Annotated in this window: 112 protein-coding genes, 3 tRNA genes, 1 other RNA gene and 2 other annotated features (1 of these 118 only partly in view); of the genes, 20 read left to right on the top strand and 96 right to left on the bottom strand. The window is 30.5% G+C overall.

What is annotated here, in order from left to right; translation table 11 throughout:
* Positions 1-195: 195 nt before the first annotated feature.
* The 20 genes from recA to MOO46_RS00775 all read right to left on the bottom strand — a co-directional run bounded on the left by recA (position 196) and on the right by MOO46_RS00775 (position 21,678).
* Positions 196-1,236, bottom strand: a complete 1,041-nt coding sequence (gene recA / locus MOO46_RS00870) for a recombinase RecA (RefSeq protein WP_249511165.1) — start codon at positions 1,234-1,236, stop codon at positions 196-198.
* A 102-nt stretch (positions 1,237-1,338) separates the two neighbouring features.
* Entirely contained in the window at positions 1,339-1,809 is a 471-nt protein-coding gene (locus MOO46_RS00865; protein ID WP_249511164.1) for a nicotinamide-nucleotide amidohydrolase family protein, read from the bottom strand.
* Positions 1,810-1,859: 50 nt separating this feature from the next.
* Positions 1,860-2,444 carry a CDP-diacylglycerol--glycerol-3-phosphate 3-phosphatidyltransferase gene (pgsA, locus tag MOO46_RS00860; RefSeq protein ID WP_249511163.1) on the bottom strand — a complete coding sequence of 195 codons (585 nt, stop codon included), beginning with the start codon at positions 2,442-2,444 and terminating at the stop codon, positions 1,860-1,862.
* A 55-nt stretch (positions 2,445-2,499) separates the two neighbouring features.
* On the bottom strand, positions 2,500-3,363 hold the full coding sequence (locus MOO46_RS00855; protein ID WP_249511162.1) for a helix-turn-helix domain-containing protein: 864 nt from the start codon (positions 3,361-3,363) through the stop codon (positions 2,500-2,502).
* A 55-nt stretch (positions 3,364-3,418) separates the two neighbouring features.
* Entirely contained in the window at positions 3,419-4,690 is a 1,272-nt protein-coding gene (gene yfmH, locus MOO46_RS00850; protein WP_249511161.1) for an EF-P 5-aminopentanol modification-associated protein YfmH, read from the bottom strand.
* Positions 4,691-4,692: 2 nt separating this feature from the next.
* On the bottom strand, positions 4,693-5,949 hold the full coding sequence (gene yfmF / locus MOO46_RS00845) for an EF-P 5-aminopentanol modification-associated protein YfmF (RefSeq protein ID WP_249511160.1): 1,257 nt from the start codon (positions 5,947-5,949) through the stop codon (positions 4,693-4,695).
* 2 nt (positions 5,950-5,951) lie between these two features.
* Positions 5,952-6,815 (bottom strand): amino acid ABC transporter substrate-binding protein, encoded by an 864-nt coding sequence (locus MOO46_RS00840; RefSeq protein WP_249511159.1) that lies wholly within the window; start codon positions 6,813-6,815, stop codon positions 5,952-5,954.
* 12 nt (positions 6,816-6,827) lie between these two features.
* Entirely contained in the window at positions 6,828-7,454 is a 627-nt protein-coding gene (locus tag MOO46_RS00835; protein ID WP_249511158.1) for an amino acid ABC transporter ATP-binding protein, read from the bottom strand.
* Positions 7,455-7,469: 15 nt separating this feature from the next.
* The gene (locus tag MOO46_RS00830) at positions 7,470-8,108 is read right to left on the bottom strand and encodes an amino acid ABC transporter permease (protein ID WP_249511157.1); all 639 of its coding nucleotides are present in this window, start codon (positions 8,106-8,108) and stop codon (positions 7,470-7,472) included.
* A gap of 325 nt (positions 8,109-8,433) precedes the next feature.
* A complete protein-coding gene (gene minD / locus MOO46_RS00825; protein WP_249511156.1) occupies positions 8,434-9,246 on the bottom strand; it encodes a septum site-determining protein MinD in 813 nt (270 codons plus the stop codon).
* Positions 9,246-9,917 carry a septum site-determining protein MinC gene (locus tag MOO46_RS00820; RefSeq protein WP_249511155.1) on the bottom strand — a complete coding sequence of 224 codons (672 nt, stop codon included), beginning with the start codon at positions 9,915-9,917 and terminating at the stop codon, positions 9,246-9,248. Before MOO46_RS00820 ends, minD begins: the two co-directional genes overlap by 1 nt.
* Positions 9,918-9,942: 25 nt before the next feature.
* On the bottom strand, positions 9,943-10,461 hold the full coding sequence (mreD, locus tag MOO46_RS00815; RefSeq protein WP_249511154.1) for a rod shape-determining protein MreD: 519 nt from the start codon (positions 10,459-10,461) through the stop codon (positions 9,943-9,945).
* Between the two features lie 14 nt (positions 10,462-10,475).
* The gene (mreC, locus tag MOO46_RS00810; RefSeq protein WP_249511153.1) at positions 10,476-11,327 is read right to left on the bottom strand and encodes a rod shape-determining protein MreC; all 852 of its coding nucleotides are present in this window, start codon (positions 11,325-11,327) and stop codon (positions 10,476-10,478) included.
* Between the two features lie 67 nt (positions 11,328-11,394).
* Positions 11,395-12,399, bottom strand: a complete 1,005-nt coding sequence (locus tag MOO46_RS00805) for a rod shape-determining protein (RefSeq protein ID WP_249511152.1) — start codon at positions 12,397-12,399, stop codon at positions 11,395-11,397.
* A gap of 141 nt (positions 12,400-12,540) precedes the next feature.
* Positions 12,541-13,842, bottom strand: a complete 1,302-nt coding sequence (locus tag MOO46_RS00800) for a bifunctional folylpolyglutamate synthase/dihydrofolate synthase (RefSeq protein WP_249511151.1) — start codon at positions 13,840-13,842, stop codon at positions 12,541-12,543.
* A gap of 52 nt (positions 13,843-13,894) precedes the next feature.
* The gene (locus MOO46_RS00795; RefSeq protein ID WP_249511150.1) at positions 13,895-16,555 is read right to left on the bottom strand and encodes a valine--tRNA ligase; all 2,661 of its coding nucleotides are present in this window, start codon (positions 16,553-16,555) and stop codon (positions 13,895-13,897) included.
* 37 nt (positions 16,556-16,592) lie between these two features.
* Positions 16,593-16,808 (bottom strand) — a binding site (T-box leader).
* 32 nt (positions 16,809-16,840) lie between these two features.
* The gene (locus MOO46_RS00790) at positions 16,841-17,350 is read right to left on the bottom strand and encodes a thiol peroxidase (RefSeq protein ID WP_249511149.1); all 510 of its coding nucleotides are present in this window, start codon (positions 17,348-17,350) and stop codon (positions 16,841-16,843) included.
* A 114-nt stretch (positions 17,351-17,464) separates the two neighbouring features.
* A complete protein-coding gene (gene thiI, locus MOO46_RS00785; RefSeq protein WP_249511148.1) occupies positions 17,465-18,682 on the bottom strand; it encodes a tRNA uracil 4-sulfurtransferase ThiI in 1,218 nt (405 codons plus the stop codon).
* Positions 18,683-18,696: 14 nt separating this feature from the next.
* Entirely contained in the window at positions 18,697-19,845 is a 1,149-nt protein-coding gene (locus MOO46_RS00780) for a cysteine desulfurase family protein (RefSeq protein ID WP_249511147.1), read from the bottom strand.
* 123 nt (positions 19,846-19,968) lie between these two features.
* Positions 19,969-21,678: a septation ring formation regulator EzrA gene (locus MOO46_RS00775; RefSeq protein WP_249511146.1), complete on the bottom strand. Its 1,710-nt coding sequence runs from the start codon at positions 21,676-21,678 to the stop codon at positions 19,969-19,971.
* A gap of 154 nt (positions 21,679-21,832) precedes the next feature.
* Here MOO46_RS00775 and MOO46_RS00770 point away from each other — a divergent pair, with 154 nt between their 5' ends.
* The 5 genes from MOO46_RS00770 to MOO46_RS00750 all read left to right on the top strand — a co-directional run bounded on the left by MOO46_RS00770 (position 21,833) and on the right by MOO46_RS00750 (position 25,734).
* Complete coding sequence (locus MOO46_RS00770; protein WP_249511145.1) at positions 21,833-22,300, top strand: GAF domain-containing protein; 468 nt, start codon at positions 21,833-21,835, stop codon at positions 22,298-22,300.
* 198 nt (positions 22,301-22,498) lie between these two features.
* Positions 22,499-23,107 (top strand): 30S ribosomal protein S4, encoded by a 609-nt coding sequence (rpsD, locus tag MOO46_RS00765; RefSeq protein WP_249511144.1) that lies wholly within the window; start codon positions 22,499-22,501, stop codon positions 23,105-23,107.
* Between the two features lie 111 nt (positions 23,108-23,218).
* Positions 23,219-23,680 (top strand): YueI family protein, encoded by a 462-nt coding sequence (locus MOO46_RS00760; RefSeq protein ID WP_249511143.1) that lies wholly within the window; start codon positions 23,219-23,221, stop codon positions 23,678-23,680.
* 37 nt (positions 23,681-23,717) lie between these two features.
* Entirely contained in the window at positions 23,718-24,983 is a 1,266-nt protein-coding gene (locus MOO46_RS00755) for a replication-associated recombination protein A (RefSeq protein ID WP_249511662.1), read from the top strand.
* A gap of 298 nt (positions 24,984-25,281) precedes the next feature.
* Positions 25,282-25,734 (top strand): universal stress protein, encoded by a 453-nt coding sequence (locus MOO46_RS00750; protein WP_249511142.1) that lies wholly within the window; start codon positions 25,282-25,284, stop codon positions 25,732-25,734.
* 81 nt (positions 25,735-25,815) lie between these two features.
* Here the strand turns inward: MOO46_RS00750 and MOO46_RS00745 are convergent, their stop codons facing one another.
* From MOO46_RS00745 to MOO46_RS00595, 32 genes are all read right to left on the bottom strand, one after another.
* Positions 25,816-27,147: an IS3 family transposase gene (locus MOO46_RS00745; protein WP_249510541.1), complete on the bottom strand. Its 1,332-nt coding sequence runs from the start codon at positions 27,145-27,147 to the stop codon at positions 25,816-25,818.
* A gap of 81 nt (positions 27,148-27,228) precedes the next feature.
* Positions 27,229-28,044, bottom strand: coding sequence for a helix-turn-helix transcriptional regulator (locus tag MOO46_RS00740; protein WP_249511141.1), 816 nt, complete (start codon positions 28,042-28,044; stop codon positions 27,229-27,231).
* Positions 28,045-28,143: 99 nt separating this feature from the next.
* A complete protein-coding gene (locus MOO46_RS00735; RefSeq protein ID WP_249511140.1) occupies positions 28,144-28,683 on the bottom strand; it encodes a DNA-3-methyladenine glycosylase I in 540 nt (179 codons plus the stop codon).
* Between the two features lie 74 nt (positions 28,684-28,757).
* Positions 28,758-29,858, bottom strand: coding sequence for a D-alanine--D-alanine ligase family protein (locus MOO46_RS00730; RefSeq protein ID WP_396121405.1), 1,101 nt, complete (start codon positions 29,856-29,858; stop codon positions 28,758-28,760).
* 70 nt (positions 29,859-29,928) lie between these two features.
* The gene (locus tag MOO46_RS00725) at positions 29,929-30,411 is read right to left on the bottom strand and encodes a hypothetical protein (RefSeq protein WP_249511139.1); all 483 of its coding nucleotides are present in this window, start codon (positions 30,409-30,411) and stop codon (positions 29,929-29,931) included.
* A 328-nt stretch (positions 30,412-30,739) separates the two neighbouring features.
* Positions 30,740-31,495, bottom strand: coding sequence for a hypothetical protein (locus MOO46_RS00720; RefSeq protein WP_249511138.1), 756 nt, complete (start codon positions 31,493-31,495; stop codon positions 30,740-30,742).
* Between the two features lie 19 nt (positions 31,496-31,514).
* The gene (locus tag MOO46_RS00715; RefSeq protein WP_249511137.1) at positions 31,515-32,252 is read right to left on the bottom strand and encodes a hypothetical protein; all 738 of its coding nucleotides are present in this window, start codon (positions 32,250-32,252) and stop codon (positions 31,515-31,517) included.
* Positions 32,242-33,117: an ABC transporter ATP-binding protein gene (locus MOO46_RS00710; protein WP_249511136.1), complete on the bottom strand. Its 876-nt coding sequence runs from the start codon at positions 33,115-33,117 to the stop codon at positions 32,242-32,244. Before MOO46_RS00710 ends, MOO46_RS00715 begins: the two co-directional genes overlap by 11 nt.
* Positions 33,110-33,481, bottom strand: a complete 372-nt coding sequence (locus MOO46_RS00705) for a GntR family transcriptional regulator (RefSeq protein WP_249511135.1) — start codon at positions 33,479-33,481, stop codon at positions 33,110-33,112. The genes MOO46_RS00710 and MOO46_RS00705 overlap by 8 nt, the downstream gene beginning before the upstream one ends.
* A gap of 111 nt (positions 33,482-33,592) precedes the next feature.
* Positions 33,593-34,414, bottom strand: a complete 822-nt coding sequence (locus tag MOO46_RS00700; protein ID WP_249511134.1) for a MetQ/NlpA family ABC transporter substrate-binding protein — start codon at positions 34,412-34,414, stop codon at positions 33,593-33,595.
* Between the two features lie 12 nt (positions 34,415-34,426).
* Positions 34,427-35,119, bottom strand: a complete 693-nt coding sequence (locus MOO46_RS00695; RefSeq protein WP_317619368.1) for a methionine ABC transporter permease — start codon at positions 35,117-35,119, stop codon at positions 34,427-34,429.
* On the bottom strand, positions 35,112-36,146 hold the full coding sequence (locus tag MOO46_RS00690) for a methionine ABC transporter ATP-binding protein (RefSeq protein WP_249511133.1): 1,035 nt from the start codon (positions 36,144-36,146) through the stop codon (positions 35,112-35,114). The genes MOO46_RS00695 and MOO46_RS00690 overlap by 8 nt, the downstream gene beginning before the upstream one ends.
* A 344-nt stretch (positions 36,147-36,490) precedes the next feature.
* On the bottom strand, positions 36,491-37,699 hold the full coding sequence (locus MOO46_RS00685; RefSeq protein ID WP_249511132.1) for an FtsW/RodA/SpoVE family cell cycle protein: 1,209 nt from the start codon (positions 37,697-37,699) through the stop codon (positions 36,491-36,493).
* Positions 37,700-37,729: 30 nt separating this feature from the next.
* On the bottom strand, positions 37,730-37,951 hold the full coding sequence (locus MOO46_RS00680; protein ID WP_249511131.1) for a DUF2969 family protein: 222 nt from the start codon (positions 37,949-37,951) through the stop codon (positions 37,730-37,732).
* Between the two features lie 43 nt (positions 37,952-37,994).
* Complete coding sequence (gene yidD / locus MOO46_RS00675) at positions 37,995-38,270, bottom strand: membrane protein insertion efficiency factor YidD (RefSeq protein WP_249511130.1); 276 nt, start codon at positions 38,268-38,270, stop codon at positions 37,995-37,997.
* A gap of 18 nt (positions 38,271-38,288) precedes the next feature.
* A complete protein-coding gene (gene mreB / locus MOO46_RS00670) occupies positions 38,289-39,287 on the bottom strand; it encodes a rod shape-determining protein (protein ID WP_249511129.1) in 999 nt (332 codons plus the stop codon).
* 92 nt (positions 39,288-39,379) lie between these two features.
* Positions 39,380-40,669, bottom strand: a complete 1,290-nt coding sequence (gene murA / locus MOO46_RS00665) for a UDP-N-acetylglucosamine 1-carboxyvinyltransferase (RefSeq protein WP_249511128.1) — start codon at positions 40,667-40,669, stop codon at positions 39,380-39,382.
* A 29-nt stretch (positions 40,670-40,698) separates the two neighbouring features.
* Positions 40,699-40,905, bottom strand: a complete 207-nt coding sequence (locus MOO46_RS07915; RefSeq protein WP_396121404.1) for a DUF1146 domain-containing protein — start codon at positions 40,903-40,905, stop codon at positions 40,699-40,701.
* A gap of 118 nt (positions 40,906-41,023) precedes the next feature.
* Positions 41,024-41,443 (bottom strand): F0F1 ATP synthase subunit epsilon, encoded by a 420-nt coding sequence (locus MOO46_RS00660; protein WP_249511127.1) that lies wholly within the window; start codon positions 41,441-41,443, stop codon positions 41,024-41,026.
* A gap of 12 nt (positions 41,444-41,455) precedes the next feature.
* Positions 41,456-42,862, bottom strand: a complete 1,407-nt coding sequence (atpD, locus tag MOO46_RS00655) for a F0F1 ATP synthase subunit beta (RefSeq protein WP_249511126.1) — start codon at positions 42,860-42,862, stop codon at positions 41,456-41,458.
* Positions 42,863-42,895: 33 nt separating this feature from the next.
* A complete protein-coding gene (locus MOO46_RS00650) occupies positions 42,896-43,798 on the bottom strand; it encodes a F0F1 ATP synthase subunit gamma (protein ID WP_249511125.1) in 903 nt (300 codons plus the stop codon).
* A 21-nt stretch (positions 43,799-43,819) separates the two neighbouring features.
* A complete protein-coding gene (gene atpA / locus MOO46_RS00645; protein WP_249511124.1) occupies positions 43,820-45,352 on the bottom strand; it encodes a F0F1 ATP synthase subunit alpha in 1,533 nt (510 codons plus the stop codon).
* 30 nt (positions 45,353-45,382) lie between these two features.
* Entirely contained in the window at positions 45,383-45,925 is a 543-nt protein-coding gene (gene atpH, locus MOO46_RS00640; protein ID WP_249511123.1) for an ATP synthase F1 subunit delta, read from the bottom strand.
* Positions 45,915-46,451, bottom strand: a complete 537-nt coding sequence (atpF, locus tag MOO46_RS00635) for a F0F1 ATP synthase subunit B (protein WP_249511122.1) — start codon at positions 46,449-46,451, stop codon at positions 45,915-45,917. Before atpF ends, atpH begins: the two co-directional genes overlap by 11 nt.
* Positions 46,452-46,492: 41 nt before the next feature.
* A complete protein-coding gene (gene atpE, locus MOO46_RS00630; RefSeq protein WP_249511121.1) occupies positions 46,493-46,705 on the bottom strand; it encodes a F0F1 ATP synthase subunit C in 213 nt (70 codons plus the stop codon).
* A gap of 28 nt (positions 46,706-46,733) precedes the next feature.
* Positions 46,734-47,450, bottom strand: coding sequence for a F0F1 ATP synthase subunit A (gene atpB / locus MOO46_RS00625; protein ID WP_260525469.1), 717 nt, complete (start codon positions 47,448-47,450; stop codon positions 46,734-46,736).
* 230 nt (positions 47,451-47,680) lie between these two features.
* Positions 47,681-48,313, bottom strand: a complete 633-nt coding sequence (upp, locus tag MOO46_RS00620) for a uracil phosphoribosyltransferase (RefSeq protein WP_249511120.1) — start codon at positions 48,311-48,313, stop codon at positions 47,681-47,683.
* A gap of 17 nt (positions 48,314-48,330) precedes the next feature.
* Positions 48,331-49,572 (bottom strand): serine hydroxymethyltransferase, encoded by a 1,242-nt coding sequence (gene glyA / locus MOO46_RS00615; protein WP_249511119.1) that lies wholly within the window; start codon positions 49,570-49,572, stop codon positions 48,331-48,333.
* A 79-nt stretch (positions 49,573-49,651) separates the two neighbouring features.
* The gene (locus MOO46_RS00610) at positions 49,652-50,674 is read right to left on the bottom strand and encodes an L-threonylcarbamoyladenylate synthase (protein ID WP_249511118.1); all 1,023 of its coding nucleotides are present in this window, start codon (positions 50,672-50,674) and stop codon (positions 49,652-49,654) included.
* A 16-nt stretch (positions 50,675-50,690) separates the two neighbouring features.
* On the bottom strand, positions 50,691-51,533 hold the full coding sequence (prmC, locus tag MOO46_RS00605) for a peptide chain release factor N(5)-glutamine methyltransferase (protein WP_249511117.1): 843 nt from the start codon (positions 51,531-51,533) through the stop codon (positions 50,691-50,693).
* On the bottom strand, positions 51,526-52,608 hold the full coding sequence (prfA, locus tag MOO46_RS00600) for a peptide chain release factor 1 (RefSeq protein WP_249511116.1): 1,083 nt from the start codon (positions 52,606-52,608) through the stop codon (positions 51,526-51,528). Before prfA ends, prmC begins: the two co-directional genes overlap by 8 nt.
* Before the next feature lie 13 nt (positions 52,609-52,621).
* On the bottom strand, positions 52,622-53,206 hold the full coding sequence (locus tag MOO46_RS00595) for a thymidine kinase (RefSeq protein WP_249511115.1): 585 nt from the start codon (positions 53,204-53,206) through the stop codon (positions 52,622-52,624).
* 173 nt (positions 53,207-53,379) lie between these two features.
* Here MOO46_RS00595 and MOO46_RS00590 point away from each other — a divergent pair, with 173 nt between their 5' ends.
* Positions 53,380-54,729 (top strand): Mur ligase family protein, encoded by a 1,350-nt coding sequence (locus MOO46_RS00590; protein ID WP_249511114.1) that lies wholly within the window; start codon positions 53,380-53,382, stop codon positions 54,727-54,729.
* The gene (locus MOO46_RS00585) at positions 54,729-55,439 is read left to right on the top strand and encodes a type 1 glutamine amidotransferase (protein ID WP_249511113.1); all 711 of its coding nucleotides are present in this window, start codon (positions 54,729-54,731) and stop codon (positions 55,437-55,439) included. The genes MOO46_RS00590 and MOO46_RS00585 overlap by 1 nt, the downstream gene beginning before the upstream one ends.
* 12 nt (positions 55,440-55,451) lie before the next feature.
* Here the strand turns inward: MOO46_RS00585 and MOO46_RS00580 are convergent, their stop codons facing one another.
* The 4 genes from MOO46_RS00580 to MOO46_RS00565 all read right to left on the bottom strand — a co-directional run bounded on the left by MOO46_RS00580 (position 55,452) and on the right by MOO46_RS00565 (position 60,296).
* Positions 55,452-56,468 (bottom strand): serine hydrolase domain-containing protein, encoded by a 1,017-nt coding sequence (locus MOO46_RS00580; RefSeq protein ID WP_249511112.1) that lies wholly within the window; start codon positions 56,466-56,468, stop codon positions 55,452-55,454.
* A gap of 75 nt (positions 56,469-56,543) precedes the next feature.
* Positions 56,544-58,364, bottom strand: a complete 1,821-nt coding sequence (locus MOO46_RS00575; protein WP_249511111.1) for an ABC transporter ATP-binding protein — start codon at positions 58,362-58,364, stop codon at positions 56,544-56,546.
* Positions 58,364-60,091: an ABC transporter ATP-binding protein gene (locus tag MOO46_RS00570; protein WP_249511110.1), complete on the bottom strand. Its 1,728-nt coding sequence runs from the start codon at positions 60,089-60,091 to the stop codon at positions 58,364-58,366. Before MOO46_RS00570 ends, MOO46_RS00575 begins: the two co-directional genes overlap by 1 nt.
* 132 nt (positions 60,092-60,223) lie before the next feature.
* Positions 60,224-60,296 (bottom strand) — tRNA-Gln (locus MOO46_RS00565).
* A 109-nt stretch (positions 60,297-60,405) separates the two neighbouring features.
* Between MOO46_RS00565 and MOO46_RS00560 the strand changes: the two genes are divergently transcribed.
* Positions 60,406-60,479, top strand: a tRNA-Glu gene (locus tag MOO46_RS00560).
* Between the two features lie 40 nt (positions 60,480-60,519).
* Here MOO46_RS00560 and MOO46_RS00555 read toward each other — a convergent pair.
* On the bottom strand, positions 60,520-61,182 hold the full coding sequence (locus tag MOO46_RS00555; RefSeq protein WP_249511109.1) for a C39 family peptidase: 663 nt from the start codon (positions 61,180-61,182) through the stop codon (positions 60,520-60,522).
* Between the two features lie 123 nt (positions 61,183-61,305).
* On the opposite strand from MOO46_RS00555, the gene ssrA reads away from it, so the two are divergent.
* Together ssrA and MOO46_RS00545 are read left to right on the top strand one after the other, a co-directional pair.
* Positions 61,306-61,679: a transfer-messenger RNA gene (ssrA, locus tag MOO46_RS00550) on the top strand.
* A 169-nt stretch (positions 61,680-61,848) separates the two neighbouring features.
* Positions 61,849-62,214 carry a nuclear transport factor 2 family protein gene (locus MOO46_RS00545; RefSeq protein WP_249511108.1) on the top strand — a complete coding sequence of 122 codons (366 nt, stop codon included), beginning with the start codon at positions 61,849-61,851 and terminating at the stop codon, positions 62,212-62,214.
* Between the two features lie 74 nt (positions 62,215-62,288).
* On the opposite strand, the gene MOO46_RS00540 is transcribed toward MOO46_RS00545, so the two are convergent.
* Positions 62,289-62,951 (bottom strand): histidine phosphatase family protein, encoded by a 663-nt coding sequence (locus MOO46_RS00540; protein WP_249511107.1) that lies wholly within the window; start codon positions 62,949-62,951, stop codon positions 62,289-62,291.
* Between the two features lie 124 nt (positions 62,952-63,075).
* Between MOO46_RS00540 and MOO46_RS00535 the strand changes: the two genes are divergently transcribed.
* On the top strand, positions 63,076-63,708 hold the full coding sequence (locus tag MOO46_RS00535) for a hypothetical protein (RefSeq protein WP_249511106.1): 633 nt from the start codon (positions 63,076-63,078) through the stop codon (positions 63,706-63,708).
* 45 nt (positions 63,709-63,753) lie between these two features.
* Here the strand turns inward: MOO46_RS00535 and MOO46_RS00530 are convergent, their stop codons facing one another.
* Together MOO46_RS00530 and MOO46_RS00525 are read right to left on the bottom strand one after the other, a co-directional pair.
* Complete coding sequence (locus MOO46_RS00530) at positions 63,754-66,411, bottom strand: HAD-IC family P-type ATPase (protein WP_249511105.1); 2,658 nt, start codon at positions 66,409-66,411, stop codon at positions 63,754-63,756.
* A gap of 130 nt (positions 66,412-66,541) precedes the next feature.
* Positions 66,542-66,853 carry a heavy metal-binding domain-containing protein gene (locus tag MOO46_RS00525; protein WP_249511104.1) on the bottom strand — a complete coding sequence of 104 codons (312 nt, stop codon included), beginning with the start codon at positions 66,851-66,853 and terminating at the stop codon, positions 66,542-66,544.
* A gap of 170 nt (positions 66,854-67,023) precedes the next feature.
* Positions 67,024-67,238: a binding site (T-box leader), on the top strand.
* A gap of 59 nt (positions 67,239-67,297) precedes the next feature.
* Here MOO46_RS00525 and asnS point away from each other — a divergent pair.
* Positions 67,298-68,686: an asparagine--tRNA ligase gene (asnS, locus tag MOO46_RS00520; protein WP_249511103.1), complete on the top strand. Its 1,389-nt coding sequence runs from the start codon at positions 67,298-67,300 to the stop codon at positions 68,684-68,686.
* Between the two features lie 30 nt (positions 68,687-68,716).
* On the opposite strand, the gene MOO46_RS00515 is transcribed toward asnS, so the two are convergent.
* Positions 68,717-69,022, bottom strand: coding sequence for a hypothetical protein (locus MOO46_RS00515; protein ID WP_249511102.1), 306 nt, complete (start codon positions 69,020-69,022; stop codon positions 68,717-68,719).
* Between the two features lie 290 nt (positions 69,023-69,312).
* Between MOO46_RS00515 and MOO46_RS00510 the strand changes: the two genes are divergently transcribed.
* Entirely contained in the window at positions 69,313-70,485 is a 1,173-nt protein-coding gene (locus MOO46_RS00510) for an NRAMP family divalent metal transporter (RefSeq protein WP_249511101.1), read from the top strand.
* A gap of 257 nt (positions 70,486-70,742) precedes the next feature.
* Positions 70,743-71,963, top strand: coding sequence for a serine hydroxymethyltransferase (locus tag MOO46_RS00505; protein WP_249511100.1), 1,221 nt, complete (start codon positions 70,743-70,745; stop codon positions 71,961-71,963).
* A gap of 42 nt (positions 71,964-72,005) precedes the next feature.
* Here the strand turns inward: MOO46_RS00505 and MOO46_RS00500 are convergent, their stop codons facing one another.
* The 4 genes from MOO46_RS00500 to MOO46_RS00485 all read right to left on the bottom strand — a co-directional run bounded on the left by MOO46_RS00500 (position 72,006) and on the right by MOO46_RS00485 (position 76,138).
* Complete coding sequence (locus tag MOO46_RS00500; RefSeq protein ID WP_249511099.1) at positions 72,006-73,196, bottom strand: aminotransferase-like domain-containing protein; 1,191 nt, start codon at positions 73,194-73,196, stop codon at positions 72,006-72,008.
* Between the two features lie 108 nt (positions 73,197-73,304).
* The gene (locus MOO46_RS00495) at positions 73,305-74,708 is read right to left on the bottom strand and encodes an MDR family MFS transporter (RefSeq protein ID WP_249511098.1); all 1,404 of its coding nucleotides are present in this window, start codon (positions 74,706-74,708) and stop codon (positions 73,305-73,307) included.
* 2 nt (positions 74,709-74,710) lie between these two features.
* Positions 74,711-75,154 (bottom strand): MarR family winged helix-turn-helix transcriptional regulator, encoded by a 444-nt coding sequence (locus MOO46_RS00490; RefSeq protein WP_249511097.1) that lies wholly within the window; start codon positions 75,152-75,154, stop codon positions 74,711-74,713.
* A 108-nt stretch (positions 75,155-75,262) separates the two neighbouring features.
* Entirely contained in the window at positions 75,263-76,138 is an 876-nt protein-coding gene (locus MOO46_RS00485; RefSeq protein ID WP_249511096.1) for a GRP family sugar transporter, read from the bottom strand.
* 207 nt (positions 76,139-76,345) lie between these two features.
* Between MOO46_RS00485 and MOO46_RS00480 the strand changes: the two genes are divergently transcribed.
* Positions 76,346-76,489 carry a hypothetical protein gene (locus MOO46_RS00480; RefSeq protein ID WP_249511095.1) on the top strand — a complete coding sequence of 48 codons (144 nt, stop codon included), beginning with the start codon at positions 76,346-76,348 and terminating at the stop codon, positions 76,487-76,489.
* A 2-nt stretch (positions 76,490-76,491) separates the two neighbouring features.
* On the opposite strand, the gene MOO46_RS00475 is transcribed toward MOO46_RS00480, so the two are convergent.
* The 3 genes from MOO46_RS00475 to MOO46_RS00465 form a co-directional block, all read right to left on the bottom strand.
* Complete coding sequence (locus MOO46_RS00475) at positions 76,492-77,373, bottom strand: magnesium transporter CorA family protein (RefSeq protein WP_249511094.1); 882 nt, start codon at positions 77,371-77,373, stop codon at positions 76,492-76,494.
* Between the two features lie 173 nt (positions 77,374-77,546).
* Positions 77,547-78,332, bottom strand: coding sequence for a glucose-1-dehydrogenase (locus tag MOO46_RS00470; RefSeq protein WP_249511093.1), 786 nt, complete (start codon positions 78,330-78,332; stop codon positions 77,547-77,549).
* 71 nt (positions 78,333-78,403) lie between these two features.
* Positions 78,404-79,501 carry an SLC13 family permease gene (locus tag MOO46_RS00465; protein WP_249511092.1) on the bottom strand — a complete coding sequence of 366 codons (1,098 nt, stop codon included), beginning with the start codon at positions 79,499-79,501 and terminating at the stop codon, positions 78,404-78,406.
* A 168-nt stretch (positions 79,502-79,669) separates the two neighbouring features.
* Here MOO46_RS00465 and MOO46_RS00460 point away from each other — a divergent pair, with 168 nt between their 5' ends.
* Positions 79,670-81,706: a KUP/HAK/KT family potassium transporter gene (locus tag MOO46_RS00460; protein ID WP_249511091.1), complete on the top strand. Its 2,037-nt coding sequence runs from the start codon at positions 79,670-79,672 to the stop codon at positions 81,704-81,706.
* 37 nt (positions 81,707-81,743) lie between these two features.
* On the opposite strand, the gene MOO46_RS00455 is transcribed toward MOO46_RS00460, so the two are convergent.
* The 10 genes from MOO46_RS00455 to cdaA all read right to left on the bottom strand — a co-directional run bounded on the left by MOO46_RS00455 (position 81,744) and on the right by cdaA (position 91,981).
* Positions 81,744-82,001 carry a hypothetical protein gene (locus MOO46_RS00455; RefSeq protein WP_249511090.1) on the bottom strand — a complete coding sequence of 86 codons (258 nt, stop codon included), beginning with the start codon at positions 81,999-82,001 and terminating at the stop codon, positions 81,744-81,746.
* A 1-nt stretch (position 82,002) separates the two neighbouring features.
* Positions 82,003-83,148: a cation:proton antiporter gene (locus MOO46_RS00450; protein ID WP_249511089.1), complete on the bottom strand. Its 1,146-nt coding sequence runs from the start codon at positions 83,146-83,148 to the stop codon at positions 82,003-82,005.
* Between the two features lie 227 nt (positions 83,149-83,375).
* A complete protein-coding gene (locus tag MOO46_RS00445) occupies positions 83,376-83,696 on the bottom strand; it encodes a hypothetical protein (protein WP_249511088.1) in 321 nt (106 codons plus the stop codon).
* Between the two features lie 53 nt (positions 83,697-83,749).
* Complete coding sequence (locus MOO46_RS00440; protein WP_249511087.1) at positions 83,750-84,877, bottom strand: ABC transporter ATP-binding protein; 1,128 nt, start codon at positions 84,875-84,877, stop codon at positions 83,750-83,752.
* Positions 84,878-84,963: 86 nt separating this feature from the next.
* On the bottom strand, positions 84,964-86,517 hold the full coding sequence (locus MOO46_RS00435) for a glycoside hydrolase family 73 protein (RefSeq protein ID WP_249511086.1): 1,554 nt from the start codon (positions 86,515-86,517) through the stop codon (positions 84,964-84,966).
* Positions 86,518-86,538: 21 nt separating this feature from the next.
* Positions 86,539-86,661, bottom strand: a complete 123-nt coding sequence (locus MOO46_RS07880) for a hypothetical protein (RefSeq protein WP_260525468.1) — start codon at positions 86,659-86,661, stop codon at positions 86,539-86,541.
* 111 nt (positions 86,662-86,772) lie between these two features.
* Positions 86,773-88,596, bottom strand: a complete 1,824-nt coding sequence (gene glmS, locus MOO46_RS00430) for a glutamine--fructose-6-phosphate transaminase (isomerizing) (RefSeq protein WP_249511085.1) — start codon at positions 88,594-88,596, stop codon at positions 86,773-86,775.
* A gap of 177 nt (positions 88,597-88,773) precedes the next feature.
* Complete coding sequence (gene glmM, locus MOO46_RS00425) at positions 88,774-90,126, bottom strand: phosphoglucosamine mutase (RefSeq protein ID WP_249511084.1); 1,353 nt, start codon at positions 90,124-90,126, stop codon at positions 88,774-88,776.
* 41 nt (positions 90,127-90,167) lie between these two features.
* The gene (locus tag MOO46_RS00420; protein WP_249511083.1) at positions 90,168-91,130 is read right to left on the bottom strand and encodes a CdaR family protein; all 963 of its coding nucleotides are present in this window, start codon (positions 91,128-91,130) and stop codon (positions 90,168-90,170) included.
* On the bottom strand, positions 91,130-91,981 hold the full coding sequence (gene cdaA / locus MOO46_RS00415; RefSeq protein WP_249511082.1) for a diadenylate cyclase CdaA: 852 nt from the start codon (positions 91,979-91,981) through the stop codon (positions 91,130-91,132). Before cdaA ends, MOO46_RS00420 begins: the two co-directional genes overlap by 1 nt.
* 163 nt (positions 91,982-92,144) lie before the next feature.
* Between cdaA and MOO46_RS00410 the strand changes: the two genes are divergently transcribed.
* Positions 92,145-92,801: a DUF1361 domain-containing protein gene (locus tag MOO46_RS00410; RefSeq protein ID WP_249511081.1), complete on the top strand. Its 657-nt coding sequence runs from the start codon at positions 92,145-92,147 to the stop codon at positions 92,799-92,801.
* On the opposite strand, the gene MOO46_RS00405 is transcribed toward MOO46_RS00410, so the two are convergent.
* The 3 genes from MOO46_RS00405 to murB all read right to left on the bottom strand — a co-directional run bounded on the left by MOO46_RS00405 (position 92,796) and on the right by murB (position 97,429).
* On the bottom strand, positions 92,796-94,421 hold the full coding sequence (locus MOO46_RS00405; protein WP_249511080.1) for an IS1182 family transposase: 1,626 nt from the start codon (positions 94,419-94,421) through the stop codon (positions 92,796-92,798). The two genes, MOO46_RS00410 and MOO46_RS00405, sit on opposite strands and share 6 nt — an antisense overlap.
* Before the next feature lie 146 nt (positions 94,422-94,567).
* Complete coding sequence (locus MOO46_RS00400) at positions 94,568-96,535, bottom strand: cation:proton antiporter (protein WP_249511079.1); 1,968 nt, start codon at positions 96,533-96,535, stop codon at positions 94,568-94,570.
* Positions 96,536-96,550: 15 nt separating this feature from the next.
* Positions 96,551-97,429, bottom strand: a complete 879-nt coding sequence (gene murB, locus MOO46_RS00395) for a UDP-N-acetylmuramate dehydrogenase (RefSeq protein WP_249511078.1) — start codon at positions 97,427-97,429, stop codon at positions 96,551-96,553.
* A gap of 103 nt (positions 97,430-97,532) precedes the next feature.
* Here murB and MOO46_RS00390 point away from each other — a divergent pair, with 103 nt between their 5' ends.
* Entirely contained in the window at positions 97,533-98,069 is a 537-nt protein-coding gene (locus MOO46_RS00390) for a 3'-5' exonuclease (protein ID WP_249511077.1), read from the top strand.
* An 18-nt stretch (positions 98,070-98,087) separates the two neighbouring features.
* Here MOO46_RS00390 and MOO46_RS00385 read toward each other — a convergent pair whose 3' ends face one another.
* The 12 genes from MOO46_RS00385 to gap form a co-directional block, all read right to left on the bottom strand.
* Positions 98,088-98,597, bottom strand: a complete 510-nt coding sequence (locus tag MOO46_RS00385) for a GNAT family N-acetyltransferase (RefSeq protein WP_249511076.1) — start codon at positions 98,595-98,597, stop codon at positions 98,088-98,090.
* The gene (tsaE, locus tag MOO46_RS00380) at positions 98,597-99,064 is read right to left on the bottom strand and encodes a tRNA (adenosine(37)-N6)-threonylcarbamoyltransferase complex ATPase subunit type 1 TsaE (protein ID WP_249511075.1); all 468 of its coding nucleotides are present in this window, start codon (positions 99,062-99,064) and stop codon (positions 98,597-98,599) included. Before tsaE ends, MOO46_RS00385 begins: the two co-directional genes overlap by 1 nt.
* Before the next feature lie 13 nt (positions 99,065-99,077).
* A complete protein-coding gene (gene pta / locus MOO46_RS00375) occupies positions 99,078-100,046 on the bottom strand; it encodes a phosphate acetyltransferase (RefSeq protein WP_249511074.1) in 969 nt (322 codons plus the stop codon).
* Positions 100,047-100,069: 23 nt separating this feature from the next.
* Positions 100,070-100,759 carry a uracil-DNA glycosylase gene (locus tag MOO46_RS00370; protein ID WP_249511073.1) on the bottom strand — a complete coding sequence of 230 codons (690 nt, stop codon included), beginning with the start codon at positions 100,757-100,759 and terminating at the stop codon, positions 100,070-100,072.
* 84 nt (positions 100,760-100,843) lie between these two features.
* Entirely contained in the window at positions 100,844-101,317 is a 474-nt protein-coding gene (smpB, locus tag MOO46_RS00365; protein WP_249511072.1) for an SsrA-binding protein SmpB, read from the bottom strand.
* Between the two features lie 28 nt (positions 101,318-101,345).
* The gene (rnr, locus tag MOO46_RS00360) at positions 101,346-103,685 is read right to left on the bottom strand and encodes a ribonuclease R (protein ID WP_249511071.1); all 2,340 of its coding nucleotides are present in this window, start codon (positions 103,683-103,685) and stop codon (positions 101,346-101,348) included.
* A 139-nt stretch (positions 103,686-103,824) separates the two neighbouring features.
* The gene (gene secG, locus MOO46_RS00355) at positions 103,825-104,064 is read right to left on the bottom strand and encodes a preprotein translocase subunit SecG (protein WP_249511070.1); all 240 of its coding nucleotides are present in this window, start codon (positions 104,062-104,064) and stop codon (positions 103,825-103,827) included.
* Between the two features lie 107 nt (positions 104,065-104,171).
* Positions 104,172-105,698 (bottom strand): ClC family H(+)/Cl(-) exchange transporter, encoded by a 1,527-nt coding sequence (locus MOO46_RS00350; RefSeq protein WP_249511069.1) that lies wholly within the window; start codon positions 105,696-105,698, stop codon positions 104,172-104,174.
* A gap of 112 nt (positions 105,699-105,810) precedes the next feature.
* A complete protein-coding gene (gene eno / locus MOO46_RS00345) occupies positions 105,811-107,130 on the bottom strand; it encodes a phosphopyruvate hydratase (protein WP_249511068.1) in 1,320 nt (439 codons plus the stop codon).
* A 102-nt stretch (positions 107,131-107,232) separates the two neighbouring features.
* Positions 107,233-107,988, bottom strand: coding sequence for a triose-phosphate isomerase (gene tpiA, locus MOO46_RS00340; protein WP_249511067.1), 756 nt, complete (start codon positions 107,986-107,988; stop codon positions 107,233-107,235).
* A 135-nt stretch (positions 107,989-108,123) separates the two neighbouring features.
* Positions 108,124-109,338, bottom strand: a complete 1,215-nt coding sequence (locus MOO46_RS00335) for a phosphoglycerate kinase (RefSeq protein ID WP_249511066.1) — start codon at positions 109,336-109,338, stop codon at positions 108,124-108,126.
* 157 nt (positions 109,339-109,495) lie between these two features.
* Positions 109,496-110,506, bottom strand: a complete 1,011-nt coding sequence (gene gap / locus MOO46_RS00330; RefSeq protein ID WP_249511065.1) for a type I glyceraldehyde-3-phosphate dehydrogenase — start codon at positions 110,504-110,506, stop codon at positions 109,496-109,498.
* Between the two features lie 258 nt (positions 110,507-110,764).
* Between gap and MOO46_RS00325 the strand changes: the two genes are divergently transcribed.
* Positions 110,765-110,836: transfer RNA gene (locus MOO46_RS00325), tRNA-Arg, on the top strand.
* A 100-nt stretch (positions 110,837-110,936) separates the two neighbouring features.
* Positions 110,937-111,530 (top strand): ATP-dependent Clp endopeptidase proteolytic subunit ClpP, encoded by a 594-nt coding sequence (gene clpP, locus MOO46_RS00320; protein WP_249511064.1) that lies wholly within the window; start codon positions 110,937-110,939, stop codon positions 111,528-111,530.
* Positions 111,531-111,583: 53 nt separating this feature from the next.
* Here clpP and whiA read toward each other — a convergent pair whose 3' ends face one another.
* The 3 genes from whiA to uvrA all read right to left on the bottom strand — a co-directional run.
* Positions 111,584-112,528 (bottom strand): DNA-binding protein WhiA, encoded by a 945-nt coding sequence (gene whiA / locus MOO46_RS00315; RefSeq protein ID WP_249511063.1) that lies wholly within the window; start codon positions 112,526-112,528, stop codon positions 111,584-111,586.
* 1 nt (position 112,529) lies between these two features.
* A complete protein-coding gene (locus tag MOO46_RS00310; protein ID WP_249511062.1) occupies positions 112,530-113,519 on the bottom strand; it encodes a gluconeogenesis factor YvcK family protein in 990 nt (329 codons plus the stop codon).
* Positions 113,520-113,637: 118 nt separating this feature from the next.
* Positions 113,638-115,343: the 3' portion of an excinuclease ABC subunit UvrA gene (uvrA, locus tag MOO46_RS00305; RefSeq protein ID WP_249511061.1), read on the bottom strand. Its footprint extends 1,147 nt past the window's final position; 1,706 of the gene's 2,853 nt are visible here — the last part of the coding sequence; the start codon falls outside the window, past its right edge; it ends in the stop codon at positions 113,638-113,640.

The following is a 115,343-nucleotide window of genomic DNA, read 5'->3' as shown; positions in this document are numbered from 1 at the left end:
CCATCATAGAATAAAATAAAATTGTATTATAACTGTAATTAAATTATTAAGTACTACTATATTTTAAATTTTACTGGTAAAAGTGTCAATATATCTACTCCTAATATAGGACTATTAATTTTAAAATATACTTTTTTATGTAATAAAAAAGTAATTTAGACATTTATAGCCAAATTACTCTTCAAAAGCATTAATTTATTTTTCAGCGGCTTCATCTGATTTTGAACTTTCTTCGTCATCAGATTCATCTTCCATTCCATAAGCGGAACGTACTTTCTTATTAATTTCTGCCATTTTATCTGGATTATCAGATAGATATTGTTTAGCATTTTCTCTACCTTGTCCAATACGTTCGTCTCCGTATGAATACCAAGATCCAGCTTTATTAATGATATCTTGGTCAACTGCCATATCAACCAATTCACCGGTTTGAGAAATACCTTCTCCATACATAATATCTACTTCAATACGTTTAAATGGAGGAGCTACCTTATTTTTTGCAACTTTAATTTTGGTACGGTTACCAATAACGTCAGTTCCATTTTTAATTTGTTCAGCTCGTCTAATTTCTAATCTGATAGTTGAATAAAACTTAAGTGCACGACCACCAGGTGTAGTTTCAGGATTACCGAACATAACACCAACTTTTTCTCTAATTTGGTTAATAAATAGTGCAATGGTCTTGGTCTTATTAATCGAACCAGATAATTTTCTAAGTGCTTGTGACATCAAACGAGCTTGTAAACCAACATGGGCATCACCCATTTCACCTTCAATTTCTGCACGTGGTACTAATGCAGCAACTGAATCGATAACCACGATATCAATAGCTCCACTTGAAACTAAAGCATCACAGATTTGCAGACCTTGTTCACCAGTATCAGGCTGTGATAATAGTAGATCATCAATATTAACACCCAAATTAGTTGCATATACTGGATCTAAAGCATTTTCAGCATCAATATAAGCAGCTGTTCCACCTTGCTTTTGTACCTCAGCAACAGCTTGTAATGCAAGCGTAGTTTTACCAGAACTTTCAGGCCCATAAATTTCAACAATACGACCTCTTGGAAATCCACCTACACCTAATGCATTATCTAATGCAATTGATCCTGATGGAATCGTTGATATTCTGGTATCTCCACGGTCTCCCATTCGCATAATGGAACCTTTACCGAATTCTTTTTCAATTCGTTTTAAAGCACCATCTAGAGCTGCTTTACGTTCATCAGCCATTCAATGACCTCCTCGTCACAATAATCGTTATATAATTATTCAATATTTATACTATACTAATATATTTTAAAAAAATCAAGCAAAAAAGAACGAATGTTCGTGTTACTTGTTGTATTCATTTTCAATAATTTTCATTGCAGCATTGACTGATTGCATTCGAATTTCATTGCGATTACCCTTAAAAATAAATTTTTTAGAATATACTGGATAATTTAAATAATCAATCCCAATAAAAACAGTGCCAGCAGGATGATTTTCTAAAGAAGATGGTCCTGCAACACCAGTAAAAGAGATCCCAACATCAGTATTCATTTTATTTTTTGCTTGTTTAGCCATCCAGATAGCATTTTCATTAGAAACAACACCATACTGATCTATTACAGTGGATGGGATATCCAGCATTGATTCTTTAGCTTCATTTGCATAGGTAACAAATCCACCCGGAAAAATAGCAGAAACTCCTGAAATGCCACCTAAAGTCGACTGAAACATCCCTGCCGTTAAACTTTCAGCTGCAGTAATACTAATATTTTTTTGAATCATTTTTTCTATAATTGAAGAGTCAATTTTCATTAATAATTCAACCTTTCATGATTAAATACGTTTTAAGAAAGAAATATTTTTTAAAAAGAATCAGAAAATAGATCTCTACTTCTAATAAAGTATTCAGCACCTGAATATACTGTAAAGAATAAGCATACATATAAAAGTAGAGTCCCTAATCCTAAATTAAATAAAGTCAAATTAATAAAATCATTTAATAATAATAAAACAATGGAAATCATTTGAGTAGCAGTCTTTATTTTACCTGGCCATGCTGCGGCAATTACTTCACCATCATTTTCAACGGCAATTAATCTTAAACCGGTAACTGCTAACTCACGACAAACAATAATAGCAGCTACCCATGATGGCACTAAGCCATAGGAAACTAAAATAATGAAAGCTGACATGACAATCATTTTGTCTGCTAAAGGATCAGCGAACTTACCGAAATTAGTTACCAAATGTTGATGACGAGCAATTTGACCGTCAAGAAAATCTGTAATGCAAGCAACTGCAAAAATTAAGGCTCCTACGATCCTAACAACAGAAATAGTAGTTCCCATAATAATTGTAGTTCCTAAATTTAAGGGAAACGATAGTAGTAAAATAAAGACTGGAATCATAATAATTCTAATTAAAGTTAATTTATTAGGTAAATTCAAAATACAGTACTCCTTCTTTTATTCGATTAAAAAAAGGGCTTTAAAGCCCTCTTTTTTATTTAAAATTGATAGTAATCATCGTTGTTAATGGAACATTTTTATCAAGATTTAATGGTTTATTATTAATAAGAATCTTGGTTCCTGGAACATTACCTAATGACATTGAAATACTTTTGGTTCCATTAGGTATTTTAACACTCTTTTTGTCACCTGAATTTTGTGCGCCTGAGAATAAAGTTTTACCATTAGCAGAAATAGATGACCAAGCACGGCTGCTTGCATTTAAACTAACGGTATTTTCCTTGCTACCAGTGACTTCATATTCAGTTGTATTAACTTTTTTAATAGCAGTCTTGTTGACCTTTTTATCAACTGTCTTTTTATGTACAGTTTTTTTATTATTAGCATCACTTGATTCTGAAGACTTTTCAGAAGAACCACTAACAGAAACAGAACTGTTGTCGCTAATACTTGTATCTGAAGATTTATTGGTTTTAGCAACTACTCCCCATACAACAAAAATAACAATTAAAATAACTATAATAGTACCAACAATTGGAATAAGTTTTCTTAATGAATCGCGTTTGTTTTCCTTATTCTGGATTGCAGATTTTCTAGATAAACTATCATCTGAAACCTTTTGAGTATATTCTTCAGTTTGTGTATCTGGTAGATTATCATCATGTTCGTTAAGTAATTCCATGCCATCAATACCGACAGTATCAGCAAATTGCTTAACAAATGCTCTAACATAAAAGTCACCTGGTAGTTCTGAAAAATCTTCTCTTTCAATTGCTTCCAAATAATGACTTTGAATTTTGGTAATCTTTTGTACATCGTCTAATGACATACCTTTTGCAACACGTGCATCATGTAGTGATTTACCGATTTCTACTTGTTTATTATCATCTTTTGCCATAGAAATTACTCCACTTAAATATAGATTTATATATTTTTAGTATATCATAATATAATCAAATATTTTCGTTTGGAACGATAATATTTGAAATCATGTTATTAGAATTAATAAATTTTTGACCATAATACTTTAAATCTTTTATTGTAAGATTATCAATAATATCAATTTCATCGTAAAGATTAACAAAGTTATTATCACTATCACCAAGATTATTAGAAGTGGCTTCAATTGAATTCATTATCAGTATATGTTGACCAATTTCTTCCTTTTTGATTAATTCTAAGTCATCACTTAAACTATCTAATGAATTAATCGAATTATTTAATATTTTATTAATTTTTTCTATAAAATTAGATGGCTTTTCAGTATCACCAGCAATAATTGCAAAATTAAAATGATTGTTACAGTCAAAATCAAATCCGAATGAATCATCAATAATTCCTTGTTTATAAAGTTTATCATAGTTAGTTGAGTCCTCAGAAAATAATAGTTCCAATAATAATGATACTGATAATTCGTACTTAATATTATTGCCATTTGCAGGATTACCTTTAATCCCGATAGCAGCCTTAGTATTAATAACATCCATTGATTTTTGATTATCTTTTTTAATTTCTTTTGATATTAATCCCATTCTCTGAATTTCTTTAATCGGTAAAAATTTTTTATTATTCTGATTATCTTTAATAATTTGTAAAGTTTTAATCGGATCAATATTTCCAACAATATTTAATTGCATATTTGATGGTTGATAAAAAGTTTTATGAGCAGTATATAAATCTTTTGCTGTTATTTTTTGAATTGAATCAACACTTCCAGCGATATCGACATTTAAAGAAGTATCAGGATACATATTTTGAATTGTATTAAAATATAAAGCTGCTCCTGGATCATTATTGTACATTTTAATTTCTTGAGCAATAATACCCTTTTCTTTTTCAACTTTTTCTTCATTAAAATATGGTTGCTGGACAAAGTCTAACAAATTGTTCAAATTTTCTGATAAGTGGTTAGTACAAGAAAATAAATAACTAGTTCTATTAAAACTGGTAAACGCATTCGAACTAGCTCCATATTTTGAAAATATATCCATTGCATCATATCCATCTTTATCAAACATTTTATGCTCTAAAAAATGTGCAATCCCAGCTGGCATTGTTTCTTTTTGACCATCATAACTAATAAATTCATTATCCATTGAACCATATTTAGTAGAAAAAGATGCATAAGTTTTATGAAAACCCACTTTAGGGTTCATAACAACGGTTAGTCCATTATCTAAGTGCTCAATATAAACATTTTCATTATAGTTGGAATATGTCTTCATTTTTATTTGTCTCCTTTCAATAAGAATGATGTTTGTAATTTTACTTTTTTAGCAACTTGAGCTATTTGCTCAACAGTAACTTTGTTAATTCGTTCACACCATTGATCAAAGTTTATTTCTCGACTAAGCAAAATATTAACAAAACTTTGTTCCAAAATTTGTCTAGGATTGTCTAAAATTGACTTTTTAGCATTGATCATTTCTGCTTTAATACTATTAAGTAAATCTAAATCAATTTTACCTACTTTAATCGAATTTAATTGTTCGTCAATAATAGTTTGAACTTTATTAGCATTAATAGCATCAATTCCAGAATTAACTATTAAAACACCATTGAGAGCATTATAAGTACTATTGGCATAATAAGCCATACTATATTTCTCTCTGACATTCTTAAATAACTTAGACTGTGGAGTTCCTCCAAAAACCGCATTAAAAATCAAAGCAGCAAAGAAATCTTCATCGTCATAATAAATCGGTAATTTATAAGCCAAATTTAAATTACTTTGAGTAGATTTACTGTTTTCAATAATTTTTTGTAAATTAGATGAATTATGGATATATTTATCAATAAAATAAGTATTTTGACGACTTAAAATATTCATCGAATTAATATATTTAATAATGTCATCATCGTTAAATTCACCTAAAATGGAAAAATTAATATTATTATTTTTAATTACATCTAAATAATAATCATATTCATTATTGGATGTTATGTCATCATATTGATTTGTTTTACCAAATAAAAATTTGCCACGTTTAGGATCATCTTTATAAAATAGTTCTTTTAATTTTATTGATGAATAATATTGTTTATCATCTACTAATGACTTAATATACTTTTGAATGTTGCTTTTTTGTAAATTGAAAGTATCATCATCAAATTTTTTGCCATCAGAAAGCGGATTAAATATAACAGATTTTAAGAACTTAAATGCTGATTTTAATAAATTAGGTCTTCCAGGAATATATTTAGGATTCGGAATAATCAAATTAATTCTAATAATTGATAAATTTCCATATCTTAAAATATTAGTTCCAAAACTAGCCCCATACATTTTAGATAACTGCTGAGCCAACTTCGTTTGAGTAGGATAATCTTGATTGTTAGTTTCCAATAATTCTGTCAACAAAGCTCTTTTAGCAAAGTTTTCAGTGTTCAAAGGAGCAATTAAATCCACCTTAATAGTAATTGTTTTAAATTTATTTTCATGAATTGTATTTAAACTAACGCCTTTTGAGATTTCATTAAGCAAAATTATTCCTCCTTATATTTTTCAATATTCAATAACGGCGATTTATATTTATTGCCAAACCACTTTTGGCAAATCTTTTTCAATTCACCATTTTTAGCTAATTCATGTAGTCTTAAATTAATTTTATCTTTTAAAGTTTTATCGCCCTTTCTCATACCAACACCAAATTGTTCATCGGGAAATTTACCAGTAGAAACTTTATACATTGAAGGATCAGATTGGTGTGCAATATAATAGTTAGCATAATTACTATCAATTAATAATCCATCAATTCTCTTATGAGTTAAGTCAATAAAAGCATTAGTAAAAGAGTTATATAAGATTGGTGAATTATTTTTAATCCGATTTTTTAAAACACTAGGATCATTGTTAATATCATTTAATCCTGAAGAACCACTTTGGACACCTAATACTTTATTATTCATATCTTTAAAATTATTAATATGTGAAGATTTAAGTGAAACTAATTCTTGTTCATTCGACAAATAAGGATTAGAAAAAGCTACATTCTTCTTACGCTCTGGAGTGGCAGAAAATCCATTCCAAATTAAATCAATTGTTCCATTACGCAATTCAGTAACATTCATAGACCAATCAATTGGTTGAAAAATGGGTTTAATATCGTATTTTTTAAAGACTGCTTTGGCTAAATCAACATCAAATCCAGTAATTTGACCACTTTTATTTTCATATCCCATCGGTACAAAGGTAACATCTAGACCAATAGTAACTTTCTTATTCTTTTTTATTTTAGACCAATTATCTTGAGTATTAGCTTTTTGTGTTAGTGATTGACAACCACTTAAAATGAAGATTGAACAAAAAGACAAAAATAAGATTATAAATTTCAAATATCTTTTATTCACAATTATCACCTCTTAAATTGGTTTTACTTCTTTTATTTTATCCGAAATTTGATTAGCAAAATTAGTATCGTGAGTAACTACCAACTGGGTAATATTTTGATTTTTCAAATTCAAAATTATTTTACCGACTTCCTCACTTAACTTGGGATCCAATGCAGATGTAGGTTCATCGTAGCAAATTATTTTAGGATGCATCGCCAAGGTTCGAACAATTGCTACCCGTTGCTTTTGTCCACCAGATAACTGATATGGATACAAATCTTCTTTTCCATTTAAATCTAATTGATCAATTAAAATTTTAGCTTCTTTTTCTGCATCCATTTTAGATTTTTTTAAAACCAATTGTGGAGCCAAGGTAATATTATCAATTACCTTTAAGTTGGGAAAAAGGCCAAAATCTTGAAACACAACACCAATTAGAGATTCAGAATTATTCGTTGGGTCAAATTGTTTATCATCAATATAAAATTCACCTGAATCAACTTCTTCTAAACCGGTTATACATCTAAGAAGTGTTGTTTTACCGGCACCAGAAGGCCCAACTATTCCTAATATTTCATCACTATTAACCGATAAATCCATATTTTTTATAATTTGTTTATTTTGAAAACTTTTATTTAAATTTTTTATTTTAAACATTGATAATGGACCTCCTTATTTCCAGTAATTCAAACTTTTTTCTAATCTTCTTAATATGAAAGTTAAAATTGCCGTTAGTATCAAATAGAATACTGCAACTAAAATTAAAGGTAACAATGTAACATCACGTGCTGTGGCAATATTACCTGCTTGTAATAAATCACCAATTCCAATTACATAAACTAGTGATGAGTCCTTAACTAAATTGATTACTTCATTTCCGATTGATGGTAAAACAATTTTAACGACTTGTGGAATTACAATTTTTCTTAATGTTTGCCACCTAGATAATCTCAGCATTTTAGCACTTTCAAATTGATTTTGTGGAATTGATTGAAAACCACCACGAAATATTTCAGCAAAATAAGCAGCATAGTTTAAAGAAAAAGCAATTAATGCCGCTTCAAATCTAGGAAAAACTACCCCAATAATTGGAAGTCCATAAAAAATAAAGATAAGCTGTAGTAATAATGGTGTTCCACGCATTATCCATACATAAAATGCAAAAATAGATTTAATAATCTTCTTACCAGTTAAAGCAAGTGATACAACTATTCCTAATGGAATAGAAATTAGTAATGTTAAGCCAAAAATTTCTAAAGTTGTTACTACTCCAGAAAATAAAGATGGCAATATTTCAAACACATACTTCATTTAAGAAACCCTCCTTTTTAAATAAAAAACGTCCTTTTAGCAATAATGCTAAAAGGACGTTGTAACGTGGTTCCACCTAATTTTCTATCTTACTCACATAAAATAGCTCATAGAGTTTAAAACTCAAAAGATAACGGATAGAACCGGTTTATTCTTAATATATTAATTCAGAATAACAATTCACAGACGTGAAACATTAAAAATGATTATCCCATTTCACCATAGAAGGATTCTCTTATAAATCATTTTGTCATGCGCTTCTGATCATTATTTTTTTATTATTAAAAATAAGAATAACTTAATTTAACTTTTAAAGCAAATTAAATTACTTTTTGCGGCCAAATAAATGTGAAAGCTTACTCCAGAAGCCTTCTTTTTTATTTGCTTTATTGATATTCATTAAAGGAACTGTTTCTCCTTCTAACCTTCTAGCAATATTACGATAGCCTTGAGCAGTTGGATTATCAGGATTCATAACAATTGATTTACCACTATTAGATGTACTAATAACTTTATCATCATCTAAGATGATTCCCAACAAATCAATTCCTAAATGCCTGGTAATTTCATCAATATCCATATAACTATCGTCTTGCATTAATGAAGTTCTAATTCTATTTATAATTAACTTAGGTGATTCTTTCAATGGATGCTGTTCCAATAATCCAATTACTCGATCGGCATCTCTTACTGCAGATATTTCTGGAGTTGTAACCACAATTGCACCTTCAGCTCCAGAAACTGCATTAATAAAGCCTTGTTCAATTCCCGCTGGACAATCAATAAAAACATAATCAAAATCAGGCTTTAATTCATCGACAATATCCTTAACTTGTTGTTGATTTAAAGCATTTTTATCGGTATTTTGAGCTGCAGGCAATAAGTATAAAGCATCATTAAATCTTTTATCTTTAACTAAAGCTTGCGCTAAATTGGCTCTACCATCTGCAACATCAACAATATCATACATAACACGATTATCTAAACCTAGAACAACATCCAAGTTTCTTAATCCAATATCTAAATCAAGTAAGCAAACTCTTTTACCCATCATAGCTAACGCAATTCCGATGTTTGCACTGGAAGTTGTCTTGCCAACTCCACCTTTACCTGAAGTAATTACAATAGCTTTTCCCATTAAATGATGCCTCCAATACGATTAAAGAATTTTGGATTAATTCCTTTTAATTCATTAATTTTACCATAACTTAATAGATGTAAATCATTAACATAAACAACAGTATTTTCAGAATCTTTAATTGGATTATCAGACACAATATCATATTGTTCCCCAACTCTAACCTGTTGTGCATTATGTAAATTACCAATAATTAATTTATCTTCTGAATCAGGATATCCTGATTGAACAATACCACGAATGTCTCCCATATTATAAATATTTCCAGAGGATATTAGCTTACCTCCTTCATGAATTGTACCAAAAAATAATATATCACCGTCAACATAAACCTCTTGACCATTACGAATAGTTTTACTGATTGGTTCAATGTATTTTTGCATAAATTGCTGTTTAGCATCTTCTTTGGTTAAAACATTAGACAAAAATTGACCAATTTTTATACCATGATGTTTAGCAACATTCATTTCAATTGTTTCTTCTTGCTTTTCTGAAAATAATCGATTACCTAATTGAACATTTAGTTTAACATCTTCTGAATTATTAATATTTTCTTGACTCAAGCGATCTAATAAAGATGATAAATCATCATTAATTTTATTAAAACTAGATGACTCATCTAATATTATTTCATAACCGGATTGAGTACCTTTCAATACAACTGATTGCATCAATTGAAAACTCCTCTTTGAATATTTAGTTTAAGTGATCAAATAGTAACTGACAAGGAATATACAAAAAAATTAATAAAATAACATTAATTATTAAAGTAGGGCCCAAAACATGAGTCAAAAAAAAGCTATCTGACATTTCAGTTAAGTGTTTTAATCTATTAGCAAAAAATGATAAATAATATATTAAAAAAATATCTATTATATAAATTAATAAAGCACTAAATATATTTACTGAAAAATACTTATATAATTTTTTACCAACATAAATAGCCAAGGGAAATATAAATACATATACTCCCAATATTCCTGTATAGTAAGAATCAAATAATAGCCCTGCTAAAGCAGACCACCATTCAATTCTGAGATTTATCCGATACTGAAAAAACATTGCATAAAACAACCATAAAAAAGTTAGTTGTGGAATAAAGTAATAACCGTTAAATAATAAGTGACTAAATACCAATGAAATCGAACCATCTAAAAATAATGCAATCAAAATTCCAATTGGTAAAATATATCTTAAAGGAGAATGACTTAACATATTAATTACCCCTCCTATTGTTGTTTAGCAGCTACAGTAACTGCTTCTAAATCATTTATATCGGATGGAGATTTAATATAAATTTTAGATGAAGTTCCATAATCGTCTTTTTTATTTTTAGAAACTGATCCTACATAAAGTCCCTTAGGAGTAATACCACCTAGTCCATTTGTAGATACTTTATCACCCTTTTGCAACTGAATTTTAGTATTTAAATGACCCATTACTAGTTCTCCAGTAGATCTATCAAAGCCATTAATCAAACCATTAACAATTTTACCCTTACGATTAATGATTTGAACAGAAAATTTATTATTAGAGTCAGAGTTATTAGAAATTAATTCCACTTTACTATTAGTAGTGTTAACTTCTGAAATTCTACCAATTAAACCATTACCACCTAATACAGGCATATATTTTTTAACTCCAGCACTTTGACCTTTGTTAATAATCAATTGATTTTGCCATGCAGAAGGGGTTCTTGATAATACTTCTGCATTGATGGGAGTATAATCTGTCATCCCTGAATTCATTTTTAATTGTCTTTTTAACTGACTATTTTCCTGCTCTACAGCTTGATTTTTAACTTTGGTGGCAACTACATTATCAACTTGCGTTTTTAATCGTTGATTTTCTTTGTAGGTATTAATTAAATTATTAATATTTTCTGAACCATGTCGAACCGTATTAATTGGAAAAGCAACAACTGTGTCAGCAATTCCAACAATATCGTTCCCAAATCGTTGAATAAAAGGTGGCATTGCTCGATTGTTTCTGGTACTAACTGATAGAGTCATAAAACCTATACTTAAAACTAAACAAACTATTACAATTACCCATTTACGATTGGAGAAAAATTTGTGCATTGTCGATTCCTCCGAACTTTAATAATAAATAAGCGGGAAGATATCTTATCCACCCGCTTTAATTTATCTATTTTCTCTTCATTACATCAATATTTTTTAGTGATTCACCAGTTCCGATTGCAACGCAATCAAGCGGGGTTTTAGCAACGGAAACAGGAACTTTAGTGGCCTCAGAGATAACTTGTGGTAGATTTTTAAGTAAGGCTCCACCACCTGTTAAAACAATACCATGATCAATAACATCTGCTGAAATTTCAGGTGATGTTTCTTCTAGAGTTTCCTTAACAGTACTAATAATTTCTTGAATTGGCTCTTCAATCGCTTTAGCAACATCTTCTGCTGAAATTTCAATGCTTTTTGGGAGTCCAGTTAATAAGTAACGACCACGAATAGTAACATTTTCAATATTCTTAGCTGCTTCTAATGAAGCTGAACCAATATCCCATTTTAATTTTTCAGCAGTTCTTTCACCAATTAGCAAGTTATAGTTTTTACGAATGTATGTAGCGATTGCATCGTTTAAACGATCACCAGCAACTCTTAATGAACGACTTGATACGATTCCACCAAGTGAGATAGTAGCAACATCAGTCGTTCCTCCACCAATATCCACTACCATACTACCAGTAGGATCCATAATTGGGAGTCCAGCCCCAATAGCAGCAGCAAATGGCTCTTCAATTACATAGGCATCTCTGGCACCAGCAACTCTAGTAGCATCGATTACAGCACGTTTTTCAACAGCAGTAATTCCACTAGGTACACATACCATTACATATGGTTTACCTGATGAATGACCCACAGTTTTGTTAATATAATATTTTAGCATAGTTACAGTAGTATCATAATCTGCAATAACACCATCTTTCATCGGACGAATAGCAGCAATACTTGCAGGCGTACGACCAATCATGTCTCTTGCTTCTTGTCCTACTGCAACAATTTCTCCATTTTTAGTATTTTTAGCGACAACTGAAGGTTCTCTTAACACAATTTGTTTACCGTCAACATAAACAATTGTGTTTGCAGTTCCTAAATCAATTCCAATGTTTTTAGTTCCAAATCCAAACACAATTTTTCATCCCTTCATAATTCATTTGGTTGGTTTATTAATTTTACCTTTTAATTATATCATAATTATTAGTTTTAAAATTACAATAACAATACCTAGTGTAAACGATTTTGACTTATTTATCATTAATGTTTCACAAATTTAATAAAAAAGTTTTCTAACATCCGAAATAAAATATAATGAACCAGTAATTAATAATAAATCATCAGCAGACATTTGCTTAGCATTATCCATAATTGCTAATTTCCATTGGGGAACAAAATTAACTTTATTTTCTGAATAAATATCCCCAATAACTTCACTCATGTCAGTGGATTTACGATTATTAGGTCCGTTAAATTCTGTTAAAGTTATATGAACATTTTTTATCTTAGCTAATATATTAATCATGTTCATATACTGCTTATCATCCAGGATTGCTAAAACAATATAAATGTCGTAGTTGTGAAAATGATTTTTTAATAAATCAGCTAACTCTACAATTGCTGGTTGATTATGAGCTCCATCTATCACGACTAGTGGGTCAACGCTAACTTTTTCAAAACGCCCCGCCCAAAAAGAATTTAACAAGCCTTTTTTTATAACTTTAACATTTATAGGTTCATTATTTAATGCTTTGTAACGAACATAGGCTTCAATTGCACACCCCGCATTGTCAATCTGATAATTGCCTAACATTTTAATGGTTAAATCTTTTAGCTCATTTTTATTATCTGAAAATAAAAATTTTTCACTCCATGAGCCTTCCCTTTCTTTATGAATACAATAATTGTAATCTGGAATAAATAATTTACTTCGCTTATCTTCACAAATTGATTTTATAACATTCAATGCTTCTGTTGGTAATTTACCAACTACACAATCTACTTTCTCTTTAACAATTCCCGCTTTTTGAGCTGCAATTTCACTTAATGTATTGCCTAATATTTTCATATGATCATAACCAATTGTAGTAATAACTGAAACTTTGGGCGTAAAAACATTCGTTGAATCAAGCAAGCCACCGATTCCTACTTCTACTAAAACAATATCTACTGGATTTTTAGCAAAATATAAAAACATCATAGTAGTTACAATTTCAAATTCTGTGGGTCCATCACCTGCTAAATCATCGTCCATTTGCTCTACAATTGGTTTGATTAAATTAATTAAATCAATAATTTCACTATCTTTAATTGGTATTCCATTAACGCTAATCCGCTCATTAAATTTAATTAAAAATGGTGAAGTAAAACTTCCAACATTTAATCCTTCTGCTTGAAAAATATTTCTCAAAAAAGTTAAAGTTGATCCTTTACCATTGGTTCCTGCAATATGAATCCCATTAATTTTATCTTGAGGATTATTTAGTTTAAATAAAAGTGATTTTATAACATCTAAAGTGGGATGCTTACTAAACTTATGTCTTCCATGAATAAAATTTATAGCATCTTCATAATTCATTAACTTTCATCTCCTAAAAAAAGCCGAGCATCAGCTCGACTTTTTAAATTAATTATTTTTGACTTTTAATATCTTCTAGTCTTTGTTTAGCAGCTTCTAATTTAGATTCATTATCAGTTTGTTTTTCTTTTTCAGCATTAACAACTTGTTCAGGTGCATTATCAACAAAACGCTTGTTAGCAAGTTTCTTTTCGGCACGTTGAACTTCAAATGTATAATTATCAATATCTTTTTGAATACGAGTAATTTCTTCATCTAAATCAACAAGTTCAGCTAATGGAATACTAATTTCAGCATCAGTAATAATTCCAGTCATTGATAATTTAGGTGCTTCAATATCTGAACCTACATTAAATTTCTTTGGATGACAGAAACGATCAATATAATGACGATTAGTTTCAAAAATATTCTTTAATTCAGCATTATCAGTTTTAACTAATAAATCAATTGATGATGACATTGGAGCATTAGCCTTAGCACGAATATTTCTAACAACCTTGATTAATTCAATCAATGCAGACATATTCTTTTCGGCCTGATCATCATTAAATTCTTTATTTTCAACTGGATATGGAGCAACCATAATAGATTTACCTTCATGAGGCATTGTTAACCAAATTTTTTCAGTTACAAATGGCATCATTGGGTGCATTAATTTTAGAATTTTATCTAAAACATAAGCCAAGATATTTCTGGTGTTTTCTTTAGCTTTAGCATCATCACCGTTAAGAGTTTCCTTACTCATTTCAATATACCAGTCACAAAAGTCATTCCAGATAAAGTCATATAAAGCACGACCAGCTTCACCAAAGTTATACTTTTCAAATAAATCAGTTACTTGAGTAACGACATTATTCATACGACTTAAAATCCACCGATCAGCTAAATTCCATTCACTTTTATCAGGTAATACTGGTTTATCCATATCACCTAAATTCATGATTACATAACGACTAGCATTCCAAATCTTATTAATGAAATTCCATGCTGATTCGATTTTTTCATAACTAAAGCGAACATCTTGTCCGGCAGTATTACCAGTTGCTAAGAACCATCTTAGTGAATCAACACCATACTTATCGATAACATCCATTGGATCGATTCCGTTACCTAATGATTTGCTCATCTTACGACCTTGTGAATCACGCATTAATCCATGTAGTAACACATCTTTAAATGGACGTTCATTCGTAAATGTTAAGCTTTGGAAAATCATACGAGAAACCCAGAAAAAGATAATATCATATCCAGTAACCAAAGTATTAGTTGGGAAATAACGTTTGAAATCAGCAGAATTTTCATCAGGCCAACCTAAAGTTGAGAAAGGCCATAATGCTGATGAGAACCAAGTATCAAGAACATCTGGATCTTGTTCCCAATTTTCGGCGTCTTTAGGTGCTTCCATTCCAACATACATTTCGCCAGATTGCTTGTTGTACCAAGCTGGAATTCTATGTCCCCACCATAATTGGCGTGAAATAACCCAATCATGAATGTTATCCATCCATTGAGTAAAAGTATTTTCAAAACGTTTTGGAATAAAATTAACTTTATCATCAGTAGATTGATTTTCAACTGCACGGTCAGCTAAAGGCTTCATTTTAACAAACCATTGAGTTGAAAGTCTTGATTCTATTTGTACACCGGTTCTTTCTGAATGACCAACTGCATGGACAATTGGATCAACACTTAACATATATTGTTGATCTTCAAGGTCTTTAACCATTGCTTTTCTGGCTTCAAAACGATCCATCCCATTATACTTTCCAGCGTTTTCATTCATGGTAGCATCGCCATTCATGGTATTGATGCGCTTTAAGTCGTGACGGTTTCCAACTTTAAAGTCGTTAGGGTCGTGAGCAGGTGTGATTTTTACCATTCCAGTTCCAAATTCTGGATCTACATACTTATCAGCAATCACTGGAATTTCGCGGTTCACTAGCGGAACTACAATTTTCTTACCAATTAATTCCTTGTAACGTTCATCGTCGGGATGAACAGCAACAGCAACATCACCGAACATAGTTTCTGGACGAGTAGTGGCAATTTCAATGTAATCTTTACCATCAAAAGTCACACCATCAGCAAATGGATATTTAACATGGTAAAAAGCACCTTTATCATCTTTATGAACAACTTCAATATCTGATAAAGCAGTTTGTGCTTTAGGATCCCAGTTAATAATGTATTGGCCACGATAAATCAAGCCCTTGTTGTATAAATCAACAAACACTTTTTGAACAGCCTCTGATAATCCATCGTCTAAAGTAAAACGTTCTCTACTATAATCCAATGAAAGACCCATTTTAGCCCATTGTTGCTTAATGGTAGAAGCATATTCATCTTTCCATTCCCATACTTTATCGACAAATTTTTCACGTCCTAAATCATATCTGGAAATACCTTGTTCGGCTAATTTAGCTTCAACTTTAGCTTGAGTAGCAATTCCAGCATGATCCATCCCAGGAACCCATACTGTATCGTAACCAAGCATTCTTTTTTGTCTGATTAGCATATCTTGCAATGTAGTATCCCAAGCGTGACCTAAATGCAACTTACCAGTAACATTTGGTGGTGGCAAAACAATTGAATATGGTTTTGCTCTTTTATCGCCACTTGGTTTAAAAACGTCTTCGTCTAACCAAGTTTGATAACGTCCGTTTTCAACAGCACTATGATCATACTTTGTGGACATTTCTGTTTCTTTAGACATCGAATCCCTCCATTTTATAAAAAAAGAGCATCCCATCCCATAGGACGAAATGCTCGTGGTACCACCTAATTTAGAATATAAAAATATTCTATCTCAAAATCCATTTAACGATGGTCCCGTTCATATCTAATATTAGTTCAATATGAAAGCTCACAAGTTACTTTCTTTTTATAACTACGGAAAGTCTTTCAACTAAACAACTTTCTTTCTGTATACATAATTTTAAAAATACTTTCTTGATCATTGCTTTCGTTATTCAATAACTATATATTAGACAATTTTTAATTAATCGTCAACATCATTAGTAACTTTTTTGATGAATTCAACAACTTCCTTAAAATCTGGTTGAGAAGCTATTTCTGGAACAATTTGACGATAAACTACTTTACTATTTTCATCTAAAATGAAAACAATTCTAGCTAAAGCATCAATATCTGAAACATAAGTATCAGTTGATTTTCCAAATGATAGTTCTGAATCAGATAATAATTCCATATTTTGAACGCCCTTGGCAGCACACCAATCTTGTTGTTCTTCAATCGTGTTTTTAGAAATAGTAAAGAAATTTAATTGAGTATATTTATCAGCCTTACGATTAAATTTTTTAGTTTCTAAACTGCATACATCAGAATTTATATCTGGAACAGTACTAATCAATGTCATTTTACCTAAAAAATCATCATTCGTAATTTTGTTACCCTTAGAATTAAGTAAATTAAAAGCTGGTAATTTATCTCCAACATTTAATACTTTATCATCTAAAATAACTTCTTTTCCTAAAAATGTTAATTGCATAAATTCATCCATCCTAACTAAACTTAATAAATTAAAAATACAACTTATATGATTAAATTGCAAGCGATTTATTTGAAATAAAAAAAACTCAACTTAAAATTGAGCTTTTTAAAATTAAAGCAATTCAGAAAATACATCTTCTTGTGCATTTAAGAATTCTTCACCATTTTTAATATCAACAATTTTCACTTTATCTAATGCGCGTTCCATTAATCCTTCAACATCGATCATTGCTTCACATTCACGAGTGCGATATAAATTAGGCTTAGTTCTAGGTGCAGGTGGTGTAAATACTGTACAGCAATCTTCGAAAGGCATGATTGATAAATCATAAGTATCAATGTTTTCAGCAATTCTAATGATTTCGGTCTTATCTAAAGAACTTAATGGTCTTAACACTGGCAAATTGGTAACGTCATTGATAGCCATCATGCTTTCTAACGTTTGAGATGCAACCTGTCCCAAAGATTCACCGGTAAAAATACCTTTACAATGTCTTTTTAATGTTAAGGCAGTTGTTAATCTTAACATCATTCGACGTTGCACAGTCATTAAGTATCCTTCAGGAACTTTATCCTTAATTTCTTCTTGAATTTCAGTAAAAGGAACTTGTAGAAATTGAATGTTCCCACCAAAACGAGTTAACTTTTCAGTTAATTGTTTTGCCTTAGCAAGTGCTTGTTCACTAGTGTATGGAGGACTATAAAAGTGAACCATATCTAATCTAACGCCACGTTTCATCCCTAAATATGAAGCTACTGGAGAATCAATTCCACCAGATAACATCATTGTGGCACGACCACCAGTTCCAACAGGTAATCCACCTGCACCAGAAATAGTTAAACTAGATAAGAAAATTCCATTCATTCTAAACTCAGCACGAATTGTAATATCAGGATCTTTCATTTGAGCTTTAATTCCATCAATTTCATTAACAACTGCACCACCTAATGCATCATTAATTTCATGAGTATTCAAGGGAAAGTTCTTATCTTGTCGTCTAGTATCAATTTTAAAAGTCATCCCTGGTTTATATTGTGATTTAACAATTTCAGCAACAACTTTTTTAGCGGATTCAATATCTTTTTCAACCTTCATAACAGGGGAAAAAGTTTCGATTCCAAAAACATCTTTTAAACGATTCATAATTGAACTTGAATCTTCACCATTTAAAGTAATGTGCAATCGATCTCTTTTAGCGCTTATTTCAAGGTTTTCAAAATTATGAAGTACCCTTTTTACGTTTTTACCAAGTTGTTTAATGAAGTCTTTACGGTTTTTACCTTTAGTAGATAGTTCACCGTAACGAACCATTATCTCAGTATATTGCATTGATTTAACCCTTTCTATGAATTAATCTTCTTGAATTTATCATATAAAATATCAAAAACATCAATAAATCTTTTAGCTTCTTCTACTGTATTATGCTCATCTAATGAAATTCTAACTGCACTAGTTGATTCATCTTCAGGAATTTTCATTGCATTTAGTGTACTAGAAGCTAAGTGCTTTTTAGATGAACATGCACTTGTTGTTGAAATAAATATATCATAACTTTCAAATGCATGAACAATAGTTTCACCTTTTACGCCTTTAATTGCAAAACATAAAATATGTGGTGCAAAATTACTTGTGACCTTAGAGAAAGTAATTATTTTATCATACTTTTTAATATGGTCAAAAATAAGTTGCTTAATATTAACTTGGTTTTGAATTTTTTGCTTTTCATCAGTTTTTAATAGTCTTAAAGCTCTGGCCATTGCAGTAATTGACGGCAAGTTCTCAGTACTACTTCTTAAGTTGTGTTCTTGTCCACCACCGGATAATAAAGGAGCAATTTTTTTACCCTTACGTTTATACATAAACCCTACACCACGGGGAGCATGAAATTTGTGACCAGAAAAGGTAATAAAATCAGCTCGATCATTAAAAATATCATCATGAAGTCCCTTACCAAGACCTTGAACAGCATCAATATGATAACTGACTTTTGAATATTCCTTCAAAGCTTTACCAATTTCTTTTACCGGTTGAATTGAACCAACCTCATTATTAACTGCCATAATTGAAACAAGAATTGTAGTTGGCTTAATTGCTTCTTTTAAATCTTTAACATTCACTTGACCATTTTTATTAACTGGTAAATATGTGATATCAAAGCCTAATTTTGATAGATCTTTCATTGAATTCATTACAGCAGGATGTTCAATTGAACTAGTAATTATATGATTTCCATATTCTCTTCGCTCTAAAGCAGTCCCCTTAATTGCCCAATTATCACCTTCAGTTCCACCACTAGTGAAAAATATCTCTTCTGGTGATACTGACAGTAATTTAGCAATTTGTTGACGTGATTGCTCGAGCAAATGAAATGCTTGCTCTCCAAATTTATGCAAGCTAGATGGATTACCCCAAATTTTTTCACTAACCTTAGCATAAGTATCAATAACACTTAGGTCTGGTTTAGTTGTCGCACTATTATCAAAATAAATCATTTTTGCTACCCTCTTTTCCTTATACTTACTTAAAGTAATAAAATAAACAATGAATAATTATAACAGAAAAAAAGAAGTAATGTCGTTGTATTTTAACAATACCTAAATTACTTCTAAATAAAATTAATCTTTTTTATTTTCTTTTTCATGTTGTTGATAATATTCTTTTTCCATTCTATTAAAAGCACCAGAATCAACGTTATCAATTGCTTTTGAAATTGTTTTTAAACTTTCTTCGTATGAGAAATTATCAAAATACTTTTTAGATTGAATACAAGCATCGTCAACTTCTTCATTACTATTTCGGTAACGATTTGCATATTGCATTAATCTTTCTGCTAAAACTGCATTTTTAATAATGTTATCAGTATCAGAAATTAATTCTTCCATAGCTTTTTCCATATTAGATAACTTTTTATTAATATCATCCATGCTAATTTTAACTTGATTGATGGTAGAACCTAATTTAGATACTTCGTTATATGAATACTTGTATTTTTCCATATATTCATCTGTTAATCCAGGTAAATTTAAATTATCAATTTGACGACGAATATTTAAAAGCTGTAAATCGAATTTTTCAATTTTAGCTCTTGCTTCATCTTCTTCTTTATTAAGATCAGCAACTGAATCATTAATATCCTTTTGTTCTTTTTCAATTGCACTTAATTGTTTTTTTGCATCTTGTTGATGTGCCTGGATATTAGAATAGACAGCTTTATTATCAATAATTAGTTGATAATCATTATTATAAATATCTTCAATTTTATAAATCTTTTCTGCAAACAACTTGGCATTTTTTATTTCATCATGATCTAAAGTATAATTCTTACTTAATTTATTAAGTTCAGAAATTAAAATATGATTTTGACGATGAGCATGATAAATATAATCATATACTAAGTGCATATTCTTTTTAACCTTACGCTTAGCAACAATTTCCTGTTCCATCATTGAATACATAGAATCAATTGATTTTTCAATTTTATAATTATTTTGTTTGGATTCGTCTACTTTTAATTCAGACAACATCTTTAGACCATCTTCAATCATTGATGTTAATTGTTCAATAATTGATGGAATATTATCATCAATGAAGTTATATTCGGTTTGTAACATAGTATTGTGACCACGTTCAACTTCATCTAATTGTTTAGGAAATTCCTTAGACAATGAAGAATAAATTTGGGGAATTTCATCCATTACTGATTTAAGCCATTCAATATTTTTATTTAAATCAGTTAAAATATCTTCGGCAACATATTGATCGCCATCATCAACCGACTTAATAAATTTTTTATACTCTTCCTTAATAGAATTTAAAACATCTTCTAATTTATCACTACTAGGACCATAAGAATAATTTTTTGAAAGCAACTCTTTATTAATATTCTTTATTTCATTATCTAAATCGTCTACTGACCTAGAATGTTGGTCACTAAGATCTTGTAGCTTTTTTAAACCATTATTAATTTCATCCATACTGTTATTAATATTTTTTAGCTTTAATTTAGAATCATTTAATAAGGCTTTAGCTTTAAGCAAACTAAATTTTTTGGCAGCATTATGAGCATTTGCTAGCGATATTTTAATTTCTGGTAATTCATCTTTAGTTAAATTGTTAAATTTTTCTTTATATTCATTAAATTGATCAAAGGAATCACCATTCAAATTAATTTTAGAAGTAGTATCAATAACATCACCAATTGGTGCTTTACTAAGTGTATCTCTTTGATGATCAATCTTTTGAATGTTTTTTAAAACACCTTTTTGGTAAATGAATAGTAGAAAAAGCGCAATCACTACTATTACAACTATAATTATGAAAAGCATTTTTTATATTTCCCCTTAATTTCAATTTAATAATGTCTTTAATTGTAATTTGTTTTTTTTAATAATAAAATAATTTCAGATATATTAAATTATATCATACGTATAAGCTATGAAAACACCTAATAATGAATTTATAGGACAAAGGAGAACTAATATGTCAAAAATTGATGGGTTAATTGTAGAACAAATTAATTCCTTATTAACTGGTGAAAATAACAACACTGCAAATTTAGCAAACGCATCTGCACTATTAATGCAAAGTATTAGTAATATTAGTTGGGCTGGATTTTACTTATACGATGTTAAAAATAACGAATTGATACTAGGACCATTTCAAGGAAAAGTAGCATGTATGCACATAAAAAATGGTTCTGGTGTTTGTGGAACTGCTTTTAAAGAACAAAAAATATTAAGAGTAGAAGATGTTGATAAATTTCCTGGACATATTGCATGTGATTCAAACAGTAAATCAGAAATAGTTATTCCAATCACTGTTAATAATGAACAATTAGGAGTGCTAGATATTGACGCTCCTATTAAAAATCGATTTTCATCGGAAGATGAAAAAACATTAAAAGATTTTACTAAAGCCTTAAGCAATCATTTAAAGATTGACAAATAGGTAAAATGAAAGTAAAATGCTTTTTGTGTAAAATAATGCAGCAATATACGGTAAGCTCGTCAACATATTGATGCCGCAACATTGGTCCTACTAGTAACTTCACGGCTGCTGAAGCGAAAGTCGCAAAACAATATGCACGAATACTAAGTATATAAAGGATTATTTTACTCCAAAACAAATTTATTGGAGGATATTTTTATGTCTAGATATACAGGTCCAAGTTGGAGAATTTCACGTCGTCTTGGTATTTCATTATCAGGTACTGGTAAAGAATTAGCTCGTCGCCCTTACGCACCAGGTGATCATGGTCAAGGTCGTCGTGGTAAGTTATCTGAATATGGTACTCAATTAAAAGAAAAGCAAAAATTACGTTACATGTATGGTTTAACTGAACGTCAATTCTCAAAACTATTTACCCGCGCTGGTAAAATTAGAGAAGGTCGTCATGGTGATAACTTTATGGTATTACTAGAACGTAGATTGGACAATGTTGTTTACCGTTTAGGTTTAGCAACTACTCGTCGTCAAGCTCGTCAATTAGTAAACCATGGTCACATTACTGTAGATGGCAAACGTGTTGACATTCCTTCATACGAAGTAAAAGTTGGCCAAGTCGTTTCAGTACGTGAAAAATCAAAAGAACTACAAATCATCAAGGAAGCTGTTGATGCTGTTGTTGGTCGTCCACAATATGTATCATTCGATGCTGACAAACTTGAAGGTTCAATCACTAGATTACCTCAACGTGATGAAATGAATGCTGATATTGATGCTTCACTAATTGTTGAATACTACAACAAACTATAATTCAATATTTCATTTTTATCAAAAAGTGTTTTGCTTATGCAAAACACTTTTTTATTATCCATATTTAATAAATGATAAAATAATAATATAAAATAAAAGGAGTTGTATAAAATGAGTGAAGGAAATGTAAATGATCGTTTAGAACAATCTTCAATGGGTGGAACTCCAAAAGTAAATCCAGATGAGCAAAGAAAATATTTGGGAACGTTTAGAGAAAGAGTTTCTTTTGCAATAAAAATCAAAGATTTAAAAAATCCCGATGCAATTAAAGACTTAAATAAAGAATTTAATAATAATAATTCATACCAGTTAATATTAAACGGTAATCTAGAACATGATATGATATCCCCTTTTATTAAATTAGCATCGAAAAATAATATCAAATTTGTAGTTAAAACTGATTCTTTCTATAAAACCGAGCCGGAAAATTATGGGGTTGTTTATGCTAATAAACAGTCAATCAATGTAAATAAAATAGATTTCGAAAACAAATATAATCATGAAAAAGTCGAAAACAAAAATCTAGAAAAGAAAGAATCTTTTTTAGATAAAGTAAAAAATATATTTAAATAATTGAGGTGATAATTCTTTGCATCCTTTAGCATATCGAATGAGGCCAAAAAAAATAGAAGATATTGTAGGACAACAAGATCTGGTTGGAAAAGGCAAAATAATTGATCGAATGGTTAAAGCTAAGATACTATCATCAATGATACTATATGGTCCACCAGGAACTGGTAAAACAAGTATTGCTAGTGCAATTGCCGGTTCTACAAAATATGCTTTTAGACAGTTAAATGCGGCTACAGATTCTAAAAAGGATTTGCAAATTGTAGCTGAAGAATCTAAAATGTCTGGAACAGTTGTCTTGTTACTAGATGAAATTCATCGACTAGATAAAACTAAACAAGATTTTTTATTACCACTGCTGGAAAGTGGTAATATTATTTTGATTGGTGCTACAACAGAAAATCCCTATATTAATATAAATCCTGCCATTAGAAGTAGAACTCAAATTTTTGAAGTTCACCCTCTAAATAATAAAGATATTCTATCAGCTATAAAAAGAGCATTAGATGATAAAAAAAATGGCCTAGGAAATATGTCGATTCAAATAAATGATGATGCTATGAATTTCTTAACGACAAGTACTGATGGTGATTTAAGAAGTGCACTAAACGCACTTGAATTAGCAGCCAATTCTACTGAACCAAATGGTGAAAATACAATTAATATTAATTTGTCAGATATTGAAGCATGCTTGCAGAGAAAATCATTTAATCATGATAAAGATGGCGATTCACATTATAATGTTGTATCTGCTTTTCAAAAATCAATTCGTGGATCTGACGTAAATGCAGCGTTACACTATGCTGCAATATTATTGGAAGCTGGAGATTTAAACTCCATTAGTCGACGCTTAATGATAATTGCATACGAAGATGTAGGTTTAGCTAATCCCGCTGCATGTTCTAGAACTGTAAATGCTATTACAGCTGCCAATAAAGTTGGCCTACCGGAAGCCAGGATTCCAATTGCAGATACAATCATTGAACTTTGCTTATCACCTAAATCAAATTCAGGATTAATGGCCATTGATAGTGCAATTAATAGAATTCATAATGGAAATTATGGTGACGTCCCTAATCACCTTAAAGATTCACACTACTCAGGTGCTAAAGAATTGGGACATGGAAATAATTATAAATACGCACACGATTATCCTAATGACTGGGTTAAGCAACAATATTTACCTGATAAAATTAAAAATGATAAATATTACATTCCCAAATCAAATGGAAAAATTGAGAATGCTTACAAAAAACAATACGAAAAATTACAAGCAGCTCAAAATAATAAGAATGGGGAAATATAATGGTAATTTTAATGATTATTTTTGCAATTATATTATTTATAATTGGTTTCTATTTATATACACATCGTAATAAGCGATTTATGATGTTGAATCCAGACAGCAATCCAATATTAAGAAAAGTAATTAGTTTTTATGGAATAATATTTATATTATTATCCTTACTTTCTTTGATTTCGGCTATTATGAATAGCACTCTTTTTATTATCATTATGCTAGTTAGTAGTTGTATAATGTCTTTGGTGATGGAATTAACTTTAGTTAAATTCTTGCCAAAGAAATAATATTTGGAGTGAAATTTATGCTGGAAAACTATAAACAAATTTTGGTTCCAATTGATGGTTCTAAGTATTCTAAGTTAGCGTTCAAAAAAGCTGTAGAAGTATCTAAAAGAAACAAGGCTAGTTTGCATATCGCACATGTTATTGATACAAGAGTTGTTAATGACTTAGATAGCTATGATGATTCTATGTTAGATGAATTAACTACTGATGCCAAAAGAACTTTAGATAAGTATAAAAAATTAGCTAATGATAATGGTATAAAAGACGTTGATTATGTAATTGAATATGGCGCACCTAAATCTATTATCGCTAAAGAATTAGTAAATCGATTTAACACAGACTTAATTATGCTTGGATCTAATGGTAAAAGTATGACAGAAAGGATTCTAATTGGATCCGTCGCATCATACGTTACCAGAGTAGCTAAATGCGATGTATTAATTGTAAAAACTGATAATGAAAACAAATAAAAAAAGCCTTATGATGTGGCCCCCAAAAGTTATCTAACTTTTGGGGGGCTGATGTGAACCCCAAAAGTTGGACAACTTTTACTAGGATATTAATCCCAAATATTTATTTGGTGACTGGTATCCTAGTTTTTCTTTTATTCTATTATTATTGTAATCCTTAATCCATACTTTCATGGCATGGATTAAGGATTCTTTTGTATTATAATGAACATTCATCATTTCACTTTTCATAATATGAAAAAATGATTCCATCTGTGCATTATCTAAGCATGTCCCTTTACGGGACATAGACTGAATCGCATTATATTTTTTCAATGTATTAACCCAACTATGATGTTGATATTGAAAACCTTGATCACTATGTACAATAGTTCTATAAGGTAATGATTTTAGATTAAGCATTGCTTCATTTAGTGCTTTTAAAGTAAAACTTACATTTGGATGTCTACTAATATTAAAAGATAATATTTTGTCTGAATATAAATCCATTACTGGTGATAAATAAACCCGATGGTTTATATCTTCATTGCCATATCTAAATTCACTAACATCAGTAGTAATTTTTTGACCAAATTTATTGGCTGTAAAATCACCATTTAATATATTATTAGCAATTCTGCCTACTTGACCTTTATATGAATTATACTTACGTTTGCGTCGACTAAACAATTTACATTGCCAATTATTACGTTTCATTATATTTTGTACACGTTTATGATTAATTTTCAGGCCTGATTGTCTTAATACTGCAGTTATTCTGCGATATCCGTAAGCAGCGTGCTTAATAATAATATTTTTGATTTTATTTTCAATGTAAGAATTATCATAAGAAAGCTTCGCTTTCTTCAAGTTATAGTAATAAACACTGCGAGAATATTGAATTACCTGTAAAATATAACTTTTAGATAAAGATTTTAATTGATTAATCAGCTTATGTACAACCTCAAATTTACTACTCTTAGGATGTTTCATTTGAATTTTTGTATACACATACTTAATCATGTATTCATTAGCTAAATTTTTTTGACATGAGGTTACTTTTAATTCAGTTTTCTGCATTTTAGGACGGCCACGTTTGTTGTATAATGAACGTATACCTTTAGTCTCCATTCTTCTCTGCCAAGTGAAGATGGTACTACTGGCAGATATATTGAAATGAAGTGCTGTTTCTGGATATGACTTTTGTTGAGTGTGCATCCAATTCAGCACTTTTATTTTATACTCACCAGAATACACTTTACCGTAATTTCTTACAATTAAACCCTTTAAGCCGTAGGCTTTATACATATTAATCCATAGTAAAACAGTACTAGGATTCACAATATTATATTTTTTACAAAGATAAGTGGAACCATATCCTTGTAGATATTCTAAAACAACATTTAATTTAAATTCATAACTAAATTTAACCAAAAAATGACCCCCAAAATATTGAACAATTTCTTGTCCAACTTTTGGGGGTCACTTCAGGCCATTTCAATAAAAGCTCTTTTTTTATAATAAATTATGTTCTTTAGTTATTTTTTTAAAACTAATCGGTAAACTAATTCCAGAGTTCATAATATCTTTAATTAACTGGTGAAATTTTTCATCATCATGATTTTCTCTTAATAGAATTTCAAAAGTAGATGTAAAAGCTAGCTCCCGATAACCTACTAAGCCAGAAATATACTTAGCTTCTTCATATCGATTAGTTTGACATAGTACATAGTGTAAAACATTATATGAATCTTTAATGATATCACTAGAATGGTTAATGACCTCATTATGTTTAATAAAATTCAAAGATTTATTACAAAAGTAGTATGCCTCATCATATTTTTTCAACTTATAAAAAGTGTTAGATAAATAACTACAAACCCAAATATAATGTTCACAATCGTCTGAAGTTTTTAAAGACATATATGCATTTTGCATTAATAAAATTGCTTCTGTATAGTTATTATACTTTCTTAGCTTAATATAACCCTTGTAAAAATTAAACTTACTTCTGATTAAATTTTCATCTATATTATACTCTTTCATTCCGCTTAAACATTTTTCAGCCGCAAAGAGATTACCGTTTAATATGTAATCTTTAACTTTATAAATTTTACAAGATGATAAAGAAAAATCATTATCAACAAATTTATCGATTGAAATATTTAATTTATCAGATATTAATAAAAATGTATCAAGATCAGTCTTATGATTATCATTTTCAATATTACTAATAGTGGTTTGAGTTCGATTAATCATTTTAGCTAGTTGTGTCTGATTAATTCCAAGTCTTTCTCTTGCCTGTTTGATTAATTCGCCATTTGTATTCATGGTGATTAAATTTTTGTATGCACCCTACTGTGCATACCCCTCCAATAATTTTAATTATCTATTAATAATACCTGTTTATAAATTTTAAGCAATACTTTTTTAAGATTTATTATAAAAACATTCAATTTCATGATCATTTACTACTCCAACAGCCTGATAAAATGAATATAAAGTTTTTGATCCAATTCTTTTAAAACCATAATGTTTAAATTTTAATACATATTTATGAATAAATTCTTCATATAATGGAATCTCGTTACTTTCATTTAAATGATTTAATGGACAATAACTAAAATCTTCCCAAATAAAACTAGATAAATCTATACTATTACATAATTTAGCATTAAAAATTATCGCTTCAATTTTATCTTTATTTCTAATAATATTTTTATTGTTAATCAATTTTTCTAACTGATTGTTGTCATATGCGCTAATTTTTTTGAAATCAAAATAATCAAAAGCTTCAACGATACTATCCCTTTTTGATAAGATCAACGTCCAACATAATCCCGCTTGTAAAATTTCTAATGATAAAATTTCAAATAACTTTTGAGAATCAAAAATTGGGCGCCCCCATTCGTTATCATGATATATTAATAAGCGATTATTTTTAGTAGACCAGTTGCATCTTTGAACCATATTATCACCCCCATAAATTAAATACGTATAAACTAAAAAGGATCTCTTAATTAAAAGAGATCCTTGTTTATATTTTATGATAATGGTTTAAAATCATGAATAATTTCAGATTGGCGTTTAAATTCAGCATAAGCTAAATCAATTAGGCGATCAATCAAATCCGTATAACTAATTCCTGAAGCTTCCCATAATTGTGGATACAAACTAATATTTGTAAATCCAGGTAGTGTATTAACTTCACCTAAATATGGAACATCATCTTTTGATACTAAGAAATCAATACGTGCCATACCCTTTAAGCCTAATGCTCTATAAGCTCTTAAAGCCATATCAGTAATTTCATCAGCTAGTTCTTTAGAAACATCAACTGGAATATCAAAAATAACCTCACTAGCATCAACAAATTTATTGTCATAAGTGTAGAATTTGTCTTGCTTAGGAACTCTAATAGCACCTAACTTTGAAGCGATTGGTTTTTCATTACCTAAAATGGAAATTTCAAGTTCTTCCGGACCATCAATTGATTGTTCAGCAAGAATCTTGTAATCATATCTAAATGCATCTTTTAGACCATCTTCAAATTCTTTTTCATTGGTAACTTTATGAATACCAACTGAAGAACCTTGGTTAGCAGGTTTTAGGAAAATAACATCCCCAAACTTAGCTTGTAACTTAGCATATGACCAATCATCTTTATTATCAGGAGTAATTAATTGATAATTAGTATTTCTAACATCTGCTAAATTAAGCATCTTTTTAGTAATATCTTTATCAAAGCCCATTGCAGACTCCAAAATACCACTACCAACGTAAGGCTTATGTAACAATCTTAATAAACCTTGAATAGTCCCATCTTCACCCAAATTACCATGGATAGTTGGAAAAAATACATCGATATCTTTAACTGCAGCCAAGTTTTTAATTGGTGCTAAAGGATCAGAAAAGTCTAATTTATCCATTTCTTCTTTAACAACATCATCTTCTGATTCACCATTGAAGATACGGTGAGAAGCTTCATCGCTTAGAATAATTCCTTTTTTAGTAAGTAAAAATAGACTAATATCATACTTATCTTTATCCATTGCATCATAAATATTATGTGCAGAACGTTTTGAAACATCATGTTCTGATGAATCTCCACCAAATAATAGAGCTAAATGTGTTTTCTTTACCATTGTTATAACCGTCCTATAAATTAATCTTTGAAACCTAAGTATACCATATTTTATTTAATTGTGTTTTATATTAATGATTTACTTGTTGCAATTTAGTTAATCTATAGTTGATAAGAGCAAAAATCAATATGCATACAATTAAAATTATAACTGTATAAATAGGGCTATAAGAATTTCCATGATTATAACTGTAATAATACTCTGGACGTCTAGTAAAACCTTCGATAAAGCCATCGATAAAATCTAATATAAATGAAGTATGCATAGAAACCATAATTTTTTCAAAAATTACATAATAATTAGTTTTAGTTAATAAAACAAAAAATGAAATAATTCCAGATCCAAATAATAAAATTATAATTATTTTCCAAAATGTAGAAAATAAGGATATAAAGCTCCCTAATGTATTAAATGAAATTAAAATAAACATCATTATTATGAAATAAGTAATAAATGTAAATATAAAAGCTGACAAATAAGAATCAAATATGTTTTGATAAAATAAATTATAATTAGAATTTAAAAAAGTTTTATCAAAAACACTTTCAAACATTCTAAAAAGACTTCCTATTATTGAAAATAAAGCAATAACTTTAATTTTAGTAAAAAAATACTTATTTCTAGTTATTCCATTTTGAATCGACAATTTAAAATTTTTATAATTAAAAACAAAAATAATTACTAATAGTAAATTAAAAAATGAACTAAAAGGCATTGATATAAAAATTTCATACAATAAATATTTAATGTCAAATCCTCGAGTGAATCCGGTAATTAAAAATTCCCATAAAAATAGTAATAAAACTATACCAAATGAAATTTTCAAATACTTTTTAGTAATTAAACGGAATAAAGCGTTCTCTTTCAAAATTCATTCCCCTTTATCGATTTACTTGTTGTAATTTAGTCACACCATAATTAATAGCTGAAAGTATAATTGTGCAAACTAATAATGTAATGATTAAATTGATAGGATTATTATTACTACCGTTATTACTAATACCAAGTATTAAGTGAAAGAAATTATTAATGCCATTACTATGACTAAATACTAAATAATCAAAAACATTATAAATAATCGTTTGATTTAAACTAATCCCAAATGCAATAAATGATCCAATAATGGAAACATAAATAATTGTCTTCCAAAGGCGATTAAATAGTGACATAAAGCTGCCCCAAGTATTAACTAACATCATAATAAAAAATGCAAGAAATAACTCAGAAATAAACATAAAAATAGTATCTAGAATATTGTTACTAAAAAAATTAGAGTAATTATAAAAAAACCAATCACTGGATGAAATATCATTTATATTAAATCTAAAGATTTGAACTACAAAACTAAATACGCTTAAAGTAAATGATGATGATAAGACAAGCCACATTTTCATTTTCCAAAATTTTTTACGATTAATACCATTTTGAATGGCAATTTTAAAATTATCATAATTTTTAGACAATAAAATTAGCAGACATAAAGTAAATATTGTTGGAAAAGAATTTATATTATTTAAAAATCCATCAGATAAACTTCTACTAAAAACGATATCCAATAATAAAACAAATAATACAATTAAAGTTGCCCAAAAATAATTTCTTTTGCTAATAGCCTTAAATAAAGCTTTTTCTTTCATAGTTAATAACCTCCTTAAATTATCTTCTAATTTGATGCTTTTTGGTTAATTTATAGTTAATAAACAACATAATAATTATAATAATTAATAAAGTTACTAACATGTTAATTGGATTTCCATATTTATTATTAGCAGTATGTATTCCAGTTATAATCGAAAAAATTTTGTTAATAACACTGAAATCTGTATTGATAAAATCATGGTAAATACCTATTAATATCAGTGGTAAAGTAAACATTGCATGGATAGCAACTAAACAAATAATTTTACCAATAACTCCAAAAAGTGATAATAACGTTCCTAATGTATTAAAGATAATAAATATAAAAAATGTAAAAACAATTCCAAAAACAAACATAAAAGTAAAGTCCAATATATTATTGTGAAAAAATCCGTAATATAAACCAATATAAAGAGAATCTAAATCTTTCTTATCAAAAAAATATACTAATAGATTAGTTAAAAATGTAATGATATTAACAATAAAAGCAATTGAACATAATAATGATAATTTAACTTTATATAAAGATTGTCTACTCATCCCAAAATTAATTGACAGCTTAAATAAATAATAATTAAAACAAATCATAACCACTATAAATGATAAATAAGTAGTTTTTATTTGACTCAAATTTTCTAATAATCCTCTTCGATTCATTAAGATAGTAGTTGAAAATACTATTGCCATATAAATAAGTGTATATAAAAAGTATCTTTTCATAATATTTTTATATAGCGCTGTTTCTTTAATTATCATTAGCACCATCCTTATTCATCAAATTAACAATTAACTTTTGTAATTCAATTTTAGTTACTTTGACCCCACTAGGCACTTTTTTATTAGGTAATGATCCCATAACATCAATTGTTACATATTGACCTAATGATTCTTTTCCAATCACTGACAAATCTTTAGTATAATCACTAACTAAGTCCATAGGACCATTTACTGAATATGCTTTTGCACGAATATTATCTGATGTATCATTTAAAACAACTTTACCGTCAGCAATCATAACAACATTGCTAACTAACTTATCAATTTCTTCGATGATATGTGTAGAGATAATAAAAGTTCTAGGTTCTTCACTATAACTTTCAATTAATTCACGGTAGAATATATCACGATTTCTGGCATCTAGACCCAAAGTAGGTTCATCTAAAATAATAAATTCACATGGTACACATAAAGCAATAATAATTTTAACAATGGACTTATATCCGGTTGATAATTTATTAAAACGTGTCTTAATGTTTAATTGAAATTTTTTTACTAATTTGTCTTGTAATTGAACATCATAATCTTTATATATTGATTTAGTTAATTCGAATATTTTCTTAACTTTTTCATTTTTAGGATACATATTATTTTGATTCATATAATAAATCTTAGATAACGCCTTATCATTATCATGAACATTTTCATTATCTAAGGTGACTTGACCATCCGTAGGAAAAGTATAATCAGCAATTAGATTCATTAAGGTCGATTTACCAGCTCCATTTTCACCAAATAGTCCATAAATTTTATTAGAATCAAAGGATAAGTTAATATCCTTTAATATTTTATCTTTACCAAACTTAAAGTTTTTATTTAAATTTTTAATTTCAATTTTACTCATTATCATAACCTCGCTTTATTAATTGTAAAATGTCATCTTCGTTCAAATGTAATTTTTTAGACTCATTGATTAAATTTAAAATGTAATCTTGATAGAAATGTTCTCGACGTTCATTGACAACCCTTTGTTGAGCTCCATGTGTAACAAAAGTTCCTCGACCTCGCTGCTTTTCTAATAAATTATTATTCACTAGTATATTCATCCCTTTAAGGACAGTTGCTGGATTTATTTGAAAAGTCTTGGATATTTCAGTAGTTGATGGAATTTGTTTTCCTTCAGGAAATGCTCCTGTAAAAATAGCATCTTCAATTTGATTGGAAACTTGTAAAAAAATAGGTTCAGAACTTTGAAAATCAAATTGCATTTATAACACCTCCTAATTAAGGTTAGTTACTTATATAACTAACTATATATATAATAAATAACTTTGTCAATAAAAAAAGCACTCATAGATGAGTACTTTTCAATAAATTTACTATCTTTCGGCCGGCAAAACAGCCCCTTTATATTTATCTTTAATCCATTTTTGCGTAGATTTAGATTGAAGTGCTTTTACTAAAAGCTTAATCTCACGATTATTCCGATTACCATATCTTGAGGCAACAATATTATTATATGGTGAATCTTTCTGTGCTTTTTGTAGGGCAATAGCTTGTTTATAAGGCTGTAAGCCACCTTGTACAGCATAATTAGAATTAATTGCTACTGCATCACCCTCACCATTATTGTAAATTAATGGCATTATTTTAGGTTCATATCCAGTTTGAAATTTTAAATGCTTCGGATTGTAATTAATATCACTAAAGGTCGCTTGTGAAATTTTTACACCTTTTTTGATACCAATTAAACCATGTTGCTGGAAAAGCTGAATAATTCTACCATAATCAGGTGCATTACTACTTACTAAGATTTTAGCACCATCTTTTAAATCGGATAGTTTTTTAACTTTTTTAGAATAAATACCAATAGGCTCAAGATGAACAGCCCCTAGGTCTACTAGGTTAGCATTATTTTCCTTATTCCATTGATCTAAAAATGCTGGTGTTTGAAAGTAATTTACATCAATTTGTTTACCAATCAAAGCACGGTTAGGTAATACATAGTCCTGAAAGGTAACAATATCTAACTTAACACCTTCCTTTTTTAACATTGGCGCAACGTGCCTTAGTATTTCAGCATGTGGAATATTGGATGCACCAACTCGTAAAGTATTTTTAGCTTTATAATTACCAGGACCTAAAAATAATAAAACAATAAATAATATTAATATAGAACCGAAGGATAAAATTTTTTTCATAATTAATCCTCCTTATAATGAACGTTTATCAGTTTTCTTAACTAACAAATCACCAATCGTTTGAACAATTAAAACAATAATTAAAATAATAACGGTTGCAACTAATGTCACAGTATTGTTGTTAGATTGAAAACCATCTAGGTAAGCTAAATATCCTAGTCCACCAGAACCAATTGCACCTGCCATTGCAGTATAAGAAATTAAAGAAATAGCAGTCACAGTGCCACCAGCGATTAAAGCAGGCGTACTTTCTGGCAATAGTACCTTAAAAATAACATCCCAGTTAGTTCCACCCATTGATTTAACGGCTTCAATTACTCCACTATCAACTTCTCTAAAATCAGCTTCTACCATTCGAGCATAAAATGGTGCTGCGGAAATAACTAATGATGGAATAGCTGCCTTAGGTCCAATAATGGTTCCAACTAAATCTTTCGTAAATGGTAATAATAACACAATTAAAATAATGAATGGAATGGAACGAAAAACATTGACAAGAAAAGCAATAATCCAGTTTAATATTCTCCATCCAAAGCCTTTTTTATTACGACTTTCGAATAAAAGTAGCCCTAAAATTATTCCAACAAAGGTTACAATAATCATTGATAAAGCTGTCATCCAAATTGTTTCCCATGTTGCTTGTTGCATTGCTGGCCAATTAATGTTTTTAAATTGAAAATATGATTGAATTCCTTGATTATCCACGATTGATCACCTCAGTTTCAATATTTAATGAATTTAAGTATTCAATTGCTTTATTCTGATCTGCTTGAGTTCCTAATAATTGAATAATTAATGATCCCATAGATCCGTCCTGGGTCTGATGAATAGCTCCTTCAATAATACTGATTTCTAGAGTATCGAAATCACGAATCATTTGAGAAATAACTGGTTGTTGGGATTGATTTCCATTAAAAGACAATTTAATAACAGAACCATTAGGATATTTATCAACAATTTCGTCAACAGTCATACTTAATTCATTTTCAGTAGAAGGATTGTCTTCATCAACGAAGCGCTTAGTAATTGGTTGTTTAGGATTTTTAAAGATATCATAAACACTACCATGTTCTACAATTTGCCCATTTTCCATCACAGCAACCTTATTTGCTACCTTTCTGATTGCATGCATTTCATGAGTTATTAATAGAACTGTTAAATTAAGTTCTTTATTAATTTTAATTAATAAGTCCAAAATTTCATCAGTAGTTTGTGGATCCAATGCACTAGTAGCTTCATCAGAAATTAAAATTTCCGGTTTGTTTGCTAAAGCTCTAGCAATTCCTACACGTTGTTTTTGACCACCAGACAATTCAGAAGGATAATCATTTTCACGCCCTTTTAGTCCAACAAGTTCAATAAATTTTTGAGCTTGCTTTTTGCGCTCTTCCTTGTTAACACCAGATATTTCCAATGGTAATTCAACGTTTTGGATAATTGTTCTAGACCAAAGCAAATTAAAATGTTGAAAAATCATTCCTATTTTCTTTCTTTGTGCTCTAAGTTCTTTATTACTTAATTTAGAAATATCTTTTCCACTAATTTCGATAGATCCTGAAGTTGGAGGCTCAATTCCATCTAATATACGAACCAAAGTACTTTTACCAGCACCTGAATAACCAATAATTCCGTAAATTTCTCCATCATCCACTTCAAAATTGACATCATTAACTGCCGTCAAAATGCTTTTATTTAATTTATATTTTTTATAAACATTTTTAAACTTTATCAAAAAATCTCCCCACTTTCATAATAAAAAAACTCTTCTCCCAATACTATTAAACATAGTAAAGGACGAAGAGTTTCGTGGTACCACCTTTTTTATTATTATCTCACGACAATAATCTCAACAAGTATCACTTTAAGTAATACTTAGCAATATAATGGTTGCTAAACATTATTAATTCGTTAAATAGCTCATTAATAATTGAATTATTGCAAGACCATATTCAATAACAATAAAAGGCTTTATTTCAGCTATTAAAAGCTCTCTTGTACATTTATTAATTATTTACTCATCTTGCCATCAAATTTTAATTTATTATACAAAGAATAAATTTCAAAGTCAATTATAAACTAAGAAAATTCTTTATTAGAACTAAACATCGATCCATAATTATGATACTGCATGGACATAATTAAACCAATCCCAATCATATTACCAATTAAAGCTGATCCTCCTTGGCTAACAAAAGGTAGTGGAATTCCAGTTAAAGGTAATAATCCAATACTCATACCAATGTTTTCAAAAACATGAAACAAAATCATCATAATGATTCCGGTAGAAATATATGCATAATATATATTTCTAGTTTCAAATGTAACTCTAATCATTCGAGAAATTAATAAGAAATATAACCCAATTAGTACTAATCCACCAACGAAACCAAAATTTTCTCCAATTACAGAAAAAATCATATCAGATTCACGAACAGGTACATAAACATGTGAAACATTAAAACCAGTTCCTCCAAATCCACCAGAACCAACTGCTTTAATGCTTTGCCATAATTGATATCCAGATCCATTTAAGTTAGATGGATTAGATGGATCTAACCAATCATTAACACGATCAAATTGGTAAGATTGAAACCCAACAGATTCCAATATTTTTCTACCGCCACTTGTAATAACTAATATTAGAGCAGTTCCACCGATTGTTGCGAATGAAATAAATCCAGGTAGAATAATCTTCCATGTAATACCAGAAACAATAACTAGTCCACCCAAAATTGCAAAGAAAACCAACATTGTTCCAAAATCATTTTCTAACTTCAATAGTACACATATTGGTAAAGTCCAGAGAATCATCTTAAGTAATAACCAAAAGTCAGTTTTAACAATATGAACTCCATAATTACGATTATGCTCAACTACAACACGCGCTAACATGACAACAAAGGCTGGCTTCATAACTTCAGCTGGTTGAAAAGTTAATGGTCCTAATTGAAACCAACTTTTAGCTCCTGTCTGAACAAAAAAAGATCGACTATACAAAACAAGCAACGAAGCTAACATCAGTAATGCACCCCAGTATATTATAGGGGCAATTTTCCAAAGTTGTTCTGAATCAAATTGCATAATAATAACAATTGCAATCGTTCCAATTGTGTACCATAAAACTTGAGTTATCATTGTTTTAACAATGGTTGCAGAATAAGAATCATGATTAACAGCAACAAAAATAGAACCGATCCCAATTAGGGCAAGTAACAAAACACAAATTATTATTTGCCAATCAATTCTAGAATCCACAGTGTCATTTTCATTAGAATTATTTAACACTCTAAATCATCACCTTATTATATTTTATAATTAACCTTTATGAAGATGGTATTGACTAATTAATGTTTCAACACCTTCATCAACAGTTTTAGCATGAAATAAATCTTCACCAAAAACAACGTCAAATTTATTTTCTTCATTTGGTCTAATATAACCTACTTCTTTTTTACCAACAGTTAAGACCTCACAGTCTTTTCCCTCAATTTTTTTAGTATCTAGCTGTACATTAATATTTTTCTTCGATTTTGACATATTTTCCTCCAAAAATAAAAGTAGTCGATAAAATATAGATCGGCTACTTCAAATTCATTGAACGACGATAATCATCGCTCGCTCTTTTGTTTCTAAAAATAGTAAATTGATCAGAAACTGGATCATATCCACCTTTAACAAATGGTTGGCATCTAATAATTCTTGCGATACCCATAATAAGACCAAGTAAAGGACCATGTTTTTTAATAGCGTCAATCATATAAGTTGAACATGTAGGATAATAACGACATGCTGGTGGAAATAATGGTGAAATATATTTTTTATAAATGTTAACTAAAAATAATAATATTTTTGTCATTATATTCACTTTCTTATATTAATCTTTACTCTTTTCTGTTTTATTCATATGTTCTAATAAAGCGCCGGCACCTTTAGCAACGTTATCTAAAGGACTCTCTGAAATAATAACAGGAACTGTTAATACTTTAGAAATAGCGTGGTCTAAGCCTTTTAATAATGCTCCACCACCGGTTAACATAATACCACGATCAACTATATCTGAAGCTAATTCAGGTGGAACAACTTCTAAAACATCTTTTGCTGCTTCAATAATTTGAGTCACAGTATCAGAAATTGCTTCCTGAACTTCAGGACTAGTTAAAGTTATTGATTTTGGCATTCCACCAATAGCATCTCTACCTCGAACTTCCATTTCTTTAACTTCTTGATCATCAACGGTTGCTGTACCAATCTGAATCTTAATTTTTTCAGCAGTGTGTTCACCAATTACCATTTTATATTTATCCCTGATATAAGAAGAAATTTGTGTATTCATGACATCACCGGCAACACGAATTGATTTACTTGCAACAATATCACCCAATGATATAACTGCAATATCAGCAGTTCCTCCACCTAAATCAATTACCATATTACCCTTTGGTTGAAAGATATTCATACCGGCACCAATAGCTGCTACTTTAGGTTCTTCTTCAAGATAGACTTTACCGCCTCCAGCTTTTTCAGCGGCTTGAATGATAGCCTTTCTCTCAATATTAGTAATATTAGTTGGTGCACAAATCATAGTTTTAGGTTTAGACATAAAGCCTTTTACACTTAATTTATTAATAAAGTATGTAAGCATTTGTTCAGTTACATCAAAATCTGAAATAACTCCATCTTTCAGTGGACGGATTGCTCGAATATTACTTGGTGTTCTACCAACCATTTTGTAGGCCTCAGAGCCAACGGATAAAACTTTATTAGTTTGAATATCAATTGCAACTACTGAAGGTTCATTTAAAACAATTCCTTTACCAGTCACATAGATTAAAACATTGGCAGTTCCCAAATCAATGCCGATATCTTTTACCATTTCTTAACTTCCTCCTGAATCAACTTGTATTATTACATTATATCATATTTATAGATTATCAATTTTAAGAATTTATTTATTAATGAAATGTTTTATTCAGTAACTTCATCATTTTCATCTAAACAAATTCTTTTTATATCAGCGCCCAATCGTTTTAATTTGTCATGAAAGTCATAATATCCGCGATCTAAATATTTTAAATTAGTAACTTGGGTGCTGCCATCGGCTACTAATCCGGCCAATACTAATGCTGCGGCGGCTCTTAAGTCAGTGGCAGAAACTTCAGCCCCACTAAATTCTGTAGGGCCATCTAAGATAACTGTTTGACCATTAATGTGAAATTTTGCATTCATTCTACTCAATTCACCTAAATGCATAAAACGATTTTCAAAAACCGTTTCAGTTAACATACTGCTACCCGCAGAAGCTAATTGTAAAACCATCATTTGAGGTTGCATGTCTGTTGGAAATCCAGGATATGGTAGAGTCTTAATATCCACTGATGTAAGTTTTTCAGGTCCGATAACTCTTATACCATGATCTTCTATTTTTACAGTAACGCCCATTTCCTGCAACTTAGCAATTAACGGTTCATTATATTGGCTTTCGCCATTTTCAATTAAAACATTTCCATGTGTTAAAGCTGCGGCAACCATGAAAGTACCGGCTTCAATACGATCTTGAAGAACATTATGTTCAGTTCCATGAAGCTGAGATACACCTTTAATCTTTAATTTACTAGTTCCAGCACCACTAACATGAGCACCCATTTTATTAAGAATATTAGCTAAATCAACGATTTCTGGTTCTTTAGCAACATTTTCAATTGTTGTTTCACCATCAGCTAAAGTAGCTGCCATCATAATATTTTGAGTAGCACCAACACTTGGAAAATCTAAGTAAATATCATTTCCTTTAAGTCCATTTTCAGCAAAGGCTTCAACATATCCGTCATGTTGTTTAATTGTGGCACCTAACAATTCAAAACCTTTTAAATGAATATCAATAGGTCTAGATCCAATTGCACATCCTCCAGGTAAAGCTACTTTAGCATGTCCTAATCTAGCCAATAATGGTCCCATAACAACAATAGATGCACGCATTTTTGAAACATATTTCAATGGTGCTTTATATAAAATATCATTCGATGCATCTAATTGCATTGAATTATTTTTAGTATCAAAATTTATATTGACATCTAATTGTTTAAGTAATTCATTCATGATGTAGACATCAGAAAGCAAAGGAACATTATTCAACTTAGTTTTACCATTACTAGCTAAAATAGTAGCTGCCATAATAGGTAAAACTGCATTTTTTGCACCTTCAATATGAACACTACCAGATAATCTACGACCGCCATTTACAACGATTTTATCCAAGGTTAACCCTCCCAAAAATAATTTGTGTTTTAAAAATTATATATTGTATTTATAATCCAAATAAAAAATGATCCACAAGAAAAACCTAGCATTATTGATAATAAAGTTAATAAAATTTTAAACTGATTTTCATGCATGTGAATGTATTGCTCTAAATGTATATCTTTAATACACCAAAAGGAGATACTAATAAAAAATAATTGAATTATTATATCTATTAAATTACTAATATTCATAAATTTCATAATTTCACCATTTTCTTATCAAAACTATACCATAAAAATATTACTTTGTCCTTTGATAAAAGATTACAATTAAATAAAAAAAGGTCTACAAAAATTGTAGACCTCATTTTTAACGTTTAGCAACGTGAATTCTGTTAATAGCTCTTTTCAAAGCAACTTGGGTACGTAGAATATCTTGGTCGTCATGTTTTTGGCGAGCTTCTTTAAGATGTTCTTCAGCACGATGTTGAGCATTAGTAGCACGATCAACATCAATGTCACCCTGCTTTTCAGCACTATCAGCAATAATTGTTAAGTTATTATCAGAAAATTCAACAAAACCACCATTTACAGCAATTTCATCTTCATTTCCATCATGTTTAACTTTTGCTTCGTCAACTTCCAATGAAGCAATTACAGGAATATGATTAGGCATAATTCCTAATTGACCACTCATAGTTCTAACAACAACTAATGTAGCAGTTTCACATTCGTATACTTTACCATCAGGAGTTACGATACTAACGGTTAATACTGAGTTATCAGCCAATTAGAACCCTCCTTAGTTATTTTGCTTCATTTTCTTTGCATTTTCCACTACGTCTTCAATAGGGCCACAGTTTCTAAATGCATCTTCAGGAAGATCATCATATTTACCATCTAAGATAGCTTTAAATCCATCAACAGTTTTATCAACTGGAACATATTTACCAGGTAAACCAGTAAATTGTTCAGCGACACTAAAACTTTGTGATAAGAAGAATTGAATACGACGAGCACGACCAACAATAGTCTTTTCTTCGTCAGATAATTCATCAATACCTAAAATAGAAATAATATCTTGAAGTTCGTGGTATCTTTGCAATACTTGTTGAACTTCAGTAGCTACCTTGTAATGTTTTTCCCCAACAATTGATGGATCCAATGCAGATGAAGTTGATGCTAATGGATCAACGGCAGGATAAATACCTTGTTGAGTTAATGAACGTTCCAAGTTAGTTGTTGCATCCAAATGGGCAAATGTTGTAGCTGGAGCAGGGTCGGTGTAATCATCGGCAGGAACATAAACCGCTTGAATGGATGTAATAGCACCCTTCTTAGTTGAAGTAATACGTTCTTGTAATTGACCCATTTCAGTAGCTAATGTTGGTTGATAACCAACAGCAGATGGAATACGACCAAGTAATGCGGAAACTTCCATACCAGCTTGAGTAAATCTGAAAATGTTATCGATGAATAATAGAACATCGGTACCTACTTCATCACGGAAGTATTCAGCAATAGTCAAACCAGTTAGAGCAACACGCATACGTGCACCAGGTGGCTCGTTCATTTGACCATAGACCATGGCAGTCTTGTCTAGAACACCTGATTCTTTCATTTCAAAGTACATATCGTTACCTTCACGAGTACGTTCACCAACACCGGTAAACACTGAGATACCGTTATGACCTTGAGCAATATTATGAATTAATTCTTGAATTAAAACAGTTTTACCAACACCGGCACCACCGAACAATCCAACTTTACCACCACGAATATATGGTGCTAATAAATCAATAACCTTAATTCCAGTTTCTAGAATTTCAGCAGATGGATTTAATTGATCATAAGTTGGTGCTTGTCTATGAATTGGCCAACGTTGTGCATCTTTGTCAAATTCTTGACCACCATCAATTGTTTCACCAAGAACGTTGAATACACGACCTAAGGTGTTTTCACCAACAGGAACAGAAATAGGTGCCCCTGTGTTTTCAGCTTCCATGCCTCGACGTAAACCATCAGTTCCGTCCATAGCGATGGTTCTTAGAACACCGTCACCTAATTCAAGAGTAACTTCGGTAATTAAACTTTCATTTTCACTCTTGTGAATTCTAAGTGCAGTATTAATGTTTGGTAATTCAGCGTCCGTTGGGAATTCAACGTCAACGACTGGTCCAATAACTTGAATAACCTTACCAGTACTCATTTTCGTTAATTCCTCCCATCATGTCTTATATTATTAGTGCTTCAAAGCTTCTTGACCACCAACAATTTCAGTAATTTCGGTAGTAATAGCAGCTTGTCTAGCACGGTTATATTGTAATTCTAATTTCGAAATTAAATCGTCAGCATTATCAGATGCAGATTGCATAGCTGATGAACTTGCTGAATGTTCAGAAGTCTTAGCATCAAGAATTGCACCAAATACTAAACTTTGAGCATATTGGGGTAAAATTGCTTCCAATACAGATTTCTTATCGGGTTCAATTTCATATTCAGCATTAATTGCTGATGTTTTAACATCTTTACTTGCGCCTTCATTCATAGCTTCGCTATCCATTGGCAGCATTTTTTCAGATCTAAATTCTGAAGAAATTCTATTAACAAAATGGGTATAACAAACATATAGTTTATCAAAAACACCATCATCATACATAGAACTAGCTGTCTTAACGATTTCTCTAACCTCAGCAAAAGTAGGAATATCAGAAACTCCACGATATTCATAAGAAACGTTGACATTACGATTTTTATAAAAATCAGCGCCGTTACCACCTACAGCTAAAATCATATAATCATCAGGATTAGGCGTATTTTTTTCAATGAAAGCATTAGTCTCACGAATTACATTACTATTGTAGCTTCCAACCATTCCACGATCTGAAGTAATAACTAGGTATGCAGTCTTTTGAGCCTTGCCTGAGTCTGCATTACTTGAGGAATCAATGTTGTCTAACAAATGGGACTGAGCTAAGTGCATTACAACAGACTTTACACGAGAAACATATTGTTCATATGAACCTGAATGCTTTTGAATACGATTTAGCTTAGCAGTCGAAACCATTTGCATTGCAGTTGTAATTTGATGTGTACTTTTAGTTGATGCAATACGATGTTTAACATCATTAATAGATTCAGCCATTAGTTCTCACCATCCTTCAAGCTAGTTATTTTGTGTTTCTTTTTTGTTTTCAGTTGGTTGAAATGAATTATCAAAAGCATTAACTGCTTCATCTAATTTATCAGTATCTGGCAATTGACCAGTTTCAACAATTGAATCTAATAAATCACGGTGTGAAGCATCAAAGTATTCAAATAATTCGTTTTGATAACGAGCAATGTCATCAATTTCAATTTTATCCAAATGACCATGAGTTAAGCAATATAGGATAATTACTTGTTTTTCAACTGGTAGTGGAGCATGAAGAGGTTGTTTTAGAACTTCTTCAGTACGAGCACCACGATTTAATTTAGCTTGAGTTGCATCATCAAGATCAGAACCAAATTGAGCGAAAGCTTGTAGTTCATGATATGATGCTAAATCAAGTCTTAAAGTACCAGCAACTTTCTTCATTGCTTTAATCTGTGCATCTCCACCAACACGAGATACTGATGTACCAGCATCAATAGCTGGACGAGTACCTGAGTAGAACATATCAGCATTTAAGAAGATTTGTCCATCAGTAATAGAAATTACGTTGGTTGGAATATATGCAGAAACATCACCAGCTTGAGTTTCAACAATTGGTAAGGCAGTCATTGAACCACCACCAAGTTTGTCTGATAACTTAGCTGCACGTTCTAGTAAACGTGAATGAGTATAGAAAATATCACCAGGATAAGCTTCACGACCCGGTGGTCTACGAAGAATAAGTGATAGTTCACGGTAAGCATTAGCTTGTTTTGTTAAATCATCATAGACAACTAAAACATGTTTACCTTGAGCCATGAAGTATTCACCGATAGCAGCACCAGCATATGGAGCAATGTATAGTAATGGAGCAGGTTCTGATGGACCAGCTGACAATACAATTGTGTAATCCATAGCACCATATTTTTCAAGTGTTGAAACTTGTGAACGAACAGTTGAATCTTTTTGACCAATAGCAACATAAATACAAATCATGTCTTGATCTTTTTGATTCAAAATAGTATCAATGGCAACTGAAGTCTTACCAGTCTTTCTATCACCGATAATCAATTCACGTTGGCCACGACCAATAGGAACTAATGAATCAATGGCTTTAATACCAGTCTGTAATGGTTCAGATACACTTTGTCTGTCCATAATTCCTGGTGCTTTCTTTTCAATTGGACGAGATGATTCAGTTTTAATATCACCTTTACCATCTATTGGCTGACCTAATGAATTAATAGTTCGACCAATCATTTCATTACTAACGGGAACTTCCATGATTTGACCGGTACGTTTTACAGTAGCGCCTTCACGGATTCCAGTACAATCACCTAAAACAACAATACCTACATCATTGCTTTCAAGGTTTTGAGCCATACCGAAAATCCCATTATCAAATTCAAGCAACTCACCAGATAATGCATTATCTAAGCCATGAGCACGAGCAACACCATCACCAACATAGGTAACAATTCCTGTTTCTTTAACAGACAACTCGTCTTTATAGCCAGATAATTGTTGCTTGATTAGAGCACTGATTTCCTCAGCTTTAATGCTCATAAAAGTTTCACCTCTTTATAGATATTGTCATTAATTCAATAGAAGTTTTTTAATATTATTAATTTTAGTTCTTAAACTTCCATCAAAAACAACGTTCGATGATTTAATAATTACACCACCGACTATACTTTGATCGATTTTATTATTTAAAATGACTTTTCTAGCATCCATACGAGTTTTTAAAACGTTAGATAAGTTTTCTTTTTGATCATCTGATAAAGGAACTGCAGTAATAGCTACTGCATTAACAATTTTGTTTTTTTCATTATATAATTGTTCAAATTCATCAACAATTAATACAAATTCATCCATATTATTAGATTGTAGTAAAACATTAAATAAGTTTTTAATAGCTTCTGTATTAATACCATCAATCAAAGGTTTAACTAATTTTAATTTATATTCTTCTGGAAAACTAACATCAGTTAAAGAATTGCCTAGATCTGAATTATTAACAAATACTTGTTTGATTTGCAATAATTCATTATAACCATCTTCAACTTGATTGTTAGATTCCAATAACTCAAAAAGTACTTTTGAATAACGTTTTGCGAATGTAATCTTATCTAGCATTTTGCTTCCCCAACCCTTCAATATAAGAATCAATCAATGCTTTTTGATCATCAGACTTCAATTCTTTTTGAATGATTTTTGAAGCAATCTCAACAGATAAGTTTGCTACATCATCTTTAGTGTTAGCCAAAGCATCTTTTCTTTCTTGCTCAATATCTTTTTGAGCAGAAGCTTTAACACTTTGGGCATCATTTCTAGCCTCAGAGACAATTTGTTCTCCTTGTTTTTGAGCTGAAGTTTTAGCATCACTAATAATAGTATTAGCATCTTCATGTGATTTAGATAAAGCATCTTCACGTTTCTTTGCTAATTCTTCAGCATCTTTACGAGACTTTTCAGCAGATGTAATATCGTTAGAAATTTTATCAGCACGTTGTGTCATCATTTCTGATAATGGCTTCCATGCAAAATGTTTAATCAACCACATTAGTACAAGGAAAATAATTGCTGTAAATAAAATATTTCCAATTGGAAATCCGCCAGCTTCTGTTGCAGAAACAGAAGAAAATAATGTTTGTGAAAGCATCTATTGACACCTCCTCACTTGAAAAATTATATTTTTTATTTTTATCTACCCATTAAAATAAATGCCATAACTAATGAAATGATTGGTAAACCTTCAACCAAACCAACACCAATAAACATGTTAGTTCTTAGTTGACCAGTCATTTCTGGTTGTCTTACCATACCTTCTAGATATTTAGAAATAACAACACCATTACCAATACCTGCACCAATAGCGGCACCGGCTACAGCTAAACCAGCAGCAATTGCTCCCATGATAAAATCCTCCTTAAAAAATAGAAAATTATTCCTCAGGTTGAATCTTTTGAGAAATGTAAACAAAAGTTAAGATTACGAAAACTAGAGACTGAATAGTTCCGATAAAGATTGAAAAGGCAACCCATGCCATTCCCAAAATAAAACTAGGAATAACTAATACTACTCCATGTGAAAAGGCTAAATTGTTAACCATACCTAGAAGTAGTTCACCAGCGAATATATTACCAAATAAACGAAGGCCAAGGGTTAAGAAATTAGCAAACTCTTCGAAAATATTCAGTGGTAACCAAAACTTAAATGGTTTTAAGTAAGTACTCTTAAAGTACCCTTTAAAACCTAATTTTGAAACTCCTGCAAAATGAGCCAGACCCAAAGCCATTACAGCCAATGTCATTGTAACAATTGGGTTGGAAGTGGGACTTTTTACATAAGTAACCCCATTATAAGCAATTTCCAAGAATAAACCTAGTTGGTTAGATATGAACAAGAACACAAATAGCACAAATGCATATAATCCATATGGCTTAGCATTCTTTGCTGAAAGTGAATTGGTAGACAATCCATTGGTATATTCAACGATCATTTCTAATATGTTTTGCTTCTTGGTAGGTATCATTTGTAATTTTCTAGATAATGCGAATACAAAGAAAAATACAATTGCAGCAACTACAACAAGAGAAACCATGTTACCAACGTCAAAGGTTAGTCCAAAGAGCTTAAATGTAGAAATAGGTTCATCCACAGAATATCACCCCTTTTCTTAGCTTACTATACATCATTAATAATAATGATGTAAGTATGAATTCTAAGATGATGTATTTTTATTACAAAATACATTAAAATCTTACCACCATTCGGCAGTTATTTCAAAGCAAAAAACTAATTAACATAAATAAAAAATATGTAAATTAATTAGTAATATTATATACAAAAAAAGAACTTACTGCAAAAAGCAATAAGTTCTAAAACAGATTATCTGGTCCCAAATAATCTGTCACCAGCATCCCCTAAACCAGGAACAATATATCCATGATCTAAGTGGTCATCTAATGCCGCAGAATAAATATCAATATTAGGATGTGCATATTGTAAGGCCTTCACACCTTCTGGAGCAGCTACTAAACAAACAAATTTAATATTTTCTTCAGGAACTCCCCTTTTAACTAATGCATCAACTGCCATAATAGCAGAACCACCAGTTGCTAACATTGGATCTACAACAAATATTTGTCTTTTATCAATATCACTAGGTAATTTAACAAAATATTCATGTGGTTCAAAGGTTTCTTCATCACGATACATTCCAATATGACCAACCTTAGCTGCGGGAATTAGGCTTAAAATTCCATCTACCATCCCAATACCGGCTCTTAAAATTGGAACAACTGCTAGTTTTTTACCAGTTAGTTGTTTTGCATGCGCAATTCCTTCAGGAGTTTTCACATCAACATCTTCTAGTGGCATGTCACGAGAAACTTCGAATGCTAAAAGAGTAGCAATTTCATTAACTACTTCTCTAAATTCACGAGTCCCACAATTTTCATTTCTAATAATAGTCAGTTTATGTTGAATCAATGGATGATTCATAACTTCAAACTTACCCATTTAATCATACCTCGATTCTAGTTAAAAATTGGATGTTTCCCAGTTAGTTGACTAACTTGTGTCTCTACTTCATTTAAAATGTCTTGATTATCATGATTATCAATTGCTTTAATAATTAACTTAGCAACTTTTCGAGAATCTTCTTCGTTAAATCCACGAGAAGTAATCGCAGGAGTGCCTAATCTTAATCCACTAGTAACAAATGGACTTAATTTTTCATTAGGAATAGCTTCCTTGTTAGTTGTAATTTTCAATGTATCTAGTAACGCTTGTGTTTCCTTACCATTTAGTGAAGTGTTAGTTAAATCTAAAACCATTAAATGATTATCAGTTCCGCCAGAAACTACTTTAATATTTGAGGATTTATTAAATTCATCGGCCATTGCTTGAGCATTTTTAATTACTTGTTGACAGTAATCCTTGAACGCAGGTTGTAAGTCTTCAAAAAAACAAGCTGCTTTACCTGCAACAACATGTTCTAGCGGACCACCTTGTGTTCCTGGAAATAATGATGAATTTATTTTTTTGCCGTATTTTTCTTGAGATAAAATCATTCCACCACGAGGTCCTCGTAAGGTCTTATGGGTGGTAGTAGTAACTACATCAGCAATTCCAATTGGACTTGGATGAAATCCCGTTGCAACTAAACCAGCAATATGTGCCATATCAACCATTAAATATGCACCAACCGCATCAGCAATTTCTCTAAACTTATTCCAATCAATAATACGACTATAGGCTGAAGCACCAGCAACAATCAGTTGAGGTTTGATTTCTTTAGCCTCTTCTAAAATTTTATCGTAATTTAATTCTTCAGTTTTTGGATCTAATCCATAAGAATATGACTTGTAAATTTTACCAGAAAAATTAACCTTAGCACCGTGAGTTAAATGTCCACCTGCATTTAGATCCATTCCTAGAATTTTATCACCAGGTTTTAAAAATGCAGCATAAGCAGCTTGATTAGCTTGTGAGCCTGAATGAGGCTGAACATTAACATATTCAGCACCAAATAGATTTTTAGCACGGTCGATAGCAAGTTGTTCAGATACATCGACAAATTCACAGCCTCCATAGTATCTTTTACCAGGGTAACCTTCAGCATACTTATTAGTTAAGACAGAACCTTGTGCTGCCATTACGGCATTAGATGCAATATTTTCAGAAGCAATCAGTTCGATTGTATGTTCTTGTCGATCCTTTTCATCGTGAATAGCATTCCATAATTCCTTATCTGTATTTACATAATCATAATTCATGGCGTTCTCTCCTCTAAATATAGGTTACTAAATATAAGTTACAACTAAATTATAGAATACAACTACAGAAATTGCATTACTATTTCAAATTAAAATGAACTTGGCCAGCTGATTTATTTAATCGATTCATATAAGCTTCCCCAATACCATCAGAAGAAAATGCTTGCGTTAAAATAGATTTAACTTCGGGTTCATTGTCAAAATGTCTTAGGCCAGCAAATAGTAAATGACTAGCAGAATTAACGTTGTCACCTAGGCTAAAAGTTTCAACATTATCTGACCAATCATATTTATCAATATTTTTATTATCAGCCATAATTCCTACTGGATGATTTTGTTCTGCAGCCCATTTAACTGAACTTTTCCATTCATCTTCATTATCCACAATATAAACTTGAGCATTTGGTGCATAATGTTTGTATTTCATTCCAGGAGCTTTAGGAACTTGATTATCAGCAACTTTAGTTCTTTGATCCAACACTGGCTTATTAATTACTTTTTCAATTTCCGTTGATGTAATTGCTCCAGGTCTTAAAATAGCAGGAGTATCAGTTGACATATCCAAAACGGTTGATTCAACTCCATATTTAGATTCGCCATCATCTAAAATACCAGAAATTTTACCCTTTAAGTCATGATAAACATGTTCTGCCTTAGTTGGACTAGGCTTTCCAGAGGTATTAGCTGAAGGTCCAACAATCGGAACCCCAGCTTCTCTGATTAATGATAAAGTTACATCGTTATTAGGATTCCTAAAGGCAGCTGTATCTAGTCCACCAGTAACGGCTTTAGATAAAACGTTAGGCTTTAATTTAAAAATAATGGTCAATGGTCCTGGCCAAAAAGTATCCAACAAGCTTTGTGCTTCAGGAGATAATGGTTGGGCATATTTTTTAACCATATTAGGTCCATCCACATGCACAATTAAAGGATTATCACTTGGTCGCCCTTTTGCAGCATAAACAGCTTTTACAGCTATTTCATTAGTTGCATCAGCACCTAAACCATAAACTGTTTCAGTCGGAAAGGATACCAATTCACCATCATTAATATCTTTTGCAGCCAATTTTAAATCTTTTTTAGTATAAATTTTTGTATCCATAATTAACACTTTCCTTTTAATATTTGACCCTTATCATTCTGGGATTACCATAAAAATCATTTTTTGTCGTAATAATAGCACTTGGAACTTTATTAATAAAAATATCAACAACTGCATTTTTTTGCTTAAAACCAATTTCTAGATAAAGACAACCATGTTTTTTAGAAGCCACTTTTTTTATATGATCTGCAATTTTTCGATACATTAGCAAACCATTATCATCAGCAAATAACGCTTCGTGTGGCTCATAATTAATAACACTTTCATCCATATACTTAAGCTCATCATCAGCAATATATGGAGGATTACTAACAATTACCTCATAATGATTATCTATCTTATTAAACAAATCACTATGAATAAAGTTAATATCAACGTTATAATTTTCTGCATTTTTTTGTGCAACTAATAGTGCTCCTAAAGAAATATCAGCAGCCGATAACTGCCAATTGGGATGTTCTAATTTTAAAGCAATCGCAATTGCTCCACTACCAGTACCCATGTCTAGTAATCTTAAATTAGATTGATTTTGATAATCAGAAAGAACCCATTCAACTAATTCTTCAGTTTCTGGGCGTGGAATTAAAACATTATTATCCACATAAAATTCATGTCCAAAAAATGGAGCTTTACTAACAATATATTGTGGTGGATAACCCTCTATATATTTATCAATATCACTAAAGTATTGTTTATTATCTTCCAAACTCATTTCATCACGATAATGTAATAATAAATGAGTGTTATCAAAATTAAAACGTTCCATCATTAAATACTTAGCAACTGATGAATCCATATTTTTGCTCTCTATACACAAAGAAGCCCTTTTTTGGGCTTCAAAGTATGTCATTTTATTCATTCTTTAATTGCTCCAACTTCTTAGCTTGGTCAGAAACGATTAAAGCATCAATGATTTCGTCCAAATCTCCATTCATAACTTTGTCCAACTTATTAAGTGTTAAGCCAATACGATGATCAGTTACACGATTTTGTGGATAGTTATATGTTCTAATTCTTTCAGAACGATCACCAGTACCAACAGCAGCTTTTCTTTCAGAATCATACTTATCTTCTTCTTGTTGTTGATAATAATCAAAAACACGTGCTTTTAAAACTTGCATTGCTTTTGCACGATTTTGTTGTTGAGAACGTTCATCTTGCATTGCAACAACAATTCCTGTTGGTGAATGGGTCATTCTAACTGCAGATGAGGTTTTGTTAACATGTTGTCCACCAGCACCAGATGCACGATAAACATCAGTTTTAATGTCTTTAGGATCAATATCAATATCAACATCTTCTGCTTCAGGCATTACACCAACGGTTGCAGTTGAAGTATGAATACGACCAGCGGATTCAGTAGAAGGCACACGTTGAACTCGATGGGCACCATTTTCAAACTTTAATTTAGAGTAAACCTTTTCTCCTTGAATCATAATAGCAATTTCTTTGAAGCCACCAACCTCGGTAGCACTTTCATCAATAATAGAAGTTTTCCAGCCCTGCTTTTCAGCATAGCGAATGTACATATCATATAAATCAGCTGCAAAAAGGCTTCCTTCGTCACCACCAGCAGCACCATGGATTTCCATAATAATATTTTTATCATCATTAGGATCTTTGGGTAGTAACATAATTTTCATTTTTTCTTCAAGAGCTTCTTTTTGAGTTTCTAAATCACTAATTTCACTCTTAATCATTTCGTTCATATCTTCATCTAACTTTTCAGCTAGCATTTCTTTGTCTTCATCTAATTGAGAAGTAATTTTTTTATACTTGTTGAATTCCCCAACAATATCTCTTAAACTACCTTCTTCCTTAGATAACTCCATAAAGCGCTTAGTATCAGCTATAACTTCAGGATCACTGATTAATTCGTTTAATTCATCATAACGATCTACAACTGCTTGTAGCTTTTCAAATATTTCGTCCATAAAATTAATATCCTCACTTTCCGATTAAATGTAATGGTGGATTAAAGTAATGTTTTCGACAAACTGGATAATAAGACTCATTACCACCGACTTGAATTTGTTCACCTTCATAAACTGGTTTACCATCATGAAAACGCAAATTCATAATTGCTTTTCTACCACAGAACCAACAAATTGTTTTCATTTCTTCAATTTTATCTGCATAAAGGAGCAGATTTTCGGATCCTTCAAATAAATTATTTTGAAAATCATTTTTTAGCCCAAAAGCAATCACTGGTATATTCATTTCATCGACAATTTTAGCTAATTGAAAAACATTCTCTTTACTTAAAAATTGTGCCTCATCCACTAGAATACAGCTAGCATCTGAATTAATAGATTTTACCATTTCCAAACAATTTGAATCTTCATCAATTACATGAGCACTTCTACTTAAACCTACTCTTGAAGAAACAGTTCCTCTTTCTTCTCTTGTATCAAGAGCACTAGTCATAATAATAACTGATTTACCCTGTTCCTCATAATTATGAGCAACTTTGATAATTTCAATTGTTTTACCACTATTCATTGCTCCGTAACGATAATATAGTTGAGCCATGGTACAACTCGCTTTCTCTTTTTATTTTCATTATTATTATAGCTGATTTATAAAGTAATTTCGATAGTATGAAATAAAGTTAATGAAATTGAAATACTTATATGCAATTTTACGGTCTATAATAGTAAAGTATGATAAAATTTTTGATATTACATCAATAAGGAGTGCGTTTAATGTCACTTAGAAGCGAATTAGCAACTTTTGCTGGAAAATCATCATATTGGTTTTTACATACTTTCATGCATGGTGGAAGTTCATTACCTGGTAAAATAACTACTGCCATTGATCCTGAAATTTTAAAACATCTAGGTAAAAACTATGATGTTGTTGTTATTACAGGAACCAACGGTAAAACCCTTACAACTGCACTTACTGTCCAAGTATTAAAACAAAAATACGAAAACGTTTTAACAAATCCTTCTGGTTCTAATATGGAACAAGGTTTAGTTACAACTTTTTTAAAAGCAAAAAATAATAAAAGCAAACGTCCCTTGGCAGTACTTGAAGTGGATGAAGCTAATGTTATTAAATTAACTAAATACATTAAACCTATTGCATTTGTTTGTACCAATATATTTCGTGATCAGATGGATCGTTACGGTGAGATCTATACTACTTATAAAAAAATCATTGATGGGATTAAATTAGCTCCAAAGGCAACTATTATTGCTAATGGAGATGCCCCTATTTTTAACTCCGTTGACTTACCTAACCCTAAAATTTATTATGGATTTAAAAATCATGATGATGAAAATGATATTAAAGCAGAACCTAACACTGATGGTATCTTATGTCCTAAGTGTCAAAACATTCTACATTATCGTTATATTAGTTATGCCAACTTAGGTAACTATTTTTGTCCACATTGTGGCTTCAAGCGTCCGGTTTTAAATCATGAATTAACTAAATTAGGTCAATTAACACCTAATTCATCTCAATTTATCGTTGATGGCCAAGAGCTTTCAATCGGAATTGGTGGTGTTTATAATATTTATAACGCTTTAGCAGCTTATTCTGTTGGAAGATTTTTGGGAATTGAAGCTAAAGAAGCAGCAACAGCATTTCAATCAAACGAACGAGTTTTTGGTCGGCAAGAACAAATTAATGTAGAAGGTAAAGATGTCACATTGATTTTAGTCAAGAATCCGGTCGGTTTGAACCAAGTTATTGATATGATTAGTAAAGAACAAGAAGATTTCTCATTTATTGGATTATTGAATGCTAACTATGCCGATGGAATTGACACTAGTTGGATTTGGGATGGTGAATTTGAAAGATTAAACCAAATGCCAATCAAAAAATTCATAACTGGTGGCGAAAGATATCGCGATATTACATTCAGACTAAAAGTCGCGGGTGTTGATGAAAAGCTTCATGAAGTTGAGCCTGATTTAGAAAAAGTCGTTAAAGACATTCCAAACTTACCCACTAAAAAGGTTTACATTCTAGCAACTTATACGGCAATGCTTCAACTTAGAAAAGATTTTGCTGAAAAAGGATATATTAAGGGAGGTATGGAATAATGGCTAAGAAGTACACATTAAATATCGCTCATTTATATGGTGACCTAATGAACACCTATGGTGATTTAGGAAATATTTTAGTATTAAAATATTATGGTAAAAAAATGGGCATCGATGTCCAATCAAATGTTGTAAGCTTAGATGAAGATTTCAAAGCAGCCGATTACGATATTGCTGTATTTGGTGGTGGTCAAGATTTTGAGCAAACCATCGTATCTAAAGATATTCAAACCAAAAAAGACGAAATCAAAAAATTCATTGATTCAAATGGATGCCTACTAGCAATTTGTGGTGGCTTTCAATTACTGGGTAAATACTATATTGATGCTAAAGGTGATAAGATTCCTGGAATTGGTGTGATGGATCATTATACTGAACAACAACACGATAACCGATTTATTGGCGATATCTTAATTAAAAACGAAGAAACCGGTGAACAATATCATGGTTTCGAAAATCATCAAGGTGTTACTTATACTGGTTCAGATGAACGTCCACTTGGTGATGTTGAACAAGGTTACGGTAATAATGGTAAAGACAAAGCAGAAGGTGCAATCTATAAGAATGTTTATTGCACTTATTTCCATGGCCCTATATTAGCTAGAAATAACATTATAGCTAAGCATATATTAATTAAAGCATTAAAACGTCGTTACCCTAATGATGATTTCTCACAATTTGAAAAAATGAAAGTAGAAAAAGCATATTAAAAAGCCTGGAATTTATTTCCAAGCTTTTTTATTTTCATTTAAATAAGTTTCAATTAAAGTCTTCCGTCTTTCAATATAATATTCGTTTGGTGCAATTGGATGAACGCGATTTGATAAGAAAATCATCGCTCTTTTTAAATCAGGAATTATAATAATGAAAGTACCTGTATAACCTGATTGCCAGATATATTTCATCTCATCATGATAAAGTAATTCAAAACCAAAACTACGACCCAGCTTGTGGGAATAAGTTTGATCTTGAAAGAATCCTTTAATTGTTGCATCAGATAAAACTGGGTTGTCTTCAGGATAAAGAATTGAATGAACAAATTTAATTAAATCATCCATATTACTAAACAAGCCTGCTGATCCACAATCTTCTCCTAATATTTGTGCTTTTGGATCATGGACAGATCCTTGAAGCAATTTTCCGGTTTGCTTGTTATAAATTGTGGGAATACAATTCTTTTTGTATTTAGGATTAAAACCACTATTATTCATTTTTAGAGGCTTTAATACGAACCGATCAATTAATTTTTGAATTGATTGACCAGTCACTTTCTTAGCGATTAATCCTAATAAAATAAAATTAACATCTGCATAATGCATTTCATGATTTAAACCTTTGCCAACTTTTAATCTCAATAATGATTTAATTAGCTCATCATGATTTAAGTTATCACGATTTTTAATATAGCCTTCAATGCCTGAAGTATGAGTTATTAAATTACGAATAGTAACTTCTGGAAATGACCAAGTCGTTAAATATTTACTAATTGAATCATCTAAATTTAATTTATGATCATCCGATAATTTTAAAATAACCATCGTAGTCCCAACAACCTTGGTAATTGATGCCATATCATATATTAAATGATCTTTTAATTCCACTTTTTCGGGAATTAATTCACTATCACCAATTAAATGACGTTCAACATCTTCACCGTCAATAAAAGCACAATTAACGCCAGGAACAACTCCATCTATCACTAAATGGTTAATATTTTCAATTGTTTTGTAGTATTTCAAGTTATCACCTCAAACCAATAGTTTATTTATATTATAAGGCAAAATAAAAGAAGCGATGATAAATCGCTTCCTTTTTTATAGATTATTACCAATAAATTGTGAATTATATAAGTCAGCATAAAAGCCATTTTTCTTCATTAATGATTCGTGATTACCCGTTTCAATTATTTGTCCATGATCCATAACAATAATTTTTTCAGCATTTTGAATTGTTGAAAGACGATGAGCAACAACGAAACTAGTACGTCCCTTAATCAAATTATCCATAGCCTTTTGAATCATTGATTCAGTCTTAGTATCAACTGAACTAGTAGCTTCATCCAAAATTAAGACTTCTGGATTAGCCACAAAAGCACGCGCAATGGTAATTAATTGACGTTGACCTTGCGAAATATTAGAAGCATTTTCATTTAATACCGTATTGTAACCATCAGGTAATTTTTGAATAAAGCCATCAGCTTGTGCTTCTTTAGCAGCAGTATAAGCATCTTCATCAGTAGCTTTATCGTTACCATACTTAATATTATCTAGGATAGTTCCAGTAAATAGCCAACTATCTTGTAATACCATTGAGATGTGCGAACGTAATTCTGATTTAGTAAAGTCCCTAGTATCCTTACCCTTGAATTTAATAGAACCAGAATCAATATCATAAAATCTTTCAAGTAAGTTAATAATTGTTGTTTTACCAGCACCTGTAGGTCCAACGATTGCAACCGTTGTTCCCTGTTGAACATGTAAATTAAAATCTTTAATTAGTGGTGTTTCAGGTACATATCTAAAAGTAACATCTTCAAATGTAATTTCATCATCAGTATCTATAGATTTTTTGTTTACAGTTTGATCAGTCATTTCTGGTTCATCTAATATTTTAAAAATTCTTTCAGCTGATGCAATTGTTGACTGAATTGTATTAGTTAAGTTAGCTAAATTAGTAATAGGTTGGTTGAACATATTTACATATTGTAAAAATGCTTGAACGTTACCTAATGCAATCGATCCAGCCGCAACTTTAATTCCACCAAATACGGCAACAAAAACATAGTTTAAGTTCTTAACAAAGTTCATTAATGGGAACATAAAGCTAGAAACAAATTGGGCTTTCCAAGCTGATTGGTAATATTTGTCATTTTCTTTTTCGAAATTTTTAATTGTTTCTTCTTCACGATTAAAAGTTTTGATAATATTACGGCCAGCAAAATTTTCTTCAACTTGACTGTTAACGGTTCCTAAATGACTTTGTTGCTTACTAAAAAATCTTTGTGATTTAGGCGTTACAATCCCAACTATTAAAGCAATTAATGGGAAAGTACAAAGTGCAACTAATGTTAATGACCAACTAATTGTTGTCATCATATATAAAACACCGAAGAATAACAATACACTTGTAATTAATTGAGTTAAATTGGTTTGAAACATTGTTGAAATATTATCCATATCATTAATCATTCTAGACATAATATCACCGTTAGAATGGGTATCATAATATGAAATTGGTAGACGTTTTAGCTTAGATTTCATATCTTTTCTTAAACGGTAAACTACCTTTTGTGAAATATAAGTCATAATAAATTGTTGACCAACATTAAATAAAGCAGCCAAGATGTATAAAATTGCAACTACTAATAAAATATGTCCAACTGCGCCAAAATCAATTGGGATACTACTTAAATGTAGTCCCGACTTTTTCATTGCAAAACCTTTCATTACACCTTTATAAATTTCAGTGGTTGCTTCACCTAAAATTTTAGGAGTAACAATTTGCAAAACTGTTGCTGAAATCGCCAAGATTAAAGTGATAAAAATTCCTAATAGCCATGGTTTAACATATTTAATTAATCGCCATGTGGATTTCCAAAAATTATCTGCTCGACGTTGCTTTTTATTGTTATCCATTATTTGGAACCTCCCTTCTTAATCTGAGAGTCTAAAATAACTTTGTAATATGGATTATTAGCTGATAATTCTTTATGTGTACCAGCACCAACTAATTTACCATTGTTTAAAACTAGAATTAAATCAGCATCGGCAACTGTTGAAATTCTTTGAGCAACAATAACGCTAATTGCTTTTCGGATTTTTTCGTCTTTATTCAAATCACTTCTTAATTGAGCATCAGTTTTGAAATCTAATGCAGAGAAAGAATCATCAAAAATATAAATAGCAGCATTCTTCAAGATAGTTCTAGCAATTGCTAAGCGTTGCTTTTGACCACCGGAAAAATTTTCACCATTTTGTTCAACGCGAGCATTTAAGCCGCCTTCATCTTTAAGAAAATCAGAAGCTTTAGCTATATCCAAAGCATGCCAAATTTCTTCATCACTTGCAGATTCATTTCCATATAACATATTTTCTTTTACCGTTCCTGTAAATAGAACTGCGGTTTGTTGTGTAATGGAAATTAAATCATGTAAGTTTTTTTGTGAAATATCACGAATATCTGTATCATTAATTTTAATAGAACCTGATGATACGTCATATAAACGTGGTATTAAATTGATTAGACTAGACTTACCAGATCCAGTTTCACCAATAATTGCGACTGTTTGACCAGCTTTAGCATTAAAATCAATATCACTCAACACTGGAGTTTTAGAATCTTGATATTTAAAATCAACGTGCTCAAAAGCTAAAGTATTATTACTTTTATCAATTTCTATTGGTTGTTTAGGATCATTGATAGAATCTTTAACATCAAACACTTCATTAATACGAGTAGCTGATGCTTGAGCTCGAGGAATAAATACAAATAAAAATGATAGCATCATAAAACTAATTAAAATTTGTGTAGCATATGTCATAAAAGCAACTAGATTACCAACATCTAGACCGCTATTTGAAATCATCTTAGCACCAAACCAAACAATTCCGACATTAGTTCCGCTTAAAATAAATGTCATCAATGGAAACATTAATGAAACTAACATGAAAACACGAATTCCTGTTTTTGCATATCGATTATTATATTTATCAAAACGATTTTGTTCATAATTATCACGATTAAAAGCTCTGATAACTCTGACACCTGTCAAACCTTCCCTAAAAACTAGATTTAACTTATCAGTTTGTCCTTGTAATTTTTTAAACATTGGACCAGCAAAAGACATAACAATTGCTACTACAATGGCTAAAGCCACTAAAGATACAAAAAAGACAATTGTTAACTTCGGACTTTTAACAAAAGCTAAAGACATTGCACCGATCAACATAATTGGTGACATAATCATCATTCTCAAAACTTGAATCATAACATTTTGAATTTGAACAACGTCATTAGTATTTCTAGTAATTAATGAAGCGTCTCCAAATTTGTCTAAGTCTTGATCGGATAAATACATAATTTTTCGATAAAGTGCTGAACGAATTTTTTTACCCATCTTTTGTGATTGTGTTGCAGCAAAATAGATATTTCCACCGGCAGCAAGTACACCTATAAAAGTTACGAATAACATCTTAAATCCTTCGCTCCAAATATAGGAAACATTATTTTTAGCAACACCATTATTAATCAAATTGGAAGTAACAGTTGGCAGATACAAATCGCAGGAAACTTGAACAACTAAAAATAAAACAGCTGCCCAAACTGCACCCCAGACTAAATACTTTTTAGACAATCTAATCAACTTTAAACTCACTCCTTTTCATAAATATTAAAATAAAAACTTATTATAGATTATTTTAGTATTTATTTTGTAAAATTAAAATAAATATTGTTTATAAAACAAAAAAAGCGCCGCAATATAGCGACGTTTTGATTGGGTATACTGGGCTCGAACCAGTAGATTGCGGATTCAGAGTCCGCTGCCTTACCAATTTGGCGAATACCCAATAATTACTACATTTATTATGTTAAACTTTTGTAATAAAGCTGTCAATCATCATTCTCTTGTTTGACAATTTAATTTGTTTAAAGTAACATAATTATTGTTATATTTATTGCCCGCTGGTCAAACTGGTTTAAGACGCTGCCCTCTCAAGGCGGAGTTATGGGTTCGAGCCCCATGCGGGTGATTATAAAAAAGCAAGCCATTTTTATGGCTTGCTTTTTGTTTTAGTAACTAAATGCTAAATAACCACTTTTTTTCCATCGACGTGTTAATTGGCTGATTGTAATAGTTTTATTTAGCCCATCATAAGCATCTTTGTAAAAAAACACTCGCCGATTAAAGCCAATTATAATCACACAATGTTTATTATCATCCAGCCACATAAGGACTGGACGATTTCTTAATAATTGTGATCTAACTCTACGGTATGATTTATTAGTTAATAATTTAAAGGAACCCTTATTATTTATAAATAATTTAAAAAAGTCATTTGGTTTATATGAATACTTATCTTTTGTAAATTTAATTACTTCATTAAGCGATAAATCATAACCAGAATATGATAAAAGTGCCTGAGCTGCAATAACCGCATTTTCATAACGATGATCAACGTTAAAATGTAATTTTAATAATCGATAATTTTTTCGAACAAATTTATGAGCAACCCAACCTTCTTCGACACTACTACAAAAGTGGTACCATAATTGTTTTTTATAAAAGCCAATTTTATCAATTTCTAGTTTAGTATAATTATTTTCTTTAGAGAATGAGCAGCGGTTACTTTTCGTATCCTGCATTTCATTAACATACCATTTTTCAATCTTTAAATGTTTCAATCTAACATAGAAAGGATTTATTCTTTCACTTGCTATTGTATTTGATTTCATTAGTTCACCCTCGATATATCCCAATTATAACAATAATTAATCCAATCGCTTAATATTTCCTTCTAAAAATTATAAATGTTTTACACAAAGTTATAATATGATAAAATAGATTATGTAATTTTTGGGGTCGTTATGGATTCGACGGGTATAGTTCGAATTCGAGTGGCGTTACGTAGCGGCGTCTACGCAAAACCGTCCAGTTTTAAATTATAACTGCAAAAAATAATACTTTACAAGCTGCTTAATGGTTGCTTAATAGGCGCCTGCAGCAATCCAATTTAGCTTCACCTATGGGTTAACATTGGGTTTTATATGAAATAGGTTACGCTAGTCAGCTCCCACCTGAAGTTGCTAGAAGAGATTAATCAGGTTAGCTAATCATGATAGCCTTGGTGTATGGCGTTTTGATTAGTGAAATTTAAGTAATACTCCTATGAGCGTAGATATTCGAATGGCGATATGCTCGGACGCGGGTTCAAATCCCGCCGACTCCATTGATATAAAAAAGCTCGTTGTTATAGGTTTTAATTTTACCTTAACAGCGGGCTTTTTATTTACTTTAGATATAAATTAATTGATTCATTTTATATAATTACAAATAATTCTTACTAGAATAAATTATTTGTAATACAATGTTAATTGATTTTAATAGGAGGTTGTTAAAACATGGATAATAAGCAATTAGTAAATAAATTTTATGAAGAAGTTTTTAAAAATGGTGATTTATCAAATATAGACACTTTTATGAAAAATGACTATATTCAACATAGTCCTGAAGTTAAAAATGGAAAAGCTGGATTTATAGAATTCATAAAATTATTTTTGAAATTGGAACCAAAAATTAATATTTTAAATATAAGCAGTGATAATGATTATGTTTATGTTTTTTTTAAGTGCGATTTAAATAATGGTCATACTAACAAAGTATGTGATATTTATAGAATATCTGATAATAAATTAGCTGAGCACTGGGATATAATTGAAAAAAATATAGAAGACGTTAAAACTGCAAGTGGAAATCCACTATTTTAAACTGAATAAAATTAAAAGCCAAAAAATTATTTTGGCTTTTTTAGTAAAATATTAAATTCATCTAATTACTTAAGTTAGACTTCATTATAGCTTAAAACACTAATACTCCCTTCTTTATCAAAGTGTAATTTAGTAAGACTACCGTTCTTAGGACGAACGCTAACATCATATTTACCATGTGCAAATCGATCAACCAAGCTAAGTACTGCTGGTCCATGACTAACTAGCAAAACTTTACCATTATCTGTAATATCTTTATTATTCATAATGTTTCTAAAGCCTTCATCCCAGCGTTTCCAATATTGATCATTATTTTCAGCTTGATGAAATGGATCAACTTCATGAAAAGTGTCTTTAATTTTTCCTAATCCCGCTTCTTGTACCATTTTTTTATATGATGAAAACCCATTACTAGCAGCAATTGTATGACAAGTTTCGTCAATATTAGATCCTTCATAATAACCAAAAAATGCTCCACGAAGTAACTGCGATGATATTATATTTTCATTTGCTGAATAATTATTTTTATCATGAATAACTTTAGCTGTTTTTTCAGCACGTGCCATATCACTGGTATAAAATGCATCAAATTTAATGTCGGATAATTTATTGCCAATTTTTTCAGCATCCTCTAACCCTCGATTAGTTAAAGGTGTATTACTCCAGCCTTGCATTTTTCTATAAATATTGTAATAAGTTTGTCCATGACGAACTACATATAAATCAAATTCTTTCATATTTATCAAACCTCCACTTATTATTTTAAGTTAATTATACTTTAATATTAATTAAACGGAACCATAGTTAATGAAAAATCATTTTATTAGTAATATAATAAATTCATAGAAAGAAGTTTTGTATATGAAAAAAATATTTATTTACATAATAGCTATTTTTAGCACTTTAACATTATCAGCTTGTTCTTCTTCCAGTGCTTCTAATCACAAGAATGACACTTCAGCAAAAGTAGTACAAAATAAAAATGATAATTTTAAGATTTCTACTAAATACGGAACAATAGCTGTAGACCGCGTATTAGTAGGCACTCAATATAATTCAAAATTACAAAAAGATGGAAAAGCCTTATCAATTGACTATAGAATTACTAATCAATCGGACGAAGCTATGACTGCAAAAGATATTGCGGATAATTCAAGTATCCATGTTTATGGTGTGAACAATCTATTCAAAAAAGAATTATTAACTAAGAATAATGTTAAAAATTTAGTTAATAATTCAAGTAGTTATGAATATAACAAATTATCAGATGAAGTTGATAAATGGAATGATGTACAAATTCAGCCTAAACAGTCTATTAATATGATTTATCCTGAAATTTATTCAAACATTAATAAATATGATCAAAACAAATCTTATATTTTATTAGAAGATAAAAATAATAAAACTAAAAGTGATAAAATTCTACTACGTGATTTTGAAGAAAACGCCAAACAGTTTAATAATGTGAATGAGTTTTTAAAAGACAATGTATAAAAAAAGATTCTTGCACAAGATTGTGTAAGAATCTTTTTATTTTTATTATTTATTTTTGCTGAATCTAATAAATTTATCAATTTCAGCCACAATCAACACAATAATTCCGGAACAAACAATAATTAACCAATCAAACCAACTAATATTGGCTGTATAGAAATAAGATTGCATGAATGGAACGTAAGTTAATATTAACTGCAAAATAATCATCAAGCCAATAATTAGAAAGGCTTTTTGATTACTAAAGAAATCTTTAGATAACGCTAAATTATTAGTTCTAATATTGAACAAGTAGAATATCTTACTAAATACAACTACGTTAACAACCATTGTACTTGCAACTGCTTGATCATATCCTTGCCCCATCAACCATTCAAAGACAATAATACCAATTATAGCAATCATACAAGATACATATGTCATCTGAAATACATCATGTTTATTTAACAAACTAGCTGTATTTTTCCGTGGTTTTCGATTCATTATACCATTTTCAGCTGGTTCAAAGATAAAGGCAAATTGAATTGTAATTGCCGACACCATGTTAATCCAAAGCAGCTGCGTAGGTTCCAATGGCATTTCTCGATTCATCAGAATTGTAAAAGCGATAATTAATCCTTCAGCAAAAGATGTTGGTAATAAGAAAAGAATACTCTTTTTGATATTATCATAAATTCGACGGCCTTCTTTGATAGCTACCGCCATCGTACTAAAGTTATCATCTGTCAAAATCATGTCAGCAGAATCTTTAGCAACATCAGTTCCTTCAATCCCCATAGCTACACCAATATCAGCTTTCTTCAATGCAGGAGCATCGTTAACACCATCCCCTGTCATTGCAGTAACCTTACCAGCATCTTCTAAAGCTTGAACGATATCCATTTTATTTTTAGGTGTAGTTCTAGCAAATACTTGATTGTTTATAACAGCATCCCTAAATTCTGCTTTTGACATTTCATCCAGCTGTGCCCCAGTAACAGCACTAATTTTATTAGCTAGTCCTAATTGCTCACCAATTGCTTTAGCAGTAATTGGATTATCACCAGTAATCATTTTCAATTGAACACCAGCAGAATTCATTTCTTTAAGTGCTTGAATAACTTCTTCTCTAGGTGGATCAATGATGGCTGCTAATCCTAAGAACTTAACATTATCTTTAAGGATTTCATGAGTAATTTCATTAACGTCATCAGAAACATCTTTATATCCAACTGCAATGACACGTTTTCCCTGTTTAGATAATTCATTAATTTGATTATTTAAATATTTTTCATCAAAATTTTTATCATTTTTGTCAGCCATGCCAAATAATTTATCAGGAGAACCCTTAATAAAAATCTTCTTTTTACCATTTTCATCGCGAACTAGCTTGGCAATGTAACGGTAATCTGAATCAAAAGGCAATGTATCAACTTCTTGATAATTAGCATGCTCTGGATAATTCACAACTTTATGATAAAGGGTTAAGAAAGCACCATCTGTTGGTTCACCATTAATTTCCCATGTTCCATCATCATTTGATAAAACAGTATCGTTAGCTTCATATCCTGATTCCAAGAATAACTTCATCTTTGAATTTATTTCAGCAGGTTTATTATTGAATTTAATTTGACCTTTGGGTTCATAACCATCACCAGTTACATCATATTCACGATTATCGATAATGATGTTTTTAACTGTCATTTCATTTTTGGTAAGTGTACCAGTTTTATCTGTAGCAATTACATCAACTGAACCTAAAGTTTCAATTGCAGGCAAGGATTTAATAATCGTATGCTTACGTTTTGCCATGTCGCTAACACCCATTGCCAAAACAACTGATGTTGTAGCAGGTAATCCTTCAGGAATGGCACCTACTAACATTGATACAACGGCTAAAGATAGTACTGATAGTGAATACGTTCCCATAAATAAACCTAAAATGAATAGTAAAATTGAAACTGCAATAATTACATAAGTAATTTGAGTTCCTAATTTATCTAACTCAATCATTAATGGTGATTTTCTGGCTTTAGTATTATTTACTTCTGATGAGATTTTACCAATTTCAGTATTTTCACCGGTATCAACAACAATTCCTTTTCCACTACCAGAAGTAACTGAAGTTGATGCATAAGCCATATTCTTACGTTCAGCCAATGGTGTTTTATCTTTTTCAATAACCCCTTCAATTTTTTCAATTGAATCTGGTTCACCAGTAAGTGCAGCTTCTTGAATTCTTAAATTATCCGCATCAAAAATTCTTAAATCAGCTGGAACATTATCACCTGCTTCAAGAAAAACAACATCCCCAACAACTAAGTCTTCAGCTGGAATATCATCCCTACTACCATTTCGATAAACAGTCGCTTGAGTTGATAACATTTGCTTGATTTTTTCCAAAGCTTCAGAAGCATTTGCTTCTTGATAGTAACCAATAAATGCATTAATGATTACTACCAATGCAATAACTAATGCATCAGAGTAATGTCCCATTAATAAAGTTATTAATGCCGCTACAATTAAAATGTAAATAATCATGTTATTAAATTGACGCACAAAAAGCTTCCATTTAGGTTCTTTCTTAACCTCAATTTTATTAAGACCGTACTTTTGTAAACTAAGTCTTACTTGTTCATCACTTAAACCTTTATTTATATCTTTAATATCAAATTTTTTAGTAATTTGATCAACTGTTAATTGATAACTCGATTTATCTTTCATATATATCTACCTTTACATATAAAATAATTTTATTTTTTAAAATAAATACAAAAACTATTTTAATTGATAGTAAGGAACGCAAGATAAAAAGCGATTTAAAAAGTTTTTCATATTTATAATCTCCTAAAAATTACTGATTAAACTTAACCGCAGTGCCATAAGCTACAACTGACTGCATATCACTACCAATCGAGCCAGAATCAAATCTCATCATAACGATTGCATCGGCACCTTTATTTTCGGCTTCCTTTTTCATTCTTCCAATTGATTCTTCTCTGGAATTATGGAGCATTTGCGTATAACCTTTAATTTCTCCACCAACAAGATTTTTTAAGCTTGCAGAAATATTACTACCAATATTTCTAGATTGAGTAGTAACACCAAACACTTCACCCAATACTTCGTAATTTTTTCCAATATTTTCAGTAGTTGAAATTAACATAGTATCTACAACCTCTCCTATTTATATACTTTAATTATAATAAAATAATAAATAATTTCCTAATAAATTAACTCAAGTTGAATTAAATATTATTTAGAATTTTAATTTAAAATAATATTGTATATACTAGTAAATTAGTGTTAATATTTAATTGTTATAAAGTTTATATATTAAATACTATAAATATGGATTAGTACTAAATAATATTTTTTCAGCGAATTAAGAATAGTGAGAGCTTAATAACCCTATTATCTAGGAATAACACCTATTTGTTTTTATTTCGAACCCTTAAAGTAGAGATAAACGGTCTTCATACGTTACATGAAAGAGTGGCCTTTTTAAAGGCATTTTAGGTGGTACCGCGGAAAGAGCTTTCGTCCTTATATGGACGAAAGCTCTTTTTTATTTATTGTATTTAAACAATCAGAAAGGTGTGTATTTTATATGCAACAACTAAGTGTTATCGATTTATACGATAAAGATATTGAAGATAAATCTACTGTTGCTCTTGAAGGATCAGTAAAAACTATTCGTGGTTCTAAAAACATTAGCTTTATTGAATTAAATGATGGTTCATGTTTTAGAAGTGCACAAGTTATCTTAAAAAAAGATAACCCTAATTTTGAAGAAATTAGCAAATTACCAATTGCATCTACAATTACTGTAGAAGGAGAATTTGTTAAAACTCCTGATGCACAACAACCATTTGAAATTCATGGTCAAAAAGTAGAGTTAGTTGGTCATTCAAACGCTGATTATCCATTACAAAAGAAAAAACAAACTTTTGAATATTTAAGAACAATTGCTCATTTACGTCCAAGAACTAATACATTCTACTCAGTATTTCGTATTCGTTCATTAGCAGCTTTTGCTGTTCACGAATATCTACAACACAATGACTTTGTATACGTTAATACCCCTATCATTACAAGTAGTGATGCTGAAGGTGCTGGAGCTATGTTCCGCGCAACTACTTTGGATATGAATAACTTACCAAAAGACGAAGATGGCAAAGTAGACAACTCTAAAGATTTCTTCAAAACAGTTACTAACCTAACAGTTAGTGGTCAACTACAAGAAGAAGCTTTCACAATGGCATTCAAAAATGTTTACACATTTGGACCTACATTTAGAGCTGAAAATTCACATACTCCTCGTCATGCTTCTGAATTTTGGATGATTGAACCAGATATGGCTTATACCAGATTACCAGGTATGATGGATTGTGCTGAAGGTTTACTAAAATATGTTATTAACTATCTTTTAGAACATGCTAAAGATGAACTTGATTTCTTGGACCAAAACGTTGAACCAGGTCTACTTGATAAACTAAGAGGTACCGCTGGTGAAGAATTTGCTCGTGTAACTTATACTGATGCAATCAAGATGTTACAAGAATCAGGTGAACAATTTGAAATTCCGGTTAAATGGGGCATGGATCTAAAATCTGAACATGAACGTTACTTATGTGAAGAAATTTATAAACGTCCAACCTTCTTAACAGATTATCCTCGTGATATTAAAGCATTCTACATGCGTGATAACGATGATGGTAAAACTGTTGCTGCTTCTGATTGTTTAGTACCAGGAATTGGTGAAATCGTTGGTGGTAGTGAACGTGAAGAACGTGAAGATATTTTGGACAAAAAGATTCACGAATTTGGATTAAAACCAGAAGAATATGCTTGGTACGCTGAATTAAGAAAATACGGTGAAATCAAACATTCTGGTTTCGGAATTGGATTTGAAAGACTAGTTATGTACTTAACTGGAATGGAAAACATTAGAGACGTTATTCCTTATCCACGTGAACCAGGAAATGCACCATTCTAATAAAAAATGATAAAAAAGACATTACTGTAATTAAGTAATGTCTTTTTTAGTTATATTACCATTGCTATAAATATTGAAAATACCCAATTCAGAATAGTCAAACAAAACTTGAATCTCAAATAACTGCTGTTTTAAATCAAAAGATAATGGTACTAATATTAATTTATCTTTTGAATTTAAATTATTTAAAAGACGCTGTTCGGCGTCCAAAAAAGATTTTACTAAACTATCTTTACTAGTAAGTATGGTTGATGGAAAAAAGTATCCGAACTCATTACGGTATTTAACTTTTAATATATTATGGCGATGCTCTAAGATAAAAATTTTATTTTTCAAAGAATGCCCTCCTAATAATTATAAATATAATAAAGATTGGGTAATTATTAAAAATGATCATTTTATTTTTTTCGTGAATTATAATTAAAATTTCATTCAAAAAATAATAACTAATGTTTATATCATAAGAAATTTTGTAATAAAAGACTTATTACTTAAAAAAGGTAGTGATAAGATATAATTCCATTCTTCTTTAGGAGCGATATAAAATCGAAATTATACAAAAAAATATCCCGTTATTAAAGAGATTTAAACGTTGGTTTAAAATATTTGGACCTGGATTAATTGTAATGCTAGCAGATACTGATGCTGGATGTCTATTAACAGCTGCTCAATCAGGTGCCCAATATGGATATGCAATGATTTTACCACAAGTTATTTTAATGCCAATCTTATATATGGCACAAGAAATGACTGTCAGATTAGGTATTGTTACCAAAAAGGGGCATGGAGAACTAATCCGTGAATATTTTGGTAAAAAATGGGCTTATCTATCAGCAATAACACTTTTAATCTCGGTAATTGGAGCATTAATTACTGAATTTATTGGCATTGCTGGTGTTGGAGAACTGTTTGGCATCCCAAAAACAATCACAATTCCTATGGCAATTATTTTACTAGCAGGAATTGGATTAAAGGGCAGCTATAAAAGAGTTGAACATATTGGATTAGCCGTTGGCCTGTTTGAATTAGTTTTTATTATTGGATTATTTTTTATTCATCCCAACTTTAATGAAATGATAAACGGTATGAAAAACGTACCTCTATCAGATCCTAATTATATATACTTAATTGCAGCAAATGTGGGAGCTGTAATAATGCCCTGGATGATTTTTTATCAGCAAAGTGCAGTTATCGATAAGAACTTGAAACCTGAAATGATTAAAGTAGAAAAGTATGATACTGCAATTGGAACAGTTATCACACAGGGAATTATGATTGGATACATAATTTTATTTGCCACAATCGTAGCTGCTAAAAATAAATATATTAATTTTAACCTAGTCATTGATTTAGCAAACGCACTTGGTAGCTTCTCAGGAATTGGAATTGCTAAAGTAATTATTGGACTAAGTATTTTGGGTGGATCTTTAGTAGCTGCCCTAGTAGTAGCATTAGCTGGAACTTGGGGAATGACCGAAGTCTTAAATTGGAAACATAGCTTAAACAACAAATTAAGAAAAAACAATTTGGGATTTTACAGTATTTATATTCTGGTATTTATTATTAGTGGAATAATGGTTTTATATATGGACAATATGGTTGATATAACTATTTCCATTGAAATTTTAAATGCACTAATGACTCCAATTGTTTTGGGATTTTTATTATTATTAGAAAACAAAGCATTACCATCTCAATATAAAAGTAAAGGATTCTACAAATGGATAGTTATAACATGTTGCTCATTTGTTATGATTTTTGGTATTTATATGATTGGACCTTCTCTGAAAATTTGGTAAATTAATAATTGACTTTATTTTAATCATAAGATATTATAATAGAAACTTAAAAGTAGTAGCTTATAAGAACAATCAACAGAGACCATTTATTTTAGTGAAAAAATGGATAAATTAAGTGAAGGCAGTTAAGTTAATTAATATAAATACAATTCAGAGGTATTAGACATAAATCTAATATAAAATAAGGTGGAACAGTGTTAAAGACGCCCTTTGTAAAAACAAAGGTGCGTCTTTTTTTATTTAAGGAGGAAATTACAATGACAAGTTATCACAATGACACTAAAATATGGGAAGCAATTAATGAGGAAAAACAACGTCAAGAAAACGTAATTGAATTAATTGCATCTGAAAACATTGTTTCGCAAGAAATCATGGATGCACAGGGATCGATTTTAACCAATAAATATGCAGTTGGTTATCCTAATAAGCGTGTATATACTGGAAATGAAGCAATTAATAAAATTGATAATTTGGCAATGAAGCGAGCAAAAGAATTATTTAAGGCTGAATATGCAAATGTATATCCACATTCAGGCACTCAAGCTAATCAAGCTGCTTATGCTGCTTTATTGAAACCTGGTGATAAAATTTTATCAATGAGCGAAAAAGCCGGTGGACATTTCACCCATGGTCAACCCACTAATTTTTCTGGTCAATTGTATGATTGTTATTTCTATGGAGTAGATCCAAAAACTGAGTTTTTAGATTTTAATAAAATAAATGAAATTGCTAAAAAAGTGAAACCTAAATTAATTGTTGCTGGTGCTTCAGCATATAGTCACATCATTGATTGGACTAAATTTAAAAAGATTGCTGATTCAGTTGGTGCCTATTTAATGATTGATATGGCACATATTGCTGGATTAGTAGCTGCAGGATTACATCCTAACCCAATGGAAGTGGCAGACATAGTTACTTCTACAACACACAAAACTTTAAGAGGTCCGCGTGGTGGACTAATTCTGGCTAAAAAGAAATTTGCTAATAAATTGGATAATGCTGTTTTTCCACTATCTCAAAGTGGAACTTTAGAACATGTCGTTGCTGCAAAAGCAATTGCATTTAAAGAAGCAATGCAACCAGAGTTTAAAGAATACATTAAAAAAGTTATTTTAAATGCACAAGCAATGGCTAAAGTCTTTAATAAATCTAAAACAATCCGTGTAGTTTCTAAAACTACTGAAAATCACGAAATGACTTTAGATATTACTAAAACTGGTCTAACTGGTAATGAAGGTGCTGAACTACTATACTCAGTTGGAATTGCTACTAATAAAGAATTATTGCCTAATGAAAAGGGTTCTGTTATGGAAGGAATCAGAATTGGTACTCCTACTATTACTAGTAGGAATTTTAATGAATATGATTCCGCTGAAGTTGCTGAAACTATACAACAAGTTTTAGAAGAACAAGACATTAATACAATTAATAAAGCTCGTCAAAAAGTACAAAAATTAACCAAAAAATATAAATTTTAAAATATAAAGAAGCAAACATTTTAAAAATGATTGCTTCTTTTATTATTTATTAAGCATCTCAGAGATAGCAACTGCCATTCTATGAATACCCTCATGAATTTGATTTTCTTGCATATTAGAGAAGTTAACTCTAAACGTTCCTGGAATTACTTTATCTGGATAAAATGGTTCACCAGGTACAAAAGCTACATTGTGTTCAACACAATTTTTAAATAGTTCCATCGTATTGATATTACCTGGAACTTCAACCCAGATAAACATTCCACCTTCTGGATTACTATGTTTAACCCCTTCTGGAAATTGTTCATCAATTTCTTTTAACATCATTGATGAACGACGATAATAAACATCACGAATTTTTTGAATATGAGCATCTAAGTCATTTTCTTCCATAAATCGAGCAACGATATATTGTGATAAATTGTCAGAATGCAAATCAGCTGATTGTTTCATTAAAACAAAAGCGTCCACAAATTTTTTATCAGCAACAATCCATCCCAAACGCATACCAGGTGCCAAAATTTTTGAAAATGTACTCATAAAAATTACATGACCATCTTTATCAAAATGTTTAATTGGATCAACTGGTTCACCAGAATAACGGATTTCACCGTATGGATCATCTTCCATCACCATAACATTATATTTGCTAGCTAATTCAGCACACTTTTGTCTACGATCTGCTGGCATTGTACGTCCAGTTGGATTTTGAAAGTTGGGAATTGTATAAATTAATTTAGTATCTGGATTTTGTTTTAATGCTTGTTCTAAAGAATCCATCTTCATTCCATCATCATCCATATCCACACCAACAATTTTAGCTCCATAACTTCTAAATACATCCAATGCACATAAGTATGTAGGTTTTTCGACTAAAACTACATCGCCAGGATTAATCATCATCTTAGCGATTAAATCAATTGATTGCTCAGAACCAGTTGTGATACATACATTATCAACATTACAATCAATATGTTTATGATTTTGCATTCGATCAGTAACTAACTGTCTTAACTTTGGATTACCAATTGAGGCTGTATATTGAAGTGCATTTTGACCATCTTTTTCAAAAACTTCGTCTGCTGCCTTTTTCATTTCTTCAACTGGAAATAATTCAGGCGCTGGTAATCCACCGGCAAATGAAATAATTTTAGGATCCCCAGCTACTTTTAAAATTTCACCTACCACATCATTATCAAGGCTTGGTACACGATCTGAAAATTTAAAGTCCATATATTTCACTCCATTACTTATAAATTATTTTTAATACTAATACAATTATTAGAAATTAGCAACTTTTTTATAATTATATTTTAATAAATAAAAAAGGACCAGTCAAAACTAGTCCTTATTAATTTTAGGTAATAAAAATGATAGTAATAAGCCTAAGATTGCAACAACAAACATTAATATAAATCCAAAGTGATATCCGTTAGAAAAGGCAATTACTTTATTACCAGAAGATGTTATAACACTATTAAATCCTAAAGTAACAAAAGTCATTGACAAAACCGTCCCTAAAGAACCACCTACTTGTCGAATTGTAGATGAAGCAGCATTCCCATCAGTCGTGTATTTACTATCTAAGGAATTAATTCCGTCTGTAAATGAATTCATCATGACTAATGCCACACCTATCATTCTGATTGAGTAACTACAAATGATTTCGATCAAATTAGAGTTAGCTCCAAACCATAACATTGGAATTGTTCCAACTAAAATAAAAGAGAATCCAATAATGGATATTTTTCTAACACCAATTTTATCGTAAATTGCACCTGATAATGGATTAAAAATTCCCATTAAAATAGCACCTGGCATCATTACTAGTCCCGTTTCAAGTGCTGATACTGTTCTAGTATTTTGCAGGTATAATGGCATAATTAATTCTATTCCAACCATTGCTATATTACTTAAAGTACTTATTAAAGTAGTTAAATTAAAAACATGATTCTTAAAAATATTAATATTAATTAGTGGCTTTTCTAGATGACTTTGACGGTAAATAAATACTAAAATACTTACAATACCAATTATTCCTGTTATAACGACCGATAAATTAAATGTTCCGGTATTACCAATCTCAGAAAATGCATATAAAAGACCACCAAATCCTAAAATGGACATTAGCAATGATAATATATCTAATTTAGATTTTTTAACAGTATTAATATTTTTAGTAAAGAAAATTCCTAAAATTATAACAATTACAGAAATAGTAGCTAATAAAGCAAATAAGTCTCGCCAACCAAAATATTCAAGAATTATTCCTGATAATGTTGGCCCAACCGTTGGTCCTAAAGCAATAACTAAACCTGTAATTCCCAATGCTAGTCCACGCTTTTCTGGTGGAAAAAGCATAAGAATAATGTTTTGAATAAATGGCATTAGCAATCCAGCAGCAATTGCTTGAATTAATCTCCCTACTAATAAGACTGAAAAATTTGGAGCAAACCATCCGATAAGTGAACCAATTAAGAAAGTAAATATCATAAAAAGATAACTATTCTTCGTCTTAAAATTATTAAAGACCCAAGAAGACATTGGAATCATAAGTCCAACAACTAATAAATACCCGGTACTTAACCATTGAACAGTTGACTGATTTATATCAAATGAATGCATAATCCCAGTAAGTGCATTATTAAATAATGTTTCAGCTAATAATGCCATAAATGATCCGAATAAAATTACTGACATCATTTTATTACGGACGCTAGTTGTTATATTTTCCAATTCAATCACCCCTATGAAAAATTATTAATTATTTCGGAAAATAAAAAATTTAATTGTTTTAAATCTTTTTTGTCCATTCCATTAGTTATTTTTTTATTTATATTATTAATTATCAAATTTATATTATCTTTATTATCCAAAATAAGGCTTTTGGATTTTTTTGAAAGTATGACTTCAACTTTTCGTTTATCAGTTTTTAAAGGACGAATTAATAATAAATTTTTTGCAACCATTCGCTTAATAATGTTTCTCATAGTTGGATGGCTTGTATGCATAGCAGCAGCTAAAGCATCCTGTGAAACAATTTGATCTTTTCGATCAAATAAATAAGTTAAAATTGCAAACTGAGAGCTTGTTAGTTCAGGGAACAACTTTTTAATTTCTTGTTGAAAGTGATTGCCAACTAAATTATTAATAATATTGATCTTAATTCCTAAGTTATCATCTGAAAACAAAATATTACCTCCTTCATTTCAACAAAGTGTAGCTTACTATACTTTTGCTATTTAAGCAACAAAAAAAGACTTAATTAAAATTAAGTCTTTTTTAATGAATTATATAAATTATGAAAGTCTACCAATCATAATTGCAGCAAACACAATCATAATTAAACCAGCAACAGTAAATGCCAATTCTTTCTTATTTTTATGTTCTTTTAGGATTAGTAAACCACCTAATGTTGAAACCACAACATTCATTTGAGTTAATGGGAATGAAGTAGCAACACCATTTAAGCTTAATGAAGTTAAGTATGCCAATGTACCTAATCCACCTAATAAACCAATAATACTATTTTTGATAGTAAATTTAGATTTCATTAAATTAAGTGAATCTTTTCCATTAATAACAAAAGAAATAACAATAGCACCTAAACACATACCAATTGTTTGTGGTAACAAGCCAACAATTCCAGATGCATTAGGAATTCTAGGAAAAACTGAACAAGCAGTGTAACCTAAAGATCCAATAAGTAATAATGGAATACCAGCTTTGTAGTCCATCTTAACTCTAGAAACAGATTTATCAACATAACTAGTAAAGAAAACACCAATAATTAACAAAGCAATACTTAAAAATCCAATTAACTTCGCAGTACCTGATGCCCATTCTCCCCAGAAAATAACTCCACATAGAGGAATTTCAATCAATTGTAATCCAGTAGAAATTGGCATTGCTGATGAAACATTCATTTTTTGAAATGAACTGAATTGAGTGAATTGAGCAAATGACCAAGCCATACCACCTAAAAATGGCCATAAAAATTCTTGAAAGGAAATTGCAGGTCTAGTAAAAGCATAGATTATTAATCCTATGATTACTTGACCATAACCAGTACCCATTACTTGTTCAATAGGACGACCACCTATTTTGGTACCAATTAAAGGACCAACTCCCCAAAGGAATGCAGGAAGTATGGCAATTATAATTTTCCAATCCATATTAGTAACACTTCTTTCTCATTTATTTATAATTTTATTATGCACTTTTTTATGATTAAAGTTAAATAAAAAATATGTATAATCTTTTATAATTATCATTATACATTTATATTTCATATCAGTAAAGCGCTTTCATTGATTTCATTTAAGTTATTTTTAAGTAATTAAATATACATTGTATATATTAAAAATATGGAAGTGATAAAAATGACAAAAAGAAATTTTAAAAAATATATTTTAATATTAACAATTTCACTAATAATTTTTGTATCATTTATTAACACTAAAAATCAAAGACAAGTAATAAAAAAAGTAAATCCGGATAATCAAACTGAATTTATTTGGAAATGATTTTATAAGTCATGATGTCTTCTTAAATATCTAATCATCCAATAAATAATTGCTAAAGTTATCACAACAGTAAATATCCATGACCATTTACTATTGGCAAATGGCAAGACTACATTCATACCATAGAATCCACTAATAATTGGTGGAATAGCTAAAATCAAAGACCAAATTGTTAATATTTTCGTCGTTTCATTCAAGTTATTATTAATAATATTACTGTAAGTGTCTTCAATTTGACTAACAATCTCATAATTAACGTCAAACATGTATTTACATTCACTATATTCAACAGTTACATCATCAATATGTTGATCCTGATGATTATTAAAGGTAATTGGAACAACAAAATTGTCACTAGATTTTTGTAGCTGATTAATTGCCATGATATTAGCAGCAGTAGAAGATTTTAAATATACCAAATCATTCTTCAAAATAGCAATTTCATTCAACTGCTTATTATGAACACTTTTTCTTAATTTTTGAAGATTTTCTACATCTTCATTTACTTGATCTAATTTATTCATGTATGGTTTGTTAATTCTTTCAAGAATACTAAAAATAACATCAAATTTAGTACAATTACTTTGTTGTTTAACTCGATATCTGGAATCACTTTTAGTAATAATAACTCCATCGGTAAAAGCAGAAATGACCGGTGAGGTTTCAACATTTTCGTCTTGACCACTAGTAAGTGCTCTAGTAATTAAAACTGAATATTTTTTGACAGAGTCATATTCAAATCGTGAATGTTCATGGGTGTCTAACATATACCCCTTTAATATGTTAGGTAATTTATAATCCTCAATAGTTGAAACCACCTCTTTAGTGTTAGCATCTACTAATTCTACCCAAGTTGAATCTAATAAATTATGTATCTTTTTCAAAATGGACCCTCCGTTTTTATTTTAATATAGAAAAATGAGTATTAATATAATTATATAACTTTTGATCTTTTATAAAAAATAATTTGAATTTAATATGTACAGTAAATATTTAAACAGTTAATGAAAAAAATAAAAATGACTTGCTGATGTCGAATCAACAAGTCATTAATATATTATCCACGACCATTGTTAAATGCTGGATATAGTTTCATACCACCATCAACAAAAATTGTATCACCAGTTACATATGATGATTCGTCTGAAGCTAGCCAAGCAGCAGCAGAAGCCACTTCTCCTGGTTTACCAATACGTTTCATTGGAACTAAGTCAGCAGTTTCTTGGTAAGTTTCAGGATCAGCAAATTTTTTAGCATTAATTGGTGTATTAATAGCACCTGGTGCAATTGCATTTACACGAATATTCTTATCAGCATATTCCTTAGCAACTGTTTCGGTAAGTAATTTACTACCACCCTTTGATGCTGAATAATCAGCAAAATGTGGCCATGAAATTTGTTGATGAACAGATGACATGTTGATAATGTTTCCTTGCTTATCATTATCTAAGAAGTAATTCAAAGCAGCTTTTGTTCCCAAGAAAGTACCAGTTAAATTAACATTAATAACTTTATTCCAGTCATCCAATGAAAGCTTGTGAGTAGGGGCTTCCTTTTCCATACCAGCATTATTAATCCATAAATCTAAAGTACCAAAATGTTCGACAGCAGTATCAACTAACTTTTGAATATCTTCTTCTTTGGCAACATTAGCTTGGACAGCAACAGCGTCACCGCCTTGTTTTTTAATTTCATCGACAGCTTTTTGAGCACCAGCTTCGTCAGAATTATAATTAAATACTAGTTTCATATTTTCTTCAGCTAAACGAATTGCTACAGCATTACCAATACCCTTTGATGCACCGGTAACTACAGCAACTTTACCTTTAAGATCTGTATACATAAAATCATCCCTTCATATATCTAGTAATTAAATTATTACACACATTACAAAAAAATGTTAATGATTTGCTTTTAAACAATCAACATAAAAACGGCTATAGAAATTAATAGCAATACAACATTTACTAATGTAAAAATCTTCAAAAATTTCCAACTACTCTTTTGTGCATAAGTTTGAACTTGTTTAAATGCTAATAAGTTGGCTAAAGAAGCAACTAAGGTCCCCATTCCACCAACACTTACTCCTAAGTAGAGTGGATAAAAATCATTAGTAAATTTAGCAATCAACACTGAACCAGGAACGTTACTAATGATTTGACTAATTAAAGCACTAGATAAAAATATTTGCTTAGAATTACCCAATATATTGTTTAAAAAATTAATAACCAACGGATTACGACCGAGTGTCCCAACAATTAAAAAGAACCCAACAAATGACAACAATAAAGAATAATCAACTTCTACAAATGTATCTTTATTTATGTAGGTTCCGTAAATAGAGGTTAAAATCATTGGAATCCATAAATTAATAATTTCAAAAATACCTAAGAAAATTAAGATAATTAATAAAATAAGTGGTAAACATTTTTTGTAATTTATATTAACTTTTTTTAAATTAACTGAATTTAACTCTTCTTTATTAACAAATAATAATAATATTCCTAAAATTAATAATCCCAAAAGCAGAATTAAACAAGAAGCACCAAAAAATTTACCAATTGATAAATGATAATAGGCAAGTAAAAATACATTTTGTGGATTACCAAATGGAGTTACTGAGCTACCTAAGTTAGCAGCAATTGTAATTAAGGTCACTGGATAAGGAACTGATAAATCCTGCTTTTGGGAAATTTCTATATATAAAGGCACTAGCGTTATAATTGCAATATCATTTGTAACCAACATTGATCCAAAAAAAGATACCAAAACCATTAATAGATTGATTTGCCTTGTGTTCTTAGATTTGTTAATTATGTAATTACTAATGTAACTGAGAATATTCAAATTTTTTATAATTGAAACTAACATCATTAAAGTAAAAAGAGAAATAATAGTTGTGGTATTAATGTCATTTATACTGGGCAAACCTATAAATAAAGATAAGATTAAAATTATTATTACTATCTTTAAAATATGGTCACCAAAAATATTTTGTTTTATTTTATTCATAGTAATCTCGCCCCAATTAGATATTGATTTTTTTCTGTCTTTATATATAATTTAACATTTATGACAATATTTTGTACTTTTTCTTTAAAGTATCCTATTTTAGTGGTATGTTGTACTTTATTAGGTAAAAATTACATAAAATTTTATATTTATTTGGAGGATTTAGTTATGAAAGCTAAATTTAATAAACTATCTTTGGCCGGAATGTTAGTTGCCTTGGGTATTGTTTATGGTGATATTGGTACTTCGCCATTATATGTAATGAATGCCATTATTGGTGATGCCGGCAAGATGTCTGACATCACTCCAGATTATATTGTGGGATCAATTTCACTAATCATTTGGACATTGATGATTATTACTACTGTGAAATATGTATTGATCACAATGAAAGCTGATAATAATGGTGAAGGTGGTATTTTTGCTCTATATGCTCTAGTAAGGCGTAAAGCAAAATGGTTAGTTTGGCCTGCTTTAATTGGTGGTGCTGCTCTTTTAGCAGATGGAACCCTGACTCCAGCAGTTACAGTTACCTCCGCTGTTGAAGGATTAAAAGGACAATCTTTTGGTGCTATTTCATTTAGTAATTCCCAACAAGATGTTGTAATTATTACTTCTTGCGTTCTGTTATTATTATTTATTATTCAAAGATTTGGAACCGGAATTATTGGAAATTCTTTTGGACCAGTAATGTTGGTTTGGTTCTCATTTTTAGCAATCATGGGAATTATTAACTTACTTCATTATCCTTTAATATTAAAAGCTTTTAATCCAATATATGCTATTGAAATTCTATTTAGTCCAACTAATAAATCAGGAATTTTTATTTTAGGTAGTATTTTCTTAGCAACAACTGGTGCTGAAGCATTATATTCTGATATGGGACATGTCGGTAAGAAAAACATTTATGGAACTTGGCCTTTTGTTTATGCATCATTAGTACTAAATTATTTAGGCCAAGGTGCATGGATTATAAAAAATGCACATAATCCTGCATATTCTGGATTAAAAAATTTAAATCCGTTTTATGATATGTTACCTGGTGGTCTTCGTGGATTTGCAATTGCAATAGCAGCTTTAGCAGCTATTATTGCATCACAAGCATTGATAACTGGTTCATTTACATTAGTTGATGAGGCCATTGGACTGAAATTCTTACCAAGAATGATTGTAAAACATCCTAGTAATGTAAGAAGTCAAATCTATATTGCAACTATAAACTGGTTCTTATGTATTGTCACATTTATTGTCTTGTGGCTATTTAGAAGTTCTGAACATATGGAAGCAGCTTATGGATTAGCAATAACTCTTACAATGTTAATGACAACATTATTACTGTTTGAATATCTATCATCTAAAACAAAAAGGTATATTGCATTTTGTATAGCATTATTCTTTGCCGTAATTGAATTTACATTTTTCTTGGCCAGTGTTGTTAAATTTTTGCATGGTGGGTATGTAACTTTAATTATCATGTTATCAATACTGATGATTATGATTTTATGGTACTTCGGTAATAAGCGTCGTGATCATTATGAAAAAGAAAGTGAATATGTATCATTATTAGATTATCGTCAACAATTGTCTGAATTAAGTAATGATGATTCAATTCCTTTATACACCTCAAATCTTGTATACATGACTAAGATTAAAAACGATTACCAAATAAAACGTAGTACTATGTATTCAATATTAGATAAGGAGCCTAAACGTGCAAAGGTTTATTGGTTCGTAACAGTTAATGAAACTAATAACCCTTATGAAAGTAATTATACTGTTGATTTACTGGATACTAAGAATGTGGTTGATATTCAACTATATCTAGGATTCAGAAAACAACAAAGTGTAAGTATTTATTTACATCAAATTGTTAATTACTTAATTCAACAAGGTGTTATTGATCCACAAAAGCAACGTTATTCTTCAACTAATAAGCCAGGTATTGTTGGTGATTTCAAATTCGTTATTATTAATGAAAGACCTTCTGATTTAGCATTAAATTCAGAAATTAATGCTTTTGATCGTCAATTAATATCTGGAAGAATCTTTTTACAAAATATAACTGCTTCACCTATTTCATGGTATGGATTAGAATTCAGTAATGTTATTGAGGAATCTTCGCCATTATTTATAACGATGCAACATGATCAATATTTAGTACAAAGAAAAATATACCATTCTATTCATTCAAGAAAGAATAGATAATAAAAACGACTTGCCAATAAAGGTAAGTCGTTTTTATTTAAACAAAATAACTACTAATACAAGCCAATAATAATATTACATAAAAGGCAGCTAATAATTTGCGATACCATAATCCATTATGATTATTAAGCCAATAATAAATGTAAATAGGACCCATTAGTAAACAAATAATCCCTAATAACATGATACCAATATATAAAACTGGTGAAGAACTTGTAAGACCACTAATTATAAAGGTAAATGGAAAAACCATTAATCCAATATTTAGTAATATTTCTTTTAATAGTTGATTCATTTTAATGCTCCCTTTTAATTAAGATAACCTTACGTAAAATAATTGGTGCTATTAATGTCGTAGCAATGATAGATGCGATAATAGTAGAATAATAATCTTCACTAATCAAATGTGAACTTAATCCGATTCCAGCGATAATTAAGCCAACTTCTCCGCGACTAATCATTCCAGCACCAATTTCCAATGAAGATATAGAATTAAAATTACTCATTTTTGCTCCTAGCATTGAACCTAAAAGTTTAGTTACAACTGCTAAAATAGTAAATATAATAAACATAATAAAATGATTTAAGATCCCACTAATTTCCATTTCTAAACCAACATTAGCAAAAAAAACGGGTATAAATATTGAATAACCCACTGTTTCAAAATCATTTGAAATTTTATCTTTAAAATCACTTTGACTAAAAATAATTCCTGCAAAGAAAGCTCCAGTAATTGTACTTAATGAAGTTTCTTCAGCTAAATATGCCAGTAATAAACATACAATCATAGAAAATTCAGTAATACCAAATTTAAATTTATTAATAATAATAGGCAAAAATCTCAAAATAATTCTATACATAATATAAACAAATATAAAAAATGCAATTTGTAATAAAATAGTTAAAATAATATTATTATTTTCGCCATCACTAACACCGAAAAAAGATACAGCAAAACTAAGAGCTAAAATTGATAAAACATCATCAGCAACGGCGGCTCCTAAAATCGTAATCCCTTCAGTACTATCCAATTCATCCATTTCTCTTAAAACTTCTACTGAAATTGACACTGAAGTGGCTGCAAAAATAATTCCAATAAATAAACTTTCAATATTAGAAAACCCATGGAAAAAACCTGCAATATACATAAAGGCGATTGGAAAAATAATCCCCATAAAAGCAACGATTAGGCTTGGCTTTAAGTATTTTTTCAAAAGTTCAAGATTACTTTCTAGACCAGCAATAAACATTAAAATAATAACCCCGATTTCCGAAAAAGTTCCAATAATCTTACCCGTTTGGACAATATTTAAAATAGAAGGGCCTAAAATAACTCCACTCATTAATTGACCAACAACTTCTGGTAACCCAAAGCTTTTAAATAATTTTCCAAATAATACTGTAGCTAATAATATTAAAACTAAATCAATCAGATATTCCAATTAATCACTTCCTAAGATTTAATAAACAAATTATATGATAACATAATTTAATTGTAAGACTCTTATTAAATAATTCATTGTAAAGAAACATTATTTACGTTATAATTATGTATACATATTCAAATTCACCACTAAATATTGTGTAATTTATCTTGCTATTATTTTCAACAATATCTTAGTGGACACATAAAAAAAGAGCTACTGATTTTATCAGTAGCTCTTTTTGTTTATCCAACGTGATTTTCTTTTAAAATAATATTGACTTCTTTTTGCATTTCATCATTTTTTGACCATTCTTCAAAGTGATCTAAATCTTCCCCTGGCATTGAATAATGGATATTAATATAATCTTCATATTTAGCCACATGATCAGAATGCGGAATATTCAATTGTAAAATTCTTACTTCTTGGATAAAACCTCTTTCAGCAGCTAACTCTGCCCTACCATTTTGTACCATATTACTGATTTCCATATACTTACTACCATCTAATCTAGTAATTTGTTCAATTAAATCTAAGGTTTCATCACTTTTATATTCTACTGCCATTTTTTATATTTCACCTCTTATCACAAAAAAAATCCGCATAAACGGATTTTCAGTTATTTAACACTCGTCTTTTGTGCTTTATGAGTTTTTTTATTTAAACCTGAAGCTTGTTCTAACTTACTAGGTAACTTCAAAGTTTTTGAAGGCTTAACAATTGAAGCCGGATGCTTCACTATATGCGTTATAGAATGACCAGAAATATTCACTAAGCAGAAAAACATTGTTGCAAAAACTACTAACCAAGTGAAAGCAACTGATAATTTAGGCATTTTTTCGCTAATAACAGAACTATAAAAACGCTTTTTAATCTTAGATGCAACCTTTTTATCATCAGGATTTTGGGCTTGTTCTTCTTCAGTTACCCTTTTTTGATATTCATTAATATCAAAATCTTTCTGTACTTGTTTTTTCTCAGTTTCAAAATCTGCCTTTTGCTTTTTAGAAAGTGACTTAAACCATTTGGTAAATTCACGATATTTTTTGGTAACATCTTTAGTTTTACCAATGGTTTTTAATTCGCCATAGTTAATCCAAGCAACTCGATCACATAGTAATTCTATTTGTCTAAGTGAATGACTAACAAAAATAATTGTTTTACCTTGTTTTTTGAAATTTTCAATTTTATCAACACACTTTTGATAAAAAGTATCATCACCAACAGATAAAGCTTCATCGATAATTAAGATATCGGGGTTAATATGAACAGCAATAGAGAATCCCAAACGAGATCTCATACCACTGGAATAACTTTTTACTGGTTGGTCTACGAAGTCACCAATATCAGCAAATCCAATAATATCATCCATCAAATCATCAATTTCCGGATTAGTTAATCCTTGCATTAAAGACTTTAATCTAATATTTTCACGACCAGTTAAATTCCATTTTAAACCAGCACTAATTGCAACAATTGATGTATCTCCTCTGACATCAACATATCCAGTTGTTTGTGGAATGATTCCAGACATTATATTAGAAATAGTAGATTTACCAGAACCATTTACTCCAATTAAACCTAAAGTTTCACCAGGCCTAACATCAAAAGATACTCCCATTAATGACCAAAAATGTGGTACATCAGTTTTAATCGAAAAAAATGATTTTAACTTATCAGTTTGTGTTTTAAATAAATCATATTCTTTTGTTACATTTTGAACTCTAATTTTATAATCTTCTGCCATTTTTATACTTCCTAAACATTTATTCAATTTATTCATTATAAAACTACCGAAATATTATATCAAATCAAAGAAATATAAGGTTGTTTCTAAAACTTCAATGCACTTGATGAAATCCAATAAGTTTTATGATTGATATTTATATGATACCAATTAGTATTATCTTTACCATTAACTCCCGAAGAATCATAACTTACTAAATAGTCACTAGGAACTTTAATTTTATCCCAATTGGACACTTTAACTGACTTTGAAGTGCCAGGAATTTTATCATACAAACGATATTTACCATAGTTATTCAAGTAAGCATAACCGGAAGAAGTTTTATTATAAGTGTTTTTCTTGCTATCATTAGTTTTAATATTAGATAAGTCTTTTGAACTAATCCAAGCATTTCCAGTTCCTGCAATATAAATTCTATACCAATCAGTTTTTACACCATTATTGTCAATAGTAGCCTTCATATTAGAATTATAGTTATCTTCACTTAAGTCTTTAGTATTTTTAATTTTTTGACTTAAATATGGTGAATTATAAACATGATTATAAAGTTGTTTACTATCAGTATTTTTTACAGTAATTTTTTTATTTGTTTTAGTGTAGGTAACATTAGGTAGATCTAAAGCCTTCTCAGAAACCCAATATTTACGTTTAGAATCATTGCCTAGACGAATACGATAAAATTTAGATTCTTGTGATCCTACTTTATGAATAGCTAAGCAATCAGCAAAAACTTTTTTATTTGAATTAAGTTTATTACTCCATGAGTAATTTTTTATCTGAAATTTACTACCTTCGGCGTGATTAGATAATTTATATGACTTATAATCATTAGATAGTTTAAATGTTTCTTGCCCATTAGCACTATTATATTTAATATTTTCAGACTTACTATCATCATTTTGTGTTTGACTATTATGTATCTGACTATTGTTTGTATTTACAGATGTATTAATATCCAAACCCTTATTATAATCATTTTGACTACTGCTATCTGATGAATCATAAGATTTTAAGTTATTATTATTAATGATTCTAATTAATTTAGCACCATAATCAGGATCAGTAGCATATCCATCATCTCTAATATTTTGTGCAGCTTCTTCAACTGTAGTAGCAATAGAACGATGAACATTGCTATATCTACTATTGTTTAAAAAATCTGCATAGTCTTGCAAACTACTTGAAAGATCTGGATATGTTCTAAAAACAGAATTAGTTGTATAACTATTATTACCATTAAACTCAGTAGTATCAGTATTAACGCCTTGCCCATTAAATGATTTAATACCAAATAAATTATTACTGTTTTGCGTTAAACCACTTTGACCATAAAAGCTTTCTAAAGCAGCTTGAGCAAGTAGTAATGAAGGATATAAATCATTCTTATTAGCGATTTTTGTAGCTAATGGACTTAATTTAGTGAAAAAATTATCATAATTGAGCTGACTGGATAAATTATCAATACTATTATTATCGGTATTATTTAATGAACTATTATTATTGTTTGAACTATTATTATTTAATGGGCTATTGTTTGAATCATTACTATCAGCATAAGAATATAATGAGTTAACTGAAACCATCATAGTACTAACTGTCATTAATGATAAAAAAACCTTAGCAACATTTTTCTTTTTCATATTATAATTCTCCTAAAATAATTATCTTTTAATTCCGCGTCGATCTGCGCTTAATTTATTTTGTTGATTTTTGAATTTTTCCCAAGTTTTATCTTTTTTAGATTGTATTTTAGAATTATTTCCTCTTTTTTTAGTAAATTTCATAACTGAACACTCCCAAAAATATTATAACATTAATAAACGAAAAAATTATTACGTTTACGTAAAAAAAGCAGGCTCTAAAGTTAATAAACTCTAGAGCCTGCTTTTTAAATTTTATTGAACTGTAACACTCTTTGCTAAGTTTCTTGGATGATCAACGTCTAATCCCTTATTCAAGCTTGTGTAATAAGCAAGCAATTGAGCAGGAATAACACTTAATAATGGAGTTAACATACTGTTAACATCAGGAACAATAATATCATCACCATCTTTAGATAATGATTTAGTAACGATAGTAATAGCTTTTGAACCTCTAGCAATTGTTTCTTCAAGATTACTTCTAGTTAAACCAGCAGTATTTGATTGAGTAATAATACCAATAACTGGTGTTCCATTTTCAATTAAAGCAATTGTCCCATGCTTCAATTCTCCAGAAGCAAATCCTTCGGCATGAATATATGAAATTTCTTTTAGTTTAAGAGCTGATTCTAAAGAAACAAAGTAATCAATACCACGACCAATATAAAATGCCTTGTTAGCGTCAACAAAATAATCTTTAGATAACTTATTAAGGACTTCCTTTTCATCAACAATCGTTTGCATTCCAGTAGCAACTAAACCTAATTGTTGTTTTAAGTTAAATTCAGTAGCCTCCTTAATTTGATCTGCTTCTCCTAAGGCTTTAGCTAAAATAGCTTCTACAGCAATTTGAGCAGTATAGGCCTTAGTTGAAGCAACTGAGATTTCAGGCCCTGCATGTAATAACAAAGTATAATTGGATTCACGTGACAATGTGGAGTTAGCAACATTAGTAATTGTTAAACTCTTATATCCAGCTTTATTAATATTAACTAAAACTTCACGACTATCAGCAGTTTCGCCACTTTGACTTAAGAAAATAAAGAATGGATTCTTTGATAATAAAGGCATATTATATGCAAATTCTGAAGCTACATGAACTTCTGTAGGAATTTGTGCCATTGTTTCAAATAAATTCTTACCAACTAATCCAGCATGATAACTAGTACCAGCAGCTACAATATATAAACGATCAGCTTGCTTAATAGATTTTAATAATTCTGGTTCAATTTCAGGAATACCATCTGCATTTAAGTATTCAGCAGATAATTTTCTCATAACATTTGGTTGTTCATCAATTTCTTTAAGCATGTAGTATGGATATGTTCCTTTATCGGTATCACTAGCATCAATATCAACATGGAAAGGTTTTCTATTTTCTACAAGATTACCATTTTTATCTTGAATTTCAATTGAATCAGGTCTAACTGTAACAAAATCACCATCATCTAATTCTAAGAAATCATGAGTAACATTCAACATAGCTAATGAGTCAGAACATACCACGTTACAATCTTTACCAATACCAATTAATAAAGGACTTTTATTTTTAGCCACATAAATAGTATCAGGCTCTTCACGATCCATTAATTGAAAAGCATATGATGAACCACTATCTAATAGTGAAAGTGTCTTTAAAAAGGCATCTTTAGCATTCATATTTTCTTTAGTTGCAAAATAATCAACTAATTGAACTACTACTTCAGTATCAGTCTGTGAAGTAAATGTAAAATCAGATAAATATTTAGCTTTTAATTCTTCATAATTTTCAATAACACCATTATGAACAAGATAAAAACGATTATCTTGTGAAAAATGAGGATGAGCATTTTCAACAGTTACTCCACCATGAGTTGCCCAACGAGTATGCCCGATTCCAGAAGTTCCACGAATATCATCTCCCACCGCATTTTTTAAGTTAGCAATGGCACCTGTTCTCTTAATAAGATGATCTTGACCATCTTTATCACTTACATAAATTCCCGCAGAATCATATCCACGATATTCTAATTTTTGTAATCCATTAATTAAAATGTTGACTGCATCTTTATTGCCTGCAACTCCAACAATTCCACACATAATTATACCTTCCTTTCAGGTTTTATAATTGGTATATACATTTATATTCATATTTATTTTTCCAAGACAACTACTAGAATACAGTTTTAACTTATATATGTCAATCAATATATGGATAATTGGTATAGTTTAAAAAGAAGAAAACAAAAAAGGCCTAAAATTAGGCCTTTTTTGTTTTTATTCAATTCCTGACTCTTTTTCAACTACATCAGCAATTAGCTTTGTGTAATCATTTACTAGATCTTGAGTTGGTGCTTCAGTCATTACCCTTAGTAATGGTTCAGTTCCACTAGGACGGACCAATACACGACCATCACCATTCATTTCTTTTTCAACTTGTGAAATAATATTTTTAACTGGCTCATTATTTAAAGCTTGTTTTTTATCAGAAACTTTAACGTTAATTAATTTTTGTGGATATTTTTTAACTTCTGCTGCTAATTCAGATAACTTTTTACCTGTATCTTTCATAACATGAAGCAATTGTAAACTAGTTAATAATCCATCACCAGTAGTATTAAAATCCAAAAATACAATATGCCCTGATTGTTCACCACCAAGATTGTAGCCAGATTTGTTCATTTCTTCAACAACGTATCTGTCACCAACTTTGGTTTGAACATTCTTCATTCCATTAGCTTCCATAGCTTTGTACATTCCTAAATTACTCATAACAGTTGTAACCACTGTATCCTGTTTTAGGCGACCATGATCAGACATATATTTACCACAAATGTAAATAATTTTATCACCATCAACTAATTCGCCATTTTCGTCAACAGCAATACAACGATCACCATCACCATCGAAGGCTAAACCAATTTCGGCACCTTTATCAACAACCATTTTTTGTAATTGTTCAGGATGAGTAGAACCAACCTGATCATTAATGTTAAGTCCATTAGGCATTGTAGCCATAGTATCAAAATCAATTCCCAAATCAGCATATAATCTTGAAACTAAACTACTAGTAGCACCATTGGCTGAATCAACACAAATATGCATACCTGATAAATCTTCAGGAACAGTTTGTTCTAAGAAGCGAATATACTTTTGACTACCTTCTGAATAGTCATCAGATGTTCCTAATCCTTTAGATGAAGGACGAGGTAAGTCATCTTTATTTTCTTCTAAAATCTTTTCAATTTCTTCTTCTAACTCATCAGATAATTTGTAACCATCTGATCCAAAGAATTTAATTCCATTATATTCAGCGGGATTATGTGAAGCTGTAATCATAACACCAGCTGCGGCACCTTGGGTTCTTACTAAATAAGCAACCCCCGGAGTGGTAACAACACCTAATTGCAATACTTCTATTCCAACTGATAATAATCCTGCAACTAATGAACTTTCTAACATTTGACCAGAAATTCTAGTATCTCGAGCTACTAAAACTTGTGGTTGTCCTTCAGATTCATTGTGTTTGGTTAAGATATATCCACCAGCACGACCACATTTAAAGGCTAATTCAGGACTAAGATCTTCATTAGCTACTCCTCTAACTCCATCGGTTCCAAAATATTTCATAATAACATATCTCCATTTCTCAGTTTAAAAACTAATGTATTTTAACGAGCTTGGGCTTTAATATTTACTTTAATGTTATCAGGATCAAATCCAGATACATGATTCAAATTCTTATCTAATTGAACATTTACGTTTTTCTCTTTATTAATGGAAGAAACATCAACATAAGCCTTAACAGAGTTAATATCATTAAGTTCTTTTGAAGATCCAAACACTTTGACCTTCTTAGTATCAGAACTTAAAGTATATTTTTTAGCAGATGATGAATTCTCAGTACGTAAATCAATCGGAACAGTTTTATTATTACTACTGCTTATTGGTAAATTAACAGAAGTAGTTGAAGGCGTCAAAATAACATTAACTATTTTACCTTTTGAATCTAAGGCTTCTAGGATAACTGAAGCATTAACCGTTTTATTTGTTCCCTGCGGAATACTCAATTGAGCAACTACCTTATCGATCTTATTAATTTCATTTTCAGCACCAGTAGCCTTAACCTTGTCATTACCCAGAACCGCTTTTCCGGCACGGTAACCATCTGCAATATTAGAATTATCATACTTTATGTCTACTGGAAACTCAGTAGATCTTCTAGGTTGAATATTTACATTAATATATGCTGGATTAACTTTATATTTTAGTTCGTCATTCAATCCATCTTGATAAATTCTAACTTTGTGATGTCCCACACCTAATCTAGAAAGGTCAGCATAAACTTTAAAATTTTGTGTATTAACTGTAGTTGTTACTAAAGCCGCAGGTCCACTAATTTTAACTGAAACTTTTTCTGGATATCCTGTAACAAAGTATTTATTATTATCAAAATTCAACTGCAAAGGTAATGATAATGTTGAATCTTTAGTTGCCGTTAACTGGGTAATTGAACTATCGGTAGTATCATTACTATTACCAAAAAACTTGTTTTGATTGACATAAACAAATAGCAGAATTGCAAAAGTTAATGAAATTAATCGAAAAAACCAAGGATTATCAAATCTTTTCATTACTTTTTACCTCCATCTTGCTTATTACTTTTAATTTTATCTACCCAAGTTCCTAACATGGTGAAAAAATTCTTGTTAACAGAATCTTGTTTAGTAATTAATTGATCTTTTAAAAACTTTATATAATCTTCTTCGGTTAAGCCTCTTAATAACTCGTTATTTTTAGTAATTGAAACTTCACCAGTTTCTTCGGATATCACAATTGTTAAAGCATCAGTAACTTCAGAAATTCCCACAGCAGCACGATGCCTCGTCCCTAATTCTTTTGGGATTAAGTTGCTTTGTGATAATGGTAAATATGCCGCAGCAACTGCTAAACGATTATTTCTAATAATAACAGCTCCGTCATGTAAAGGAGTATTGGGAATGAATGTATTAATTAATAATTCGCCGGTTACATCAGCATCTAGTTTTATACCAGTTTCTATGTAGTCCTCTAATCCAGTATCCATTTGAATTGTAATTAATGCTCCAATACGACGTTTCGACATGTATTGAATAGACTTATCTAAGGCTTGAATCATTTTTTGATTTTCAACATTTTGATTTTGCGTATGCTTTAAAATAGATCCACGACCTATATGTTCAAGGCCACGTCTAATTTCTGGCTGAAAAATCACAATAATTGCAATAACTCCCCAATTGATAACTTGGTCTGTTAACCATGACACAGCTGTTAAGCCAAAAATAATGCTAAGAATTTTAACAATCGCAATTACTAAAACCCCTCTAAATAATTGCACTGCTTTGGTTCCTCTAAGTAAAACAATAACTTCATATATAATAAACCAAACAACCAAAATGTCTAAAAGATTGCTAAGCGTAAATATATTACTGAAATTTATGCCCATAAATATTCCTCCATATTTCATTAACAATATACATTATATCACTGTATATCATTACTTTTTAATATTAATAATTACATTGTAATTTTTAGTTTTTAATAGTTCAATTAAAATGTTTTTCGCGTTAAAATAATAAATATAATAAATCTTTTTAAGAGGTTAAAAAATGTTAAAAAATATAAAATGGCAAATAAGAATAGTATTTATAATGTGGATAATTTTTTTATATATTATGGTGAAACCTCCATTTGGATTTCTAATTTTAAATACTATTTTAGGATATATTCCAATCGAAATGAGTTTGGAATTAACAAATAGACATTTATCGAAATCGTGGCTATTTTGGCCAATATTATTATTATGGATTATTTTTTATCCTAATGCACCATATCTGTTAACTGATTTATTTCATCTATCACTACTAAACCCTTATGGAAATGATGGACTATTAAGGCTATCTGGGCAAATGTGGATTAGTTATTCATATCTAATGATTAGTGCATTAGGATGTTCATTAATCGGGTTCTTTGGATTATTCAAAGTTGTAAATGAAATTACACAAAAATTAAAGATAAAATCTGAATTTTTTAAAATGAGTTTAATTATTATTTTAAACATTATATCTTCAATTGGAATTTTCATTGGGAGATTCCTAAGATTTCATACAGTCTATCTTTTATTATCACCTAAGTTATTAATAAAACCACTAATTGAAATGTGGACTCCTCATATGATTGCTTTTGTTGTAATTTTAACAATCATTCAAACTTTTGTATATTGGATAATACATTTAATTGTCAAAGACACTGAAAATAATTTATAAAAAGGGTCTGTGACATAAGTCTCCTAAAAAACAGGATTTACGTTTGAAATTTAACGTAAATCCTGTTTTTGTATATAACAGTATAAAATTAATGACTCTCGTCATTAGTTTTCTTATATTTAATGCCATCATAGCAAATCCAGTTTCTCTTTTGACCCTTTCGATTCCCCTAACGGAGAATCGATTAAAACGCAAAGAAGCCTTTAGTCTACCAAAAACTGATTCTACATCTATTTTTCTTTTTTCGTAGATATCATTTGTTTTCGGTGCCAAAAGCAATTCTTTTTGTTTATTTTTAAAATATTCCCATGCATAATTAATTCTAATTTTTCTGTTATTGCCAGATTTGGTTAATGCATTAGAGTTTATATTTTGATTAATATCGTATTTTTCAGCTTCATATTCTTTAAAGTCGCGAGTAAATTGATGCTTATCAGTTCTTTTACAATAGGCATTAAAATTAAATCGAACGCCATTAGGATCTAGGTAATAGTCATCTTGTGCATTGTAATACCAATTCATGACCTTACGGTCATCACTTTTCCATTTACGACTTTGTTCTTTTAACATTGTTCCATAGGGAATTAAAGGAATGTTATTAGTTAGTTTGTCTTCTATAAAACGATAATTACTTTCAGATCCATAACCAGCATCGGCAACAATATATTTACCTAAACTATTATTCTTAATTTGTTTATTTAAGAACGGAATTAAAGTACGAGTATCAGTGGGATTTTGATAAATGTCAAAATTAGTTATGAATTGTCCACTAGTGGCAATTTGTAAATTATAAGCAGGTTTAAGTTGTCCATTTAACATGGGGTCTTCCTTAATACGCATAAAAGTAGCATCATGATCAGTCTTAGAATAACTATTACGATTGGAAAATATTTTATTACTTTTTTGATATTCTATTTGTTTGCATTTACGAAAACGAAGTTTTCTTTTAATGGCTTTTAACTTACGACGCTTTTGTTTATGGGGATTAGGTGATAGTTTTTTATTCTGTTTAATTTGATCATTTAAATCTGCTAAACAATTTTCTAAATGGATGATGATTTCATCTAACTCACTTGTTGAAATATCAGAGTCATCTGGGAGTTCACCCACATATTTAACATCATTCATGTCATGTAGTAATTTTATAATCGCTTCGCGATTTAATTTATCGAATCTGATTATATTTTTACGCCAAACAAAAGAATACTTATTAGCATTCGCTAGTATTTTAGTTCCATCAATAAAACTTACATCATCAATATAATTATTTTTTCTTAGATATTTAGTTAATTGATTCATGCATTTACTAATTAAATTTTCTGCTTCATCTGAAATCCTAAATCGACAGACTGTTCTGTATGAAGGAAATGAATTTTTAGTTAACCAACGTGCAGGTAAATTTTCTTCTGCCAGCTCACTAATTTGGCGACTACTAAAAATCCCTTTAGAATAAGCAAACAAGGTTAACTTTAATAGTGACCGTAGGTCGTATTTTCGTGGCCTACCAAATATGTATTTTTCTTCTAAACCAATCATTTCAACAATTTGATTGATAATTTTTACTTGATGATTATTTTTAGGTTGCCAATTTTGAATATTTAAAATATAATTAGTACTCATTAGTTTTAAGTTTCCTTTCAAGGAGATTTATTTAAACGATATCGGTTGGTTCGATATCGTTTTTTATTATACATAAATAACGCTCGTTGGAAAAATTAAATTCCAACGAGCGTTATTTTTTAGAGACTTATGTCACAGTCCCTTTTTTATACATCTAATTCAATATTTTCTAAATAATTAATTTCTTGTCTTAAATCCGAAGCGGTTTTCCAACTAATTTTTTCATCAGTAACAAGTTGTTGTATGGCAACTCTTTGAGCACCTAAAGCTCGAACTTTCATTCGACGATATCTAGTTTCATAGTCAATCGAACTAGTTTTAAGCGCTTCGTTATAGTTAAGATATTCGTCAATAATTGTTTTAACAACATCATCGTCGTATTTATTGCCCAATTGGTCTAAACTTTCAATTGTATAATTATTAATTTTAATTAAAGATTTACGTAACTTAAATTTAGTTTCTTCATCGTTATTTTGACTAAACAACCATAACTTAAATGTTTGATATAAAGAAACTAATTCAAGTTTATTGTTAGATTGATTAAGTTCTTTTAGAGTTTTTAATTCACGATGATTAATTTGATAATTAACAACATTGATCATTTTTTTATTTAGTTGACCTCTAATAGATAATCTCTTGATAGCTTCTTTTTCGTACTTAATTGCAGCAGCACGAACCTTTTTTTCCATTTCACTTACTCTCGTTGCTGATAACTGCTTAATAATAATATGATATTGATCAATAATCACGTTACCAATATGTTTATCTTTTGAACTATGCTCCCTGATTTCCTCGATAGCAAAGTTTAACATATAAATTCTAGTCTTACTTTCACTCCAATAGTTATTATTATTATATTGAACCACTTTTTCTTCATTCGATATTAGTGGCAAAATTACAATTGCTGCAACCAAACTAAGAATAATAACAATCGATGCAATAAATAAAATCAAAGCGCGATCTGGAAAAGGAATTCCCTTATTAGTAACAAATGGAATCGAAAGTACACCTGCCATCGTAATGGCACCTCTAACTCCAGAAATTCCAGCAATTAAAGCTGTTCTGAAATCAATATGTTCAACTTTGTGATTGGAAATCAGATTGCTAAAGAATTCATAAACCATAATCCAAACAACTCTGATAATTAATAATACAAACCAGGTAATAATTGCATATCCAATGGATAACCAAGTATTAAACTGCATGCTCTTAACAACAGTTCCCATTGCAAATGGTAACTCAATTCCCAAAATTAAAAATACAATTCCATTTAAGATATAAATAATAATATCCCAAGTATGTTCACTCATAACTTCTAATTCAGCCAATGCAGCATTAGACTTTCCAGACATCAAATGATAAACAATTCCAGCAGCTACTACCGCAATTACTCCAGAAGCATGGAATACCTCTTCAGATAACATGTAAATTAAAAATGGTGAAACAATTTGAGCAACGATATTAAAAGCAATGTTATCGATTCCTTTTTTATATATCCATCTTCTAACAAAAGATATTGCTAACATTGTTAAAGTTCCAATTAATCCACCAATGATACTGATATAGAAGAAATCTACAACGGCATCCTTTAATGAAAATACACTATAAACAGTTGCAGCAACTGCATATTTAAAACCAATCAATCCACTAGCATCGTTAATTAAACTTTCCCCATTAACTAAATGTAAAATATTTTTAGGTAATCTTGCTTTTTTAGCAATTGCTTCAACTGCAATGGGATCGGTAGGTGATAATATTGCTGCTAAGGCAAATGCCACTGACATTGGCATCGATGGAATCATTTTATAAATAACTAATCCACCTAATATCATTGTAATAAATACTAAAAGAATGGAATTAGCAAAAATTGGCCATCTTAATTCCCATAAATCATCTTTAGGAAAACGCCTACCATCATTAAATAATAATGGTGCAATAAACAATAATAAAAACCATTCAGTACTAAGATGGATATTAAAACTAAAAATAACTGCCAATAAGCATCCCAAAGCAACTTGAATTAGGCTATCAGGAATAAATGGTACATAGTGATGGATTATATTGGAGGATAATAATAAAACTATCAATAACAAAATAATCTCAATAATTTCCATATATAAAAGTCCCCTTTATTTATCTCTTCCGATAATTCTAACCTCAGTTTCCAAATGAATATTGTAATTAGTTTCAACGACTGCTTGAACATGATGAATAACATCAAGATAATCAGTTGCATTAGCATGATCAACATTAACAATAAATCCAGCATGTTTAGTGGAAACTTGCGCTCCACCAGATTGATAACCTTGAAGTCCTGAATCATGAATTAACTTACCGGCAAAATTACCCACCGGTCTCTTAAAAACACTACCACAAGATGGTAAATCTAAAGGTTGCTTAGAAGCACGTAATGAATTAAAATGATCCATTTCTAGTTGGATATCATTTGAATCCCCACTTTGTAATTCAAAGGTTGCTTGCAAAACGATATAGTCATTTTCTTGAATTAAACTATGCCGATAACCAAAATGTAACTCTTGATTTGATAGTGATTTTATTTGAGCATCATTAGTTAAAACAACTACACTTTTGACTATTTTATCAGTTTCACCACCATAAGCACCCGCATTCATATAAATAGCCCCGCCAACACTACCAGGAATTCCAGCAGCAAACTCTAAACCAGAAAGACTATTACGTTGTGCCTCAATCGTAACATCAATATAAGAAGCACCCGCATCAGCAACAATTTCATGATTGTCACAACTAATACTGTTCATATCAGTCAACATAATAACTAATCCATTAATTCCACCATCTTTTATAATTAAATTACTGGCATTCCCTAGTACTGTAATTGGTAAATCATCATTCTTTGCCTGCTTAACTAGCGAACGAACTTCATCAACAGATTTAGGAAACGCAATAAAATCAGCTGGGCCCCCAGTTCTAGTAAAAGAATATTTGGATAATGGTTCATTTTTTAGAATATTTATTTGTTTGTCCATAATTATCAATTTCCTTAATATATTTTATATATTAAGTTTAACATGATAAAAGGAAATGTTACCATGTTATAATTAGATTGAGTTTATTGTAAGGAGTACAAAGATGAATTTTGTAGCAATTGATTTTGAAACAGCTAATAGTAAAAGAGCTAGTGCATGTTCTTTGGCTCTTACAGTTGTGAGAAATAACCAAATCGTTGATGAATTTTATAGTTTAATTAACCCAGAAGCAGATTTTAATTGGCGTAATATCAAAGTTCATGGATTACACGAAAAAGATGTTGCCAATGCACCAGTTTTTCCAGAAATTTGGCCTAGTATCAAAAATTTTTTTACTAGCAACCAGTTAATTATTGCCCATAATAATTCATTTGATAATAGTGTCTTAAAAAACACTTTACTAAGGTATAACTTAATTGTACCTAAATATCTAACATTAGACACGTTAAAGACATCCAAATATTTTTATCCACAATTTGAAAACCATAAATTAAATACCGTTTGCAGCTATTTAAACATTGATTTACATCATCACCATAATGCTTTGGATGATAGTTTAGCTTGCGCAAATATTTTAATTCATGAACAAAAAAGCTTTGGAAATGATGAAATAAAGCCATTCATTAAAGTAAAAAAATAGTCCGCTAATAATAGTGGGCTATTTTTTTACTTTAATTTGCATTTCATAAGTAGAATGATAATTTTCTTGAATATTAATTAAACGATGTTTAGAGAAATTAAAACCACACTTTTCATAAACATGAATTGCAGGTTTGTTATTTTTTTTAACAATTAATGCAATTTCAGATAAATTACTATAATTTATTCCCCAATTAATAGACTCCATGACTAATTTTGTTCCTAGTCCACAGTTCCAATATTGTTTCAAAACCGCAACACCTAGTTCACCACATCCAGAATTATCTAATTCTTGAACAGTAACTAAGCCAATGATTGTATCTAAATATTTAGCTACGATAATAACGTTCCCTCGGGTTTGATTGACTAGCATTATTTGTTTAGATTGCTGCTTAACTGTCATATCACCTAATTCGGGGTCGATAGTAAAAGTGTCAGATTCTTGTTTTAATTGGGTTAATAAATCAATTAATTTGCTTGCATCATCAGGTATTGCTAAAGAAAGTTGCACTTCAAAATTTTCTTGCATCAATTTTTGCCGTAACTTTCTTCAATTATTTTGTTAAAATGTGTTCCCTTTGGATCAAATTCAATGGTTCGATAATTATTTCCTTTTGAATCATCGCGCTTAAAAATAATTTTTAAATAATCTTTAGGTAAAGATTCTTCAATAAAGTTAGACCATTCGACTACATTTACTCCATCACCATTAAAGTATTCCTCTAATCCTAGTTCATCTCCACTACCATCATCCAGGCGATAAGCATCCATATGATATAAAGGTAACCGACCGTTTTGATATTCACGAATAATGGTAAAAGTAGGACTTTTAATATTGCGTTTAATACCTAATCCCTTAGCAATGCCTTTGGTAAAAGTAGTTTTACCGGCACCCAAATCACCATCTAACAAAATAACATCTTTGGGAGATAAATAATCAGCTAATTGCTCACCATAATTCATTGTTTCTTCCGGAGTATTCACATTAAATTTCATCAAGCAAGCCCCCCTATTTCAGAGATTGAGCTGCAGTAATAATTGAAACATTATATACATCTTCAGCATTACAACCTCTAGATAAATCAGAAACAGGTTTAGCCATGCCTTGTAAAATAGGACCAAATGCTTCAAATCCACCTATTCTTTGGGCAATCTTATAACCAATATTTCCTGATTGTAATTCAGGGAAAACGAAGACGTTAGCATTACCAGCAACTTTAGAATTTGGTGCTTTTTTCTTAGCTACTTCTGGAATTAAAGCAGCATCAAATTGTAATTCGCCATCCGATGGAACGTCCAATTTATCTTGGGCCATTTTAGTTGCTTCTTGTACTTTAGTAACCATTTCTCCCTTAGCAGATCCCTTAGTAGAAAAACTTAAAAATGCAACTTTGGGATCAATTCCAAACATTTTGGCAGTATCAGCACTTTGTTGTGCAACTTCAACCATTCCAGCTGAATCTAATTCTAAGTTGATTGCACAATCAGCGAATACATAACGAGTATCATCTTTTTGCATCAAAAATGCACCGGAAATTCTGCGCATGCCCTTTTTAGTTTTAATAATTTGTAAAGCAGGTCTAACTGTATCACCAGTTGCATGGGAAGCACCAGATACCATTCCATCAGCTTTTCCCATGTAAACTAACATCGTACCAAAATAATTTTCATTATTTAACCATTTTGCTAATTGTTCGCGAGTATTTTTGCCATTTCGACGTTCTTCTAAAGCATCTAACATAGCTTCATATTCGTCTTTAGGATAATTATTAATATCAATAATTTGTAACTTACTTATGTCTTCACCATTAGCGTTTTTTTCAATTTCGTCTTTATTACCTAATAAGATTGGAGTAACTAAACTCTCATTAGCAAGACGAACTGCTGCTTCAATAATTCTTTCATCATAACCTTCAGGAAAAACAATTTTTTTGTTTTCACCTTTAATATCATTTCTTAATTTATCAAATAAGTTCATAGAAATAACCTCCTAAAGTAATTTTATTTTAATTTTACATGCTCAGGTAATTGCCAATCAATCGGCTGTTCGTCAAGAGCTTTAAGTGCTTCATTTGTTTTAGAAAACGGCTTAGATCCAAAAAAACCACGGTATGCAGATAATGGACTAGGATGTGCCGATTGAATAACAATATTAGTATCAGTATTAATCAATTTGATTTTAGATCGAGCTGCTCCCCCCCAAAGAATAAAAACAACGGGTTCAGGTCGAGCAGATAATTTTTTAATTGCAGCATCAGTTAATTCTTCCCATCCTTTACCTTTGTGTGAAAAGGCTTGTCCATTTCTGACAGTTAATACTGAATTTAATAACAATACTCCCTGTTTAGCCCATTTTTCCAAATAACCATGATTAACAGGCTTGCATCCTAAATCATCTTGTAATTCTTTATAAATATTACGCAAAGATGGTGGTATATTTACACCGGGCATAACTGAAAAGCTTAATCCATGAGCCTGATTAGGTTCATGATATGGATCTTGGCCCAATATCACAACCTTAGTTTCACTAAATGAAGTCCATTCAAAAGCTTCATAAACTTTATCAGCCGCCGGATGGATATAATAATTATTATATTCATTAACTAAAAATTTTCTTAAATTTTGATAATAACTTTTTTCAAATTCTGGTTCTAAGACTTCCCACCAGTCGTTGTGGATAAAAGGTTTCATTTATTAACACCTCAAAATAATTTTATCACAATTGCTTATTAAATACATTTACAAAAAAGAGTACTCCCAAATAGAAGTACTCTTTTAATAATGTTTCATAACTCGTGAAATTTCACGTTGTTGATCACGACGTTTAATAGTTTCACGCTTGTCATATTCATGTTTACCTTCTGCAACTCCTAACAAGACTTTAGCAAAGCCTCGTTTAATATAAACTTTCAAGGGAATCAAAGTAATCCCCTTTTTATCGGTTTCACGAGATAAACGTTTGATTTCTTGTTTATGAAGCAATAATTTACGATTACGTAATGGATCATGATTAAATTGATTGCCTTCAGTGTATTCACTAATATGAACATTCATCAAAGTAGCTTGTCCATTACGAATTTGAGCAAATCCGTCTTTTAAATTTACTCGATGTGCCCTCACAGATTTAATTTCAGTTCCAGTCAAGGCAATTCCAGCTTCATAAGTTTGTAAAACACGATAATCATGTCTGGCTTTACGATTTTGTGCCATTAAATTATCATTTTTCGTTTGTTTTCTCTTCTTAGCCATGTAAAATCACCTCTACAATACGCCTAAATTAGCGTTTATTAGAATGACCATGGTCGTTATTGTTACGATTACCATTTCTTCTGGAATGGTTCTTGTTAAATCTACCATGACCTTTTTTACCATCTCGACGTTTATCACCATTACGACGATTACGTCTATTACCACGAGAACCATTATTCTTATGTTCTACTCTCAATTTAGACATAGGTGTATTTTCAGGATTAACAATATCAAAATCCACTGCACTTTGGTCAACATCAACGTTAACTACTTTAACGCGTACTGGTTGCCCAATGCGATAAGTACGGTGTGTATTACGACCAACTAAGGCAAGAAATTTTTCAATGTATTCATAATAATCATCCTTCATACGACTAATATGAACTAATCCTTCAACTGTATTTGGTAGTTCGATAAACATCCCAAATTTCAAAACTGAACTTACAGTGGCATCAAATTCTTCACCAATATGATCAGACATGTATTCAGCTTTCTTCATTGCATCAGTGTCACGTTCAGCATCAATTTCACGACGTTCACATTTAGATGAATGAACAGATATTTCTTCTAATAGGTTAGCATATTTAGCTTTAGCTTCTTTGCCCATACCATTATCTTCATAATGATGAATTAAACGGTGAACCGTTGTATCCGGATATCTTCTAATTGGTGAAGTGAAATGGGTATAATATTCAGCCCCCAAGCCAAAATGACCTAGTGGTTGATCAGTATAACGAGCTTGTTTTAAACTGCGCAGCATCATAACTGAAACAGCAGCTTCTTCTGGCTTTCCAGAAACTTTTTTCAAGATGTTTTGTAACATCTTAGGCTTTAGATGTTCTGGATCTCCTTTAACATCAATTCCAAATGCACTCAAGAATTCGAAAAATTTCTTAACCCTTTCACCATCTGGAGTTTCATGAACACGATAAATAAATGGTACATGTTTTTCACAATAATTTTCTGCAACGGTTTCATTAGCTGCTAACATAAATGATTCAATCATGCGTTCAGCTAATCCACGAACACGAACTTTAATATCAATTGGGTGTCCTTTGTCATCAACAATGATTTCTGCTTCATTATCATCAAAATCAATTGCACCACGACGACGACGTTGTTTGTAAAGTATTTTATGCAATTCGCCCATTGTTTTAAACATTGGGACTAATCGTGCATATTTTTCTTTTGTTTTTTCATCATCAGATTCTAAAATATCATTAACTGCTTTATAAGTCATTCTAGCAGTTGATTTCATAACACTTGGATGAATACGATGCTTAACAACATGCCCTTCTGGATTAATTTCCATGTCGCAACTCATACATAATCTTAATTGGCCTTCATTCAATGAACAAATACCGTTAGATAATCGGCGAGGTAACATTGGAATAACTCGATCAGTTAAGTAAACTGAGGTTCCACGTTTGTAAGCTTCCTCATCTAGTAAACTACCTGGCTTAACGTAATGGGATACATCAGCAATATGCACTCCTAAATGATAGTTACCATTAGGTAGCTTCCAAGCAGTAACTGCATCATCCAAATCTTTAGATGATTCACCATCAATTGTAACTAAATCCTGATCAGTGATGTCTTCTCGACCTTGCATTTCTTCTTTGCTGATGGTTTCTGGAATCGCATCCGCTTCTTGTAAAACATCTTCTGGAAATTGTGAAGGAATATTATGAGCATAAACAATTTGTAAAATATCAATACCAGGATCGTCTACACTACCAATTACTTCTTTAGCAATTCCTACCATATAATCAGGATGATCAGAGTTTGGATATTCAGTAATGTCAGCAGTAACGACTTCTCCAGGAGTAGGCTTTAAACCTGCTCCAACAACATAAAATTTGTAGTTAATTAATTTTTTATTAGTTAGTTTAACTTGACCAATGTATCCATGATCATCACCAGTTCGAATAAATTCACCAACCACTTGTTCATAATTACGTTCGATAATGTCTATAATTTTACCTTCTGGACCTTTACCAGATTTAGAATCACCTTTTCTGACAATCTTAATCTCAACTTTATCGCCATTCATTGCTTGCATTGTATTATCAGGGGCGATAAAGGCATCATCTAATTCATCGTCGTAATTTACAAAACCAAATCCCTTAGGATTAGAATGAAAAGTTCCTTCAATTTTTTCATTTTCTTCATTAAATTTAAAGTTACCTTCAGCGGTAACAATTACTGATTTTTCTCTTTCCAAGACAGCAAGTGTTTGCACAATTAAAGTAAAAGCATTTGCACCATGGTATCCTAATTCATCAGCAATTTCTTCAACTGCAAAAGTCTGGCTAGGATACTTGTCTAAAACCGCTTGGACTTCTTTTTTTAAATTATTATCTTCCAATATCGATTCCTCATTAATTTATTATTTTTGATTTTAATCAAATTTCGTTTCATATTCTATGAATATTCTAACATTTTTATAATATCTTTCAGCAATTAAATATAAAAAAAGCCCCTGTAAGTTTACAGGAGTCAATCTTTTAATGTGATGATAGCCATACTAAGGCTAATGCAGTTGCAAAAAAGATAATTAATAGTACGACTGTTACCTTTTGCATAAATGCTTCAAATCCACGAGGCTTAGAGCCTGAGAATAAATCATCAGCACCACCACTCAATGATGACATTGCATCATTATTAGTTTTAGCTGGTTGCATTAACACGGCAATAATTATTAAAATACTGTCAATCCAAATTATATCCATTAAAAAATTATACAATTCGTTGCCTCCTACCTATAATTAATAATAGGTTTTAACTCATAATTAATAGCTTTATATTTTAGTTTATCATATAAAACAAATCTTTCCAATTGATAATATATTAATCAATAATTATTAACTAATTTTTTCATATAATCATGAACATATCCACGATTACTATAGTTAGTAGATATTTTTAAATTATCTCCTGCTTTTATAATTGTATCACCATTGGGAATGATCCTATTATCATTTCGATTAATCGAACTTAAAATCGTATCATCAGGCCAACTAATGTTTTTAACCATTTTGCCATCAATTTTTGATCCGACAAAAACTGATGAATTAATTATAACGACATTTCCTCTAACGCTAGATTTTTGAGGTGATAACAAATTTTGCAGCATTTCATCATAAATAGGTTTACTACCTAATAAATCAGAAACGACATAAGCAGCTAAAGTTACAAAAGCTAATGCCATTAAGTTCTGGAGAGATCCTACCATTTCTGTAATTAATAAAATTGCAGTAAAAGGAGATTTACTGATACAAGCAAAATAAGCACTCATTGAAACAATAATAAAATTAACAAAAAAGATTGGTGACATCAGGCCTAAACTAATTAATATTTTAGCGTAAATTGATCCTAATACCGCTCCTAGTGACAACATTGGTAGAAAGATTCCCCCAGGAACACCAGTACCGTAAGACATTGTAGAAAAAACAAACCTTAGTAAAAAGAAAAATATTAAAGTTAAAATTGCTGGTGACTGTTTAGAAATTGTCAAAACTAAATTACTACCACCACCAGAAATATTTGGAATGAACATTTCAATTGGGATAACTAGTAAAAATGGAATAAATACAAACACCCAATTAGGAATAAAATTTAACTTTTTATACCAACTACCGATATTGATTGTGAAAAATTCATATAGTTTACCAAAAACACCTAAAAATATCCCTAGTCCAATTAAATATGGGTAGATATGTAATGGGATAACATGAAAATAGTTCATGTGAAGAACTGGTGTTTTACCAAAAACTGCAGTAGAAATAAAATTGGAAGCAACTGCTGCTGACAAAGCAATTGTCCAAACCAATGTTGAAAAATTATGGTAAATTTCTTCTAAAACAAATAATGTACTAGCAATTGGAGCATTAAAAGCTGCAGATAATCCAGCAGCTGCTCCTCCAGAAATCATAATTTTACGATCAACACCTTCATTATGCGTTAACTTAGCAATTCCTTGAGCTAAAGTAGCCCCTAATTGAATCGATGGCCCTTCTCTCCCTAAAAATAATCCACTAGAAATTGATAACACACCACCAATGAATTTTTTAATAAAAACTGGACACCATTTATAGTCCAATTGGCCAGCCAATTGACCCTCAACTTGTGGAATTCCAGAACCTTTAATATTATGATTTGAAATAATTAGCCAATACGTAATAATTGCTAAAGATAAATTAATAAAAATTAATAAAAATAACAAAAACAAACTATTATTAGCATATAAAGCTATCTTTAGAAAAATCCCTGATAAAAATTCAATTAGAATTCTAAATAAGCTTATAAATATACCTACAACGACACCAATCAAGGCACCATATAAAACTGACTTAAAACGCTTTATATTATCAAGTTTCAAAAAAACTGCCCCTTTAAATTAATAATACTTTTATCATACCATATTAAAAATAATTAAAAAAAAGCATTAAACACAATTTGTGTTTAATGCTTTTGGCTTGATAAATAAAGAATTATTTATTAATGATGTTATTACGTGCTTCTTCACTTAAATTGTAGAATGAGTGTACACCCTTGTATTGAGCAACTGAACCTAATTGGTCTTCAATTCTCATTAATTGGTTGTACTTAGCAATACGTTCGCCACGACTCATTGAACCAGTCTTAATTTGACCAGCATTCATAGCAACAACTAAGTCAGAAATTGTAGTATCTTCAGTTTCACCTGAACGGTGTGAAATGATAGCTGTGTAACCAGCTTCCTTAGCCATTTGAACAGCATTAACTGTTTCAGTTAAAGTACCGATTTGGTTAAGTTTGATTAAGATTGAGTTTGAAACTCCCATCTTAATACCCTTACGTAAGTAGTCAGTGTTAGTTACAAATAAGTCATCACCAACGATTTGAACTTTCTTACCTAAGCGCTTAGTAGCCATTTGCCAATCTTCCCATTCGTTTTCATCCAAAGGATCTTCGATTGAAATAATTGGGTATTTGTCTACTAATTGTTCTAGTAATGTAACAAATTCATCAGCAGAGTAAGATTTACCATCACCTACTAAGTTGTACTTCTTAGTATCAGCATCATAGAATTCTGATGCAGCACAGTCAAATGCAATTGATACATCTTTACCTGGCTTGTAACCAGCACGTTGGATAGCTTCAACTAAGATTTCAAATGGTTCTTCATTGTTCTTCAAGTCAGGAGCAAAACCACCTTCGTCACCTACGGCAGTTGAGTAACCCTTTTCGTTTAAGATAGCCTTTAAGTTGTGGAATGTTTCAGAACCCATACGAATAGCTTCTTTAACAGTTTCAGCACCAACAGGCATAATCATAAATTCTTGGAAGTCAACCTTGTTGTTAGCATGTTCACCACCATTGATAACATTCATCATTGGAGTTGGTAATACGTGAGCATTGAAACCACCTAAGTAGTTATATAATGGAACACCTAATTCATCGGCAGCAGCACGTGCAGCGGCTAATGAAACACCTAAGATAGCATTAGCACCTAACTTACCTTTAGTAGGAGTACCATCTAACTTAATCATAGCTTGGTCAATAGCTAATTGGTCAGTTACGTCATAACCAATAATTTCTTTAGCAATAATGTTATTAACGTTGTTAACAGCCTTAGTAACACCCTTACCCATAAAACGGTTTTTATCGCCATCACGTAATTCAACGGCTTCGTGTTCACCAGTAGATGCACCTGAAGGTACGATTCCACGACCCATTGCACCTGCTTCAGTATATAGTTCTACTTCAACTGTAGGATTTCCACGAGAATCTAGTACTTCTCGAGCATAAATATCTGAAATAATTGACATTATATTCTCTCCTTAATGAAAGTTGTTACCTCGTAATCAAGGCTACTTTCATTTTATTATTTTAATGCTTAAGTTTCAACATAAAGTGACTATAAAAACAAATTATTTTATATAATTTATAATTTTTAAAAACTCTTTAGGTTTTAAACTTGCTGTTCCTGCTAAAACCCCATCAACATCTTTTTGTTGCATTAATTCTTGAGCATTTTTATCATTAACGCTACCACCATATAAAATTCTAACTTGATTAGCAACATCATCATTATATAATTCATCAATTGTTTTTCTAATCAAGCAACAGGCCTCTTGTGTTTCATTAACACTAGCAGACTTACCAGTACCAATAGCCCAACTGGGTTCATAACCAATAACTATTTTTTTAGCATCAGATACTGAAACTCCCTTCAAAGCTTCAGAAACTGGATTAACTACCCAATCCATATGATCATCGTGCTTTTGTTTAGTCATTGTTTCATCACAACATATAATTGGTATCATATGATTATTCAATACTGCTTTCACTTTTTTATTAATAGATTTATTACTTTCATTAAAATACTTACGTCTCTCAGAGTGTCCAAGCATTACATAATCAACACCCATATCTGATAATGCATATGGACTTACTTCACCGGTATAGGCACCCTTATCTTTATAAAAGCAGTTTTCAGCCGATGCTTTTAATGGGCTATTTTTACAATAATTTGTTAAAGACTCTAAAAAGATTGGTGATGCAGCTATTGCACATTCAACCTTTTTAATATCAGGTAATTTATCAGTAAGTTGTTTCAAGAAATCATTAACCTCTGATAAAGTTAAATTCATTTTCCAATTACCGACTATAAAAGGAGTTCTCATTATTATTTCCTCCTAAATATTGAACTTATATAATTTATAATAACATCTATATTAAATAAATTAAGTAATTCAATTCTATCACAAGTAAAAAAAGAGTTTGATGCAAAACATCAAACTCTTTTAAAATAAATTTTATTATTTGTCAGTAATTGAAGCAATACCTGGTAAAGTTTTACCTTCCATGTATTCTAGTGAAGCTCCACCACCAGTTGAAACGTGTGATAATTTATCAGCAACGCCTAATTGGTTAACAGCAGCAGTTGAGTCACCACCACCGACAACAGTAGTAGCATCTTTCAAATCACCTAAGAATCTACCTACAGATAGAGTTCCTTCAGCAAAATTACTCATTTCGAATACACCCATAGGTCCATTCCAAACAACTGTTTTAGCATCTCTTAATACATCTTCAAACAATTTAATACTCTTAGGACCAATATCAAGTGCCATTTGTCCATCAGGAATATCTTCACCAACTACTTCAGTAGGTGCATCATTTTTGAATTCAGGAGCAACTACAGAATCAATAGGTAGCACAATCTTGTCGCCACCCTTTTGTAGAATTTCCTTTGCTGTATCAATCTTGTCTTTTTCAACAAGTGAATTACCAATTGAATAACCTTTAGCTGCGTAGAATGTATAAGTCATTCCACCACCAATAATGATTTTATCAGCCTTACCTAGTAAGTTATCAATAACACCAATCTTGTCAGAAACCTTTGCACCACCAAGAATGGCAACAAATGGACGTTTTGGATCATTAACAGCTCCACCGATAAACTTAATTTCTTTTTCCATTAAGAATCCAGCAGCAACTGGCTTGTTATTAGCTTCCATTGCACGAGCAATACCAACATTAGAAGCATGTTCACGATGAGCAGTACCAAATGCATCGTTTACAAAGCAGTCACCTAATGAAGCCCAGTATTTACCAAGTTTAGGATCATTTTTAGATTCACGTTTGATGTTTTCACCATCAACAACATCTTCGTAACGAGTATTTTGTACTAACAAAATATCACCATTATTCATGTCATTAACAGAATCTTCTAATTTTTTACCTTCTGTTTCAGGAACAAAAGTTACAGGCTTGTTAATTAATTCAGATAATTTTTCAGCAACTGGACGTAATGATAAACCTTCCTTATCATCTTCACTCTTAATACGACCTAAGTGAGAGAACAATACTGCTTTTCCACCATGTTCAATTACATATTTAATGGTTGGAATAGCACCAACAATACGACTAGTATCACCAACAACACCATCTTTAATTGGAACGTTGAAGTCGACACGCATTAAAACTTTTTTGCCATTTAAATCTAAATCAGAAACAGTTGTCTTAGCCAATTTAGAAAACCTCCTCAAAAAATATTTTATAATTTATATATTGAATATAATTCATTTTTCTAAAATTATAAAGAATAACGAATTTTATTTTATAAAAAAGGCGGAAGAGGCAAATGCCCCCTCCACCTTTTTTCGCTATAAAAGCATTAATTTAATATTAAAGTTCAGCAAAGTGTAGTAAAGTACGAACCATGTTGCAAGTAAAGCCCCATTCGTTATCGTACCAAGCAACAGTCTTAACTAATTGAGTGTCACCATTTGCTGTGATTTCAGTTTGACCTGGATCAAATACTGAACCATGTGAATCATCAATAATATCAGTTGAAACAATTGGATCTTCAGTGTAACCATATGCATCGTTACCTTCAGCATGTTTCTTCATTGATTCATTGATTTCATCAGCAGTAACATTCTTGTCTAATACAGAAACTAATTCTGTTAATGAACCATCAACAACACCAACACGTTGTGCGTGACCTTGTAAATGACCATTTAATTCAGGAATTACTAAACCAATAGCTTTAGCAGCACCACTTGAATGAGGAATAGTGTTTACTGAAGCAGTACGGTTGTTTCTGAACTTCTTACCACGAGGGCCATCTAAGATAGCTTGTGTAGAAGTAAAGGCATGAATAGTTGTCATAGTACCAGCTTTAAGACCAAAGTCTTTGTTTAAGAAGTAAGCCATTGGTGCTAAACAACTTGTAGTACATGAACCAGCTGAAACAATTTTGTCATCTGAGTCCAATGTATCCAAGTTAACACCAGGAACAACTGTCTTAATATCACCAGCAGGAGCTGAAATTAAGACACGTTTTGCACCAGCGTCCAAGTGAGCTTGTGATTTTTCTTCTGAAGTGTAGAAACCTGTACATTCTAGTACAAAGTCAACACCATCATTTTTAACCCATGGAAGGTCAGCGGCACTTTTTTCAGCGTAAACTGGGATTTCCTTACCGTCAACAACAATTCCTTTGTCAGTTGAAGAAACTTCACCTGGGAATTTACCATGTGTTGAATCATATTTTAATAAGTAAGCTAACATTGAAGGAGTTGTTAAATCATTAATAGCAGCAACTTCAATTTCATTTGAGTTTAGTTCGTGGATACGTTTGAAAGCCAAACGACCAATACGACCAAAACCGTTAATACCAATTTTTACAGTCATAACTGTTTTCCTCCTAGAGAAATAAATTTAAGTACTACGTACAGAGCTAATGTTACTACTTTTTTAAGTGATAGTCTATATTACAGAGCTAACTAATTTAAAATAATTATGATTACTAATTTATAATCATTATTTTGAAATAAAATAGCATTAATCTCTACAAAATCAGTATATCAATCGTAATTTTACTTTGCAAATTAATTATATAACAACGAATAATCTTGAATTTTGCCTATCATTCATTTATAGTAATTTTATGCACTCGTAGTGTAATGGATATCACATAAGATTCCGGTTCTTATAATAAGGGTTCGATTCCCTTCGAGTGCATTGATATCAAACAAATCGTTTGACCTTGATTGACCAATAATATAAAATTAGTTTTAGCTTTTTAAATAAATAAATTAAAATTTTATGGGAGGAATACAACATGAATTTAGTCCCTACAGTCATTGAACAATCATCTGGCGGTGAACGTGCATATGATATTTATTCAAGACTATTAAAAGATCGTATTATTATGCTATCAGGTCCAATTGAAGATAACATGGCAAATACTGTTATTGCTCAATTACTTTTCCTTGATGCCCAAGATTCTGATAAAGATATTTACTTATACATCAACTCACCTGGTGGTGTTGTAACTGCTGGTATGGCAATTTATGACACTATGCAATTCGTTAAAGCAGATGTCCAAACTATTGTTATGGGTATGGCTGCATCAATGGCCAGTGTTTTAGCATCATCTGGTACTAAGGGTAAACGTTTTGCTTTACCTCATTCAGAAGTATTAATTCACCAACCATCTGGTGGTGCCCAAGGTCAACAAACCGAAATTGCGATTGCTGCTGAATCTATTTTGAAGACTCGTCACATGATTAATGAGATCCTTGCTAAAAATTCAGGGCAACCAATTGAAAAAGTTAACAAAGATACTGAACGTGATCACTACTTAAGTGCTCAAGAGTCAGTAGATTATGGATTAATTGATTCAATCATGCAAAACAGTTCTGAAAAGAAATAATGTATATTAATCAAAGAAGCATCTGGAATAAATTCCAGATGCTTTTTATTTTTTTAGGATTCTTCTTGAAGTTCCAATTTTAGTTTATCAGCAAATTCATTAATTTTTCTTAATCGATGATTAATTCCGGACTTAGAAATACTACCACTAGGCAATGATTCACTAAGTTCTTTTAAACTAACTTCTGGTTCCTTAATTCTAGTCACTGCTACCTCATACAATTTTTTAGGTAATTGTTTCAAGCCAACAGTATCAGCGATATATTGAATACTGGTCAACTGTCTCGTAGAGGCATTAGCAACTTTATTCATATTGGCGTTTTCACAATTAACTAATCGATTAACTGAATTACGCATATCTCGCATAATTCTAACATCTTCAAATTTAAGCATTGCATTGGTTGCACCAATCAGTTGTAAAAAGTTAGCGATTTTTTCTGCTTCCTTAAGATAGGTAATATAACCACTTCTCCGTTCAGTTGTTCTAGCATTTAATCCATAATTATTCATCATCTCAGAAATCATATCATTGTGTTCTTCATATAAAGAATATATTTCTAAATGATAACGTGAAGTTTCTGGATTATTCACCGAACCACCAGCTAAAAAGGCTCCTCTCAAATAAGAACGAACTTGAGAATCACTATTTAATAAATCTAATGGTACTCTTTCTAAAATTTGATAATTATCAAAAATACCTAGGTCATCCAAAATTTCTTTAACTTGATACATAATTCTTACGACATAAACATTATTTTTGTTCAGTTTCATTTTTTTACGAACGACAAGCTTACTTTCAACATCATAAAATTTTAAAATTAATGTATAAATTCTTCTAGCAATTGCTGGATTTTCTGTCTGAATATTTAATAAAATTTTATGCGAAGATAAAGACATGGATCCATTCATACGAATTAAAGCCATCAATTCAGCCTTTGCGTTTTTTTTATGAACTTCTAAAGTGGTTAATTCTTTTTTAACTTCGCTAGCATATGACATCTTAATCACTCCAATCATTGATTAATTTCATTAATTCACTTGATACAAATTGACCATTATGAAAGGCACATTTATCTTCTAATTTTAAGAAATCCCCCTCAACTATCTTACAATTTTGTTCTTTTAAATTGTAAGCATCATGTTTAACTTGATGGGAAATTTCGCTCCATTTTTGTTTATCAACATAGTTTTTAGGAATGGTTTTATTGTTTACTAAAATTGTATCTATAAAATTACATTTAAGATGATTATTTAACACTTTTACGTGATCTGCATCGGTAAAATTATCTGTTTCACCCTTCTGCGTCATAATATTGCAGATATAAACTACTTTAGCAGTCGAATTTACTACCGCATCCCCCAAATTTTTAATCATTAAATTAGGTAAAATACTGGTAAATAGGCTACCTGGTCCGAGTACAATTTGATCTGCATTCATAATTGCATTAATAACCTTTTGATTAGCCTTAGGTGATTCATCAGAATGGATATCTTCTACCCACACCCGTTTAATTTTTTTATGAGCGTATGTAATTTCATATTCACCTTTCATTTTGCTACCATCTTCAAATTCCGCACATAACTGTAATTTTTCATTTGAAGCTGGATAAACATGACCATTAACTTTCATCATTTTACTTAAAATTTGGACCGCATTATAAATACCACTTTTCATTTCAGAAAGTGCAGCAATAATTAAATTGCCAATTGAGTGTCCAGATAAAAATTGATCATCGCTATTAAAGCGATATTGAAAAATATCTAAATCTAATTTGGGTAGTTCAGATAATGATACTAGAACATTTCTAATATCGCCCGGTGGGACTACATCCATATAATCCCTAATTTTTCCTGATGATCCACCATCATCAGCCACTGTTACCACAGCAGTAATATCAGCATTTTGCTGTTTTAAGCTATTTAAAATAACTGGTAGTCCAGTACCTCCACCAATTACTACGATTTTAGGACGGTTATTTAAATCACTCATATAGTTACCCCGCCTTTCTTAGTAATTTTTAGTCGTTCAAATAATAACTCATGACATTGTAACACACATACCCGGGCGTGTCATTTTAAAACATAATAAAAAGCGCTAAATGCGCTTTTTATTTATCATCTTTGGTTCGCTTTAGATCACGTTTTAAAATTGGAGAAAGATATTGACCAGTGTAACTATTCTTAACTTTGATAATTTCTTCAGGTGTTCCAGTGGCAATAATATTACCACCGCCTTCACCACCTTCTGGTCCTAAATCAATAATATGATCAGCAGTTTTAATTACATCCAAATTGTGTTCAATAATTAATATCGTATTTCCTTGATCTACTAATTCATGTAACACTACTAACAAGCGTTTAATGTCATCAGTGTGTAATCCAATTGTAGGTTCATCAAGAATATATAAATTATTACCAGCTGATTTTTTATATAACTCAGCTGCTAACTTCATTCTTTGGGCTTCACCACCAGACAATGTCGTTGCAGATTGGCCTAATTTAACATATCCTAAACCTACTTCATTAATTGTTTTCAATTTTCTAGTAATCTTAGGCATGGCTTCAAAAAATGATAAAGCATCTTTTACCGTCATATCTAAAACATCCGCAATATTTTTACCTTTATATTGAACTTCCAAAGTTTCATTGTTGTAGCGTTTTCCATGACACACTTCACAAGGTACATATACATCAGGTAAGAAATTCATTTCAATTTTTAGAATTCCATCCCCATGACATGTCTCACAACGTCCACCCTTAACATTAAAGCTAAAGCGACCCTTTTGATAACCTCTTAACTTTGCTTCATTTGTTTCGGCGAAAAGTTCACGAATATCATCAAAAACACCAGTATAAGTGGCAGGATTACTACGAGGCGTCCTCCCAATAGGGCTTTGGTCAATATTGATTAATTTATCAATATTCTTATACCCAGAAATTGATTTATATTTCCCTGGTTTTTCAGAATTATTATTTAATTTTTGTGCTAATGCACGTTTTAAAACACGATTAATTAAAGTAGACTTTCCAGAACCAGATACTCCAGTTATAACATTAAACTCACCTAATGGAATATCAACATCAACGTTCTTTAAATTGTTTTCACTAGCACCTTTTACTTTAATATGCTTATTATTACCCTTACGTCGTTTTAATGGCACTGAAATATATTTTTTGCCTGATAAATATTGACCAGTTAGTGATTGATCATTATTTGCTACTTCTTCAGGTGTACCAACAGCCATTACTTTACCACCATTAGATCCAGCCCCTGGACCAATATCAACAATATAATCAGATGCTAGCATCGTATCTTCGCCATGTTCAACAACGACTAATGTATTTCCTAAATCACGCATTGATTTTAACGATTTAATTAGTCGATCATTATCACGCTGATGTAAACCAATTGATGGTTCATCTAATACATATAATACACCAGATAAATTGGAACCAATTTGAGTAGCCAAACGAATTCTTTGGGATTCGCCACCAGATAAAGTCCCGGCAGTTCTAGATAAAGTTAAATAATCTAAGCCAACATTTCTTAAAAATGAAAGTCGATCAATAATTTCTTTCAAAATTGGTTTAGCAATTGTTGTATCTTTTTCACCAAAAGTAAGTTGTTTAAAAAATGCTAGTTCCTTATTAATATCCAAATTAGTAATTTCGCTTATATTTTGACCATCAATTTTTACACTTAAAGCTTCTCGATTTAATCGATAACCATTACAAGTTTGACAAGTTAATTCAGTCATATATTTACGCATTTGTTCTCTAGTAAAGTCACTATTAGTACTATTGTAACGACGCG

It is taken from the genome of Apilactobacillus apisilvae, assembly GCF_023380225.1.
In the GTDB taxonomy this organism is placed as follows: domain Bacteria; phylum Bacillota; class Bacilli; order Lactobacillales; family Lactobacillaceae; genus Apilactobacillus; species Apilactobacillus apisilvae.
This window is presented reverse-complemented; position numbering and strand designations above follow the sequence as displayed.

Excerpts from the sequence above, each read along its gene's own strand:
- smpB (WP_249511072.1), bottom strand. The coding sequence starts at position 101,317 with ATGGCTAAGAAGAGAAAACAAACGAAAAATGATAATTTAATGGCACAA.
- MOO46_RS00730 (WP_396121405.1), bottom strand. The coding sequence starts at position 29,858 with ATGGTAAAGAAAACACATTTAGCTCTATTATTTGGTGGAGATTCATCA.
- MOO46_RS00770 (WP_249511145.1), top strand. The coding sequence starts at position 21,833 with ATGTCAAAAATTGATGGGTTAATTGTAGAACAAATTAATTCCTTATTA.
- MOO46_RS00705 (WP_249511135.1), bottom strand. The coding sequence starts at position 33,481 with ATGCAATTTGATTTTCAAAGTTCTGAACCTATTTTTTTACAAGTTTCC.
- MOO46_RS00545 (WP_249511108.1), top strand. The coding sequence starts at position 61,849 with ATGGATAATAAGCAATTAGTAAATAAATTTTATGAAGAAGTTTTTAAA.
- MOO46_RS00595 (WP_249511115.1), bottom strand. The coding sequence starts at position 53,206 with ATGGCTCAACTATATTATCGTTACGGAGCAATGAATAGTGGTAAAACA.
- gap (WP_249511065.1), bottom strand. The coding sequence starts at position 110,506 with ATGACTGTAAAAATTGGTATTAACGGTTTTGGTCGTATTGGTCGTTTG.
- MOO46_RS00390 (WP_249511077.1), top strand. The coding sequence starts at position 97,533 with ATGAATTTTGTAGCAATTGATTTTGAAACAGCTAATAGTAAAAGAGCT.
- tpiA (WP_249511067.1), bottom strand. The coding sequence starts at position 107,988 with ATGAGAACTCCTTTTATAGTCGGTAATTGGAAAATGAATTTAACTTTA.
- glyA (WP_249511119.1), bottom strand. The coding sequence starts at position 49,572 with ATGAATTATGATTATGTAAATACAGATAAGGAATTATGGAATGCTATT.
- MOO46_RS00610 (WP_249511118.1), bottom strand. The coding sequence starts at position 50,674 with ATGGATACAAAAATTTATACTAAAAAAGATTTAAAATTGGCTGCAAAA.
- recA (WP_249511165.1), bottom strand. The coding sequence starts at position 1,236 with ATGGCTGATGAACGTAAAGCAGCTCTAGATGGTGCTTTAAAACGAATT.
- MOO46_RS00650 (WP_249511125.1), bottom strand. The coding sequence starts at position 43,798 with ATGGCTGAATCTATTAATGATGTTAAACATCGTATTGCATCAACTAAA.
- MOO46_RS00445 (WP_249511088.1), bottom strand. The coding sequence starts at position 83,696 with ATGGCAGTAGAATATAAAAGTGATGAAACCTTAGATTTAATTGAACAA.
- mreD (WP_249511154.1), bottom strand. The coding sequence starts at position 10,461 with ATGTTAAGTCATTCTCCTTTAAGATATATTTTACCAATTGGAATTTTG.
- MOO46_RS00790 (WP_249511149.1), bottom strand. The coding sequence starts at position 17,350 with ATGCAATTAACATTTTTAGGAAAAGAAGTTATTTTAGATGATAAAGTA.
- MOO46_RS00855 (WP_249511162.1), bottom strand. The coding sequence starts at position 3,363 with ATGGCAAAAGATGATAATAAACAAGTAGAAATCGGTAAATCACTACAT.
- MOO46_RS07915 (WP_396121404.1), bottom strand. The coding sequence starts at position 40,905 with ATGAATATTAGTAATTTAATAGATATAATAATTCAATTATTTTTTATT.
- thiI (WP_249511148.1), bottom strand. The coding sequence starts at position 18,682 with ATGCAATATACTGAGATAATGGTTCGTTACGGTGAACTATCTACTAAA.
- MOO46_RS00835 (WP_249511158.1), bottom strand. The coding sequence starts at position 7,454 with ATGTTTAAAATAAAAAATTTAAATAAAAGTTTTCAAAATAAACAAATT.
- clpP (WP_249511064.1), top strand. The coding sequence starts at position 110,937 with ATGAATTTAGTCCCTACAGTCATTGAACAATCATCTGGCGGTGAACGT.
- MOO46_RS00410 (WP_249511081.1), top strand. The coding sequence starts at position 92,145 with ATGTTAAAAAATATAAAATGGCAAATAAGAATAGTATTTATAATGTGG.
- MOO46_RS00480 (WP_249511095.1), top strand. The coding sequence starts at position 76,346 with ATGACAAAAAGAAATTTTAAAAAATATATTTTAATATTAACAATTTCA.
- MOO46_RS00720 (WP_249511138.1), bottom strand. The coding sequence starts at position 31,495 with ATGAAAGAAAAAGCTTTATTTAAGGCTATTAGCAAAAGAAATTATTTT.
- glmM (WP_249511084.1), bottom strand. The coding sequence starts at position 90,126 with ATGAAATATTTTGGAACCGATGGAGTTAGAGGAGTAGCTAATGAAGAT.
- MOO46_RS07880 (WP_260525468.1), bottom strand. The coding sequence starts at position 86,661 with ATGAAATTTACTAAAAAAAGAGGAAATAATTCTAAAATACAATCTAAA.
- minD (WP_249511156.1), bottom strand. The coding sequence starts at position 9,246 with ATGGGAAAAGCTATTGTAATTACTTCAGGTAAAGGTGGAGTTGGCAAG.
- pta (WP_249511074.1), bottom strand. The coding sequence starts at position 100,046 with ATGAACTTATTTGATAAATTAAGAAATGATATTAAAGGTGAAAACAAA.
- MOO46_RS00865 (WP_249511164.1), bottom strand. The coding sequence starts at position 1,809 with ATGAAAATTGACTCTTCAATTATAGAAAAAATGATTCAAAAAAATATT.
- upp (WP_249511120.1), bottom strand. The coding sequence starts at position 48,313 with ATGGGTAAGTTTGAAGTTATGAATCATCCATTGATTCAACATAAACTG.
- MOO46_RS00525 (WP_249511104.1), bottom strand. The coding sequence starts at position 66,853 with ATGTTAATTTCAACTACTGAAAATATTGGAAAAAATTACGAAGTATTG.
- MOO46_RS00400 (WP_249511079.1), bottom strand. The coding sequence starts at position 96,535 with ATGGAAATTATTGAGATTATTTTGTTATTGATAGTTTTATTATTATCC.
- MOO46_RS00585 (WP_249511113.1), top strand. The coding sequence starts at position 54,729 with ATGGCTAAGAAGTACACATTAAATATCGCTCATTTATATGGTGACCTA.
- MOO46_RS00310 (WP_249511062.1), bottom strand. The coding sequence starts at position 113,519 with ATGAGTGATTTAAATAACCGTCCTAAAATCGTAGTAATTGGTGGAGGT.
- MOO46_RS00575 (WP_249511111.1), bottom strand. The coding sequence starts at position 58,364 with ATGGATAACAATAAAAAGCAACGTCGAGCAGATAATTTTTGGAAATCC.
- MOO46_RS00735 (WP_249511140.1), bottom strand. The coding sequence starts at position 28,683 with ATGGTTCAAAGATGCAACTGGTCTACTAAAAATAATCGCTTATTAATA.
- MOO46_RS00715 (WP_249511137.1), bottom strand. The coding sequence starts at position 32,252 with ATGATAATTAAAGAAACAGCGCTATATAAAAATATTATGAAAAGATAC.
- MOO46_RS00725 (WP_249511139.1), bottom strand. The coding sequence starts at position 30,411 with ATGTTTGAAAGTGTTTTTGATAAAACTTTTTTAAATTCTAATTATAAT.
- asnS (WP_249511103.1), top strand. The coding sequence starts at position 67,298 with ATGCAACAACTAAGTGTTATCGATTTATACGATAAAGATATTGAAGAT.
- mreB (WP_249511129.1), bottom strand. The coding sequence starts at position 39,287 with ATGGTAAAAGATATCGGCATTGATTTGGGAACTGCCAATGTTTTAATC.
- MOO46_RS00755 (WP_249511662.1), top strand. The coding sequence starts at position 23,718 with ATGAGGCCAAAAAAAATAGAAGATATTGTAGGACAACAAGATCTGGTT.
- yfmH (WP_249511161.1), bottom strand. The coding sequence starts at position 4,690 with ATGAAGACATATTCCAACTATAATGAAAATGTTTATATTGAGCACTTA.
- MOO46_RS00795 (WP_249511150.1), bottom strand. The coding sequence starts at position 16,555 with ATGTCTAAAGAAACAGAAATGTCCACAAAGTATGATCATAGTGCTGTT.
- MOO46_RS00455 (WP_249511090.1), bottom strand. The coding sequence starts at position 82,001 with ATGAATCAACTATTAAAAGAAATATTACTAAATATTGGATTAATGGTT.
- MOO46_RS00370 (WP_249511073.1), bottom strand. The coding sequence starts at position 100,759 with ATGAAACCTTTTATCCACAACGACTGGTGGGAAGTCTTAGAACCAGAA.
- MOO46_RS00485 (WP_249511096.1), bottom strand. The coding sequence starts at position 76,138 with ATGGATTGGAAAATTATAATTGCCATACTTCCTGCATTCCTTTGGGGA.
- MOO46_RS00500 (WP_249511099.1), bottom strand. The coding sequence starts at position 73,196 with ATGGACTTTAAATTTTCAGATCGTGTACCAAGCCTTGATAATGATGTG.
- atpD (WP_249511126.1), bottom strand. The coding sequence starts at position 42,862 with ATGAGTACTGGTAAGGTTATTCAAGTTATTGGACCAGTCGTTGACGTT.
- MOO46_RS00760 (WP_249511143.1), top strand. The coding sequence starts at position 23,219 with ATGAGTGAAGGAAATGTAAATGATCGTTTAGAACAATCTTCAATGGGT.
- MOO46_RS00435 (WP_249511086.1), bottom strand. The coding sequence starts at position 86,517 with ATGAAAAAGAAAAATGTTGCTAAGGTTTTTTTATCATTAATGACAGTT.
- MOO46_RS00465 (WP_249511092.1), bottom strand. The coding sequence starts at position 79,501 with ATGAATAAAATAAAACAAAATATTTTTGGTGACCATATTTTAAAGATA.
- MOO46_RS00510 (WP_249511101.1), top strand. The coding sequence starts at position 69,313 with ATGCTAGCAGATACTGATGCTGGATGTCTATTAACAGCTGCTCAATCA.
- prmC (WP_249511117.1), bottom strand. The coding sequence starts at position 51,533 with ATGAATAAAATGACATACTTTGAAGCCCAAAAAAGGGCTTCTTTGTGT.
- murB (WP_249511078.1), bottom strand. The coding sequence starts at position 97,429 with ATGGACAAACAAATAAATATTCTAAAAAATGAACCATTATCCAAATAT.
- MOO46_RS00775 (WP_249511146.1), bottom strand. The coding sequence starts at position 21,678 with ATGCTTTTCATAATTATAGTTGTAATAGTAGTGATTGCGCTTTTTCTA.
- MOO46_RS00750 (WP_249511142.1), top strand. The coding sequence starts at position 25,282 with ATGCTGGAAAACTATAAACAAATTTTGGTTCCAATTGATGGTTCTAAG.
- MOO46_RS00740 (WP_249511141.1), bottom strand. The coding sequence starts at position 28,044 with ATGAATACAAATGGCGAATTAATCAAACAGGCAAGAGAAAGACTTGGA.
- MOO46_RS00440 (WP_249511087.1), bottom strand. The coding sequence starts at position 84,877 with ATGGCAGAAGATTATAAAATTAGAGTTCAAAATGTAACAAAAGAATAT.
- atpH (WP_249511123.1), bottom strand. The coding sequence starts at position 45,925 with ATGCTAGATAAGATTACATTCGCAAAACGTTATTCAAAAGTACTTTTT.
- MOO46_RS00530 (WP_249511105.1), bottom strand. The coding sequence starts at position 66,411 with ATGAAAGATAAATCGAGTTATCAATTAACAGTTGATCAAATTACTAAA.
- MOO46_RS00590 (WP_249511114.1), top strand. The coding sequence starts at position 53,380 with ATGTCACTTAGAAGCGAATTAGCAACTTTTGCTGGAAAATCATCATAT.
- MOO46_RS00385 (WP_249511076.1), bottom strand. The coding sequence starts at position 98,597 with ATGCAAGAAAATTTTGAAGTGCAACTTTCTTTAGCAATACCTGATGAT.
- MOO46_RS00470 (WP_249511093.1), bottom strand. The coding sequence starts at position 78,332 with ATGTATACAGATCTTAAAGGTAAAGTTGCTGTAGTTACCGGTGCATCA.
- atpE (WP_249511121.1), bottom strand. The coding sequence starts at position 46,705 with ATGGGAGCAATTGCTGCTGGTTTAGCTGTAGCCGGTGCCGCTATTGGT.
- glmS (WP_249511085.1), bottom strand. The coding sequence starts at position 88,596 with ATGTGTGGAATTGTTGGAGTTGCAGGCAATAAAGATGCAGTCAACATT.
- eno (WP_249511068.1), bottom strand. The coding sequence starts at position 107,130 with ATGTCAATTATTTCAGATATTTATGCTCGAGAAGTACTAGATTCTCGT.
- mreC (WP_249511153.1), bottom strand. The coding sequence starts at position 11,327 with ATGCACAAATTTTTCTCCAATCGTAAATGGGTAATTGTAATAGTTTGT.
- whiA (WP_249511063.1), bottom strand. The coding sequence starts at position 112,528 with ATGTCATATGCTAGCGAAGTTAAAAAAGAATTAACCACTTTAGAAGTT.
- prfA (WP_249511116.1), bottom strand. The coding sequence starts at position 52,608 with ATGGACGAAATATTTGAAAAGCTACAAGCAGTTGTAGATCGTTATGAT.
- MOO46_RS00800 (WP_249511151.1), bottom strand. The coding sequence starts at position 13,842 with ATGAATTATGAAGATGCTATAAATTTTATTCATGGAAGACATAAGTTT.
- MOO46_RS00535 (WP_249511106.1), top strand. The coding sequence starts at position 63,076 with ATGAAAAAAATATTTATTTACATAATAGCTATTTTTAGCACTTTAACA.
- yidD (WP_249511130.1), bottom strand. The coding sequence starts at position 38,270 with ATGACAAAAATATTATTATTTTTAGTTAACATTTATAAAAAATATATT.
- MOO46_RS00555 (WP_249511109.1), bottom strand. The coding sequence starts at position 61,182 with ATGAAATCAAATACAATAGCAAGTGAAAGAATAAATCCTTTCTATGTT.
- MOO46_RS00780 (WP_249511147.1), bottom strand. The coding sequence starts at position 19,845 with ATGATTTATTTTGATAATAGTGCGACAACTAAACCAGACCTAAGTGTT.
- MOO46_RS00405 (WP_249511080.1), bottom strand. The coding sequence starts at position 94,421 with ATGAGTACTAATTATATTTTAAATATTCAAAATTGGCAACCTAAAAAT.
- atpF (WP_249511122.1), bottom strand. The coding sequence starts at position 46,451 with ATGCTTTCACAAACATTATTTTCTTCTGTTTCTGCAACAGAAGCTGGC.
- tsaE (WP_249511075.1), bottom strand. The coding sequence starts at position 99,064 with ATGAAATTTAATGTGAATACTCCGGAAGAAACAATGAATTATGGTGAG.
- MOO46_RS00680 (WP_249511131.1), bottom strand. The coding sequence starts at position 37,951 with ATGTCAAAATCGAAGAAAAATATTAATGTACAGCTAGATACTAAAAAA.
- MOO46_RS00700 (WP_249511134.1), bottom strand. The coding sequence starts at position 34,414 with ATGAAAAAAATTTTATCCTTCGGTTCTATATTAATATTATTTATTGTT.
- MOO46_RS00505 (WP_249511100.1), top strand. The coding sequence starts at position 70,743 with ATGACAAGTTATCACAATGACACTAAAATATGGGAAGCAATTAATGAG.
- MOO46_RS00540 (WP_249511107.1), bottom strand. The coding sequence starts at position 62,951 with ATGAAAGAATTTGATTTATATGTAGTTCGTCATGGACAAACTTATTAC.
- MOO46_RS00710 (WP_249511136.1), bottom strand. The coding sequence starts at position 33,117 with ATGAGTAAAATTGAAATTAAAAATTTAAATAAAAACTTTAAGTTTGGT.
- MOO46_RS00460 (WP_249511091.1), top strand. The coding sequence starts at position 79,670 with ATGAAAGCTAAATTTAATAAACTATCTTTGGCCGGAATGTTAGTTGCC.
- MOO46_RS00420 (WP_249511083.1), bottom strand. The coding sequence starts at position 91,130 with ATGAAAAGATTTGATAATCCTTGGTTTTTTCGATTAATTTCATTAACT.
- atpA (WP_249511124.1), bottom strand. The coding sequence starts at position 45,352 with ATGAGCATTAAAGCTGAGGAAATCAGTGCTCTAATCAAGCAACAATTA.
- cdaA (WP_249511082.1), bottom strand. The coding sequence starts at position 91,981 with ATGGGCATAAATTTCAGTAATATATTTACGCTTAGCAATCTTTTAGAC.
- rpsD (WP_249511144.1), top strand. The coding sequence starts at position 22,499 with ATGTCTAGATATACAGGTCCAAGTTGGAGAATTTCACGTCGTCTTGGT.
- MOO46_RS00830 (WP_249511157.1), bottom strand. The coding sequence starts at position 8,108 with ATGAAGTATGTGTTTGAAATATTGCCATCTTTATTTTCTGGAGTAGTA.
- MOO46_RS00820 (WP_249511155.1), bottom strand. The coding sequence starts at position 9,917 with ATGCAATCAGTTGTATTGAAAGGTACTCAATCCGGTTATGAAATAATA.